The organism is Sphingomonas sp. 179-A 2A2 NHS, assembly GCF_045371305.1.
Lineage (GTDB): Bacteria > Pseudomonadota > Alphaproteobacteria > Sphingomonadales > Sphingomonadaceae > Sphingomonas.
Genome location: NZ_JBIQDE010000005.1, coordinates 166,289 through 279,364, shown reverse-complemented (window position 1 = coordinate 279,364; position 113,076 = coordinate 166,289). Strand labels below are relative to the sequence as shown.

Here is a 113,076-nt window from a genome sequence, read left to right as displayed (position 1 = left end):
GCGCGGCATAGCCCGGCGACCAGTACTGATTTGCCCACATCCGAGCCGGTCCCCTGCAGCATCACAGCAGCCATGCGACACCTCCGACCACCAACCACAGGCAGAAGCAGGCGCCGCGGTAGACAGTGAGCGCACGAGCGAGCGAGGCACAATCCGGCATAGCGCCCCCTCCCAGAACAGCACGATCTGCCGGCTCGCCATCATAACTGACCGCGCCGCCCAGCCTGCGGACAAGCACACCAGCCATGGCCGCCTCGGGCCAGCCTCCGTTCGGCGATGCATGCAGGCGAGCGTCACGCGCCATCACGGCCCATCCACCGCGGCCGGCAAGGCAGATCAACGCTCCCGATACGCGCGCTGGGATCCAGTTCATCGCATCATCCGCGCGCGCCGCCGCCCAGCCGAACCAGCGCAGCTGCGGCGTACGGTGGCCGACGAGCGAATCCGCGGTGTTGATCGCCTTCACCGCGAATAGCCCTGGCAGCCCTGCGACGAGGAACCAGAAGGCGGGTGCGACCACCCCATCGCAGAAGCTCTCGGCGAGGCTTTCGATCGCAGCCGTCGCTACGCCCGCCATGTCAACCGTCGCGGTGTCCCGACCAACGATCATTGAGACGGCGGCGCGCGCCGTGTGCAGATCGCCTGCCGCTAGCGGGGCATGCACCGCCGCGACATGGTCGTGCAGGCTGCGCTGCGCGAGTCCCGTGGTCCCGATCGCGATCACCAGCACTGCGCCCAAAGGCCCGTCCGCAGCGCCCTCAACGACCTTGCCCAACGCGACGGACGCGGTGAGCAACACAACAACCAGCGCGACTCCGCCGAGCCGCTGGCGGCGCTGGCTCCCGCGGTTCCATCGCGCCCCCAGCGCACAGATCAACGCGCCGGCGGCCATCACCGGGTGCATCCAGCGCCGCGGGTAGCCGAGTATGGCCTCCGCGACGAGGATCGAGAGAAGGGTGGCAGCGGGGTTCACCGCGCCACCGGCAGGATGAACCGCTGCCCGCGCGGTGTCGTGCCGATCTCGACGGCGACGCGGTAGGTTGCCTCGATCAGTGGCTCGGTCAGCATCGCCTGCGCGGTGCCGGCAGCGACGACCCTCCCTTGACGCAGCAGCACGACATCGTCGGCGATCTGCGCGGCGAGGTGCAGATCGTGCACCACCAGAATGACCCCACGCCCTTGCAAGGCGACGCCGCGCAGCCGCGCGAGCACGTCAAGCTGATGGGCGGGATCGAGGCTGGCGAGCGGTTCGTCGGCCAACAGCCAGTGGGGTTCTCCGGCGAGCACGCGTGCAAGCAGCGCGCGGCTGCGCTCGCCACCTGACAGATGCGCGACGCCGCGATTTGAGAGCGCAGCCATGTCGGCGGCAGCTAGCGCGCGCGCGACGGCAGCGCGGTCAGCGTCGGTTTCGCCCCATCGGCTGCGATGCGGGAAGCGGCCAAGCGCCACCAGCGTCGCGACATCGATATTCCAATGCACGTCGGCGGCCTGGGGCAGCAGGCCGATCGCGCGGGCACGAACGCGGCGGTCGAGCAGGCTCACTTCGTTGCCGTCGAGCCGCGCTGCGCCGCGATCGGGCACACGCAGGGCCGCAAGGCAGGCGAGCAGTGTGCTCTTACCGGCGCCATTGGCGCCAAGCAGCGCGGTCACCCGCCCAGGGCGAAAGGTGAAGCTGACATCGTCAAGGATGATCGTGTCGCCCAATGACAGGCTGATCGCATCGGCAGTGAGCACGCTCATGCAAGTTTCCGCCGCATCGAGATCAGGAGCCAGAGGAAGAATGGCCCGCCGAGCAGCGACATTGCGATTCCAAGCCTCAGCTCGCTGATGGTCGGGGCGATGCGCACCAACGTGTCCGCCAGCGTCAGCAGCAGCGCGCCGCCAAGCGCCGATGGCAGCAGAATTGCTGATGGGCGGTTGCCCGCGAGTGGACGCACGAGATGCGGCACCATCAGCCCCACAAAGCCGATCACCCCGGCCGTGGCGACCGACGCGCCGACCGTGAATGCGACACCGATGATGACCAGTGCCTGCAGCCGCCATGGCGCTATCCCCATCGAGCGGGCGGCCTGCTCGCCGAGCGTCAGTGCATCGAGCGAACGACCCAACGTCGCCAGCACTGCCGCACCAATGAGGATCAGTGGCAGCGCTACCGTCACGTCATCCCAGCTGCGATCGGTAAGCGCGCCCATCAGCCAGGTGACGATCTGTGACGATACGAATGGGGTAGGCGCGAGGCTGATCGCAAGCGCGGTCAACGACCCGGCGATGCTGGTGATGATCATTCCGGCGAGGGTAAACAGGATCAGACTGCCCGAACGTCCTGCAATGGCGGCAAGCAGCACCGTTGTCGCGGCGGCGCCGGCCAGCGCGAAGGCAGGCAGCAACCAGAGCTGAGCTGCGTAGCCGAAGTAGAGCGACAGCACCGCGCCCAGCGCAGCGCCCGAAGATACGCCGAACAGGCCGGGGTCGGCCAGCGGATTACGCAGATATCCTTGCATCACCGCGCCCGACAAGCCGAGTGCCGCGCCTACGAGGATTGCGAGCACTGTGCGCGGCAGGCGCAGCTCAATGATGATGATTGAACGCGGGTCAGCGGCCGTCCAGGCGTCGAGCGGCACCCACACCTTGCCAGCGGCAACCGACAGGGACGCGACGAGCAGCAGCGCGGCGAGCAGCCCTACCGTCGGCCTACTCATGGCGCCACCGCTCGACGGACGTCGCGCATCCGCGCCATCGCTGCGATGATCGTCGGGCCGCCGCAGTTCATCAGGCGGCCTGGGTATGGAGCGACCGTGATCTGCCGGGCGAGGCGCCGGACGGCGGGGTGCGCCGTGACGCGATCCGCGCCCGCATGCGCTGCGCCGATCGACAGGATCACGCGCGGCGGCTGTGCCACCAGATATTCGAGTGGCAGGACATCCCATTTCCTGAGCCCGTAGGTCGTGCTCATGTTGGCGAAGCCAGCGCGGGCGAGAAGGTCGTCGGTCAGCGTGTCAGCGCCAGGCACCAGCCCGCCCGCTTGCCATACGAGCGCAGCTATAGGCTTCACGGCGGCCGGGCGCGCTGCCTCCTCGATCTGCGCGGCCAGCCTGGCACCGCGACCCGGATGGCCTGCAATTCGGGCAATCTCGCGCACTTGCTCCAGGCTTTCCTCGACCGAATCTGGCACCGGATATTGCACCAGCGGGATCTGCATCCGCTTCAGCGCTGCAATGGTCGCAGGCGCAACGTGTGGCCCCGAGATCACCACATCCGGTGCCAGAGCGACGACTTCCTCTGCGGTGCCCGAGGTCGCGCGATAATGGCGCGCCTGGGCGAGCGGCATCGATGTCGCCCGCGGATCGTGCGAATAATGGCTGATCGCGACGATCTGCCACGGCTCGGCAACGTGCATCAGCACCGCGTCGACGCAGGGGTTGATCGACACGATGCGCGGGCCACGAGGCGCGCGCTCGGGAACCGTCGCAGTCGGCAGCGCAAGACCGACGAACGCCAGGATAGAGGCGACGGGGATCAATATTCGACGCCCTTCTGTGCCTTGAAACCCGCTTGATACGGGTGCTTCACCGCGGTGAAGTCGGTGATCAGGTCGGCGATCTCGAGCAGTTCGGGCTTAGCGTTCCGGCCGGTGATGCAAATGTGTTTGGTGAACGGGCGCTGCTTCAGAAACGCAATCACCTCATGGATCGGCAGCGTATCATCGCGCAGCACGATGTTGAGTTCGTCGAGGATCACGAAGTTCACATCCGGATCGAGGATCATCGCCTTCGATCGCTCCCAGGCGGCGCGCGCGGCAGCAATATCGCGCGCGCGATCCTGCGTGTCCCAGGTGAAGCCTTCGCCCATCACCTCGAAGGTGGCCAGTTCGGGATGGGCCTCGAAGAAGGTGCGTTCGCCGGTCTCCCACTTGCCCTTTACATATTGCAGGATCGCGACCTTCATTCCCCAGCCGATGCTGCGGATTGCCATGCCGAACGCAGACGAGGACTTGCCCTTGCCGTCACCCGTGTGAACGATCAGCAAGCCGCGTTCGAGCGTGCGGCGGGCCTGCATTTTCTCTCGAGCAGCAGCAACACGCACCATGCGGGCGTTGTGGCGCGCGTACTCTTCGGTGGTTTCGGTCATCGTTGGAACTCCTCCAGCGCGGTGGCGAGGCGCACGAGCGCAGCGGCATCGCCGGGCAGGCCGATGCGCAGATGATCGGGATAGTTAGTGAACGGGCGTGTGAGGATGGCGCGCTCCGCAAGAGCGACGAACAGCCTTGCAGCGTCGTCGCAGCGGATAAGGCGGAACAATGGAGCACACCCGATGAGCGGCAGACCGGCGTCGGCGAACAGCCGATCGAGCGACGCGCCGGCTTCGCGGATGCGGGCGAGTTGCGCGCATCGCCACGCGGTATCGCGGTAAGCCGCAGTGCCGATCGCGGTGGCGGGCAATGACACAGGCCAATCGCCCAGCAGCGCGCGCAGCGCCACAGTGACGTGCGAGCCGGCGATGACGAAGCCCAGGCGCAAGCCGGGCAGGCCGTAGAACTTGCCGAACGAGCGCAGCACGACCAGCCGATCCGATGCCATTGTGCAGGCGCCGCGATCAGGATCAGCATAGGCCTCGTCCACAACCACCCTGATGCGCTGAGCGAGCGTCGCCAGCGCCTTTGGGTCGCAGATACGTCCATCTGGGTTGGCGGGGCTCGCCAGGGCAAGCAGGTCACAGGTGGTGATTGCTGGGTCGTCGGGAGCTGTGACGGCCTGTGCACCGGGCCAAGCAGCCAAGTGACCGGCATAAGCCGGATGCTGAATGCCCGGGCTCCGCGCGGCGAGAATGCGCGCAAGCAGTCGCATGGCAAGATCGGTGCCCGGCACTGCCACGACATGGTCAGCGGACGGCGCCCCGAAGGCGCGCGCCGCTGCTGCCTCGAGCACGCGAGTCTCGCCCGGTTCGGGCAGGCGGTCAAAGATGAGCGGAAGCTTTCCGGTGGGCCAGGCCCAAGGGGCGATCCCGGTCGACAGGTCAATCCAATCACTACCGCCAAACAGGGCCCGCGCTTCGGCCACGCGCCCGCCATGGGCATGGAAGGTGGCCAGGGCACGTGAGTCGGCCATCGGTTCAGTAGCTCAAGTGCACGCCGCCGAGCGCGACGCGGCCAGACTGTCGAGAGGCGAGCTTTGCGAGGCCACTGGTGCTCTGGCTACCCCGCAGCACCGATCGGGCGCAGCACAATACGTCGATCCGTCGGACATTTCGACCAGCAGGTAGCCGACGTTGATGCCACTGCCCTTCGACGAGGCATCGTTCAGCTTGATCTCGTTGATCAGTGCGGTGACCTAGTCTCTCTGCGCACTGTGGATGTTGCCCTAGGTCTCGCCGGGGCCGTCGTTGCGCGTCAGGATGGCGGCCAGCCATTTGATGCAGCAGGGACGTGGTGCCCGGCTTGCATCTGGTGAGGGGCGCGTTGTTCCGCACAGAGACAGATGCGCCGAAGGTGGGCGCTGAGCTCGCCCGGCAGTTTGCGGTGCCGACCATGTCGGTGTCGCGATCGTCGGGCGGTGCGGTTCGTACGACCGCCGGGGTAACCGTCGCAATGCGCGCTAATCCGGTGAGACAAGCGTGACTTTCCAAGGCGTGTTCCCTCGTTCAACAACGGGGCACGCATCACGGTTCGCCGGATTCAAATGTTCCGCGCGTGCGACCCCAATGACGTCGTCACGCGAGGCAGAACCTCGATCGCCCGGAACACCCCGTCCGCACGAAGGACAACCGCGAGAGGCAGGTCTCCTGGCTTCCGGGTCATCGCCTTGCTCGGCCTTCCCGGATCAAGCTGATCCAGTGGCACGCGAGGAGCAAGGCTCGCCGGTCACAGTTGCGGGGGCAGCTCCAGATCCCGAGCATGATGCTCGCTCCTGGATTCCCTTTTCATTCCATTACTGGAAACCTATCGCGCAGGGATCCCTAATGGTCGGGGGGGCGGAGGGCAAGACACGCGTGAAAGCGCTGTCTTTGTGCGGCGAGCGCTCGGGCAGCTCGTGCCTGGCGCTAGCAAGGACCCAGTGAACTGAGGGCCCTTCCACAATTTCGCTGCCGCCAAGACGCGTGATCGCGAGATGGCTGACAGGATCGCGCGTCATCGGCACGAGCAGGGTTAACGCCAGAACACCATCGAATGCCCGATCGACCAAGGGCAAGCGATCGCGGTGCACACCGAAGAGACAATCATGGTCGATTGTTCGACCCTATGGCTGACTAACCTGAGGCTCGGCGCACATGACATGTGCGGGCGGACGCGCGAGCCAGCCACGGGCATTGAGGCGACGTCGCTGCCGACCGCGATCATTGGCGATGGAGTCAGATTTGGGACGTCCCGATTGTCCGCTGGAGCGCCAGTTTCGCGATGGAGCCGGCCGTTTGAGCCAAGTCGTGGCCGCCGGCACCGTGCTGTCGCTTCAGCGGCTCGAACCGCAGTCGTTTGCGGCGCGTTAAACGGGCTGAACCATCTACTGCCACGTTCATAGTTCTCGGCGAGTACGTGCAGGAATGAACAGAACTCGTGTCGAATGTGGCAAGATCGAGCAAATGCCCGACGACCTCATGTTGTTGACGAGAGCGTCACGCAGCACTGCACCGCGGGACTTCGAATGCGCGACTGTCAGGGTAGCAAAAGCTCACGGAGGTGGTGAGCTTCTGTTCGTCGCGCGCCTTCAAGCGGCCCGCATAATTGCGCAGGCGCTTGTGATTTAGGTAAGGGAGCTCGCCATGGCCTCGCAGTGTTGAGCCGATGCGCCGAAATTACGAATGTTTGTCGCCAGATCATCTCGCCATCGCGATGCGTGAAATTGATGCGTTATGCGACGAGTTGTCGAAGCATACGTGCGCTACCTACGATCAGCGAGTGATGCGCTGCTCGACGAGCGCACAGCACCGTAATGCGAGAAACCGCGGTTTTCTCAGGTGGCGGGTGGTGGAGCCGAGGGGAATCGAACCCCTGACCTCTGCAGTGCGATTGCAGCGCTCTCCCATCTGAGCTACGGCCCCGCCCGGTCCCGGCATAGCCGGGGAGCGCCGCCCTTAGCCGGGTCCGCGGCCCGATGCAACGCCCTGGCGATTTCGCCTTGCGCTCCGTGCTGCGCCAGAGCGCCGCAAGAGAACGGCAGCCGCCCGTTTCGGATCCGCAACGGCAGGAACAACCCTGCCGGCTTGTAGCTTTCTCCCGTATCGCGACCGCTGCAAAGAAGAGCGGCGCCCCCGCATGCAAGGAGTGTCCGACATGGGTTACGAGAGGTATCCGCGCGGCGATTATTACGGCCGCCGGGAACATCAGGACGAACAGCGGAACTATGGCGCGGATCGGGAGACGGATGTCAGTTCGCGCGATTATCTGACTGCCGGTGCGCAGGATCGCGACCACGATTATTGGGGCGGCGAGTTCGACTCCGATCGAGATGGTGGCGGCTTTGGCCGGCGGGACTATGGCTATCGCGGCATGGGCGGCGGGCGCGGCTATGGCGCCCGGGATTATGGCCCGCGCGAGTACGGCCATGAAGGCTATGCGCGGCGTGAGCGCCCGACAGGTGGCTTCGGCGGCGGATACCGCGGCGCGCGGCAGGGCCAATGGCAAGGCGGCGGCGACTATGGCCGCGGCGGCTATCAGGGCGAAGACCGCGGCTTCGGCCGGGATCGCTTCCAGGGCGGCGGCGGATACGGCCCACGCGGCGATCGGTTCGGCGGCCGTGGTGGCTACGGCTCGGGCGAACGCCAGCGCTATGGTGCCGACCGCCAGGTACCGCGCGACTATGATTATGATGACCGGGGCTTCTTTGCCCGGGCCGGCGACGAGGTTCGGTCATGGTTCGGTGACGAGGAAGCGGAGCGCCGGCGCGAGGCGGACATGCGCTACGACGAGCGCGCCTATGCCGATCGCGACTCGGATTACCACAGCTGGCGCCGCAATCAGATCGATGCGCTCGACCGCGACTATAACGAGTATCGCAGCGAGAACCGCAGCAAGTTCGAGCGCGAATTCTCGACGTGGCGCACGGGCCGCCAGGCACAGCGCGATGCACTGACCAAGGTCGAGGAGCATATGGACGTTGTCGGCTCCGACGGCGCGCACGTCGGCACTGTCGACAAGGTCCTCGGGGACCGGATCCTCTTGACCAAGAGCGATGCAGATGCCGGCGGACATCATCACTCGATCCCGTCGCGCTGGATCGAAACGGTCGATACCAAAGTGACGTTGTCCAAGACTGCCGACGAGGCGAAGAGCCACTGGCGCGACGAGGAACGCAACCAGGCTATGTTCGGGGACGAGCCGCGCAGCACTGGCAATGCCGGCACGTCGGGTCGCGATAGCCGCACCGGCACCTCTGACGATGGTGACGCGCAGGGGCGGATGCTGAACCGCAGCTTCCCCGGCACCTATTGAAGATCTGCCGCGGCCCGCCCGCGGCAGGTTTCACCACAAGCAACGGCAGCCCGGGCATTGCCCGGGCTCTTTGCGTCGGCCCGAGTGCTGAGGCATAGCCGGCGATCGAAAACCACCTGTCAGGAGAGAGATTATGCCACGCGCCTGGAGCCTGAAGTCCCGTCCGCAGGGCATGCCGAAGCACAGTGATTTCGAACTGGTTGATGTCGAGGCTCAGCCGCTCGCCGAGGGCGAAGTTCGCATCGCGAACCGCTGGCTGTCGGTGGATCCTTACATGCGGGGACGGATGAACGACGTGAAGAGCTACGTCCCGCCCTTCGCGCTGGGCGAACCGATGCAGGGCGGCGCGATCGGTGAAGTCGTCGAGAGCCGCGCCGCCAGCCGGCCCGTCGGCACCAAGGTGCAGCACATGCTGGGCTGGCGCGACGAGGCGGTGCTGCCGGCCGAGCAAGCACAGAAGCTGCCCGATATCGATGCGCCGGACGAAGCGTTCCTGGGCCAGTTCGGCATGCCGGGAATGACCGCTTATTTCGGGCTGCTCGACGTCGCCCAAGCAAAGGAAGGCGACGTCGTGTTCGTTTCCGCCGCCGCTGGCGCCGTTGGCTCAACGGTGGTGCAAGTCGCCAAGGCCAAGGGCATGACGGTGATCGGTTCTGCCGGCGGCGCGGAGAAGTGCGCCTGGGTGAAGTCGCTCGGTGCGGATGCGGTGATCGATTACAAGGCCGGTGATGTGGTCGCCGCCCTTGCCGAGGCGGCGCCCGAGGGCATCGATGTCTACTTCGACAATGTCGGCGGCGATCATCTGGATGCCGCATTGCTCGCGGCGCGGATGAACGCGCGTTTCGCGATGTGCGGGATGATCGATGTGTACAACGAGGGCCAGGCCCAGTCGCTGAAGTATTTGTTCAAGGTTATCGGCGCCCGGATCATGATCAAGGGCTTCATCGTCAGCGACTATCTGGCGGGCGCGGCCGACTTCTATCGCGACATGGGTGGCTGGCTCGCTGCGGGCAAGCTGAAGCGCGAGGAGACGGTTCACGACGGGCTGGAGAAGATGCCCGACGCCTTCTTGGGTCTGTTCACCGGCGGTAACACCGGGAAGATGCTCGTTCGTCTGTAACATGCGGCGACGTGCCGGGCGGCGAGCGCCCGGCATGCGCTCCGATCAGATCGGCCCGCTGAAGGTGTCGCACACGGCCGGGTCACCACTTTCGAGCCCACGGCGCAGCCACGCCTGACGCTGTGCCGAGGTACCGTGGGTGAAGCTTTCTGGCTGGACGCGGCCTTGCGCCTCGCGCTGCAGCTTGTCGTCGCCGATCGCGGCCGCGGCGGTCATGCCTTCCTCGATGTCGCCAGGCTCGAGCCGGTTGCGGTTCTGTGCGGCCCAGACGCCAGCGTAACAATCCGCCTGCAGCTCGAGACGTACGGACAGCGCATTACCTTCGGCTTCGCTGGCGCGGGCCTGGGCGCGGCGGACCTGATCGGACTGGCCGGTTAGCGTCTGGATGTGATGGCCGAATTCGTGCGCCACGACGTAATATTGTGCGAAGTCACCTGCCGCGCGGAAGCGGTTGGCAAGCTCGTCAAAAAAGCTGGTGTCGATGTAGATGCCTTGATCGGACGGGCAGTAGAACGGCCCCATTGCGGACATTGCCGCGCCGCACCCCGATTGCCCGCGGCCGCTAAAGAAGACGAGCTTTGGTGCCTGGAACTGCGCGCCGGAGCGGGCGAACAACTGCTCCCAGGTGTTTTCGGCCGACGAGAAGGCGTTGCAGGTTGCGCGCGTCTCCGCATCAACGGAGCAGGCCGCCTGGGCGCCCGTGCCGCCAGCCGTACGCTCCGTACGCGTTGGGGCGGTGCTGGTGCCACCTGTGAACAGGCCGCCGAGATTGCCGAGCCCGCCGAAAAGCGCGAAGATGATGAGCACCACGACAATGCCGCCGCAGCCGAAGCGGCTGCCGATCATCGGTAACAGCCCGAGCAGCAGTCCGCCGCCACCGCCGCCGCCGAAGCTCTGGCCGCGCTGATCCTCGACACGAATGTCGGGATCGAAATCGTCGAGCCGCATCGCGCTTACCCCTTTGTTACTGACCCGGCATGAATGCGCGAAGGCGAAGTGCGGTTGCAAGCCGGCCGGCTTGATCGGCCGTGTTGCCGAGCGCATGACGAACGCGATTTCTTTCCGGCCGCCCGGCGGCCTTCGGTCGCGCCGTCAGACGCGCGCGCATAACGGGAGACACTCGATGTTCCTCAAGGGCAAGACGGCGCTGGTGACCGGTTCCACCTCCGGTATCGGCCTTGCTTATGCCAAGGCGTTTGCGGCCGAAGGCGCGGCGGTGATGATCAATGGCTTTGGCGACGCGGAGGCGATCGAGAAGGAGCGGGCGGCGCTGGCCGAGGCGAGTGGCGCGGAAGCGTTGTATGATGCTGCCGACATGACCCAGCCGGAGGCGATCGCTGCGATGATCGCGCGCTGCCACGCCGAGCTTGGTGGGCCCGATATCGTCGTCAACAACGCCGGCATCCAGTTCGTCTCGCCAATTGCGGATTTCCCGAACGAGAAATGGGATGCGATTCTGGCGATCAACCTCACCAGCGCTTTTCACGTGATGAAGGCGGCGGTGCCGTACATGCGGCAGAGGAAATGGGGACGGATCATCTCGACCGCGTCGGCGCACAGCCTGGTCGCCAGCCCCAACAAGTCCGCCTATGTCGCGGCGAAGCACGGCCTTGTCGGACTGACCAAGACGGTGGCGCTGGAAACCGCGACCGACGGGATCACGGTGAATTGCATCTCACCCGGTTATGTATGGACGCCGCTGGTGGAAAATCAGATTCCCGATACGATGAAGGCACGCGGCATGACGCGCGAACAAGTGATCAACGACGTGTTGCTGTCGGCGCAACCAACGAAGCAATTCGTAACCCCCGAGCAGGTTGCGGCCTTCGCCTTGTTCCTGTGCCGTGACGAGGCGGCGGCGATCACGGGCGCGAACCTGTCGGCGGATGGGGGATGGACGGCGGCTTGATCAGAACCAACCTCTAATGAGATTGGGGCGAAGAGTGCGGAATTGGGGAGGCAGCGGTCGCGTGAATGTCCGCGGCGGCGCCTAGCGGTTCCGCCGCCCCGGCCGCTGAAAATCGTTTGGACTGGTGCCGCCGAAGCCTGTGTTTGTACCGACACTCGTTATTGTTAATCGGATGCCGGCGAGTTGAGAGACGCCGCCGCTGTCGTCAACTCACCGGGGCGGGCGCTTGGGCTGATTGCGGCGCCGGCAGGGGTGTGTTGACCGGGGATGCCGCCGCAGGGCCCATAACCCGCGGTATGCTACCGGCGGCAGGCAAGCGGGTGGCGGGGGATTGCACCTCTAACGACGCCAGATACTCCTTTCCATGCCGGTCGATCAGCGTGACCTCCGCTGCGTTTGCCTTCGCCACCGCCTTCAGGAAGGAACGCGGCCTTTTCATCAGATGGGGAAAATCTAGCGTGACCAACCCCGCGCGCCGCGCCGCCTCCTGCGTGAAATGCACGCAATTGCGCGTGTTCATGCGATAGGTTCCGTCGCCCTTCTTGTCGTCCCACTCATCCACAAGCCGCAGGATGGCGGCATATTGCGCGTCGGTGAGGACGAGGGAGAATTGCGCATCGCTCGCCTCCATATAGCTGCGCTTGGCGACGTCGATCCCCCCCGGTACCGGACCGAACAGGATTGCCGGGGTCACCGCTTTGGCCGTGAAGCCGTAATTGAGGTCGACCGGCTCGCCACCCGCCTCTGGCGTGCCCCGCAGCGTGAAGAAGGCGTGGGGGAAATGATTGCCGAACTCATGGCTCCAGAAGGTGATGACCACCTGGGCGTGGGCCGGCAGTGCTGCGAGCGAGAGCAGCAGGGCGAGGGCGGCGGCAGCGACGCGCTTCATGCCGCTGAGTGTGTCATTCCCCCGGTCGTTGCTCAAGCGGGAAGCGTGCCAGTCACCTCTCCATCGCCATAACTTGGCGCAGAGCGAGACGCGGAAATGCCCGCCGGTGACGAGCACCGACGGGCATCCTTCCTCCCCAGGAACTTGGTTGCCGGGTGCCGGCGCGGGGGAGCCGCGCCGTCGGTCGGTGCCTGAGCGGCACCGCCGGCCGGGCCTGCGCGTCTTGGCGGCAGCATCGCTGCCGCCATGCGCATCAGGCTGCGAACTGGTTCATCGTGTTGTGGACGCCGCCGGCCTTCAGCGCGGCCTCGCCGGCGAAATATTCCTTGTGATCGTCGCCGATGTCGCTGCCTGACATGTTCTGGTGCTTCACGCAGGCGATCCCTTCGCGGATTTCCTTCCGCTGCACGCCCTTGACGTAGCCGAGCATCCCCGCCTCGCCGAAATACTCCTTGGCGAGATTGTCGGTCGACAGCGCCGCGGTGTGATAGGTCGGCAGCGTGATGAGGTGGTGGAAGATGCCGGCCCGCGCCGCCGCATCCTTCTGGAAGGTGCGGATCCGCTCGTCGGCCTCTGCCGCCAGATCGCTGTCGTCATAATCGACGCTCATCAGCTTCGCCCGGTCATAGGCGGAGACATCCTTGCCGGCCTCGACCCAGGCGTCGAACACCTGCTGGCGGAAGTTCAGCGTCCAGTTGAAGCTGGGGCTGTTGTTATAGACCAGCTTCGCATTGGGAACGACTTCGCGGATGCGATCGACCATCGACGCGATCTGCTCGATGTGCGGCTTCTCCGTCTCGATCCACAACAGGTCGGCGCCATTCTGCAGCGACGTGATGCAATCCAGCACGCAGCGGTCGGCACCGGTCCCTTCGCGGAACTGGAACAGGTTCGACGGCAGGCGCTTCGGACGCATCAGCTTGCCGTCACGCTCGATCACGACATCGCCGCGCAGCGTCGACAGGTCGGTGACTTCCTCGCAATCGAGGAAGGCATTGTACTGGTCGCCGATGTCGCCCTTCTCCTTCGAGAAGGCGATCTGCTTGGTGAGGCCGGCGCCGAGCGAGTCGGTGCGGGTCACGATGATGCCGTCATCGACGCCAAGCTCGAGAAAGGCGTAGCGGCAGGCGCGGACCTTCGCGAGGAAGTCCTCGTGCGGCACGGTGACCTTGCCGTCCTGGTGGCCGCACTGCTTTTCGTCCGACACCTGGTTCTCGATCTGGAGCGCGCAGGCGCCCGCCTCGATCATCTTCTTGGCGAGGAGATACGTCGCCTCGGCATTGCCGAAGCCGGCGTCGATGTCGGCGATGATCGGCACGACATGCGTCTCGTAATTGTCGATCGCCTGCGTCAGCCGCTGCGCCTCAATCTCGTTGCCCGTCTCGCGTGCCTTGTCGAGATCGCGGAACATCATGCCCAGTTCGCGGGCATCGGCCTGCTTCAGGAAGGTGTAGAGTTCCTCGATCAGCGCGGGAACGCTGGTCTTTTCGTGCATCGACTGGTCGGGCAGTGGGCCGAACTCGCTGCGCAGCGCGGCGACCATCCAGCCGGAGAGGTACAGATACCGCCCCTTGGTGGTGCCGAAATGCTTCTTGATCGAAATGAGCTTCTGCTGGCCGATGAAGCCGTGCCAGCAACCCAGCGACTGGGTGTAATTCGCAGGATCGGCGTCATAGGCGGCCATGTCGCGGCGCATGATGCCGGCGGTGTAGCGCGCGATGTCGAGCCCGGTGCGGAACCGGTTCTGCAGCCGCATCCGCGCCACGGATTCAGCGTCGATCCCGTCCCACGTGCCATTGTAGCTGGCAACGAGCTGGCCGATCTGACTGGTCTGTTCCTGGTAGGTCATCATTGTTCCTGTCGCGGATGGTGGCACGCGGGACCGGTCCCGCACGATTGGATCAGGCGAGTGATCGGTCAGCCGAGGCGGCCGAGGCGGTGGTACAGGTTGGAGAATTTGGCCGAGCGGGGTTCGTCGGCGATCTTCTTGATATACTCGCCGATGGCTTCCTTCATGAGGCCGAAGTCCTCGGTCGAGAAAACGGCGCGGCTGCGCTGCGGGGTAGCGTCCATGGTCGTTCCTCCTGTGTGAATGCTTACAACTGCGATTATAAGAACAGCATGGAGCGGGTATTCACAACGCGGCACTCTGGTGATTCGGTGTCATCGGGTCGGACAAGCGGCGGTCATCATCTGTGTTGCTGTAAAGAATTGACACGCTAACGCCGCTCCGTCAGCGTGGCGGCATGGCAGAGCGAAAGTTGATGGCGGGGCATGTGGTGCGGCGGCTGCGGCGGCAGCAGGCGCTGAGCCAGGCGGCGATGGCCGAGATGCTGGCGATCAGTCCCAGCTACCTCAATCTGGTGGAGCGCAATCAGCGCCCGGTATCAGCGACCCTGCTGGTGAAACTGGCGGAGACGTTCGATTTCGATCCGCGCGCGTTGACCGCGGCCGAGCCGGGCGGTGGGCGGGACGCAATGCGGCGGCGGCTCGCCGACCCGATGTTCGCCGACCTGGAGATCGATCGCAACGAGCTGGAGGAATGGCTGGCCGCGGCGCCCGGCGGGGCGGAGGCATTCGCGCGTGCGTTCGATCGCATGGGGCAGGGGGCCGCCACCGCCGTCGCGAGTGATGATCCGGTAGCCTTGGTACGGCGGGAGATCGGCCGGTGGCGCAACCATTTCCCCGATCTGGACGCAGCGGCGGAGGCGCTGGCCGACGAACTCCGCCTCGGGGCTGGCGACCTCTACGGCGCAATGTCGGAGCGGCTGCGGGTGAAGCACAGCCTCGCTATCCGCATCCTCCCGGTCGATGTGATGCCCGACGTGCTGCGGCGGCTGGACCTTCACGCGCGCCAACTTCAGCTGTCCGAACTGCTCGATCCGTCGAGCCGCACCTTTGCCGCGGCGTTCCAGCTGGCGCTGATCGAGTCTCGGGCTGAGATCGACGCGCTGGTGGCGGGCGCCGGCTTTGGCCAGATCGCCGCCGATCGCCTGTTCCGCCGTCATCTCGCCAGCTATTTCGCCGCAGCGGTGATGATGCCCTATGCCCGCTTCCTGCGCGCCTGCGAGGCGACGGGTTACGACATCGAGCTGCTGCAGCGCCGCTTTGGTGCCGGGTTCGAGCATGTCGCACACCGGTTGACGACGCTTCAGCGGGTCGGCGCGCGGGGGCTGCCCTTCTTCATGATCCGCGTCGACCGGGCGGGGCAGTCATCGAAACGCTATGCCGGGGCGAGCGGCGCGGCGCTGGTCGAGGCGGAGGGGCGCTGCCCCTTGTGGCATTTGCACCATGCGTTCGATCGGCCGGGGCACCTCGCGGTTCAGTTGGTCGAACTGGAGGATGGCGAGCGCTGGCTTACGATGGCGCGCACGGTGACGCCGCAGGGGCAGCGATACGGACTGGTTTCGGCCGAATTTGCGGTCGGCATCGGTGTGGCGGCGGAACATGCCGGGACGCTGGCGGTCGCTCGCGGCTTCGACCTTGCCGGCGTGGCGATGCCGATCGGGCTGGGGTGCCGCCAGTGTTTCCGCCAGGAATGTCCGCAGCGTGCCGCCGCGCCGGCGGGCCGCGCGCTGACCATCAACGAGCGCGAGCGGCGGATCACCGCGCTGACCTTTGCCGGGGATTGATCGGCGGCGCCGCGGCTCAGGCGGCCTTTACCGCCTGCCCGATCTCCAGCGCCTCACCGCGAGTGATGATGACCTTGTCGCCCAGCTTCGCCGTCTCGAACAGTTTCTTGGCGAAGGGCTTGGGCACGCCGATGCAACCGTGCGTCATATAGCCGTCAGCCACCTCGCTGGCGTGCACCGCGATCCCATCATTGGTCAGGCGAAGCATGTACGGCATCGGCGCGTGATAGATGTTGGAAACGTGATCCTTGCTCTTCTGCGTGATCGGATAGACGCCGAGCGGGGTCGGCTTCGAATCGGCGCCGAACAGGATTGCCGCCGCGCCAATCTCATGCCCGTCGCGAAAGACGCTGAGCACCTGCGCGGCAAGATCGACGGTGATGATGAGCGTGCCGGTCGCCGGGGCAGCGCTTTCGTCCCAATGATGGTCGCCCATCTTCATCGGGCCCTGGATCGGCAGGATGGATTTGACGATGTAGGCCGCGGGCTGTGACTGCGGGCCCGCCTGCTCGGGGGTGGCCGGTTGAGCGGGCCGGAGCGGCGGTATCGACTGGCTCGCGAGAACGCGCGGCGGTGGCGGCGGACGGCTGGCGGCATAGCCGACCGACGCGACGGCAACCGCAAACGCGATCAGGACAAGGCGAGCCGGTGAGAGCATGATTCGGGATCTAGTAAGGTGACGTTGCGCTTGGCTGACGCAAGACGGTTAACGCAAGCGCAAGCGTGATCACGCTCCGGCGGTGTTGAGACACTCCAACTGGTCGGCGGTGAGTTCCAGCGTCATGGCGGGCAGCAGTTCCTCCAACTGCCGCGCGCTGGTGGCGCTGGCGATTGGCGCGGTGACACCGGGCTGCGCCATCAGCCAGGCGAGTGCGATCTGCGCGAGGGTGGCGCCGGTCTCACCGGCCACCTCGTCCATCGCGGCAAGCACTGCCTTGCCGCTCCCGGCGAGAAGATCGCCCATGCGGCTGCCGCGCACGCTCTTCGTCAGATCCTCGGGTGAGCGATACTTGCCCGTGAGGAAACCCGATGCGAGCCCGTAATAGGGGACGACGCCGACATTCTGCTCGACGCAATAATCCTGAAGCTCGCCTTCGAAGCGGTGGCGGCTGACGAGATTATACTCGGGCTGGAGCGCGTCATAGCGCGGCAGGCCGGCAGCACGGGCATGTTCGTTCGCGGACTTGAGTCGGGCGGCGTGGAAGTTCGAGGCGCCCAGTACACGGACCTTGCCGGCGTGGACCAGCTTTGCGAACGCCTCGAGGACCGCTTCCTGTGGTGTCGCCTCGTCGTCCTGATGCGCGAAGTAAAGGTCGATGCGATCAGTGCCGAGCCGCTTCAGCGATGCCTCGCAAGCGGCAGCAATCCGCGCTGGCGCCAATTTCTCGCCGCCCTCGCCGGGCAACATGCCGACTTTGGTTGCGATCAGTACCTCGTCGCGCTTGCCGGACGCCTTCAGCCATTCGCCGATCATGGTTTCGGATTCACCGCCGCGGTGGCCGGGGACCCATGCAGAATAGGCGTCGGCCGTGTCGATCATCGTGCCGCCACCCGCCACGAAGGCATCGAGCACGGCAAAGCTGGCGGTGCGATCCGCCGTCCAGCCGAAGACGTTGCCGCCGAGCACCAGCGGCGCAATCTGCAGATCAGAGGAGCCGAGCCGGCGCTTCATCATTGTCGGTTCCGTTATTCTGAACGTCGCGCAGACTGATGCTGTTCGCGTCGAGCATTGCCGCGGCTTCATTGAGTTGGCGTTCCTCATCCGCCGTAACCGCGCCGGCCGGCGCAGGTTCGGAGGAGCAGCCGGCAGTGATACCGGACGCCAGCAAGGTGATGGGGAGGAGCGCGGCGCGCGCCCCTCCAGAGCGTGGCCTCACCGATCCTGCAGTGCGTTGCCCGCGTCGATCAGCGCGTCGCCAGCATCATCCCGCGCGCGATCAGCGGTATTGTCGATCGCAGCGCCAGCGCGATCTGCGCCGCGTTCGATGTCTTGGCCGGCATTGTCGAGCGACCGTTCGGCGGAGCCAAGCGCCCGATCGGTCGCCGCGTCGACATCGTCGATCGCGTTGCGGGTCGTGGTGCTGACATCGGTGCCGATCGCATTGGCGGCTTCTGCACTTTCGTTTCGTGCGCTCGGGCTGCAGGCAACGAGAGCAGTGGCAGCGGCAAGGATGGTGGCGGTGGCAAGGGTTCTCATCGATACTCTCCCTGTTTCGTCCGAAAGCCGGCACGCCCGGCGTCCGCTCCACAACGTCAGCTAGCGGCTTTGGCTCCGTAACGATATCTTGCCGACCGCTGTTCGTCGGAGGCGATCGATCGTTTGACGAGATATAAAGATATCTTTATATCTTTCTGTTGTGACCAAGGCGCTCGAAACTTTCCGTGCTCTCGCCGATTCGTCGCGGCTGCGCATCCTACGTCTGCTGCGGACGATGGAGCTTTCGGTTGGTGAGCTGGCGCTGGTGCTGGGGCAAAGTCAGCCGCGGGTGAGCCGCCATGTGAAAATCCTGTGCGATGCCGGCCTTGCGGAGCGCCGCAAGGAGGGCAGCTGGGTGTTCGTGGCGCTGGGCGATGCTGCGCTGGTAGATCCCGTGCTGGCGGCGGTGGATGCGCTCGACAGCGACGTGCCCGACCGGGATGGCGCCACAGACGCGGCCCGGCTCGCGGCGGTGCGCGCGGATCGCGCAGCCTCCGCTTCGCAATGGTTCGAAACGCATGCCAGTGAGTGGGATGCGATCCGATCCCTCCATATCGCCGAATGCGATGTCGAGGCGGCGATGCGCAAGGTGTTGGGCGAGGCACCGCTTGGCCGGCTGGTCGATATCGGCACCGGCACCGGGCGGATGATCGAGCTGTTCGGCCCGCGCGCCCGCACGGCGCTGGGGATCGATCGTAGCTCGGAAATGCTACGGCTGGCACGCGCGAAGATCGGCGAGCAGGGGCTCAGCAACGCGGAGCTGCGTCAGGCCGATCTCTACTCGCTGCCGCTGGCGGACGGCGCGGCGGACGTCGCGATCGTCCATCACGTTCTTCATTATGCGCAGCAGCCGGGTGCCGCGATCGTCGAGGCGGCGCGTGTACTGGCGCCAGGCGGGCGACTGCTGATCGCCGATTTCGCGCCGCATGACCGGGAGGAGCTGCGCACGCGTGACGCCCATACCCGGCTCGGCTTCTCGGACGCGCAGATCGAAGGCTGGTTCGCCAATGCGGGGCTGGAGACGGCCCGGGTGGAGACGCTGGAAGGCGGCGAATTGACGGTGAAGATCTGGCTCGGGCGCAAGCCCGATGCCGCATTGCATGAGGTGAAGGCGGCATGACGCTATCGGTCAACCAGCTTGAGGAGGCGCGCCGCGCGCTGGACGCCCCGCTCTTTGCTGATGTTGCGGGGGATATCGACGTCAGCTTCGAATTCTTCCCCCCCAAGACGGAGAAGATGGAACAGACGCTGTGGGATTCGATTGGCACGCTAGCGCCGCTAGGGCCCCGCTTCGTTTCCGTGACCTACGGCGCAGGCGGTTCCACGCGCGAGCGCACGCATGCCACGGTGGCGCGGATCGCGCGTGAGACGGCGATTCCGGCCGCAGCACATCTCACTTGTGTCGAGGCGACGCGCGATGAGATCGATGCAGTGGCGAGTGAGTATTGGGCCGCCGGCGTGCGGCACATCGTGGCGCTGCGTGGCGATCCGCCGCGGGCCGGCGAGCGTTATGTGGCGCATCCCGGCGGCTACGAAAATGCAGCCGCGCTCGTCGAAGGGCTTCGGCGGTTGCATCCCTTCGAGATCTCGGTCGCGGCCTATCCGGAATGCCACCCGGACTCGATCGATCCCGCGGCTGATCTCGACAATCTGAAGCGCAAGATGGATGCCGGGGCGACGCGGGCGATCACCCAGTTCTTCCATCAGCCGGACGTGTTCTTCCGCTATCGGGATAAGGTGGCGGCGGCGGGGATCGACGCGGAGATCGTACCGGGGATCATGCCGGTGAGCAATTTCGCCGCCGTCGTGCGGATGTCCAAGATGTGCGGGACTGAGGTGCCGGCCTGGATGGAACGGCTCTTTGCCGGGCTCGACGATCTGCCCGAGGCACGGCAGTTGGTTTCGGCCACGCTCGCCGCCGAGCTGTGCCGCAAGCTGTATGCGGGCGGGGTGAAGCAGTTCCACTTCTACACGCTCAACCGCGCAGAGATGAGCTTCGCGATCTGCCACCTGCTGGGCGTGCGAACGAAGCCCGGCGCGGTGGCGGCAGCGGCATAGGTTTCTCCTCGCGCTTGCGAGGCCGCCAGGGGAGGGCCTGTCCCCCCTGCGCGGTGATCCTGGTGACAGGCCCTCCCCCGACCCCTCCCCAGCGGAGGGGGGAGAAAAGACATGAACGCACGTGAATCCTTCCATGCCGAAGCAGCGAAGCGCATCCTCATCACCGATGGTGCATTCGGCACCGAGATCCAGAACTGGAAGCTCTCTGAAGCGGATTATGCCGGCTCACTCGGCCTGTCGCATGATCAGAAGGGCAACAACGATATCCTCGCGCTGACCAAGCCGGAGGTGCCGGCGGCGATCCACCGCGCCTATTTCGAGGCGGGCGCGGATATTGCGGAGACGAACACCTTCTCGGCGAACCGCATCAGCCAGGCCGATTATGGCGCCGAGGGCTTGGTGCGCGAGATCAACGTCGAAAGCGCCCGGCTGGCCAGGAGCATCGCCGACGAGTTCCAGGCAAAGGACGGGCGCCCCCGCTTCGTCGCCGGCGCCGTCGGACCGACGAACAAGACGCTGTCGCTGTCTCCTGACGTGAACGACCCCGGCTATCGGGAAATCGACTTCGACTATCTGAAAGACGTGTACCGCGAGCAGATCGACGCGCTGGTCGAAGGTGGTGCCGATTTCATCCTGATCGAGACGGTATTCGACACGCTGAACGCCAAGGCCGGCGTGATGGCAGCGATCGAGGCTGGCGCGGCGCTTGGGCGTGACTTGCCGATCATGCTGTCGATGACGCTGACCGATTTGTCGGGCCGCAATCTCTCGGGCCACACGGTCGAGGCCTTCTGGCATGCAGTGCGGCACGCGAACCCGCTGACGATCGGGCTCAACTGCTCGTTCGGCGCGCAGCAGCTGCGCCCGCACGTGAAGACGCTGTCGGACATCTGCGACGCGCTGATCATGGTCTATCCGAATGCCGGTCTGCCGAACGAGCTTGGCGCCTATGACGAGGCGCCGGTGACAACCGCCGGGCTGGTGCATGAATGGGCCGCGGCAGGGCAGGTGAACGTGCTAGGCGGCTGCTGCGGCTCCACGCCGGCGCACATCGCCGCGATTGCAGAGGCGGTGAAGGGCGTTGCGCCGCGTCGCTTGCCGGCGCCGCCGGTTCGCACGCGGCTGGCGGGGCTGGAGCCGTTCACAATGGCGGCGGCGTAATCAATTCACACCGTTCGTCCCGAGCAAACTCGTGGACGAGCCGCGAGCGGATCGCACGGTGTCTCGCTTTAGCTCGTCCTGAGCGCCTGTTTCACAGGCAGTCGCAGGGCTCGACACGAACGGAAAACTTGTGACCACGAACTCCTCTTCCACCTTCGTCAATGTCGGCGAGCGCACGAACGTCACCGGATCCGCGGCGTTCAAGAGGATGATCATGGCGGGCGATTACGCCCGTGCAGTCGAGGTTGCGCGCCAGCAGGTGGAGAATGGTGCACAGGTGATCGACGTCAATATGGACGAGGGGCTGCTCGACGCGCACCACGCCATGACGACGTTCCTGAAGCTGATTGCGGCGGAGCCCGATATTGCCCGTGTGCCGGTGATGATCGACAGCTCCAAGTGGGATGTGATCGAAGCGGGGCTGAAGTGCGTATCCGGCAAGCCGATCGTCAATTCGATCAGCATGAAGGAAGGCGAGGAGGAATTCCTCGATCGCGCGCGCCGGTGCATGAACTATGGCGCCGCGGCAGTGGTGATGGCCTTCGACGAGGTGGGCCAGGCAGACACCAAGGATCGCAAGGTCGAGATCTGCGAGCGCGCCTACAAGCTGCTGACCGGCATCGGCTTCCCGCCAGAGGATATTATCTTCGATCCCAATGTGTTCGCCGTGGCGACGGGGATCGAGGAGCATAACAATTACGCCGTCGACTTCATCGAAGCGACGCGCGAGATCAAGGCGCGCTGCCCGCACGTCCATATCTCCGGCGGCCTTTCCAACCTGTCGTTCAGCTTCCGCGGTAACGAGCCGGTGCGCCGCGCGATGCACTCGGTATTCCTTTACCATGCGATCCCCGCCGGCATGGACATGGCGATCGTCAACGCCGGTCAGCTCGACGTGTATGACACGATCGATCCTGAGCTGCGTACTGCCTGCGAGGATGTGATCCTCAATCGCGATGCCGAGGCTGGCGATCGCCTCGTCGCGTTGGCGGAGCGCTTCTGCGGCACTGATGCGGTGGCGGAAAAGCAGGCCGCGGAATGGCGTTCGTGGGATGTCGTGAAGCGACTGGAACATGCGCTGGTGAAGGGCATCGACGCGCATGTCGTGGAGGATACCGAGGAAGCGCGCGTCGCGATCTTCGAGCGCGGCGGGCGGCCGATCGAGGTGATCGAAGGCCCGTTGATGGACGGGATGAACGTCGTCGGCGACCTCTTCGGCAGCGGCAAGATGTTCCTGCCGCAAGTGGTGAAGTCAGCGCGCGTCATGAAAAAGGCGGTCGCGCACCTGCTGCCGTACATAGAGGCGGAGAAATCGGCGGGCGCAAAGGCGAAGGGCCGCGTCATCATGGCGACGGTGAAGGGCGACGTTCACGATATCGGCAAGAACATCGTCGGCGTCGTTCTGCAGTGCAACGGCTTCGAGGTGATCGACCTTGGCGTGATGGTACCGTGGACCAGGATTCTGGAAGCCGCGAACGAGAACGACGCTGACATGATCGGCCTCAGCGGCCTGATCACCCCATCGCTGGACGAGATGGTGACGGTGGGTGAGGAGATGCAGCGCGCGGGCATGACGATGCCGCTGCTGATCGGCGGCGCGACCACGTCCAAGGTTCACACCGCGCTGCGCATCGCGCCAGCCTATCAGGGGCCAGTGGTTCACGTGCTCGACGCCAGCCGCGCGGTGGGCGTGGCGACGGCACTTGTATCCGAGACGCAGCGCGATCCCTTCGTCACCAAGGTGTCGGACGAATATGCCGCGGTACGCGCGGCGCGCGAGGGCAAGGGGCAGAACGACCTGCTGCCGCTGACCGAAGCGCGTGCGCGCGGCTTCGTTGCCGATATGGCGCTGAAGCCGGCCGCGCCGTTGAAGCCCGGCGTGCATGTTTTCGACGACTGGGATCTGGCGGACCTGCGCGAGTACTTCGACTGGACGCCCTTCTTTCGCGCGTGGGAACTGGCCGGCACCTTCCCGGCCATTCTCGATGACGCGGTGGTCGGCGAGAGCGCGCGCGCGCTTTATGCCGATGCACAGGCGATGCTGGACAAGATCGTCGCGGAAAAGTGGCTTACGGCGCGCGGCGTCGCCGGTCTGTGGCCGTGCCACCGGCATGACGACGATGTCTGGGTCTATACGGCGCATAGCCAGGATCATCGCAGCCCGGATGGCGCGAGCGTGCCCGAGGGCTTCCGTGTTCCCGATCTCGACCGGACCAACGAAAAGACCGTGCGGCTGCCGTTCCTGCGCCAGCAGATCGCGAAGCGCGAGGGCCGCGCGAACATGTGCCTGGCCGACTTTGTCGATCCCAAGGGGGATTGGATCGGCGGCTTTGCCGTCGGCATTCACGGAATCGAGCCGCATCTCGAACGCTTCAAGGCGGCGGTGGACGATTATTCCGACATCTTGCTGAAAGCACTGGCGGATCGCTTCGCCGAAGCCTTTGCCGAGGCCTTGCACCAGAAGGTGCGGACCGAATTGTGGGGTTACGCCCCGGACGAGCAGCTGACGAACGAGGCGCTGGTTCGCGAGCAATATCGCGGCATCCGACCGGCGCCTGGCTATCCGGCGTGCCCCGAGCATAGCCTGAAGACCATCCTGTTCGACATGCTGGATGCGGGGCGGACAACCGGTATCACGCTGACCGAAAGCTACGCGATGTTGCCGACCGCCGCGGTGAGCGGCTTCTACTTCGGGCACCCGCAGGCGGAGTATTTCGGCGTGGCGCGGATCGGCGAGGATCAGGTGGCGGACTATGCGGTGCGCCGCGGTGTGGACCTCGAAACGGCGAAGCGGCGGTTGCGACCAAACCTCGACTGATCCTGCGCCCCGATTAATCGATCGGTGGCGCGATGAGATCAATCCCGTGCCGCGCGCAGATGGTGTGGAGCGCGGCCTGTTGCTCGGGCGATGGCGTGATCTGATCGGGCAGGCCCGCGTGATCCGCCGGGCGTGACGCGTCGCGCAGCATGTCCTCGAAGCCGCCGCGCGTCATCGTCAGGCAGCGGCCGCCCTCCACCGAGAGGACGCGGAAGCCGTGCGGCACTCCGCGGGGAAGGGCGATGACGTCGCCCGCCATGCCGGCGATGGTCCGATCCCCCAGGCGGAAGCGGAACAATCCTTCGATGATGTGGAAGAATTCATCCTCGTCGCGATGGATGTGCAGCGGCGGGCCGAAGCCGAGCGGCAGGTGGTGCTCGACGATCGAGAGGCCGTCCGCGGTGTCGTGACGGCTGACATGGATGTGAATGCGGCCGTTCATGAACCACAGGCCGTGATCCTGGGCGTCGGGCACCTCCGCAGGGGCTGGCATGCGCGTCTCTCCTGATGGGCTATGGCGTGGCATCGCCGGACAGGAGTTCTGCGTCAGCGGGCGCGCGACCGTGCGGCGACCACGCGACGGGCATGCGACGAACGGGTCAGATCACGCCGGTGCCGCCGTTCGCGCCGAACACGCTGCCACTGGTGAAGCTGGTCTGCGGATCGGCGAGCGCGACCCATATCGGCCCGAACTCGGCCGGCTGCCCGGCGCGGCCGAGCGGCGTATCCTGGCCGAATTCGCCGAGCTTGCCGGGCAGCTGGCCACCCGCGACCTGCAGCGGCGTCCACACCGGGCCGGGGGCGACGCCGTTGACGCGGATACCTTTGGCCGCGAGCTGCTTCGCGAGCCCCTTGGTGAAGATCAGCAGCGCGCCTTTGGTCGTGGCGTAATCGAGCAGCTCCTCGCCCGGACTGACCGAGTTCACCGACAGCGTGTTGATGATCGTCGAGCCGGGTTTCAGCAGCGGGATTGCGGCCTTGGAGATGTGGAATGTCGCATAGACGTTGGTCTTCATCGTGCGGTCGAACTGCTCCGCGGTGATCTCCTCGATCGACTGCTTCGACTGCTGATAGGCGGCGTTGTTGACGACGATGTCCAAGCCGCCGAGCGCCTTCGCAGCGCGCTCGGGAAGTTCAGTGCAGAATTTCGCATTGGTGAGATCGCCGGGGATAAGCTCGACGCGGCGGCCTTCCCCGCGCAGCAGCTTGGCTACATCCTGCGCGTCCGGCTCCTCGGTCGGGAAATAGTTGATCGCGACGTCCGCGCCTTCGCGCGCAAAGGCGATTACGGCCGCGCGGCCGATGCCGGAATCGCCACCGGTGACGAGCGCCTTCAGCCCCTGCAGTCGGCCGGAGCCGCGGTAGCTGCGTTCGCCGCAATCTGGCACCGGCTTCATGTCGCGCTGCAATGCCGGCCATTTCTGCCGCTGCTCGGGGAAGGGCTGGTTGGTGTAGGCGGTCGCCGGACTGGGTGTCGGGCGCCGCGCGCCTTGCGCCAGCGCCGGTGCGGCGGCGAGGCCGGCGCCGGCGACAGCGCTGGCCTTCAGCAGATCACGGCGGCTGGCATCGTTCATTCGTTGGCTCCGGCAGCAAGGCGCCGCGGGACCGCGGCTTTTCCTGTACGCCAGATGAACGAGCGGACGGCGGTTAGTTTCCGCCAATGCGAATAAAGACTTAGCGGGGTTCGGCGGTGAGGCGCGAGATCAGCACGGCGCTGCGCAGTGCTTGGCGCGGCAGGCTGGTGAGATCGACCCATTCGCCCACCGCATGCGCGCCGCCGCCGGACGCGCCCATCCCACCCAGCGTCACCGCATCGGCCGCGACGAAACTCGAGTCGGCGGCGCCGCGCTTCGATGGATCCATCTCCTTCATTTCCGGCAGGCCGATGTCGCGGTTCACCGCATTGAGCCGATCGAGCAAGGCGCGGTTCGCGGCCGTCGGCGGCATCGACGGATAGCCTTCGAAGAAGCGGATCGAGCCTTCGGTGCCGGGCAGATGCTTGGCGACGATCGCCTCCATCGCAGCCTTGATGCGCGTATCCTGCTCGGGCGTCAGGCTGCGCAGATCGCCGCGCGCCACTGCGCGGGCGGGGATGACGTTGGTCTTCCCCTCTGCCGTGCCCTTCACGCCCGGCTCGTCAAGCGCAGCGGGGGTGCCGGCGACGAGGACGCTGGCGTTGAAGGTGAGGTTCGGTTCGGGCAGCGTGCGGCGGAATTCATCCAGAATGCGCGCCATTTCGAACGTCGCGCCATAGCCCATCCACTGGTTGAAGATGCCGCTGGAATGGCCGGTGCGCCCGGTGGTGACGATCTCCCAGTTGGTGGAGCTGCGCCGCGCCGTGGTGGCATAATCCTGGCCGCTGTCGGTGGCGACATTCTCATATTCGAACGCGATGTCCGCCCATTTCCCGGCAGCGATCAGATCGCGGCGGGCCACGTCGAGCGGCGCACCGGTCTTTTCCTCGTCGCCGGTGAGGACGACCTGGATATCGGCGTTCTTGAGCGTCCCGGCGGCGTGCATGGCGCGCAGCGTGGCGACGATCACGACGAGGCCGCCCTTGTCGTCGCCGACGCCCGGTCCTGTCACGCGGTCCCCGTCGCGCGTCCAGCCGGTGAACGGGCTGTCGGGTTCGAACACCGTATCGAGGTGGCCGATCAGCAGCACGCGCTTGCCGCGGCCATTCCCCTTGTGGGTCGCGATGATGTGACCGGCACGCCCGGTTTGCGCCATGTCGATCCAGTCGACCTTGAAGCCGAGCGGCTCAAGTTCCGCGCGCATCATCTCGCCCACTGCCTTCACGCCGGCAATGTTGAGGCTGCCCGAGTTCTGCCGAACGAGCTTTTCAAGCAAGGCCTCGTGCCGCGGCGCCTCCTGTTCGATCACCGCCTTCATGCGGTTTTCGGTGGGGGTGGTGGCAGCGGCCGCCGGGAGCGGAGCGGCGAGGGGCGCGAGCAAGAGCGCGGCGGCAGCGAAGCGAAGCATGTGAGAGCCGCTATCAGTCGTTGCGGGCGCAGAACAAGCGGAAACGAGCGCGATTGTGCTTGATAAGACCTGCCAGGCTCCATGTTGCAGCACCGCGAATGTTGAGAATGTTGAGGCTCCAGCGCGTTTTTTTCCAACGACGGCTTCTTCCGCTCCCACCTTGAGCAGCGTTATACCAATCGCCTACCGTTGTAGGACAGGCTCTGGCGATCTTCGCCGAGCTGTTTCAAATCATTGCGCGGATGCGCATCCATTGAACGTCCGGTCCGTATCGGCCATTTACGAGAGGCTACGCAGGTCGGCGTGGCACGAGTGAGCGGGCACCATAGTCCGCAACCCGCAGGAGACCCAAATGAACCTTATCCTTGCTGCCGGGCTGTTGCTCGGCACCCCGATCGCTACCGACGCGCACCGCGTCGAAATCGATCATAAAGGCCAGCGCGTCGACGTGACGTACCGCAGCGACGTGGCCGTCAAGCACAAGCAGATCGGCGCTGCCGGCCCGGGCGGCCGTGCGAGCACGCTGCAATGCGCCTGGAAGGCGAACGTGAGCGTCCAGCGTGAAGCCCGCAGCGCTGCCGGCCACGTGCTGTCGCGCACGATTTCCAGCGATACCCCGATCGAGGGCCGCCGCGCCGGCTGGTGTTCGGGCCAGCGCGAAGCGATCGCGCAGGAAGTCGCGGCGCGCAGCGATACCGTGCGCGACCATCTGCTTGCCGTTGCCGAGAAGGATCGCGAAGCACTCGCGCTCGAACTCGATCGCGCGCACAGCCCGGCCCGCAGCTGAGGTGCGGCTGATCGCATTGGGTGCCGCCGTTGCCCTTGGGGTGACGGCGGCGGCGGCGTCTGCGCAGGTGTCGCTTGGCGGCAGCGTGGAAGCATCGACCGATGAACGCCGCCGCGGGATCAGCTGGAGCGACGGCAAGATTTCCCCGGCCGCGAGCATTCGCGCAGGGCTTCCCTCGGGCGTCGATCTCGGCGTTCGCGTGACCGGCACACGCGGCGATCCGCGCCACGGCGGGGCGGATGCGGTGGTGGACGCGACCGGCGGCTTCGGTACTGACGTTGGCGGCGGGCTGCGGCTCGACGGCTTCGTCACCGGGCATCTGTTCACCAGGGCGCGCGGCAAGATGGATTATGTCGAGGTTGGCGCCGGCGCGAGCTACGCGCTTGGGCCGGCGGAAGTCGGCATCGATGCTCGCTACGCACCGGATCAGGGCGCCATCGGCGGCGACAATCTGTGGATTGGCGGGCGTGCGCGCGTGGGCGTGCCGGCAACGCCGTTCACGCTGATGGCAAGCGCCGGCCATTCCTCCGGTTCGGTGGACGATCCGATCCGTGCGGCACGGCTGCGGCCCGGCGGGAGCTATTGGGACTGGTCGCTGGGCGTGGACCATATCACCGGCCCGCTGACGCTTGGCCTGGTCTATACCGGCACCGACATTTCCGAGCGTGTGCCGTCGCCCTTCGCCAATGCGCGCGACACGGGTGATCGGCTGACCGCGCGGGTGGCGCTCAACTTCTGATCCTGTCGGGAGCGAGGTCTCCCGCGCCTGGCCCGGCTTGCCATCCGCCGTCACGACGCTTCGGACGGCACGCCGGGGGCGAGCCGTGTTGCACGTGCAACCTTCCGCCGCCGCCTGGTAATAAATGGCTAGCGGCGCATGGCCACTCGTGTTGCCGCTCGCGATGGAGGCGGGCGCGTGGCGGGAGGACGGGCGTGACGGATCGACAGGCAAATAGTGATGCGGCGCTGCTCACGGCGGCACTTGATAATGTCCATCGCTACTGGATGAACATGGGTGACGAGCTGCGCGAAGAGGATAGCCTTTCGCTGTTCCGCAGCGGGATCGCGCATCCCCTGCTGAACGGCGTGACGCGCGTCGACGATCCGAGCCGTGTCGAGCGGATCCGCGCGGCGGTGGAGCAGCTGCGCGACATACCATCGCTCTGGTGGATCGGGCCGGACTCACATCCCGGTGCGATCGATGCGCTGCTCGCCTGCGGTGGGACGGTCACCGACGAAATGCCGCTCTATGTGCGCTCGCTTCTCGATCTTCCCGAAGCGCCGCTGCCGGACGGCATCGTCATCGAGGAAGTGAGCGGTGACGCCGCCGTCGCAGAATGGGTCGATTGCTATGCGCCGTCGATGGGCGTGGCGCCCGAGCAGGTCGCGCGGATGACCGAGGTGGAGCAGCGGCGCGCTGATCCGCCCGGCAGCCTGCGGCGCTTTGCGGCGCGGCAGGATGGGCGGATGGTCGCGACCTCGGCCATGCTGGCGGCGGATGGGGTGGCCGGGATCTATGTCTGCTCGACACGTGAAGGGTTCCGGCGGCAGGGGCTGGGCGCGGCTGTGACGCTGGCAGCGATGCGGGCCGGCCTCGAACACGGCCTCGGCCACGCGGCGCTGCAGGCGTCAGCAATGGGCGAGCCGGTCTACCGGCGGCTCGGCTTCGAGAAGATGGCCGTGCATAAATGCGTGGCGTTCTGAGCGGGGCCAGCGCGGCGCCGCTCAGCGTCGCTGCGGCCGCGCCCTTTTGGCCGCATAAAGCGCCGCGTCGGCGCGGATGAAAAGTTCCTCCGGATCATAGGACCAGGGGTCAATCGGCGCGGCGATGCCGCTCGTCGCACCGATCGAGAAAACCTGCCCATGCCAGTGGATCGGCGCGCGCAGGGCTTCGAGGAAGCTTGCGACACGCTGCTCGACCAGGTGCGGGGGCTCCTGATTATCGACGACCAGCGCGAACTCGTCGCCGCCGATGCGGGCCGCGAGAAGCGCTTGGGGAAAGTGAGCCACCAGCCGTTCGGCAAAGGTGCGCAGGCAGGCATCGCCGGCGAGATGGCCGAGCCGGTCGTTGACATGCTTGAAGCCATCGAGATCGAACAGCACGAGCGCCCCAAGCCGGGCGGCGGCGAAGCGGGTACAGCGCCGGTTGAGGAAGCGGTGTTCGTAAATCGCGCGGTTGGCGAGGCCGGTGAGCGCGTCATTTTCGGCAAGGCGCCGCAGCGCTTCCAGCCGACGCTTTTCCTCGGTCACATCCTGCTTGATGCCGTGGAGGACGGGCGTGCTGCCGGGGCGCCAGACCAGCTCGCCGTTGATGCGCAGCCAGCGCACCTCGCCATCCGGACGCCGGATCTCCGCGTCGAGATTGAGCCGGGTGCCGCGGTTGATCGTCTGACGGCGCAACTCCTCCAGGCGATCACGCGATTCCTCGGTGTAGAGCGCGAGAATGTCGCGACGGTCGACGTCAGCGCCAGGTGCCAGCCCGAAGATGTGATGCACGCCGCTCGTCCAGTTGAGGCGCTCGTCCGCCAGGTCGCAGGACCAGGCCCCGATCCCCGCCATCGCCATGGCGCGATCAAGCAAGGGATCGACTGCGGCTGCGGCAGATCGCGGTGGAACGCGGTTGAACGGGGCGGTGGAAAGGGCAGCTTCCTGGATCAGCGAAGACATAACACGCGCGTAACGACAAATTCCTTAAGGGTCAGTTGCGCCGAGAATGGCTTAGGTGGGCAATGAGAAAGGGGCGCCCGATTGCTCGGACGCCCCTTCGTTCTCCCGTCTTCAGCGTCGCCGCCACGTGAACGCGGCGGCAGCGCGATCAGAGGCTGTAGTACATGTCGTACTCGACCGGGCTCGGCGTCATTTCCCAGCGCGCGACTTCGCCCCACTTCATTTCGACATAGGCCTCGATCTGGTCCTTGGTGAACACGTCGCCCTTCAGCAGGAAGTCGTGATCGGCGAGCAGGCTGTCGAGCGCCTCACGGAGCGAGGCGGCGACGGTCGGCACCTCGGCGAGCTCTGCCGGCGGCAGGTCATAGAGGTTCTTGTCCATCGCCTCGCCCGGATGGATCTTGTTCTGGATGCCATCGAGGCCGGCCATCAGCAGCGCGGCGTAGGCGAGGTACGGGTTCGCCATGGCATCCGGGAAGCGCACTTCGACGCGCTTCGACTTCGGGCCGGTGCCGTACGGGATGCGGCACGATGCCGAACGGTTGCGCGCCGAATAGGCAAGCAGCACCGGCGCCTCATAGCCGGGCACCAGCCGCTTGTAGCTGTTGGTGGTGGGGTTGGTGAAAGCGTTGATCGCCTTGGCATGCTTGATGATGCCGCCGATGAAATAGAGGCAGGTCTCGCTGAGCCCGGCATAGCCGTTGCCGGCGAACAGCGGGGTCTTGCCTTCCCAGATCGAGAAGTGGGTGTGCATGCCCGAGCCGTTATCTTCCTTGATCGGCTTGGGCATGAAGGTCGCCGACTTGCCATAGGCATGCGCGACCTGGTGCACGACATACTTGTAGATCTGCATGCGATCGGCGGTGGTGGTCAGCGTGCCGAAGGTGAGGCCGAGCTCGTGCTGCGCAGCGGCCACCTCGTGGTGGTGCTTGTCGCAGGGCAGGCCCATTTCGAGCATGGTGGAGACCATCTCGCCGCGGATGTCGACGGCGCTGTCGACCGGCGCGACGGGGAAATAGCCGCCCTTGGCGCGCGGACGGTGCGCGAGGTTGCCGCCTTCATATTCGCGGCCGGTGTTGGTCGGCAGCTCGATATCGTCGATCTTGAAATACGACTGGTTGTACGACGTGTCGAAGCGGACGTCGTCGAACATGAAGAATTCGGCTTCGGGGCCGACATAGACCGTGTCGCCGATGCCGGTTTCCTTGACATATGCCTCGGCGCGCTTCGCCGTGGTGCGCGGATCGCGGCTGTAGCCTTCGCCGGTCGACGGCTCGACGATGTCGCAGAACACGATCAGCATCGGGGTGGCCGAGAAGGGATCGGTATACACCGCGTCCAGATCCGGCTTCAGGATCATGTCGCTCTCGTTGATCGCCTTCCAGCCCTCGATCGACGAGCCGTCGAACATCAGGCCGTCGGTCCACTCATCCTCGCCCATCACGGACGACACCATGGTCAGGTGCTGCCACTTCCCTTTGGGATCGGTGAAACGAAGATCGACCCACTCGATCTCCTCGTCCTTGATCTTCTTGATGATGTCTGCGGCGGTCGCTGCCATGGTCGTTACTCTCTCTTGCGGTTGCGCCGCCGAACGGAAGCCGGCGGGCGCGATGACGGGACGAAGTTTTTTCCGGTCTGTGCCGGATGGTGCGGGTCAGATTGCGTCGTCGTTACGCTCGCCGGTGCGGATTCGCAGCGCTGTTTCGACGGGAATGACGAAGATCTTGCCGTCGCCGATCCGGCCGGTCTGTGCCGCCTGCGCGATCGCTTCCACGACGCGCTCGGCCAGACCGTCTTCCACGACGACCTCGAGCTTCACCTTGGGCAGGAAATCCACGACATATTCGGCGCCGCGATACAGCTCCGTATGGCCCTTCTGCCGGCCGAAGCCCTTGGCCTCGGTCACGGTGATTCCGGACACGCCCACTTCGTGCAGCGCTTCCTTCACCTCATCGAGCTTGAACGGCTTGATGATCGCTTCGATCTTCTTCACGCGGAAACGCCCACCCCTTGGTTAGAACCCTCGCCCCGTGACTGGTGCTTGCATCGAACGTGCCAGTCGCCGCCCCGAAGGGCAAGGCGGCGACTCGCCCCGGCGACCGACAACCGCTGCCTAAGGATTGGGCAGGGGGCGGGTACATGCCGGTTTGTGGGGCACGTGCTTGCTTCCGTTTCAGCGCACGCCGGTCGGCACGGGGGACTTCTGCGCGCCCGGCGCCGGCGCCACTGTCTTGGTACCGCCGCCGAGGTTCTTCTGCGCCCAATGCGCCTCGTCAATGACGTAGAGGCGGATCAGCTGCGCCTGTTCTGGCGTCAGCACCTTCGCGAAGCTAACCATGCCGCGGTCCTTCAGCATGCCGTCGATCAGGATCGCCTTCCACGTGTCGGGGTCGCCGAGCGTCGCGGAACGCTGCAGGTTCGGCAGCACGCCGCCGCCGCCAGCGCTGGCGCCATGGCAGACCTGGCAATAGCGGCCGAACAGCGCCTGGCCCTGTGCCACCTGCTGCGGAGTCGCCTTGTTCTCGGGCAGGGCCACCGGGGTCGAATCCTGCGGCTTGGTTTCCGGCAGCTTTGCCGTGCCGCCGAGCTTGAACACCAAAAGGCGCGGCACGTTCGGCACGTCGCGTGCCTTGCCGATGGCATAGCCGATCGACAGCGGCAGCGCGCCGCCGCGCCCGGCGAGCACCGCCACATATTGGTCGTTGCCGATCATGAAGGTTGACGCGCCGGCCATGATCCCGGTGCCGACCGGATAGGTGAAGAGCTGCTTTCCGCTATCCGCGGCATAGGCGCGGAACTCGCCGAGTGCCGTTCCCTGGAAGACGAGATTGCCAGCGGTCGTCATCGTGCCGCCATTCCACGGCGTCGGATAATCCACCGTCCAGCGCGCCTTGTTGGCGACCGGATCCCACGCGACGAGCCGCCCGGTGGCGCCGGCGATCGCCTGCTTCACCGCTGCCGGATCGCGCGGATACATGGCGTTGCCGAGATCCTGGCCGACGTTGAAGCCGAGCGGCTTCGCCTTATCCAGGTCCGACGAGGGGTTGAGATAGGCCGAGCCGACGATCTGTGCCGGGATATAGGCGAGGCCAGCCTGAGGGTTGAAGCTCATCGGCTGCCAATTGTGCGCGGCGATCGCGCTCGGCACCGCAAGGAACGGCTTGCCCGTCTTGTAATAGCGCGCCTCCGGGTTCTCGATCGGACGGCCGGTCTTCAGGTCATAGCCGCTTGCCCAGTTGACGCCGGGGATGAACTGGCCGGCGTTGATCAGCTTCCCGTTGGTGCGATCGATGACGTAGAAGAAGCCGTTCTTGGGCGCCTGCATCAGCACGCGGCGCTGCTGGCCGCCGATGTTGAGCGTGGCGAGGTTGATCGGCTGGGTGGCGGTGAAATCCCAAGTTTCGCCCGGCGTTTCCTGGTAATGCCAGACATATTCGCCGGTATCGGGCTTCAGCGCGACAATCGAGGAGAGGAAGAGATTGTCGCCCTTTCCCTCGCTGCGCAGGCCGTGGTTCCAGGGGGAGCCGTTGCCGACGCCAAGGTACAGCTGGTCGAGCTCCGCGTCATAGACGATCGAATCCCACACCGTACCGCCGCCGCCGGACTGCTTCCACTGGCCGTTTTCCGACCACGTCGGCGCGACCTTGGCCATGGCCGCATCGCTCGCCTCGCCATCCGCTGCGCCGGTGGGGTTGGGGACGGTGTAGAAGCGCCACTTCTTCGCGCCGGTCGCGGCGTCATAGGCAGTGACATAGCCGCGCACGCCGAATTCCGCGCCGCCGTTGCCGATGACGACCATCCCCTTCACCACACGCGGCGCGCCGGTGATCGTGTAAGGCTTTGAATTGTCCGTCGTCTGGACGGACCAGTCCTGCTTGCCGGTGGCGGCGTCGAGCGCGATCAGGCGGCCGTCGATCGTGCCGAGATACAGGCGCCCCTTCCATGCAGCGACGCCGCGGTTGACGACGTCGCAGCACGCCTGGACGCCCTTTTCGCGCGACACGCCGGGATCGAATTCCCACAATTTCTGCCCGGTGCCAGCATCATAGGCGAAGACCTTGGACCAGGGGCCGGTGACGAAGAGCTTGCCGTCGATGACGATCGGCGTCGCTTCCTGGCCGCGTGCATCGGGCATGTCGGCATACCAGGCGAGGCCGAGCTGGCCGACGTTCCCGGCGTTGATCTGGGTCAGCGGCGAGAAGCGCTGTTCCTGATAATTGAAGCCGGTCATTGCCCAGTCGCGGCCATCGCCGCCGGTGGTCAGAAGCGCGGCATCGACCTTGCCCGCGCCGGTGGCGGCGCTGCGATCCGCCGCCTCGTTTTCATTGGTAGCTGCCTTGCACGATACCAGCGCCAGCGCTGCGATCAGCGCATATCCAAGCCGCATCATCCTCTCCCCCGCTCCGTTCCGAGCGAGGCGGGAAACTGGCGCAGGTCGGGGCGAAAGGAAAGAGGATAAGTCGGTCGATTTAGCCTGTCATCCCGGACAGGTCGGGGCCGATTACCCGTGCATTCGCGGCCGTCCCGTGCACGCCGATGGTGCGGCAATGCGCCGCAATGGCGCGGGACGGTGCGCGAGGCACCGAAATGGGATCAGGAATAGGGCGGCTTGTGCAGCCCCGCCGGCGACACGGTGAAGATCTCGCACCCCGTTTCGGTAATCCCGATCGAATGTTCGAACTGCGCCGACAGCGAGCGATCGCGCGTCACCGCCGTCCAGCCATCGTCGAGCAGCTTCACGTCCGGGCGGCCGATGTTGATCATCGGTTCGATGGTGAAGATCATGCCCGGCTTCAGTTCGGGCCCGGTGCCCGGGCGGCCGACATGGACGACCTCCGGTGCGTCGTGGAACAGCCGGCCGAGGCCATGGCCGCAGAAATCGCGCACCACGCCGTAGCGATGCGCCTCGGCATGGCGCTGGATGGCATGGGCGACATCGCCGAGTGTGTTGCCGGGCAGCGCCTTTTCGATGCCGATCATCAGGCATTCGTAGGTGACGTCGACGAGGCGGCGGGCCTTCAGCGGCACGTCGCCGATCAGATACATGCGCGAGGAATCGCCATGCCAGCCATCGACGATCGGCGTCACGTCGACATTGACGATGTCACCCGACTTCAGCGTCTTTTCGCTGGGGATGCCGTGGCAGACGACATGGTTGATCGAGATGCAGCAGCTGTGCGTGTAGCCGCGATAGCCGAGCGTCGCGGGGACGCCGCCGCGGCTGGTGATGAAATCGTGCACCAGCCGGTCGATCTCCGCCGTGGTGACGCCGGGGACCATGTGCGGCACGATCATGTCGAGCGTTTCGGCGGCAAGGCGGCCCGCGACATGCATGCCGGCAAAGGCATCGGGGCCGTGGAGCTTGATGGCGCCGGTGCGCCCGAGCGGTGCGTCGCTGGTGACGGTGACGTAATCGGTCATGCCGCGCGATATAGCGTGACGGCGGCACTTTTGCGAGGCTATGCCTGTCCGCGCATGGATAGCGAACGCATCTGGACCGCCGCGCTCGTCGTGATCGGGGACGAGATTCTCTCCGGCCGCACGCAGGACAAGAACGTCGCGCAGATCGCGCAATGGCTGAACGTGCAGGGCATCAGGCTGGTCGAGGTGCGCGTCGTGCCCGACCGCGAGGAAGCGATCGTCGAGGCGGTGAACACGTTGCGCGCCCGCAACGATTATCTGTTCACCACTGGCGGCATCGGGCCGACGCATGACGACATCACGGTGGACGCGATCGCCGCGGCGCTTGGCGTGCAGGTGGTGTTCCACCCCGCCGCCGTGGCGGTGCTCGATCGTTATTATGCCTCGCGCGGCGGCGTGACCGATGCACGGCTGCGCATGGCGCGCGTGCCCGAGGGCGCGGACCTCATCGAGAATCGAATGTCGGGCGCGCCCGGCATCCACATCGACAATATCTTCATCATGGCCGGCGTGCCGAACATCACCGCCGGGATGCTGGACGCACTAACCGGCACGCTGGAGGGTGGCCGCCCGGTCGTCAGCCGCCAGATCGGCTGCTGGGTCGCGGAAAGCGAAGTGGCGGACCTGCTGCGCAACGCGGAAAAGACCCATGAGGGTGTCGCGATCGGCAGCTATCCCTTCTTCCGCGAAGGGCGCACCGGCGCCAACTTCGTCGTTCGATCGCCAGATCCGGCCGCGGTGGACGCTTGCATCGCAGATCTTACCCAGGGGCTGGAAGCCGCCGGACACACGGTGTTCCCAGAGGGCATCTGACGGCCGACGCTGGGCCAGTTTTTCCCGAGAATTTAACAAGATCTTTCCAAGTCGCGCGTAGCGAGCGGGAAGGAAGCTTGGTGTCGCGATGCAGTTCGATCTGTTCACTCTTTACGTCCTGGCGATCGGGACTCTCCTGCTCAGCGCGGCGATGACCGTGTGGGAAGGGGAGGCGCGGCCGCAGCGGCGGGCGACCTTGCGGCTGTTCGCCGGCGCCTATGTGATGCTGGCGGTGGGATGCGTGCTGGCGACGGTGCGCGCCCATGGCAGCGGACCGCTGCTGCCGGCGCTGAGCAACCTCAGCTTCATGGCCGGATACCTGCTGATCCTGAACGGTGTCGCTGCGCTGCGGGGGCGGCGCTATCGGACTGCGTCGGTCGCCACGCTCGCCGCCATCGCCGCGATCTGGGCGATCGGGGGCGCCGGTGGGCAGGGCACGGTGTGGAATTACGTGTCGGCCGGGCCGATCGCGCTGGTGTCCGCGGCGACGACCTGGGAAGTGCTGCGCAACCATATGCTTCGTGGCCTGCGCGGGCGGCGCGTGGTGATCGTGATCCTGACCGTGCACGCGATGTTCTACGTGGTGCGCGCGACCGCGCTGCCGCTGATGGTGGGCATGTGGGGCAATGACGTGCTGGCGCTGGCGAGCACGCTGACGATGTACGAGGGCGTGCTGTATTCGGTCGCCCTTCCGATGAGCCTGCTGGCGATGATCCGCGAGGAAGCGCACGACCAGCTGCTGCAGACGTCGCGCACCGATTATCTCACGGGGCTCGGCAACCGGCGCTGGTTCTTCGAGGAAGGGGAGCGGGTGATGGCGCGTGCCGGCATGGGCGAGCCGATGTCGCTGCTCGCCTTCGACCTCGACCATTTCAAGGCGATCAACGACCGCCATGGCCATGCGACGGGCGACGCGGTGCTGAAGCTGTTCGCGCGCGTGGTGCGCGGCGCGACAGGCGAGGACACGGTGCTGGCGCGGATCGGCGGCGAGGAATTCGCCGCGCTGCTGCCGGGCCACGCACGGATCCATGCCCGCCAGATCGGCCAGGTGGTGGCGGCGCGGTTCGCCGAATCGGCCGCGAGCGACGCCGCGACCGGCGGGGTGGCCGCCACCGTCAGCATCGGCGTGGCCGAACGCGGCACCGATGGCGAGACGCTCGCTGACCTGCTGTCCGCCGCCGACCGCGCGCTGTACGTGGCGAAGGCGCGCGGGCGGAACCGGATCGAGTTTGCGCCGCGGGTGGCGCTGGCCGAAGCCTGCTGAGCCCGCGGCGCTGAACCGGCGCCGGCGGGGCCTTATTCGCTGACGAGCCCGGTGATGCGCTCGATCGACTCGGCGAACTCCATCTTGAAATCCTGCACCACCTGGCCGGCGGGGCGCACCTGATCGACGAGGCCGACGCCCTGGCCGACGAAATAGGTGACCATCTCGCGCGCCGCCGGATCGCCCTTCTGCGCCGCGACATCGCAGGCGCGGATCGCGGGTTCGCTGATCAGCGACTGGTAGGGCATCGGGAGCGGGCCCGGCGATTCGGGGCCTTCCCACGCATCGGTCCAGGCCGAGCGCAACTGGCGCGACGGCTTGCCGGTGCGGCTCTTGGAGCGGACCGTGTCACGCGAGCTGGCCTCGACCATCTTTTCGCGGAACACGTCCGAACATTCGCTTTCCGGCGTCGCGAGCCAGACCGAACCGGTCCACACGCCATCGGCGCCCATCGCCATCGACGCGGCCATCTGCCCGCCGGTCATGATCCCGCCGGCGGCAAGGACGGGGACGCGCTTGCCATGTGCCTCTAGCGCGCGGATCACCTCGGGGACGAGGACCATGGTGGAAACCTCACCGCAATGGCCGCCCGCCTCGCCGCCCTGGACGACGAGGATGTCGACCCCCGCATCGACCTGGCGGATGGCATGTTCCTTCGCGCCGACCAAGGCCGCGACCGGCACGCCGCGTTCACGCCCCATGTCGATCATCGCCTTGGGCGGAACGCCCAGCGCGTTGGCAATGAGCTTGATCGGGTGACGGAAGGCGACCTCCAGCATTTCCAGCGCGAGGTTCGGATCGAACGGCGCGGGCGCATCGGAATTGGCGCGCTCCTCCGGCATGGTGAAATGATGCTTCTCGGCGAGCTGGCCGACGAAGGCGCGATGCTCGGCCGGCACCTTGTCCATGATCGACGCGCGGGTGAGGCCCTTGGCACCGCCGGTGGCGAGATTCTCCGGGATCAGCACGTCGAGGCCGTAGGGCTTGCCGTCGACATGCGCGTCGATCCAGGCGAGTTCGGTCTCCAGGCTTTCCAGCGTATGGCCGGTCGCGCCGAGCACGCCGAACCCGCCCGCGCGGCTAACCGCGGCGACGACGTCGCGGCAGTGGCTGAACGCCAGCAGCGGGAAATCCACGCCCAGCATGTCGCAGATCGGTGACTTCATGATCCTCTCCCCAAGTCCGTTTGGCGGCCTTTTTGCGGCTGCGCGTGCGAAAGGGAAGGGGGTAAGGCGAGCGGCTTAGTGGCGCCGGGCTTGTTGGCCCGCGCGGGAAGAGGAAGCGGGACCCGGAAGCATGCCCGGGTGACGAGACAGGAGGCGCGGTTATTCGGCGGCGACGGGTGCGACGCCGAGGCGCGGGATGTCGATCGCGGGGCAGCGGTCCATCACCACCTTCAGCCCGGCCGCTTCGGCGCGTTCGGCCGCGGGCTGGTTGATGACGCCAAGCTGCATCCACACCGACTTGGCGCCGGCGGCGATCGCCTCGTCCACCGCCTCGCCGGCGGCTTCGGAGCGGCGGAAGATATCGACCATGTCTATCGGCACGCCGATCTGCGACAGATCGCGGAAGACATATTCGCCGTGGATATGCTCGCCGGTGATTTGCGGGTTGACCGGGATCACCCGATAGCCGTGATCCTGCAGCCGCTTCATGACGCCATAGCTCGGCCGATCGGGGCGATCCGAGGCGCCGACGAGCGCGATGGTGCGCGTTTCCTCGAGCAGCGCCTTGATATCGGCGTCAGCGGTCAGCGGCATGGGGGCTCCCCTCGACAATCTGGTCCGCTCGTGCCGCCGGCAGAAAGGCGCGGGGCACGACCGGTACCTAGACTAACGCGCTGCAACGTCCGCGGTTTCCAGCCAATCGGCAACCTTCTGCGCGATCGGGCGGAAGATCGTGTCCGCCGGATCGGCCGCAGGGGGATCGCCGGCGTCGGATTTGGTGCGGATCGCGATGTCGAGCGGCACCCGGCCAAGGAAGGGGATGCCGAGATCGCGCGCCGCGGCTTCCGCCCCGCCGCTGCCGAACGGATCGGAAATCTCGCCGCAATGCGGGCAGACGTAGCCGGCCATGTTCTCGATGAGGCCGATGATCGGCACGCCCGCCTTATTGAAGAGGTCGATCGCGCGGGTGGCGTCGATCAGCGCGAGATCCTGCGGCGTCGAGACGATGACCGCGCCGGCCGGGCGGTGCTTCTGGATCATGGTGAGCTGAACGTCGCCGGTGCCGGGCGGCAGATCGATCACCAAAGTGTCGGCAGCGCCCCAGTCGGCGTCGACGAGCTGGCCGAGCGCGCCGGCCGTCATCGGGCCGCGCCACGCGATCGCCTTGCCCGGCTCGATCAGCTGGCCCATCGAGAGCATCGGCACGCCGTAACGCGTGGCGATCGGCAGCAGTACCTTGTCCTTAGCCTGCGGGCGTTCGCCTTCGGCGGCCATCAGCCGCGGCTGCGACGGGCCGTAGATGTCCGCATCGACCAGCCCGACGCGGCGGCCGGCGTGGCTGAGGCCGATCGCGAGGTTTGCCGACACCGTCGACTTGCCGACCCCGCCCTTGCCGCTGGCCACCGCGATCAGCCGGCGGTTGAGCCGTTCCGCCGTCACCACCACGCGCGCTTCCGGCCCGGCGGCCATGCGCACCGCTGCCTCCAGCGCATCACGCGCCGTCCCATCCAGCCCGGTCGCGTCCACCACCACGCCGATGCGGCCGCCTTCGACCCTGACGACGGCCCGGTCGCCGGCAACCGCAGCCACCGCATTTTTCACGTCATTCTCGTTCATGGATTGGCCCGATACGCCGCTTCTGTGCGGCTTGGCACTGTTTTTCGCGGGTAAGACACCTATAAAGGAGATCATGACGATCTTGCCGCAGTGGCTGCGCCGACCGCCGATTCTGATGAGTGAAACACCTAAAGGCCCGTGGGGCGGCGGTGGCACCGACGACAATAGCGGTGCGCCGCGCAATCCCTGGGCAGTGCCGCCGGGCGGCCGCAAGGGCTCCCCGAAACCGACCGCGCTCGACGAATTCCTGAAGCGCGCCCGTGGCGGCGGTGGTGGTGGCGGCGGGGGCGGCCCGCAGCTGCCGATCGGCGCCAATGCACGCCATTTGTGGCTGATCGGCGTCGCGCTGATCGTCGCGGTGTGGGTGATCTTCACCTCCGTCCACCAGATCGGGCCGCAGCAGCGCGGCGTGGTGACCTTTTTCGGGCGCTATTCGGGCATGCTCGATCCCGGCATCCGCGTGACGCTGCCGGCGCCGTTCGTATCGGTGCAGAAGGTGGACGTGGAGCAGGTGCGGGTGGACGAATTCCCGCGCAACGGCAGCGAGAACGTGCTGACCGGCGACCAGAACATCCTCGACCTCGCCTACACCGTCCGGTGGCGCGTGGATAACCCGCGCGACTTCGTGTTCAACATCAAGGACCCGGTGGAGACGGTGCGCGCGACCGCGGAAAGCGCGATGCGCGCGGTGCTGGCGACCACGACGCTGAACGAGGCGATCGGCGCCGGGCGAACCACGATCGAGGCACGCGTCACGCAGATGATGCAGCAGATCCTGGATGATTATAAGGCCGGCGTGCGCGTGCAGGGCGTGTCGATCCGCCAGGCGGCAGCCCCGGCGAGCCTGATCGACGACTTCAACGCCGTGACCGCGGCGCAGCAGAAGGCGGTCGGCGATCTCAACAATGCGCGCAGCTATTCGCAGCAGGTGATCGCCCGCGCGCAGGGCGAGGCCGCGGCGTTCGACAAGGTATATGAGCAGTACAAGCTGGCGCCCGAAGTGACGCGCCGCCGCATGTATTACGAGACGATGGAGGCCGTGCTGGCCAAGACCGACAAGACGATCGTGGAAACCCCGGGCGTGGCGCCGATCCTGCCGCTGGATCGTGCCCGCAAGCTGGCCGACCCGCAGGTGGAAGCCGCACCGGCGCCGGCGCAGGGGGCCGGCCGATGAGCGGGGTGATGCGTAACCCGGTGACGATCGGCTTCGCAGCGCTGGGTGCCGCGATCCTCGCCGCGGCGACCTTCGCGATCGTGCCGGAGACCAAGCAGGCGGTGATCCTGCGGCTGAACAAGCCCGTCGGCCAGCCGGTGAACAAGTACGAGCCCGGCCAGGTGATCGGCAATACCGGCGCCGGCCTGATCGCGCGCATCCCGTTCATCGACAAGATCGTGTGGGTGGACAAGCGCGTGCTGGACGCTGACCTCGACAACACGCTGGTGTTGTCCACCGACCAGCTGCGCCTCAACGTCGACGCGTTCGCACGCTTCCGCATCGTAGATCCGCTGCGCGCGGTGACATCGACCGGCAGCACGTCGAACACCGAGGAGCGGGTGGCCGAGCAGCTTCGCCCGCTGCTGGGCACGGCACTGCGCAACGAACTGGGCAAGGTGCCGTTCTCGGTGCTGCTGAGCCCGGAGCGCGGCAAGGTGATGGACGCGATCCAGGCATCGCTGCAGCGTGACGCCAAGCAATATGGCGCGACGATCGTCGACGTCAGGATCAAGCATGCCGACCTGCCCGAGGGCAGCCCGCTCGAAAGCGCGCTGCAGCGGATGCGCACCGCGCGCCAGCAGGAAGCCAATACGATTACCGCGCAAGGTCAGAAGCAGGCGCAGATCGTGCGCGCCGAAGCCGACGCGACCGCCGCGCGCATCTATGCCGAGGCGTTCAGCAAGGATCCCAAGTTCTACGATTTCTACCGCGCGATGCAGTCGTATCGGCACACCTTCGGGGCGGACGGAAATCCGAGCCAGGGGGGCTCGACAAGCATTATCATGGGCCGCGACAATGCCTATCTGAAAGAATTCAATAACCGTTGAACGGCGGCGAAGCGGAACCGGTGGCGATCTGGCCCTATTCAATCACCGTTCATCGTCTTTTTGGTAGTTGATTATGGTCCGGCCCCGGGCCGGATAAACGAGAGGAACATGAAGATCGTGCGTTATGCCTATGCGCTGACTGGCGCTCTACTCCTCGGTGGTACCGCCGCCTCACTGGCGCTGCAGAATCCTGCCACCGCGCAGACCGCGCAGAACGAGCCGGGCACCATCCAGTCCGCCGCCCCACGGGCGGGCGCGCCGATGAGCTTCGCCGACCTCGTGGCGAAGCTGCAGCCGGCAGTCGTGAACATTTCCACCGACCAGAAGGTGACGATCGCGCAGCCGGCGAACCCGTTCGCCGGCACGCCGTTCGCTGACCTGTTCGGCCAGTTCGGCGGCGGGCGCGGGCAGAACGGTGCGCCGATCACCCGCGAGGCACAGTCGCTGGGTTCGGGCTTCATCATTTCGCCCGACGGCTATGTCGTCACCAACAACCACGTCGTTGCGCCGGGCAACCGCCAGGCGACCGTGGAAGCGATCCGGGTGACGCTGCCCGATCGCAAGGAATATGTCGCGAAGCTCGTGGGCCGCGACGCGGCATCCGACCTCGCGCTGCTGAAGATCGACGCACCGGGCCCGCTGCCCTTCGTTCGCTTCGGCGATTCGACCGGCGCACGCGTCGGCGACTGGGTGGTCGCGATCGGCAATCCGTTCGGCCTCGGCGGCACGGTGACGGCGGGCATCGTCTCGGCCGTGCACCGCGTGACCGGTCAGGGCGCAAACGACCGCTTCATCCAGACCGACGCCTCGATCAACCAGGGCAATTCGGGCGGCCCGATGTTCAACCTGAAGGGCGAAGTGATCGGCATCAACAGCCAGATCTTCTCGCAGTCGGGCGGCAATATCGGCATCGGGTTCGCCATTCCGGCGGAAGACGCCAAGCCCGTGATCGACACGCTGATGAAGGGCCAGCCGGTCCAGCGCGGCTATATCGGCGTCAGCATCCAGCAGCTGAGCGACGATCTGGCAGCGGCGCTTGGCCTGCCGAAGAATTCGGGCGAGATCATCGCACGGGCAGAGCCGGGCGGCCCGGCGGCCAAAGCCGGCGTGCGCGCGGGCGACGTGGTGACCCGCGTCAACGGCACTGCCGTCAGCCCGGACACGACGCTGTCGTACCTCGTCGCCAATGTCCGCCCGGGCCAGCAGGCGCGGCTCGACATCATTCGTGACGGCAAGCCGGTGACGGTGACGGTGACCACTGCGGTTCGCCCGCCCGAGGAGCAGCTGGCGCAGGCCGGCGGCGCGGATGACAGCTTCGCCGAGGACGATTCGGGTGCGCAGGCCGCACCGGCGAGCAACGGCATCGGCGTGACGGTGCAGCCGCTGACCCCGGCGATCGCCCGCCAGGTGGGTGTCGATTCGACCGTGCAGGGCGTGGTGATCAGCTCGGTCGATGCGTCCAGCGACGCTGGCCAGAAGCTGCGCCGCGGCGACGTGATCGTCACGGTGAACTCGGTACCGGCGCGTACCGCAGCCGACGTCCAGCGCGGGGTCGCAGCCGCGAAGGCAGCGGGCCGGCCGCAGGTGCTGCTGTCGGTGGTGCGCGGGCGCAATCCGCCGGCGTTCATCGCGGTGAAGATCAAGTAAGCGCCCGATCATCGGGTGACCAAGCGGGGCCTCGCGTGATGAACGCGGGGCCCCGTTCGTTTTAGGCGGGCGCGCCGGGAGAGGGGCTCGACGCCGCGCGGCGAAGGGATAGGCTGAGGCACATGAGCGACAGCATCTTCATCGGCGCCAGCGAGGGCGGCGCACATCCCCAGGCGCTGAACCTGAAGCGCGCCAACCGGCACGGGCTGATCGCGGGGGCGACGGGCACCGGCAAGACGGTGACGGTGCAGGGCATCATCGAAGGCTTTTCGGCCGCCAGCGTGCCGTGCTTCGTCGCGGACGTGAAGGGCGATCTGGCCGGGCTTGCCATGCCGGGATCGCCGCAGGGCAAGAACCACCAGAGCTTTGCCGAGCGTGCGGCGGCGATCGGCGATACCGGCTGGGCCTATGCCGACTTTCCGGTGCAATTCTGGGACCTGTACGGCGAGCGCGGGCATCCGGTGCGCACCACCGCATCGGAGATGGGGCCGCTGATGCTGGCGCGGCTGCTTGGCCTGAACGAGGTGCAGGCGGGCGTGCTGGAGATCGCCTTTCATGTCGCCGACAAGGACGGGCTGCTGCTGCTCGACCTCGACGATCTGCAGGCGATGCTGGCGCATTGTGCGGAGCGGGCGAGCGAGCTCACCACCACCTACGGCAATGTCTCCAAGCAATCGATCGGGGCGATCCAGCGCGCGCTGCTGCAATTGCGCGGGCAGGGCGGCGAGCATTTCTTCGGCGAGCCGGCGCTGGAGCTGAGCGACTTCATCGCCACCGACGATCGCGGCCGCGGGATCGTCAACGTGCTGGCGGCGGACAAGTTGATGGCGGCGCCCAAGCTGTACGCGACCTTCCTTTTGTGGCTGCTCTCCGAATTGTTCGAGACGCTGCCGGAGATCGGCGACCCGGAGAAGCCGGTGCTGTGCTTCTTCTTCGACGAGGCGCATCTGCTGTTCGACGATGCGCCGCCGGCGCTGATCGACAAGATCGAGCAGGTGGTGCGGCTGATCCGGTCGAAAGGCGTCGGCGTCTATTTCATCACCCAGAATCCGATCGATATCCCCGACGCGGTGGCGGGGCAGCTGAACAACCGCATCCAGCACAAGCTGAACGCCTTCACCCCGCGCGACCAGGCGGCCGTGCGCAGCGCGGCGACGACGTTCCGCGCCAACCCGGGGGTCGACGTGGCCAGCGCGATCACCGAGCTGAAGATCGGCGAGGCGCTGGTGTCGCTGCTCCAGCCGGACGGCGCGCCGTCGCCGGTCGAACGCACGCTGATCAAGGCGCCGGCGAGCCGGGTGGGACCGCTGAGCGAGGCGGAGCGGCGGGTGATCATCGAAACCGATGCGATCGGCGACAAATACGACACCGCGGTGGACCGCGAATCCGCCGAGGAGCTGCTGGCGGCGAAGACCGCGGAAGCCGCCGCCGCGGCGGCTGAGGCGCGTGCCAGTGACGCGGCGGAGAAGGCAGCGGCGGTGCGGGCGAAGGAGGAGGCGCGCGCGGCGCGGGAAGCGGAGCGGGCGCGGATCGCGGCGGAGAAGGCCGCGACGAACTCACCGCTCAACAAGGCGCTGACCTCCGCCACGCGGGCGGCGGGATCGTCGATCGGGCGGCAGGTGGCGAACGAGATCGGCAAGCAGGTGTTCGGATCGACGCGCGGCAAGGCCTCCGGCGGGCTGGTCGGCTCGGTGCTGCGCGGGGTGCTGGGCGGGCTGTTCCGGGGGTAGGGACTGGCGACAGCCCCTCGCCCGGACCATCCCGCCAGCAGGAGGGGAGGAACGGGCGCGGCTATTCGGAACGTTCGACCTTCACCAGCAGCGTGCCTTCGGTGACCTGGCCGCCGGTGACGGCGTTCAGCTCCGCGATGAGGCCATCGAACGGCGCGACGAGGCTGTGCTCCATCTTCATCGCCTCCAGTGTGACGAGCTTCTGGCCCTTCACGACCGCGGCGCCGGCGGCGATTTCCACCGCGATGATGCGGCCGGGCATGGGCGAGAGGATCGCGCCGTCCGCCGCCGCGCCGCCGGCGGCGCCGGTCGCGCGGAAGGGGGCGAGCTCCCACGTCTGGCCGCCTTCGGTGATGAGCACGCTGTCGAGCGGCGCGGGCACCTCCACCTCGGGCGCGTCGGTGAAGTCGATCGCGATCGGCTCCCCGGCGAGGAGGAAGCGGCCTTCGCGGCGCGCGGGCGCGTTGAGGCGGAAGCCGGCGACCGGCACGTCGGGCGCAAGCGCGGCGGCGGCCTCGATCAGCGCTTCCTCGCTGGGCAGCGCGGGCGGCATCAGCGCCTCGCCCTCGCGGGCGATGAGGCCGGTATCGACATTGCCCGCGGCGAACTCGGGGTGGTCGAGCGCCTCGACCAGGAAGCCGGCATTGGTGCGCACCGGCCAGATCACCGCTTCGTCCAGTGCATCGGCCAGCAGCTCGCGCGCCTCGTCCCGCGTCTCGCCATGCGCGATCAGCTTGGCGATCATCGGATCGTAGAAGGGGCTGATCTCGGCGCCTTGCTCGACGCCGGTGTCGACGCGCACGGCATCGCCCAGATCGAGCGCGTCGAGCTGGCCGATCGAGGGGAGGAAGCCCTTCACCGGATCCTCGGCATAGAGGCGTGCCTCCATCGCCCAGCCGGTGATCGATAGCTCGTCCTGGCGGCGCGGCAGCGGTTCTCCACTGGCGACGCGCAGCTGCCATTCGACCAGATCCTGGCCGGTGATCGCTTCCGTCACGGGATGCTCGACCTGGAGGCGGGTGTTCATTTCCATGAACCAGATGCGGTCCGCGCGCAGGCCCTCGCTGGCGTCGGCGATGAACTCGATCGTGCCGGCGCCGACATAATCGACCGCCTGCGCCGCCTTTACTGCCGCGGCGCAGACCGCTTCGCGCGTGGCCGCGTCCATGCCGGGCGCCGGCGCTTCCTCGATCACCTTCTGGTGGCGGCGCTGCAGCGAGCAATCACGTTCGAACAGATGGACGACATTGCCGTGGCCGTCGCCGAACACCTGCACTTCGATGTGGCGCGGGGAGAGGATGTATTTTTCGATCAGCACGCGATCGTCGCCGAAGCTGGCCGCGGCCTCGCGCCGGCAGGAGGCGAGTGCGTCGGCGAACTCTTCCGATTGATCGACGCGGCGCATGCCCTTGCCGCCGCCGCCGGCGACCGCCTTGATCAGCACAGGATAGCCGATCGCATCCGCCTCGCGCTGCAGACGATCGGGGGACTGATCGTCGCCGAGGTAGCCGGGCGTGGTGGGGACGCCGGCTTCCTGCATCAGCTTCTTGGCGGCATCCTTCAGCCCCATGGCGCGAATGCTGGCGGGGCGCGGGCCGACCCAGACGAGGCCGGCGTCGATCACGCTTTGCGCGAAATCGGCATTTTCGCTGAGGAAGCCATAGCCGGGGTGGATCGCCCCCGCGCCGGTTTCGCGGGCAGCGGCGATGATCCGCTCACCGACGAGATAGGATTCGCGTGCGGGCGAGGGGCCGATGTGAACCGCCTCGTCCGCCTCGCGCACGTGCAGCGCCTCGGCATCGGCATCGGAATAGACCGCGATGGTGCGCACGCCGAGCGCGCGCGCGGTGCGGATGATGCGGCAGGCGATCTCGCCGCGATTGGCGATGAGGAGCGAGCCGATCATGCTGCGACCCCGCGAATGTTGAGGAAGTTGAGGCTCTGGCGCGTTTTTTTCCAACAGGCCTCAACATTCGGGGCGGGGGCAGTGATCATGGGACGAAGAATACCTGCGGGGGTGGGACGTAGGACAGCGATCATTGCGCGCAGCCGGTGGTGCGCTGTGTCCAGGTGATGTTGTTGATCCGCCAGCGGCCGCCGTCGCGCACCAGATCGACATGGTTGGTGCCGCAATGGCTGGGCTTGCCGTCGACGGTGAAGGTGTAGCTGCCCCAGACCATCGCGATATTCCCGTCGATCTCGATCGCGGGCATGCCGGTGAAGGTTTCGGCGAGCTTCGGGCCGGGCTTGCCGAGCTTGGCGGCGAAGGCGGGCCAGTCACTGGTGGTGACGGCGGTGGTGCCGTCGGCCTTTTCGACGACCGCGGTGGCGCGGCCGTCGGAGCGGACCTCGGCGAGGATCGCGGCGGGATCGTTGGCGGCGAGCGCGTCGAACAGGCGCTGCACGGGGGCGATGACCTGGCCTTCTTCGGACGCAGACGGCGGGAGCGCGGTGCCCTTGGGCAAGGGTGCGACCGGCGTGACTTGCAGGGCGAGGAGGAGGAGGGGGAGGATCATGAGCGGTGTTCCTGAAGCCGGAGCGCGGGCGTTGCCCCCGAGACGCCGTCATGCTGAACTTGTTTCAGCATCCATGGTGCCGTGCGTGGGGCGACCGGAAGGGGGAGATCAATCTGATCGAACGGTCGAATGCGGGTTGGGCCGAGCCGGTCTCGGCGTTTGAGCTGGATCCGCTGACACACCGTGCGCGGTGGGATGGATGCTGAAACGAGTTCAGCATGACGGACCAGGTTGACGTGGGCTGGCTGTTGCCCGCGCGCGCCGTCATGCTGAAGTTGGTTCAGCGACCATGGTGCCGCTGGCGACTGGATTGAGAGGGAGCGGTGAAGCAACCTTGTGTGTACCTGCTCGCGAGCCAGCGTCTGGGCACGCTGTACATCGGCGTGACGAGCAACCTTGTCGCGCGATTGGGGCAGCATCGCAGCGGTACTGTTGCGGGGTTTACCTCGCGGTACGGCGTGTTCCTGCTCGTGCGATACGAGTTCTTCGCGGACATGCCGAGCGCAATCGCGCGTGAGAAGCAACTCAAGCGCTGGCATCGGCAGTGGAAGATCAACCTGATCGAGAGCGACAACCCGGAGTGGGTGGATCTGGCGCCGGCACTTGGACTGGAGCCGTTGGTGACCCGTGTGCGGCGGGATGGATGCTGAAACGAGTTCAGCATGACGGACTGAGGGGCAGGTGAGGAAGCGTTCCCCAAGCGCGGCGTCATGCTGAACTTGTTTCAGCATCCATCTTTCCGCCAGCGGCTTGGCCGTTTGAGGAGCGATGGACCCTGAAACGAGTTCAGGGTGACGAAGAGGTGGGGTAATGGCCTGGCCTCTCCCACTTGCGTCATGCTGAACTTGTTTCAGCATCCATTGTGCCACAAGCGACGTCGTCGCCTGCGGAGAGATGGACCCTGAAACAAGTTCAGGGTCACGGGCGCGGGAGGCCAATGCGTCCCCCATCACATCCGGAACACGCCGAACGATGGGCGCTCGGGGATGGGGGCGTTGAGGCAGGCCTCGAGCGCTAGGCCGAGGACGTCGCGTGTCTGGGCGGGGTCGATCACGCCGTCGTCCCACAGGCGGGCGGTGGCGTAATAGGGGTTACCCTCGTCCTCGTATTTCTGGCGGATCGGGGCCTTGAAGGCGTCCGCTTCCTCCGGCGTCCAGCTGGCGGCGTCACGGTGGACGGTGGCGAGGACGCTCGCCGCCTGTTCGCCGCCCATCACGCTGATCCGGCTGTTGGGCCAGGTGAACAGGAAGCGCGGGGAATAGGCGCGGCCGCACATGCCGTAGTTGCCGGCGCCGAAGCTGCCGCCGATCAGCACGGTGATCTTGGGCACGCTGGCGGTGGCGACGGCGGTGACGAGCTTTGCGCCGTGCTTGGCGATCCCCTCCGCCTCGTATTTTCCGCCGACCATGAAGCCGGAGATGTTCTGGAGGAACAAGAGCGGGATACGCCGCTGGCAGGCGAGTTCGATGAAGTGCGCGCCCTTGACCGCGCTTTCGCTGAACAGGACGCCGTTATTGGCGAGGATCGCGACCGGCGAACCGTGGATATGCGCGAAGCCGCAGACGAGGCTGGAGCCGTAGAGCGCCTTGAACTCGTGGAACTCGCTGCCGTCGACGAGCCGGGCAATCACTTCGTGCACGTCATAGGGCGCGCGCACGTCCTGCGGCACGATGCCGTAGAGATCCTCCGCGGCGTATTTCGGCGCTTTCGATGGCCGCAGGTTCACGTCCGCCTCGCGTTCCGGCGGCAGCGTTGCGATGATGTCGCGCACGATGGTGAGGGCGTGCTCGTCATTCTCGGCGAGGTGATCGACGACGCCGGACTTGCGCGCGTGGAGATCGCCACCGCCGAGATCCTCGGCGCTGATGACTTCGCCCGTCGCGGCCTGGACGAGCGGCGGGCCGGCGAGGAAGATCGTGCCCTGTTCGCGCACGATCACCGTTTCGTCCGACATGGCGGGGACGTACGCGCCGCCGGCGGTGCAGCTGCCCATCACGCAGGCGATCTGGGGGATGCCCTTGGCCGACATGTTCGCCTGGTTGAAGAAGATGCGGCCGAAGTGATCGCGGTCCGGGAAAACCTCCGCCTGGTGCGGCAAGTTCGCGCCGCCGCTGTCCACGAGGTAGATGCAGGGCAGGCGGTTCGCCTCGGCAATCTCCTGCGCGCGCAGATGCTTCTTCACGGTGAGTGGGTAGTACGTGCCGCCCTTCACCGTCGCGTCGTTGCACACGATCATGCACTGGCGCCCGGAGACGCGGCCGATCGCGGTGATGAGGCCGGCGCCGGGAATATCCTCGCCATAGACGCCGTGCGCGGCGAGCTGGCCGATCTCGAGCAAGGGCGAGCCGGGATCGAGCAGGCGTTCGACGCGCTCGCGGGGGAGGAGCTTGCCGCGCGCGGTGTGGCGTTCGCGCGACTTTTCGTTGCCGCCAAGCGCGGCGCGGGCGACGTCGGCGCGGAGTTGCTCCGCCAGCGCGCGGTTGTGCGCGGCGTTGGCCTGGAAGGTCGCGTCCGTGGAGGAAACCTTGGTGTCGAGGACGGGGGCGGTCATTGCGCCGCGCCTCCGTCATGCTGAACTTGTTTCAGCAACCATCGTGCGACGCGCGGCGTGGCCGCCTGCGGAGAGATGGACCCTGAAACGAGTTCAGGGTGACGGCAGCTGTTTGAGATCACGATGCCGCTCCGATCAGTTCGCGGCCGATCAGCATGCGGCGGATTTCGTTGGTGCCGGCGCCGATGTCGAGGAGCTTGGCGTCGCGCAGGAAGCGTTCGACCGGCCAGTCCTTGGTATAGCCCGCGCCGCCCAGCGCCTGCACCGCTTCGCCGGCGACCTTGAAGGCGTTTTCGCTGGCGAGCAGGATCGCGCCGGCGGCGTCGAAGCGGGTCGTCTGGCCGCTGTCGCAGGCGCGGGCGACGGCATAAACGTACGCCCGGGCGGAATTCAGCGCGACATACATGTCGGCGACCTTCGCCTGCATCAGCTGGAAGGCGCCGATCGGCTGGCCGAACTGCTTGCGCTCGCGAATGTAGGGCAGGACGACGTCGAGGCAGGCCTGCATCACGCCGAGCTGGATGCCGGCAAGCACGGTGCGCTCGTAATCAAGGCCGCTCATCAGCACGCCGACCCCGCCGTTGACGGGCCCCATGACGTTCTCGTCCGGCACTTCGCAATTGTCGAAGACTAGTTCCGCCGTGGGGGAGCCGCGCATGCCCATCTTGTCGATCTTCTGGCCGATCGAGAAGCCGGGCATGTCCTTTTCGATGAGGAAGGTGGTGATGCCGCGGCTGCCCTCGCCCGTCTTGGCGTAGACCACCAAAGTGTCCGCATAAGCGGCGTTGGTGATCCAGAACTTGGTGCCGTTCAGGACATAGCCCGCGCCGGTCTTTTCCGCCTTCAGCTTCATCGAGACGACGTCGCTGCCGGCGCCCGCCTCCGACATGGCGAGGCTGCCGACATGTTCGCCGCTGATCAGCTTGGGGAGGTGTTTCGCCTTCTGCTCCGGGGAGGCCCAGCGGCGGATCTGGTTGACGCACAGGTTGGAATGCGCGCCGTAGCTGAGGCCGATCGACGCCGAGGCGCGGCTCACTTCCTCGCAGGCGATGACATGTTCGAGATAGCCGAGGCCGAGACCGCCATACTCTTCCTCGACGGTGATGCCGTGGAGGCCGAGTTCGCCCATCGCGGGCCATAGTTCGTCGCGGGGAAACCAGTCGTCCGCGTCGATCTTCGCGGCGAGCGGCATGATCTTTTCGTCGGCGAAGCGGCGGGTGGTGTCGCGGATCATTTCCGCGGTTTCACCAAGCGCGAAATCGAGAGTGGGCTGCATCGAAACTCCTCTTGCCCCCGACATAAGCGGGGGAAAGAGGTAACGAAAGCAACAATTCCCTCCGCCCGGAGAGCCGGGCGGGAGGGGAACGACGGATCAGGCCGCCAGGTTGCGCAGCACGTACTGCAGGATGCCGCCGTTGAGGAAATATTCCAGCTCGTTGACGGTATCGATCCGGCAGCGCGTCTCGAACGTCTCGGTGGTGCCGCCCTTGCGGGTGAGCTTCACCGTCACGGTCTGACGCGGGCGCAGCGTGGCGACGCCCTCGATCGTGAAGGTCTCGCTGCCGTCGAGCTTCAGCGTCTCACGCGTGACGCCATCGGCGAACTGCAGCGGGAGGACGCCCATGCCGACGAGGTTCGACCGGTGGATACGCTCGAAGCTTTCGGTGATCACTGCGCGCACGCCGAGGAGGTTTGTGCCCTTGGCCGCCCAGTCACGCGACGAGCCGGTGCCATATTCCTTGCCGGCGATGATGACGAGCGGCGTGCCGTCCGCCTTGTGGCGCATCGCGGCGTCGTAGATCGGCATGACTTCGCCGTTGTAGGACGACATGCCGCCTTCGATGCCGGGCACCATCTCGTTCTTGATGCGGATGTTGGCGAAGGTGCCGCGCATCATGACTTCGTGGTGGCCGCGGCGCGCGCCGTAGCTGTTGAAGTCCTGCTTCGAGACCTGATGCTCCTGCAGCCAGGTGCCGGCGGGGCTGTCCGCCTTGATCGAGCCGGCGGGCGAGATGTGATCGGTGGTGATCGAATCGCCCAGGATCGCCAGCGGCTTCGCCTCGATGATGTCGGTGATCGGCTTCGGCGTCATCTCCATGCCCTCGAAATAGGGCGGGTTGGCGACATAGGTGGAGCCGGCGCGCCAGCTGTACGTGTCCGACCCCTCGACCTCGATCGCGCGCCACTTCTCGTCACCGGCATAGACGTTGCCGTAACGCGAGCGGAACATCGCATCGTCGATGTTGGCGGCCATCACGTCGGCCACTTCCTGGTTGGTCGGCCACACGTCCTTCAGGAACACGTCCTGACCATCGCTGCCCTTGCCGAGCGGCGTGTTGGTGATGTCCTCCGTCACCGTGCCCTTCAGCGCATAAGCGACGACGAGCGGCGGCGAGGCGAGGAAGTTCGCGCGCACGTCCGGCGAGACGCGGCCTTCGAAGTTGCGGTTGCCCGAGAGGACCGAGGCAGCGACGAGATCGTTGCCGTTGATCGCAGCCGAGATCGGCGCGGCGAGCGGGCCGGAGTTGCCGATGCAGGTGGTGCAGCCATAGCCGACGAGGTTGAAGCCGATCGCGTCGAGATCCTCGGTGAGGCCGGCCTTGTTGAGATAGTCGGTGACGACCTGCGAGCCCGGTGCCAGCGAGGTCTTCACCCACGGCTTGCGGTTCAAGCCCTTCTCGCGGGCCTTGCGGGCGACGAGGCCGGCGGCGACCAGCACCGACGGGTTCGACGTGTTGGTGCAGCTGGTGATCGCGGCAATGACGACGTCACCGTCGCCGATGTCGTGATCCATGCCCTCGACCGGCACGCGGACGGGCTGTTCCTTGTGATAGACCTTGAACAGATCGCCGTTGAAGACTTCGTCGACGGCGTCGAGGCTGACCTTGTCCTGCGGACGCTTCGGGCCGGCGAGCGACGGCACGACGGTGGACATGTCGAGTTCGAGCGTGTCGGTGAAGACGGGATCCGGCGAGGACGCATCGCGCCACATGCCCTGCGCCTTGCTGTACGCCTCGACCAGCGCGATCACCTCGTCCGGGCGACCGGTGAGGCGCATGTAATCGAGCGTCTTGTCGTCGACCGGGAAGAAGCCGCAGGTGGCGCCATATTCCGGCGCCATGTTGGCGATCGTCGCACGATCGGCGAGCGTCATCTGATCGAGGCCCGGGCCATAGAATTCGACGAAGCGGCCGACCACGCCCTTGGCGCGCAGCATCTGCGTGACGGTGAGCACGAGATCGGTGGCGGTGATGCCCTCGCGCAGCGCGCCCGTCAGCTTGAAGCCGACGACTTCGGGGATCAGCATCGAGACCGGCTGGCCGAGCATCGCGGCTTCCGCCTCGATGCCGCCGACGCCCCAGCCGAGCACGCCGAGGCCGTTCACCATGGTGGTGTGGCTGTCCGTGCCGACGAGCGTGTCGGGATAGGCGATCGCGGCGCCTGCGGTGGCATGCTCGCCGGTCTCGGTCGTCGACCAGACGGCGTTGGCAACATATTCAAGGTTCACCTGGTGGCAGATGCCGGTGCCGGGAGGCACGACCTTGAAGTTGTCGAGCGCCTTCGAGCCCCACTTCAGGAACTCATAGCGTTCCGCGTTGCGCTGATATTCGAGATCGACGTTGTCCTCGAACGCCTTGGGCGTGCCGAATTCGTCGACCATCACCGAGTGATCGATGACGAGGTGGACAGGGACCTGCGGGTTGATCTTCGCCGCGTCGCCGCCGAGCTTCGTGATCGCATCGCGCATCGCGGCGAGATCGACGACGCAGGGAACGCCGGTGAAATCCTGCATCAGCACGCGCGCGGGGCGATACTGGATCTCGCGTTCCGACTTGCGCTCCTTCTGCCAGTCGATGATCGCCTGCACATCCTCGGGCGTGACGGTCTTGCCGTCCTCGAAGCGCAGCATGTTCTCGAGCAGCACCTTCATCGAGAAGGGCAGGCGCGAGATGTCGCCATACTTCTGCGCCGCCACCTCGAGCGCATAATAATCGTAAGACTTGCCGCCCGCCTGGAGCGTGCGGCGTGCCTTCAAGGTATCGTGGCCGATGGCGGTCATGTGGGTCCTTTCCCCAATAATGCAGCCAGTCTGGCGCGCGGCGGGGAGGCGGGGGCCCTGATCCAGATCTGGGCCCTCGCGCGGGCGCGCCCGGACGGGCGGAAGCGAGACGTCGAGCGGGGCGATAGCAGCGGCGAGGGGTGGGGGGAAGGGTGGGAAATCGCGGATTTACGCGCGCCGATCGTGCGCGATCATCGCGGCGTCGAATCGCGCGGTGCGGGCCGGTTCATCGGCGGCCGAAAGTGCCTGCGGGATGCCGCAGGACGGGCGGCGGGAACGATCCCGACCGCAATGCGCGTTCAGCCCCGCTCGACGAGCAGGGCGAAAAGCTGATCGATATTGTGCTGCGCGTCCTGCACGACCGGGTTGTTGGCGTTCCCGGGCAGGGACAGCGGCCGGCTCATGATGTCATGCAGGCTTCGCGTCTCGTCGGTCGTCAGCAAGCCGCGCTTGCGAAGCACGATGGCGAGGCTGAGGATGCCGTTGAAGGCAGCGACGTCGAGCGCCTGCTGCGCTTCCAGCACTTGCTGCGCCGACAGATCGTGTTCCCGATCGGGCATGGCGCCGGCTCCTCGCGTCGTTACTTGGACGCGAACTGGCCCGCCTGGGCGCCGAATTCCTGCTTGGCGAAGGTGCGAGCGGCGGCGGCGGTCTTGAATGTCTCCGCCTGCAGGTTCGCCGTCACGATCGGATAGCTCTGCGAATTGTAGCGGGTGTCCCGCACGGTCAGGCGGAAGTCACCATTGCCATCCTTGGCAATCAGGAAACGGGCAACGGGAATTCTGGACATATCGCCTCACATGCCGGGAAGGGGGGAGCAGCCCGGACCCGCGCGAGGGGGCCGAAGATCGGCCCAGCCGAGTGGATCCGGGCACTGTGCCTGAGAGGGCGGGCGGGGGGTGCCGGGCACCCCGCCACCCGCCGCTCGATCAGGCGCCCTGAAGGTTCACGGCAGAGGTCTTGCCGCGACGATCGGTTTCCAGCTCGTAGGTCACGCGCTGGTCCTTATCGAGCGTGCGCATGCCGGCGCGCTCGACGGCCGAGATGTGGACGAAAGCGTCGCCGCTGCCGTCTTCCGGCGCGATGAAGCCATAGCCCTTGTCGTTATTGAAGAATTTTACGGTTCCGGTGATCATGAGAATATCCTTGTCCCATGGGTGTCGGGCATGCGCCAACAGCGGCACATCCCGGCGTCTTGAGGCTAGAAAGGGACAAAGTGTGGAGCCGAGACGGCTCGTCATCATCCGTCGCAGGCGACGTTCAGCAACCCCTAGATAGGACTTCCGGGCGAAACTGAAAGGCCGCGGGGCAAATTAGCTGCCCCGCCTGCTTTTTGCGCTCGTCAGTCCTCGTCCTGGAACCCGGAGCTTGGCGGCGGTTCGTGGCGGCCGCCGGGCTGAGTCATCTCGGGCGGGTCGCTCGCGTCCATCGTCTCGTCGAGCGCATTGTCGAGCCGCGCGTCGATGTCCTCCGGATCCTCTTCGAGGCGGCGGGTGATCGATTCGTCCTGGCCTGCGTCCTGCCGGGGATCGCGCGCCTGATTGCCGGCGCTCGGGGTGTCACCGGGCTTGCCGCTCGACTGCTGGTTCATCCTTGCCTCTTCTCGCTTGCGTCACCCGGATCAACCAAGGGAACGCCGGAGGGTTGCGATCAAGGTTTCGTAATGGCGCGGACCATCCAGCGGGCGTCGGCGCCGTAGGTGGCGAGCTTGGCGGCAAGCCCGGCCGTCGGCGATTCCTCGTGGAAGCCGAGCGTGCGCCAATAGGCAGCGGCGCCCTCTACGGCGATCAGCTCCGCGCGGCCCAGCCCGTCGAGCGAAGCGGCGTCGAAGGCGCGCCTGACGAGGCGGCGCCCGAGATCAATACCACGGCCGGCCGCGGCAATCGCGAGATCGTGGATGTAGAGGACCTCGGCGGGCTCGCCGTCCGAGAGGACCGCGCCGACCGCGGGCGGCGACTGGCGGGGCCAGGCGTGGGCGAGGATATAACCGACGAGCTGGCCGTCGCGCTTCGCGGCGAAGCAATGGGACCGGGAGAGCGTGATCCGGCTGGCGAAGGCGGCCTCGTCCTCGACCAGGAAGGCAGGATAGGCCTGCGCCTGGATGGCGAGCGCGGGCGCGAGATCCTGCAGCGTCAGCGGCAGAAGCGTGATGGCGGGATCGTCACGCGGCATGGCGGCCTTGTCGCGCACCGGCCATGCGGCGGCAAGGCGGGGGCTTAGCCGGTAGCTGCTGCCGGGGCGGCGCGCTCGCGGCGCATCGGGCGCCAGCTCGTCTCCCTGGCGCGGCGGGCGAGATAGGTGTCGAGGCCGATCTGCGCGCCGAGCAGCATGTAGAGGAACGACTGGAAGGCGATGCCGACGAACGCCCCGCCGAGCAGATAGATGAGATGCGCGTGCTGCAGCGCGCCGGCGAGGCTGCCGGCCCAGGCGAATTCGCCCGCCTTGTAGCGGCGGCGGAGCACTTCCATCCGGATGACGCCGATGACGTTGATCAGCAGCCAGAGCGCCAGCCCCGGGAAGCCCTGTTCGCCGAGCATCTCGAAATAGCTGGAATGATAGGCGCGGCTCTTGTCGACGGTGAGGTTGCGCTTGACCGTGGTGGCGGCGCCTTCGCCTTCGACATGGACGGTATCGTAGCGGATCTGGTTCTGACGGTACGCCTCGAACCCGCCGCCGAACGGATGGGTCTTGGCGTAGTCCCAGGTCCATTTCCACACCGCGATCCGGGTGGAGGCGGATTCGTCGGCCTTGTACGTCTTGATCGTGCCCATCCGCTCGCTGAACGCGCTGGGGAGGAAGGGGACGGCGGCGACGCCGATCAATGCCAGCGCAGCGATATACAGCATGCGCCGCTTCACCTCGCGCAGCATCAGCACGGCGAGGAGGCCGATGCACAGGAGGCCGGTGCGCGCCGAGGTGCCGACCGGAATCAGCAGGCAGGCGAAGACGAGCGCGCCGACGAACAGCCACACCTTCCAGTCCGGCGGGAAGATCGTGCCGTAGCGGCCGAACCACAGGATGATCGGGATGAGCGAGATCGCCACCGCGGAGATGATCGAGCCTTCGTAGAGGCCGGAATTATTGGCGACCATGAGGTTCAGTTCGCCATAGCCGCCGCCCGAGGCGAGCGTCTTGATCCCGCCGACGATGATGATCGAACTGGCCGAGAGGACAATGAACAGCAGCAGCGCCTCGATCCGCAGCTTCGTGCGCAAGGTGAGCGGGAGGAAGACGGCAAAGGCGAGGTTCTTCCACACCCATTCCCATTTGCCGGCGGCGTCGATCGGGAAATCAGCGGTGCGGGTGGTGATGCCGCAATAGATCAGCAGCAGGAGGATCAGCCCCTGGCGCGGGGCGAAGCGCGAATCGCGCTTGTCGTCCATCACCAGCCAGCCGAGCACGGCAAGGCCGGCGGCGACCGCGGAAATGGGCACGCTGTTGAGCAGATAATAGGTCAGCCGCTGGGGCGAGACGATGTCGATGTAGACATAGGTGAGGACGAACAGGAACGGCCGGCGGAAGCCGAGCCCGAACAGCGCCAGCAGGAAACCGATGAAGGCGAAATCACGCACGCCAGCCGAACCTTTGCTTGGCCGGTGCTTCGGTCTCCGCGGGCCTGCGCGGTGTTTCGGCAGGCGACGTCTCCTCGTCGAGATCGTCGCGGCGCAGAAGCAGGAACGCGGCGAGCAGCATGAGCCCGTGGCTGAGCCCGAGGGCGAAATTATCGATCATCGCAGCGGCGCCGTTCGTCCCGAGGTTGGCGGCAGGGTAATGGCGGGCAGTTGACGCGCCGTAAACGAACCCGGCGCGGAAGATCAGGGGCGTTGCAGAAATGCCGCAGATCTTGCCAAATCGTGGAACGGATGGGACTTTCACGGAACCAAAGACGTTGGTGACCCGCGCCGCGCCCGTGCGTGCGCTGACACACTACGGGAGACGTCTTATGATCTCAAAACTTCTTGCCGGTCTTGCAGCCAGCGCGCTTGTCGCCGCGCCGGTCGCCGCGACCGCCGCACCTGCGGCGACCGCGCCGGCCGCGTCCAAGCTTTCCCTGACGCAGGCGCGCGCTGGTGCGCCGGTCGGCAAGGCGAGCAAGGCGGCAGCCGGGACGTGGGTGCCGGCGGTGCTGGCAGCGGCGATCGTGATCGGCGGCATCGTGCTCGTCGTGGACGATGACGACGATTCGGACAGCAACTGACCGGTAGCGGCGGAGGGGCATGTCTCCTCCGCCGCACCTTAGGCGGGTGGCCAGCGGGATCGCCGGCGCCTGATTTTGACTCGCCGTTAAGCGCGGCTGTGCCATCTGGGCAGCGATGCGCATCCTCCACGTTCTCGACCACGGCCTGCCGCTGCAGAGCGGTTACACGTTTCGCACGCGCGCCATCATCAAGGCGCAGCTGGCGCGCGGCTGGGACGTCGCGGCGGTGACGGGCGCGCGCTATCATCACGATGCGCCGGCGCACGAGGCGGTCGACGGGATCGATTTCCACCGCACACCCCGCGCGCTTCAGCTGCCCGCGCCGCTCGGCGAAGCAGCGGAGATCGCGGCCTTTTCGCGGCGCATCGCGGCCGTCGCCAAGGATTTCCGCCCGGACATCATCCACGCCCATTCGCCGGTGCTGGACGCGCTGGCCGCGTTGCCGGTGGTACGCCGGTTGAAGCTGCCGTTCCTCTACGAGATCCGCGCCTTCTGGGAGGATGCCGCGGTGGGCAACGGGACGGGACGCGAGGGATCGGCGCGGTACCGTGCGACTCGCGCGCTGGAGAGCTGGGCAGTGGCGCGGGCGGACGCGGTGGCGGTGATCTGCGAGGGGCTGAAGCAGGACCTGATCGCGCGCGGCGTGGCCGAGGACCGCATCATGGTATCCCCCAATGGCGTCGACATGGGCATGTTCGGCGATCCGCCGGCGCGCGACGATGCGCTGGCGGCAGAACTTGGGCTGGACGGCGAGGTGATCGGCTTCATCGGCAGCTTCTACGATTACGAAGGGCTGGACGATCTGATCGCCGCGATGCCGGCGCTGATCGCGCGGCGGCCCGGGGCGCAGCTGATCCTGGTCGGCGGCGGGCCGATGGAAGCAAGCCTGCGCGCGCAGGCCGCGGCGTCCCCGGCGGCGGCGCGCATCCGCTTCGTCGGGCGCGTGCCGCACCAGGAGGTGGAGCGCTATTACAGCCTGGTCGACGTGCTGGCCTATCCCAGGAAGCGGATGCGGCTGACCGATCTGGTGACGCCGCTGAAGCCGCTGGAGGCGATGGCGCAGGGGCGGCTGGTGGCGGCATCGGATGTCGGCGGCCATCGCGAGCTGATCCGCGATGGCGAAACGGGGACGTTGTTTGCGGCGGACGATCCGGCCGCGATCGCCACGGCGCTGGCCGGGCTGCTTGCGGACCGGGATGAATGGGACGCGCGGCGGGCGCGGGCGCGGGCGTTCGTCGAGCGCGAGCGTAACTGGTCGTCAAATATTTCGCGCTACGAACCGGTTTACCAGCGGCTGTTGGCTGCTCGGGAAAAAGGTGGTCGATGAGCGCGAAGCAACGAGATGCAGACGTGGTGCGGCGGATCGGTGCCGCGATCATGATCGCGGCCGGCGTGATCGTCGCCGCACTGGTCGCCGCCATGCCGCAGGTCGACCTCGACTTGGCGATGTGGCGCCTGTCGCTGCCGCAATTGCTGCACGCGGCGACGCCGCCGATCGGGGTGACCGGGCGAACGCTGCTGGCGCTAGTGGCGATGGCACCGTTCCTGGCGCTGGCAGCGGTGCTGTATTGGGGTGGGCGCCGGCCCGCGCCGGCTCGCGGCCGCCGGGTGACGGCGGAGCTACTGTCCGAAAGCGCGCCGGTGGTACGGCGGGCGGATGCGCATCCCGATGCCAATCCGCGCCGGCCGATCCGCGCCGCCGAAGACCTGGGCCCGCCGCTGCCGATGGTGACGGTGTCCGTCACGCGCGGCGTGCCGGAACTGGAGCAGCCGTTGCCGGCGGATCTCGACCAGCCGCTGGCCGCGTTCGACCCGATCTCGGTGCCCGACGTGCCGCGCGAACCGGTGCGGTCGGTGCCACAGCTCGCCCCGGCGCCACCGGTGCAGGAGATGGTGCCGGGACCCATTGCGCATGCGGAGCCGGCGCCGGTGGAAGAGATCGAAGAAACCCCTTTGGCTGAGTTCGAATCGCCGCCGATCATCCCGGTTGAGGTTGAGGTTGAGGTTGAGGTTGAGGTTGAGGTTGAGGTTGAGGTTGAGGCTGAGGCTGAGGCTGAGGCTGAGGCTGAGGCTGAGGCTGAGGCTGAGGCTGTGGCTGTGGCTGAGGCCGTCGCCGCGCCCGAACCGCTGCCGGAGCCGATGGCGGACGTTCCACCGGTGACGGCGCCGCGCGCGGAAACAGGTCAGGCGCAGCCCGAGCCGGCGGACGAGAGCCTGGCCAGCCTGCTCGAGCGTCTCGAGCGCGGGGCGCGGCGCAAGAAGGCGGCGCCCGCGACGCCTCAGATGCCGGCGGAGCCGGAGCCGCCGGCGGCCGCGGAGCAGCCGGCGAGCCTCGACGATACGCTCGTCATGCTGCGGCGGATGGCGCGCGGCTGACCGGATTCAAGCGCCGACCACCGTCAGCGCCTCGATCCGGACGTGAAGCATTCCGGCGCTTTCGCTGCGGCGGGTGACCGACAGTTCCGCCAGCAAATGCCCGGGTAGCGACACGTCGATGTCGCCGACCGTCTCCAGCCACGATCGGGCGGCCACTGGCGCCCGCATCTCGATCGCGTGACGCGCGCCGCTGAACGTGGCGCTGTGCCACGCGGTGGTCTCGTCAGCCGTGATCTCGATCGGCGTGCCGGCCAGCGCGGCCGAGGCGGTGAGCGCACGGCCGAGCAGGATGGTGGGGCAGGGGCCGCGCATCATTCCGCCCCACGCAACAAGGCCTCGACCCGCGCGCGGACGTGCGCGCCGGGCATGCGGCCCGCGCGCATGTCGAGCACGAGGCGCGGATCGTTGACCGCGCGGCGCCCGAAGGTGGTGGGAGCAACGCCCGTTCGGCGCAGGTAACGGTCAATCTCGACCAACAGGGACATGGCATCCTCCGATTCGCTGTTCCCATTTTGTTCCTGCAACTTCTCCAACTTGTCTAGGAAAAATCCTAGGCTATGATCGAGCGATGCGAACTGTCGGCGAGACCCTGGAACAACTGGCGGTGGCGCGCGGCGTGAGTCTGTCCGAACTGTCGCGGCTGATCGGTCGCAACCTTGCCTATCTGCAGCAATTCGTGCGGCGCGGGACGCCGCGGCAGCTGGCGGAGCGCGACCGGGCGACGCTCGCGCAGTTCCTGGGCGTTGACGAGGCGCTGCTCGGCGGGCCGGCGCGCGAGGCGGAGGTGGCGGTGCCGTATCTGTCGGTTGCCGCCTCGGCCGGGCGCGGCGCGGCACCGGGGGAGGAGCGCGTGGTGCGGGCGGAGCATTTCACCGCGCGGATGCTGCGTGACGCCGGCGTCAGCCCGGACAGTGCATCGATCATCGACGTGGTAGGCGATTCGATGGCCCCGGGCATGCTGGCGGGCGATCGCTTGCTGGTGGATTGCAGTGACGTGCGGCTGTCAGCGGGCGCGATTCACGTGGTGCGGCGGGGGGACGAGCTGCTGGTGAAGCGGCTGCGGCGCGAGGGCGCGCGGATCGTGCTGGCGAGCGACAATCCGGATTATGCGCCGATCACGTGCGCCGCCGGCGAGGTGACCGTGATCGGGCGGGTGAAGCTGTTGCTGCGCGCGCCCTAGGCGCTGGCGGCGTCTGGGGCATGTCCCCCGACGGCGCGCGGGACGAAGACGAGCATGCCGTCAGCTGCCGCGCGTGCGGTCTTTCTGCCAAAGGATGATCGCGACAACACTGCCGAAGGCAAGACCGGCGAGGAAGCCGATCGAGGGCTGGCCGAAGACAAGGCCGATGATCGTGCCGAGCAGCAAAGATGCGGCGATGATGAAGCCGCCGGCGTTGGCCGGCCGGGGTGCGGGATCGGTCATGATGGCGGCGCCCTTCGCACGTCGCGCGGCGCGACGCTACTGCCCGCGCGTTAACCGTCGCCGTTCACCGAGCCTAGGGAAGTGTACCGGTAGAGCGGCGAGCGAAGGCGGGAGAACACCGCCGCCCCCGAACACACCGAGAAGGTCGCCCTTGCCCAAGATCCTCTACCTCGCCGGGCGCGGCGCGGTCGCCGATGCCGCATCGCTGATCGAGATCCATGGCGATGCCGCCGCCGATGCCGCCGCAGCGCGCGCGGACGCCAGCCGCAGCCGTGGCAACTACATCCATTTCTGCCACTGGCGTCAGATCGAGCGGCTGATCGACTGGCTTGCGACCGACGCCCCCGTCGGCGCGGTGCATTGATCGCGCGGCGCCATTGCCGCGTGTCGCAGCTTTCCCTAGGGAATTGCCATGTTTGGGCGGGGCGCGCCGATCGGCGCGGCAGGTCTGGTCGCGTTCCTCGCCGCGTTACCCGCCGCGGCGCAACAGGCGAGTGCGCCTGTCGCAGAGCCGGCGCTGGACCCGAGCGCGCCACTGGCGGACATGCCCGACATCGGCGTCGCCTGGCCGGAGCTGACGCCCGAGCCCGCGAGCGCTGACCCGCGCAGCGCGGCGACGATTGGCGAGACTCGCTACAACTGGCGGATCGACGGCCTTGGCGCTGCCTCGACGCCGCTGCTGCGCCAGCGCTTCGCCGATTTGTCGGTGCTGGACCAGCATGACGGGGAGCCGGCCAATGCGGCGCAGCTCGACCGGCGCGCGCGTGAGGATTCCGAGCTGCTCCTGACGCTGCTGCGCGGCGAAGGCTATTATGATGCGCGCGTGCAGACCCGCGTCGAGCCCGGCGACGGGCGGCTGCAGGTGGTGCTGGAGGCGGAGCCGGGCGCGATCTACCGGCTGAAGGACGTGACGATCGAGGGCGTCGCCGCGGCGGGGGACAAGGCCGACGACCTGCGCCGGGCGTTCGGCGTGGCGCCCGACCAGCTGGTCAACGCCGACACGATCGCCGAGGCCGAGGCGCGGCTGCGCGCCGAGGTGGGGGCGCAGGGCTTCCCCTTCGCCAAGATCGGCGAGCCGGTGGTGACGATCGACCATGAGACGCAGACGGCGACGCTGGACCTGGCGCTCGATCCAGGCACGTCGCGGGTGTTCGGTGCGATCCGCACCAATGCCGACAACCATGTGTTCGACGCGAAGCACGTGCAGGAGATCGCGCGGTTCGATCCGGGCGACCTTTATTATGCGCCGAGGCTCGACGATCTGCGCCGCGCACTGATCCAGACCGGCCTCGTCTCGGTTGCGGAAGTGAAGCCGGTGCCGGGGACGACCCCGGGGACGGTCGACATCGACGTCCGGCTGGAACCGGCGCCGCCGCGCACCATCGCGGGCGAGATCGGCTATGGCACCGGTGAAGGCGCGCGCGTCGAGGCGAGCTGGACGCATCGCAACCTGTTCCCGCCCGAAGGCGCCCTGACGCTGCGCGCGGTGCTGGGCACGCAGGAGCAGCTTGGCGCGGTGACCTATCGCCGCAACAACTTCCGTGGGCGCGACCGGGTGCTGACGGGGCAGATCGCAGCCGCGCATACGCGGCGCGACGCTTATGAGGCGCGCACCTTCACGCTGTCCGGCAGCCTCGAGCGGCAGACCAACATCTTCTTCCAGAAGGCCTGGACCTGGTCGCTGGGCGCGGAGCTGCTGACATCCGACGAGCGCGACGTGATCGTATCGACCGGCGAGCCGCGGCGGCGCACCTTTTTCATCGCCGCCGCGCCGAGCAGCCTGATCTACGACGGGTCCGACGATCTGCTCAATCCGACGCGCGGCTTCCGGCTGGGCGGGCGGCTGAGCCCCGAACTGTCGCTTCAGGGATCGGCCTTCGGTTATGCCCGCACGCAGGTGGATGCGAGCGCGTACAAGTCGGTCGGCGGGGTGGTGCTGGCCGGGCGGGTGCGGCTGGGCACGATTGTCGGCGCGCCGCGCGACGCGATCGCGCCGTCGCGGCGCTTCTATGCCGGCGGCGGCGCATCGGTGCGCGGCTACGGCTACCAATCGATCGGGCCGCGCGATCCGAACAACGATCCGATCGGCGGGCGCAGCCTGGCCGAATTCGCGATCGAGGCGCGGGTGAAGGCGTTCGGCAATTTCGGCGTGGTGCCGTTCTTCGACGCGGGCAACATCTACACCCGGCCGCTGCCGGACTTTTCGGGGCTCCGCTACGGCGCGGGCGTCGGCGTGCGCTATTACAGCAGCTTCGGGCCGATCCGCGTCGACGTGGGCACGCCGCTGAACCCGCAGCCCGGCGACTCGCGGCTCGCGGTGTACGTCTCGCTCGGACAGGCGTTCTGATGCGCACCGTGTGGCGCTGGGTGCTCGGCGGCCTGCTGTTGGTGGTGGCGATCCTCGCCGCGAGCCTGTGGATCGTCGATACCGATGTCGGCCATCGCTGGGTGGCCGAGCGGATCAACAAGGCGCGGCCGGCGAACGGCCTGCGCTTCACCGTCGGGCGGATCGACGGATCGCTGTACGGCGCGGCGGTGCTGCGCGACGTGCGGGTGCACGATCCCGAGGGGCTGGTGTTCGTCGCGCCGCGCGCGGACCTCGACTGGCGGCCGTTCGCCTGGCTTTCCGGGCGGCTGGAGATCCGATCGCTCGTCGTGCCGGTGGCGACGCTGGCGAAATGGCCGCGCACGCGGCCGACCGGGCGGCAGGGGCCGATCCTGCCCGATTTCGACATTGTCATCGGGCGGCTTTCGGTCGAGCGGCTGGTGGTGGCGAAGCAGGTGACCGGGCGCACCCGCTACGGCCGGGTGAACGGGCGCGCGGATATCCGGGGCGGCAAGGCGCTGGTGGAGCTGAGCGCGCTCGTCGAGGGCAGCGACCGGCTGGAATTGAAGATCGATGCCGCGCCCGATCGCGACCGGTTCGACATCGACGTCCGGGCGCGGGGCGCGGCGCAGGGGCTGCTGGCGCGCACGGTGGGCATTCGCCAGCCGCTGTCACTGGACGTCGGCGGCGCGGGGCGTTGGACTGCGTGGCAGGGGCGGGCGGTGGCGCTGGCGGGCGGGGTGCGAGTGATCGACCTGGCGCTGGGCAACCGCGCGGGCGCCTATACGCTGACCGGCATGATCGCGCCCAGGACGCTGACCAAGGGCAAGCTGCAGCGGCTGACCAGCCCGAGCGTGGCGGTGAACGGCGGCGCGACGCTGGCAAACCGCCGGCTCGAGGGCAATCTGTCGCTGCGCTCGGCAGCGTTGGCGGTGGAGGCGGACGGCACGGCGGATCTGGGCGCCGGCGCGTGGCGCAACCTTCGGCTGCGCGCGCAGCTGCTGCGGCCCGCGGCGCTCTTCCCGAACATGAGCGGGCGCAACGTGGAGCTGCGTGCGGTGCTGGACGGGCCGTTTGCGACCGCCGCTTTCGACTATCGCATCACGGCGCCGCGCGTGGCGTTCGACAATACCGGGTTCGAGATGGCGCGGGCGGCAGGCAAGGGGCGGCTGTCGCCGCCGCCGGTGCTGCTGCCAGTGCGCCTGACCGCAGCGCGCGTGACCGGGGTGGGCGATGTCGCGGGCGGCATCCTGCGCAACCTGTCGGTGGATGGCGTGCTGCGCGTCACGTCGCGCATGGTGACCGGAGACGACCTTCGCCTGCGCTCCGACAAGCTGACGGGACGGATCGGGCTGGTGCTGGACCTGCGCACCGGGGAATATCAGGTCGGGCTGAACGGCGTGCTGGGGCGGTATCTGATCCCGGGGCTGGGCGTCGTCGACGTGACCTCGCGGCTGCGCGTCGTGCCCGGGCCAGGCGGGCGTGGCACGCGCGTGGTGGGCAGCGGGACGGCGCAGATGGTGCGGCTGGACAATGCCTTCTTCCGCAGCCTGGCCGGCGGGCTGCCGCGAATCGTGACCGGGCTGGAGCGGACGCCCGACGGCATCCTCCACTTCCGCAACCTGGTGCTGACCGGGCCGTCGATCCGGTTAACCGGCAACGGATACCGGCGGCGCGACGGCACCTTCCACTTCGAGGGCGGCGGGCGGCAGGCGAGCTATGGGCCGGTGACGCTGACGCTGGACGGGCCGATCGAGCGGCCGAAAATGGACCTTCGCTTCCAGCGCCCGAACGAGGCGATGGGGCTGCGCGACGTGCGGTTGCACCTCGATCCCACGGCGAGCGGCTTCGCCTTTGGTGCGGCTGGCACCTCCCGGCTCGGGCCGTTTGACGGTGCGGGCGAGATCCTGCTGCCACGCGGCGGACAGGCGCAGATCGCGGTGGCGCGGCTGGACGTGAGCGGAACGCGGGCGGCGGGCACGATCGACATCGTCGAGGGTGGCTTTGCCGGGCGGCTGGCGGTCTCCGGCGGCGGGATCGATGGCGAGGTGCTGCTGAACCCGGTCGGCGACATCCAGCGGATCGCCGCCCGGCTTGGCGTGCGCGATGCGACGCTGGCGGACGCCGTGACGGTCCGGCAGGGGCGGCTCGACATGGTGGCGCTGCTCGATCCGACGGGCACGTCGGTCGAGGGGAGCGTGAGCGGTCTCGGGCTGCGGCGCGGGGCGCTGAGCCTGGCACGGTTCAACGCGACCGTGCGGCTGCGCGGGGGCGAGGGGCAGGTGCGGGCGAATATCGCCGGATCTCGCGGGCGCGCATTCGCGATCCAGAGCGTGATCGACGTCGCGCCCGACAGCTATCGCATCGCGGCGGAGGGGACGGTCGATCGCCGCCCGCTGCGCCTGGAGACGCCGGCGGTGCTGACGCGCGACGGCGAGGCGTGGCGCCTGGCCGCGACGAAGCTTGCCTTTGCGGGCGGCGAGGCGATGATATCCGGCCGGTTCGCCCCCGATGGCAATACGATCGACGCAGCGCTGGCGCGGATGCCGCTTGCCGTGCTCGACATCGGGCAACCCGGGCTTGGCCTTGGCGGCACGGCATCGGGCAAGCTCAGCTACACGAGCAGCGCGGGCGGGGCGCCGACGGGCCGGATCGACATGACGGTGCGCGGGCTGACGCGGTCGGGGCTGCTCCTGTCCTCCGCCCCGATCGACATGGGGATCGCCGGCGTGCTGACGGCCGACAAGGCCGGGATCCGCGCGATCGTCGCTTCGGGGGGCAAAACGGTGGGACGTGCGCAGGCGCTGCTGCGGCTGGGCGAGGGGGATCTTGCGACGCGGGTGGCGCGCGCCGGGTTGTTTGCGCAAATGCGCTACGACGGGCCGGCCGATACGATCTGGCGATTAAGCCGGCAGGAGATGTTCGACCTGTCCGGCCCGGTGTCGATCGCTGCCGACGTAAGCGGAACGGTGGCGAGCCCGACGATCCGGGGCGCGGTGCGCGCGAACGGGGCGCGGATCGAGAGCGCAACGACGGGCACGATCCTGACCAACGTTCAGGCGGCGGGCCGCTTCGCCGGATCGCGGCTCGCGATCGAGCAGTTCAGCGCGGATGCCGGGCGCGGCGGGCGCGTGAGCGGCACCGGCCGGTTCAACTTCGGTGCTGAAGAGGGCGTAGGGCTGGACCTGACGCTGAACGCCGACAAGGCAGTGATGATCAACCGCGACGATATTGGTGCAACCGTGACGGGGCCGCTGCGGTTCCAGTCGAGCGGGCGCGGCGGGCTGATCTCGGGCGCGGTTCGGCTTGACCAGAGCCGGTACCGGCTGGGGCAGGCGACCGCGGCGAGCGCAGTGCCGCGGCTCAACGTGCGCGAGATCAACCGCATCGACACGGGCGAGGAGCTGGCGCGGCCGCCCACGCCGTGGCGGCTCGACATCCATGCGCGTGCCTCCGACCAGCTGCTGGTCAGCGGGCTGGGGCTGACGAGCGAATGGTCCGCCGACCTGGCGATCGGCGGCGCGCCGGACAATCCGGCGATCACCGGGCGCGCGGACCTGATCCGCGGCGATTACGAGTTCGCCGGCCGCGAGTTCGAGCTGGTGCGCGGCGTGATCCGCTTCGCCGGCGAAGTGCCGGCCAATCCGGCGCTCGACATCGAGGCGAATGCCGACACCACCGGCCTGAACGCCTCGATCCGGGTGACGGGCGTGGCGCTGAAGCCTGAGATCACCTTCACCAGCGTGCCTGCGTTGCCGGCGGACGAGCTGTTGTCCCGATTGCTGTTCGGCACGTCGATCACCAACCTGTCGGCGCCTGAGGCGCTGCAGCTGGCCGCGGCGGTGGCGGCACTGCGGGACGGGAACGGTGGGCTCAATCCGATCAACGCGGTGCGCCGTGCCGCGGGCCTCGATCGCCTGCGCATCCTGCCGGCCGATCCGCAGACCGGACAGGGAACGTCGATCGCGGCGGGCAAGTACGTGACCCGGCGGCTGTACGCGGAGATCGTGACCGACGGGCAGGGCTATTCCGCGACTCGCGTCGAGTTCCAGGTGACGCGCTGGCTGTCGCTGCTCTCGAGCATCTCCACGTTGGGGCGGCAAAGCGCGAACGTCCGGATTTCGCGGGATTATTGAGGACGCGGAAGGCTCGCCGGACGCGGCGGAGGATCAAGCCGGAACCCGGGTTATACTGCCTGCCACACTTCGAGGCTCAGGCCGGGAATAACGCGAAAATCATCGGCGTTCATCGTGATGAGCCTGAGCTGATGCACTATCGCCGTGGCAGCGATCAGCCGATCAAGCACCTGCCGACGGGAATAGCCAAGAGCCTCGACGATCGTCCGATATTGCGCCGCCACCTTGTCATCGACCGGCAGCGTAGGCAACGTCGCCAGAAGACGGTCGAGCGCGGCGCGACGATGCTCCCGAAGTGCAGGCACGGCGACGACGCCACCTTCCAGTTCAATCCGGGTGATGAGTGACAGGTGGGGGATGACACCGAGGGTTACCAGGCGCTGGCTGACGCCCGCCGTCCCATCGCGCAGGTGAATCGCCGCGTCGCTGTCGAGCAGGAACCCGTTCACGTCGCAGCACGGGCCGGGATTTCAACCGGATCGCGCTGGCCGCGTTCCCGACGCAGCGGGGCATCGGACCAGATATCCTGAAGCGTAGTGGCAAGTGCGGCGATGCGCTTCTTCTCCTCGGCGGGATCGTTCTTGAGCGTGACCTCGATCTTGTTGCCGACGCGCTCGAGCAACACGCCCATCCCGATCTCGGCGCCAAGCTCTTTGGGCAAGCGTATCGCGGCGCTATTGCCGCTCTTGAAGATCTTTCCTTCTATGACACCCATCGCGACCTCCGTATATCCGTGTATATACGATATCGTACCGGTCCACGCAACCGAACGCCCTGCGCGCCGTTTCCGCTTCATCTTCAACGCCATCGCCGGGGACCGATGACGCTGCCGCAATATCTCTCCCTCGCCACGTTGGCGGGGATGATGGCGCTCTTCATCTGGGGGCGCTTTCGCTACGACGTGGTGGCGATCCTGGCGTTGCTCGCGGCGCTGGCGCTTGGCATCGTCAAGCCAGAGGAGGCGTTCAAGGGCTTTTCCGACGATATCGTCATCATCGTCGGATCGGCGCTGGTGATCTCGGGCGCGGTGCAAAGATCGGGCGTGATCGAGCGGGCGTTGCGCGGCATCTCGCGGCGGGTGCGCAGCGTGCGTGGGCAACTGCTGGTGCTGACGGGATCGGTCGGCGTGGCGAGTGCGCTGGTCAAGAACATCGGCGCGCTGGCGATGCTGATGCCGGCGGCGTTCCAGATGGCGCGCAGGAGCAATGCGAGCCCCTCCGTGTTCCTGATGCCGATGGCGACCGCCTCGCTGCTGGGCGGGCTGATGACGCTGGTCGGCACGTCACCCAACATCATCGTCAGCCGGGTGCGCGAGCAGATGACCGGGCATCCGTTCGGCATGTTCGATTATACGCCGGTGGGCGCGTGCCTGCTGCTGATCGGGCTGCTGTATCTTGCCGTTGCCTATCGCCTGATCCCGGCCGACCGGCGCGCGGCGCCGACGATGGGCGAGGCGCTCGACATCACCGGCTATGTCACCGAAGTCGTCGTTTCCGAGGGATCGCCGGCGGTCGGCGAGACGGTGGGTGAGTTCCTGGAGCGGCACGAGCAGGAAATCACCATCACGCAGATCCTGCGCGCCGAGATGCGCAGCGCGCCGCACCGTGATGACGTGCTGCACGAGGACGACGTGCTGATCCTGGCCGGCGAGCCCGACGCGCTGGAGCGCGTGATCGCGCGCGACCGGCTGAAGCTGGAAGGCGCGGACCGGCTGGCGCCGGAAGGATCGGCCGGTGACGAGACGGGCGTGATCGAAGCGGTGATCAACATCGGTTCAATCCTCGTCGGGCAGACGGCGGGGCGAATCCGGCTGCAGACGCTGTACGGCATCAACCTGATCGCGATTTCTCGCGGGGGCGAGCGGCTGTCGCGGCGGCTGGCCAATACCGTGCTGCGTGCGGGCGACGTGGTGGTGCTTCAGGGGCCACTCGGCCTGTTGCCCGAGCGACTGCGCGATCTTGGCTGCCTGCCGCTCGCGGAGCGCGAGATGCGGCTCGGCACGTCGCGCAAGGGCTGGCTGGCGGTGGCGATCCTCGGTGTCGCGATGAGCGCGACGGCGCTGGGGCTGGTGCCGGTGGCGGTGGCGTTCTTCGCGGCGGCGGGCACAATCCTCGCAATCGGCGCGCTGCCGCTGCGCGATGCGTACGACCATATCGAATGGCCGATCCTGATCATGCTGGGCGCGCTGATCCCGGTATCGGATACGCTGCGCACGACCGGGGCCTCGGACGTGATCGCGACATGGCTGGCGCAGGTGGCACAGACGCTGCCCGGCTGGGGCGCGGTGGCGCTGATCCTGGCGGCAGCGATGGCGGTGACGCCGTTCCTGAACAATGCGGCGACGGTGCTGGTGATGGCACCGATCGCGGCGACCTTTGCCAGTGATCTTGGCTATCGCCCCGAAGCGTTCCTGATGGCGACCGCGGTGGGCGCGGGATGCGATTTCCTGACCCCGATCGGGCACCAGTGCAACACGCTGGTGATGGGGCCGGGCGGCTATCGCTTCGGGGATTATGCGCGGCTTGGCGCGCCTTTGTCGCTGATCGTGGTGGCGGTCGGGACGCCGCTGATCATCTTCTTCTGGCCGCTGGCGTAAGACCCGCTCACCGGCGTTGAAACGCGCGCGCGTGGGGCACCTGCTTCGACAGGCTCAACACGATCGTTTGTGATTGGGGCAAGTCACCCCGGTTCGAGCCCGGGGTGACGGAATATCTAAATAATGCGTCCTCCCGCGCGGAGGAGCGGGATCAGAGCGGCTTGCCGATCATGATCGCCGGCGTGATGTCGGTGAAGTTCGCCACGTCCGCCTGAAGCTCGCCCATGCGCGGGTTGGCCATGGCCTGGCCCATCGCTTCGGGCGACGCGAAGTGGAAGTGCGCGATGAGCGCATATGGCGGGGTGCCGCCGCCGGGGGCCACGCCCTCGATCAGTTCGACGCGATCGGGATTCCAGATCGCCTTGGCGAGCTCGGCATGGGTCGCCTTGTAATAGGCGCCGTCGAACTTGGCGCCTTCGTGGTTCGGATATAGCACGGTGACGATCATATCTTCTCTCCCATGAAAGACGGGCGCCCTTGCGTGGGGCGCCCGTTCATTAGTTCCGGCTCAGGCGGGTTCGCCGATGATGGTCTTCACTTCCATGAAATCGGTGAGGCCCCACTTGCCGCCTTCACGGCCGTTCCCCGACGACTTGTAGCCGCCGAACGGCGTCGCTCCGTTCGGCCCCCAGGCGTTGATCGTGACGAGGCCGGCACGCAGCTTGCCGGCGATCTTCGCGGCTTCCGCCGGATCGCCCGAGATCGTCGCCGACAGGCCGTATTCGGTGTCGTTCGCCATCTCGACCGCTTCGTCGGTGTCGCCATAGGTGGTGATCGTTGCGACCGGTCCGAACGTTTCCTCGCGATAGATGCGCATGTCCGGCGTCACGTCCGCGAGCACGGTCGGCTTTACGTAGTAACCGGCGTTGCGGCCGTCCGGACGGCCGACGCCGCCAGTGACGAGGCGGGCGCCTTCGTCGAGCGCGGACTGAATCAGCCCCTGGATCTTCTCGAACTGCGCCTTGTTGACGACCGGGCCGATGTGCGCGCCTTCCTTCTCGGGGCTGTCGACCTGCGTCGCTTCCATGATCGCCTTCACGACTTCCTCAGCCTCGCCGACCTGGCTCTTGTGGACGAGGAGGCGGGTGGGCGCGATGCAGCTCTGGCCGGTGTTGGCGATGACGCCGGCGAGCGTCGGCGGCAGCACTTCGCCGAGCTTCGCGCCCTCGAGCACCACATTCGGGGCCTTGCCGCCGAGTTCCTGGTGGACGCGCTTGACCGTCGCGGCGGCGGCCGTCGCGACGGCGATGCCGGCGCGGGTGGAGCCGGTGAAGCTGACCATGTCGACGTCCTTGTGCGCCGAAAGCGCCGCGCCGACCGTCGGGCCGTCACCATTGACGAGGTTGAAGACGCCTGCGGGAACGCCGGCTTCCTCGAGGATCTCGGCCAGGATCATCGCATTCGACGGCGCTTCTTCCGACGGCTTCAGGATCATCGTGTTGCCGGCGGCGAGCGCCGGCGCGACCTTGGCGCAGATCTGGTTGAGCGGCCAGTTCCACGGCGTGATCATGGCGACGACTCCGATCGGCTCATGAACCACGCGCGCGCCCTTGGCGGCGGTTTCGGAGAAGCTGAATTCCTTCAGCGCGGCGAGCGTGCCCATGAAGTGGCCGAGGCCGGCGGGGGCCTGCGCCATGCTGGCGAAGGAGATCGGCGCGCCCATTTCGCGGCTGGTGGCGGCGGCGAGATCGGGAATGCGCTTCTTGTAGAGTGCGATCACTTTTTCGAGGATCGCGGCGCGCTCGTCGACGCTGGTCTGCGACCAGGTCTTGAACGCCTTCTTCGCGGCAGCGACCGCCTTGTCGACGTCCGCCGCCGAGCCGAGCGTGATCTCGGTGCAGGGCTGCTCGGTCGCCGGATCGATCACCTGGTGCCGGGTGCCGCCGTCGCTGTCGACCCAGGCGCCATCGATATAGTGCTTCAGGTAGCTTTGCATGTGAGCCTCTCCGCCTAAGGATTTGACGTTTCGGTACGCTAATGAGACCGACTTAGGTCGGTTGCAACTGGAAACGCGATATGGCGCGCCCGTGCCGCGACGGGACAGCGGGGGTGCGCGTCAACCGATGCGCCGGGCGGGCATGGGCGTTAACCCCGGAAGCTGCTGCCGCTGCTCGCCGCCGCGCGACAGGGCGGCAGGGAAAGGACTTTCTTCATGCGCATTCCCGCTGTTCTCCTGATGGTTGCGCTCGCCGCGCCGGCCGCCGCACAGCAAGGCCGCGGACCTTTCACGGTGCAGGAGACCGGCCAGAGCTTCGCGACGCTGGACGATGCGCTGATGGAGAATCGCGGGCGCGACTTCACCGTGCTGATCGCACCGGGCGTGTATCGCGAGTGCGCAGTACAGCAGGCGGGCCGCATCACCTTCAAGGCGGTGGAGCCGGGGACCGCGATCTTCGAGGGCGCGTGCGAGGGGAAGGCGGCGCTGGTGCTGCGCGGCGGCGGGGCGGTGGTCGACGGCCTCGTCTTCCGCAAGATCCGGGTGCCGGATGGCAATGGCGCGGGGATCCGCATCGAGATTGGCGACCTCGTAGTGCGCAATTCGATGTTCCTCGACAGCCAGGAGGGGATCCTGGGCGGCACCGATGACGCATCGAACGTCACGATCGATCGATCGACCTTCTCGGGGCTGGGGCAGTGCCATGAGACCGAGGATTGCGCGCATTCGGTGTACCTCGGCAGCCGTGGCAGCGTGACGATCACCAATTCGCGCTTCGATCGCGGGCAGGGCGGCCATTACGTCAAGCTGCGCGTGCCCAAGGTGCGGATCACCGACAACAGCTTCGATGATACGGCGGGCGACCGGACGAACTACATGATCGACCTGCCCGAAGGGGCGACCGGCGAGATCGCGCGCAACACCTTCGTCCAGGGTACGCGCAAGGAAAATTGGGGCGGGATGATCGTGGTGGCGGCGGAGCAGCGCAAGTACCGCTCCGCGGGCCTTAGCGTGCACGACAATGTCGCGAGCCTGGCGCCGGGGCAGGCGAAGAGCCCGGCGTTCGTGGCGAATGTGAGCGGTGAGCGGGTGGCGCTAGGCGAGAACCGGCTAGGGCCAGGGGTGCGCGCGTACGAGGTGCGGCAGCCGTAGGCGGACGTACCGACGGCGAATGGGCGGGGAGTGTGGACGAGCCCCGCCCTGCCCCTCCCCCGGAGGGGAGGGGCTTAGTGTCGATTAGCTGCAGGTGTTGGCGGGGCCGCTGTCGAGATCGAGGCAGCGGCCGTCGAGGCCGTTGACCTTGAGGCCGATGGTGGCGGCGAGCGTTGGCACGATATCCACCGTTTCCACCGACTGCGGCTGTTCGAAGCCGTTCATGCCCTTGCGCCAGAACAGGATCGGCACGCGGCGGTCATAATCCCAAGGGCTGCCGTGTGTCGCGACATAGCCGGGGCCAGGCTTGGCGATGCCGGTGACGCGGGGCTTCAGCATGATGAGGAAATCGCCCGACCGCTCCGGATCGAACGAGGCATGGGCGCGCTGCAGCAGCGTCCAGGTTTCGGGCGGTGCAGCCGGGACCGACGAGGCGGCGATCTCGTCACGGGTATAGACCGCCTGCACCTGCGGATGGGCGCGGATCTGCTTCACCGCTGCGGCGATGACGGCGGCGCGCTTGTTGGCGGGAACGCTGTCCGAAACGTAGACGTCGCCTTCCGAGCCGAGCAGGACCGGGCCCGCGATGCCGAGCTGCTTGCCGATCGCGGCGCCAATATCGGACACAGACAGATCGGCCGCGACGCGGCTTTCCATGGGCATCGCGCGCTGCTGCTGGCGCTCCGTCGTGTCATGGCCGCCGTGGTCGGCGGTCAGCACCACTTCATAGTCGATGCCCCACGAATCGAGCGTGGCGAGGAAGCCGCCGATGGTGCGATCGAGTTCCGCCATCTGGAGGCACATCTCGCCGCCGCCCGGGCCATAGCCGTGGCCGACATAATCGGTAGCCGAGGCGCCGATCGCGATCAGATCGGGGGCGGTGCCCTGACCGAGCTTCATGTCCTGGATGAGGCCAGCGGCGATCGCGAAGACCGCGCCGTCGAGCGCGGGCGAGGCGCGAAAGGCGCGCGTGTCACCGGCGGCGCGGGCGAAGCGGCCGTTGCCCATCACCTGCCCGCCGATGTCGATCGGCTGCATCAGCGGCCGGCAGAAGCCGGGCACCGGCAGCGGCTCCTGCGGGGAAGCGATCAGCTTTGCCACCGCGTCACGCCCGCGCTGGACGGCGCCGGGGACCGGACGGCCGGCGTAGGAGACGAAATCCTTGCCGCCCCAGAACCAGAGCTCGTCCACCTTGTGGCCGCCCATCATGATCGCCGCGCGATCCTTGCCGGCGACCGCGACGACGCGGCTGGCGGGGTTTGCCGCCTTCATCATCTCGCCGAGCGTCGGCACCTTCAGGTGAAGATCGGACGGGGTGTAGACATTGTGGTTGCTGCCGGCGACGCGCTCGTCCTCGGCGCAATAGACCTGCTTGTCCTCCCGCGGCGCCTTCTGATCGATCCAGGTGTTGGCGATGATGCCGGTGTGGCCGGGGCGCATCCCGGTGAGGATCGTCGAGTGGCCGGGGCACGTCTCGGTCGCGGCGTGGCTCTGGTAGCCCGCCGGGAAGACGGCGCCCTGCAGCAAGCGCGCGAACCCGTCAGTGAAGTGATTGCGATATTGCGCGAAGAGATCGGCCGAGAACTGATCCACCGAGATCGCGACGATCAGCTTGGGCGGGGTGCTTGGCGCGGGGGCGGAAGTCGTGACAGTCGTGGAGCCAGCGTCGGGCGCGGCTTCCTGCGCGGCGACGGGCAGCGCGATCGAGGCGAGAAGGGCGGCAAGAAGAGCTTTCATCGGGGACCTTAGGTGCATTGCGGGGCCGAGCGCGGTATGTGCCTGACATGGCGGCTAGGCAAGCTTGGGTAGCAACCCTGTTTTTCATGGTCATGACGCTGCTGGCGCAGGCCGCCGCAGCGCAGGTGCCGGGCATGCAAACGCGGCATGTCGCGATCAGCCTGGTTCCCGAGACGCCGCAGCCGGCGCCGGGATCGATCGTGACGCTGGCGTTTGATTCGCGGCCCGAGAAGGGCTGGCACGGCTATTGGAAGAACGGCGGCGACGCCGGGATCGAGACGCAGCTGAAGTGGACGCTGCCCGATGGGATAAGCGCAGGCGAGCTGCGTTATCCGGTACCCGGACGGCTGATCGTCGGCGGGCTGATGAACTACGTCTATGAGGCGCCGTTCGCGCAGCTGGTGGATCTCAAAATTCCCGCGGGGCTGGCGCCGGGCACGCGGCTGCCGGTGAGCGTTAAGGCGGATTATCTCGTCTGCACCGAGGAGATCTGCGTACCCGAGACGCAGATGCTGTCGACCGAGCTGACGGTGGGCGATGGCGCCGTGGACCCGGCAACGCGCGCGAAGTTCGATCGCTGGCGGCAGAAGCTGCCGCGGCCGCTCGGCTCCGAAGGCGTGTGGCAGGCAGCGCAGGGCGAGTTCCGGCTGGGCGTGCCGTTCCCCGCGAGCGCGACCGCAGAGCAGATCTATTTCTATCCCCTCGCTGGCGGCGCGATCGATTATGCCGCGCCGCAGGCGGCAGTGCGCGACGGCGACCGGATCGTGGTGACGACGAAGGCGGCGCAGACGCCGGCGACGGGCGCGATCGAGGGCGTGCTGGCGACCGGGGACGGCGAGGGATTCTCCATTCGCGCGGTGCAGGGCACCGTGGCGGCGGCGGAGGGATCATCGGGGCTTGGCACGGCCGGGTGGCAGGCGGCGGCGCTGGCGTTCGGCGGCGCGCTGATGGGCGGGCTGCTGCTCAACATCATGCCCTGCGTCTTTCCGATCCTGAGCCTGAAGGCGCTGAGCCTCGCCAAATCGGGCGAGACGGAGAGCGCGGCGCGGCGCGAGGCGCTGGCCTATACCGCCGGCGTGGTGCTGGTGTGCCTGGCACTGGGCGGCGCGTTGCTGGCGCTGCGCGCGGGCGGCGCAACGGTTGGCTGGGCATTCCAGCTGCAGGACCCGCGGGTGATCGGGGTGCTGCTGCTGCTCGTCACCGCGATTGCGCTGAACCTCGCCGGCTTGTTCGAGCTGCCGACGCCGCGCTTCGCCAGTCGGTCGGGCGCGAGCGGCGCCTTCGCCACTGGCGCACTGGCCGCATTCGTAGCGACGCCGTGCACAGGCCCGTTCATGGGCGCGGCACTCGGCGCGGCCCTCGTGCTGCCGGCGGCGGCGGCGCTACTGGTGTTCGCCGGGCTGGGGCTGGGGATTGCGCTGCCGTTCCTAGCGATCGGCTTCGTACCGGCGCTGCGGCGGCGGTTGCCGCGCCCGGGCGCGTGGATGGGGCGGCTGCGGCGCATCCTGTCCGTGCCGATGTTCCTCACCGCGCTGGCGCTCGCCTGGGTGTTGGGGCGGCAGGCGGGCGTCGACGGGATGACGATTGGGCTGGCTGCCGTGCTGCTGGCGGGGTTCGGCCTGTGGTGGACCGGGCGGCGGCAGGCGAGCGGTGGCGAGCGGGCGTGGTGGCCGGCGGTGCCCGCGCTGGCGCTGGCGGCGGTGGCAGTGGTGCTGGTGAAGCCGCAGGCGGCGACCTCAGCGCCGGCGCTCGCGGGAGCGGAGCCGTTCAGCGAGGCGCGGCTTGCCGCCCTGCGTGCGGAAGGGCGGCCGGTGTTCGCCTATTTCACCGCCGACTGGTGCCTGACGTGCAAGGTCAACGAAAAGGCGGCGATCGAGACCGACGTTGCGACTCGGGCGTTCAAGGACGGCGGTGTCGCGGTGCTGGTGGGCGACTGGACGGACGGCGATCCGGTGCTTGGCCGGTTCATCGAGACGCACAACCGCGCCGGCGTGCCGCTGTATCTCTGGTATCCCAAGGGCGCACCCGAGCCGCAGGTCTTGCCGCAAGTGCTGACCGCAGGCATGCTCGCGCAATTGCCGGGGGGCACGACTTGAGGAGAGTGATGATGCGTATCCTGTCCTTCATCCCGATCGCCGCGATCTCGCTTGCCGGGCTGGCGATCGTGCCGGCCGCCGCGCAGCAAGTGACCGGCAAGCCAGCCGGCAACTTCCGCCTGACCGACGCCGACGGCAAGAGCGTGACGCTGGACCAGTTCAAGGGCCGGCCAGTGGTGCTGGAGTGGAACAACCCCGGCTGCCCGTTCGTGCAGAAGCATTACGACAGCGGGAACATGCAGGCGACGCAGGCCAAGGCGAAAGCCGCGGGCGCGGTGTGGCTGACGATCAATTCGGGCGCGCCGGGCAAGCAGGGTTACATGACCGGGCCGGAAGCGAAGAAGTTCGTGACCGCGCAGAAGGCGCAGCCGACTGCCTATCTGCTCGATCCGCAGGGGCGTGTGGGCAAGGGCTATGCCGCCAAGACGACGCCGCACATGTACCTGATCGATGCGTCGGGGAAGCTCGTCTACCAAGGCGGGATCGACGACAAGCCGACCGCGGACAAGGCCGACATCGCGGGCGCGCGCAACCATGTGCTGGCCGCGCTGGGCGAGGTGAAGGCGGGCAAGCCGGTGTCGGTGCCCGAGACGCGGCCGTACGGTTGTTCGGTCAAATACGCGGGTTGAGTAGGGCGGCGCGCGTGTGACGCTGGCCCCTCTGGTGGGCCGAGTTTCGGTCTCTTGATTGCCGCGCCCGCTGCGGCCGGGCGCGTTCGTGTCGAAGCTGGAACAATGCCCGGCAAACCGCGTAAAGAATCTAGTTAACCCAGAGCTTGTGCGCCGCAGCATTCTCGCGCAGCATGCATCCGAAACGATCCTCCAACGTTGGGCGGCGAATGGGGCATAAGGCGTTCGACGAAATCATGGGTAGTGGCGGCACGGTCCGCCCGGAGCTGGCGGATCTTGGCCGCTGGCTGGTCGAAACGCCGGCGGATGAGCTGCGCCGCCGCCAGGAAGCCGCCGAAACCACGTTCCGCCAGCTGGGCATCACCTTCGCCGTTTATGGCGACAGCGACGCAAGCGAGCGGATCATCCCGTTCGATATCGTGCCGCGCGTGTTCCTGGCCGACGAATGGACCCGCCTGTCCGAAGGGCTGATCCAGCGCGTGGAGGCGATCAATGCCTTTCTCGACGATATCTACGGCGCGCAGGAGATCCTGAAGGCGGGCGTGCTGCCCGAGGACCTGATCTTCCACAATCCGCAGTTCCGCCCCGAGATTGCGGGCATCCGCCCGCCGCACGGCGTGTGGGCGCATATCTGCGGGATCGACCTCGTACGCACCGGGCCGGACGAATTCTTTGTGCTGGAGGACAATGCGCGCACGCCGTCCGGCGTCAGCTACATGCTGGAGAACCGCGAGGCGATGGTGCGGCTCTGCCCCGAGCTGTTCGAGCAGTTCCGGGTGGCGGCCGTCGACAGCTATCCGGACCGGCTGCTGGAAACGATGCGATCGGTGGCGCCGCGCGGCTGCGGGCAGAACCCGACCTGCGTGGTGCTGACCCCGGGGCCGTATAATTCCGCCTATTACGAGCACAGCTTCCTTGCCGATTCGATGGGAATTGAGCTGGTCGAGGCGGCGGATCTCGTGGTCGATGACGACGCGGTGTACATGCGCACCATCGCGGGCCGCGTGAAGGTGGACGTGATCTATCGCCGGGTAGACGACGACTTCCTCGATCCGCTCGTCTTCCGGCCGGATTCGATGCTTGGCGTGCCGGGGCTGATTGCAGCGTACGCAGCGGGCAACGTGGCGATCATCAATGCACCGGGCAACGGCATTGCCGATGACAAGGCGATCTACAGCTACATGCCCGAGATCGTGCGCTTCTATTCGGGGCGCGAGGCGAAGCTGCCGAATGTCGAGACGTTCCGCTGCCGCGAGCCCGAGGCGCTTAAGTACACGCTCGACCACCTCGATGAGCTGGTGGTGAAGCTGGTCGACGGATCGGGCGGCTATGGCATGCTCGTCGGGCCGACTGCGTCGAAGGCCGAGATCGCCGACTTCCGCCGCGCGCTGGAGGCGGAGCCGCATCGCTATATCGCGCAGCCGACGCTGGCGCTGTCGACCGTGCCGACGCTGGCGGACAGTGGCCTCAGCCCGCGGCACGTCGACTTTCGGCCGTTCGTGTTGACCGGATCTAAGGGGGTGCAGGTGGTGCCCGGTGGTCTCACGCGGGTGGCGCTGCGTGAAGGATCGCTGGTGGTGAATTCATCGCAGGGCGGCGGCACGAAGGATTCCTTCGTGCTGCTGGATGGCGGCAAGCGGCAGATCCAGATGATGGGCGGCATGGTGCAGGAGCAATCCGCGTGAGGCGCCGCCCGAACCCCGACGCGCGAACCGCAGCGGGTGGCCGCGCATGCTGAGCCGGACCGCGTCCTCGCTATACTGGCTGGGACGATATGTGGAGCGCGCCGACTTCATCGCCCGGCTGGTGGAGGCCACCGTTCGGCTAGACGTGCTGTCGCCGCGGCCGGCCGGCGAGGCGGCGTGGCTGTCAGCGCTGACCGTGACGGAAACCGATGCTGCCTTTGCCGCGAGCGCCGGCAGCCTGACGCGCGAGGCGGTGGCGCGGTTCCTGACCAGCGACAGTTCACACCCGGGATCGATCGTGCGCTGCCTGGACATGGCGCGGATGAACGCCAAGGCAGTGCGCACCGCGCTGACGCGCGAGGCGTGGCAGGCGATCAACGGCGCGTGGCTGGTGTTCGACAAGAGGATGGGGCGGGCCGATCCCGACCGCACGTTGGCGCTGGTGGATGCGGTGAAGGCGGAGACGCGCGGCTTCGAGGGCGCAATCCACCGCATGCTGCGCAACCAGACGACGCTTTTTATCCGGCTGGGACAGGCGACCGAACGGCTGGACAACACGGCGCGGCTGCTGGACGTGAAATATCACATCCTGCTGCCCGAGGATCAGAGCGTCGGCGGGACGGTGGACCGCGACCAGTGGACGACGATCCTGCAGACCGTGTCCGCCGTGACCGCGTATCGCTGGCTCTACAATGACGGACTGGTGCCGGCGAACGTCATTGACCTGCTGCTGGCGCGGGCCGAGCTGCCGCGAAGCATCGCCGCCGCGAGTGAAGAGACAGTCGAGGTGCTGACGTTGCTGGCCAAGCGAACTGGCGCCCATGGCGAGGCGGACCGGATGGCGCGGGCGCGCCACGCCCGGATTGCGCGCACGCGGACGAGCGAAGTGATCGTATCCGGGCTGCATCAGCATCTGCAGGCGCTGATCGCCGAGAATGACCAGTTGCACACCGCCATCGGCCGGCAGTTCAAGTTCCTCTGATGCGGCTGTCGATCGAGCATCGCACCACCTACCGCTTCACTGCCCCGCAGGGCCGCGTTGTGCAGATGTTGCGCATGACGCCCGACAATACGCATGACCAGACCGTGGCGGACTGGCACATCGCGGTCGATTGCGACGCGCGCATGACGCATCATCGCGACGGCTTCGGCAATGCGACGACCATGCTGTATTGCGCGGGGCCGGTGGAGGAGATCGAGCTGACCGTCACCGGCGACGTGGTGACGAGTTCGTCCGGCGGGATCGTGCAGGGATCCAACGAGGTGCTGCCGCCATCATTGTTCCTGCGCGCGACCCCGGCGACCGCGGCCGATGCGGTGATTGCGACCTTTGCGCAGGAGGTGAGCGGAGCCGCCGACATAGCGGGGCTCCACCGGCTGAACCTGGCGATCCATGAGCGTTATGCCGCCGACCCTGGCCGGCCAGTGCAGGGCCTGACCGCGGCGGCGGCCTTCGCCCGCCCAGTGCTGACCGCGCGCGACATGACGCAGATCTTCATTGCCGGTGCGCGATCGCTGGGTGCGCCGGCACGCTACGTGACGGGTTATTGCGACCTTGCGGGTGACCATCGGCCGACGCCGCATGGCTGGGCCGAAGCCTACGTGCCGGACTGCGGCTGGATCGGGTTCGATCCGCTGCTTGGCCTCTCACCCGAGGAGCATCACGTGCGCGTCGCGATCGCGCTGGACGCGGCGGGCGCGGCGCCGGTGCAGGGCTCGCGTCTGGGCGACGGGCAGGAGCGGCTGGACGTCGACGTCACGGTGCAAAGCGAGGAGTGACTACGCGGGTCGCCGCGCCGTTTTGCTAGGCGAGTTCGCGGGCCCGCTCGCTAACCTCGGACGGGGAGATGTCATCGTCCCCGGCCAGTACCCAGCCGCGCGCGGTGAGCAGTTCGAGCGGGCGATAGCGCGTCTTGTACGCCATGCGGGCCGAGCCCTTCACCCAGTATCCGAGATAGACATAAGGCAGGCCGGCGGCGCGCGCGCGCAGGATGTGATCGAGGATGATGAGGCTGCCGAGCCCCTGGCGCGCATCCGCCTCGGGCGCGAAGAAGCTGTAGATCATCGACAGCCCGTCGCCCTGCTGATCGGTGAGGCAGGCGCCGATCAGTGTGCCGGGCACGCCATCCACTGACGGCTCACGATATTCGACGATCACCGAATTCACGGGGGATTGTTCGACCATGTCGGCGTAATCCTGATCGTCCATGCCGGCCATGCCGCCGCCGGGATGGCGATGCCCGAGATAACGGCGGAGCAGCTGATATTGCTCGTCCGTCGCCCAGGGGCGGCAGGCAGTGACTTCGAGATCAGCGTTGCGGCGGATGAGCTTGCGCTGCGTCGCACTGGGGCGGAAATCGCGGGTGACGACGCGAACCGAGATGCACGCATTGCACCCCGCGCACGACGGGCGATAGGCAACCGACTGACTGCGGCGAAAGCCGATCCGCCCGAGCGCATCGTTCAGTTCATTCGCGTGCGCGCCCGCCAGTTCGGTGAAGACTTTGCGCTCCTGCCGCCCGGGAAGATAGGGACAGGGCGCAGGGCTGGTGACGAAGAAGCGAGGAAATCGAAAGGGCGCGGTCACCGCGACGTATCTCCGGACGAATGCGCCGGTGCGCACCCTGAACAAAGGATATGAGTACCGGACCGGGGCTTGGGAAGCGGTGACGTCACCATAAAGGCTTAATCCGCCCCGCTAATTCTTTCCAGCAGGCATCAGTGCCCCGTTACGGGGCAGTCGTTGCGTTCCGCCTAGACTGGCCACGCCGCCGCCTAAGCTGCGGCGTGCCCGGCGTAGACTAGGCGAGTTCGATCAGCTTCACTTCGTAGCCGGCGGTGCCGAGCGCCGCGAGCAGGCGATCGAGGTGCGCGCGATCGCGCGTTTCGCACTCGACGTCGAGGCTGAGGCCCTTCGCCGGCAGGTTGGTGAAGATGCGCTGGTGCGCGAGCTCCAGGATGTTGACCCGTTCCTGATCGAAGATGCGCGCCACATTGTAGAGTGCGCCGGGTTGATCCTGCAGCCGGATGCGCAGGCGAGCGAGGCGGCCCGACCGGGCGAGATCGCGCAGGAGGACGTTGGCGAGCAGCCGCGTGTCGATATTGCCGCCGCACAGCACGATGCCGACCGTCTTGCCGGCGAAGCGATCCTTGTTGGCGAGCAGTGCGGCGAGCCCCGCGGCGCCGGCGCCCTCCACCACCGTCTTTTCGATCTGGAGCAGCAGGCTGACCGATTCCTCGAGACTGCGTTCCGAGACGAGCACGATGTCGTCGACCAACGCCTCGACCATCTTGGCGGTTATGCCGCCCGGCTCCTTCACCGCGATGCCCTCAGCAAGGGTATCGCCGGCACAGGGCAGCTCCGTGTGGCGCAACTTGTTGTACATCGAGGGGTACAGCTCGGCCTGGACGCCGATCACCTCGATCGGATGATCCGCCGCGCGCGCCACGGTCGACATGCCGGAAATGAGCCCGCCGCCGCCGATCGGCACGACCAGCGTGTCCAGTCCCGGCACGTCCTGCAGCATCTCGATCGCGACGGTGCCCTGGCCGGCGATGACGCGCGGATCGTCGAACGGATGGACGAAGGTGTAGCCGCGCTCCTTCTCCAGCTCGCGCGCATGGGCATAGGCCGCGTCATAGGTCGTGCCGTGGAGCACCACCGTGGCGCCATGGCCTTCCGTCTGCACCACCTTCACCGTCGGCGTGTTGGTGGGCATGACGATCGTCGCGGGAACGCCGAGGCGGTTGGCGTGATAGGCGAGGCCCTGCGCATGATTGCCGGCCGAGGCGGCGATGACGCCGCGCGCCTTTGCCTCATCGCTCAGCAAGAGCAGCGTGTTGAGCGCGCCGCGTTCCTTGTAGGCGGCAGTGAACTGAAGGTTTTCGAACTTCAGATACACCGTGGCGCCGGTGAGGTTGGACAGCGTCTTGCTGACCAGCGTGGGCGTGCGGACAATCGAATCGCGAATCCGTTCATGCGCAGCGCGCACGTCAGCAATGCTGACAGGGAGAAGCTCGGTCGAGGTCTGTGCCGCAGTCGCCATCTTCCAAATCCCAAGGCCGGTTCGCGCCATGTCGGTCGAACGGCTGTCTTTTCTTCGAAGAAGAAGGGCAGGGGTTTCGACCGGCTCGGCCCGAACGGGATCATTGATCCAGGTTCGCAGGCGCGCACTAGGACCATCTGGCGCGCGGTGCAAACAGCGCCTATCCGCCGACAACATGAAGATCGCTTTCATCGGCACCGGCGTGATGGGTGCCCCGATGGCCGGGCACCTTGCCCGCGCCGGCCATGACGTGACCGTCTATAACCGCACGCGCGCGAAGGCGGAGGCGACGGGGCTGGCCGTCGCCGATACGCCGGCCGCGGCGGCGGCAGGCGCCGACGCGGTGGTGACGTGCGTTGGCAATGACGATGATCTTGCCGCGGTAACTCTCGGGACCGACGGCGCCTTCGGCACGATGGCCGAAGCGGCCGTGTTCATCGACCACACCACGGTGTCCGCCCACATCGCCCGCCGCCTCGCCGCGGCGCGTGCGCTCGTCGTGGATGCGCCGGTGTCAGGCGGGCAGGCGGGTGCGCAAAATGGCGCGCTTTCGATCATGTGTGGTGGAAGCGAGCCAGCAATGGCAGCCGCGCGGCCGATAATGGAAGCCTATGCCGCGCGCATAGTTCATGTCGGCACGGCGGGCGCGGGGCAGCAGACCAAGATGGTCAACCAGATCTGTATCGCCGGCGTGCTGCAGGGCCTGTCGGAAGCGCTGCGCTTCGCCCAGGCGAGCGACCTCGATCTCGACAAGGTCTATGAGGCGATTTCCGGCGGCGCGGCGCAAAGCTGGCAGATGGTCAATCGCTGGCCGACGATGGCGAAGGACGAGTTCGACTTCGGCTTCGCGATCGACTGGATGCGCAAGGACTTGGGACTCGCGCTCGACGAGGCCAAGCGCAACGGCGCGGTGTTGCCGGCGGCGGCGCTGGTGGATCAATTCTACGCAGAGGTGCAGAAGATGGGCGGTGGCCGGCAGGATACCAGCGCGCTGGTGCGGAGGCTGCCGCGATGAAGCGCCTCCTCGCGCTGGCGCTTGCATGCGTGGCCACGCCGGCGCTGGCCGATGGCATCGTCGACAACGTCAACGGCATCACCATCGGCAACGATGGCCGCGTGATTCGCTTCAAGGCGCTGCTGATCGACAAGGACGGCAAGGTCACGCGGCTGGTGCCGCCGGGCGAGGAGCCGCCGAAGCTCAGCCGCAAGGAGCTGAAGAAGAACGCCGGCAAGCCGCTGTACGACTGGCGCACCGACATGGGCGGCAAGACGCTGATGCCGGGCTTCATCGATGCGCATGGCCATGTGATGGGGCTCGGCTTCGGCGTTCTGTCCCTCGACCTCTCCAAAGCGCGCTCGCTGAACGAGGCGAAGGCGATGGTGGCGGCGTACATCGCGGCCAATCCCGATCGCCAGTGGATCCTCGGGCGCGGCTGGAACCAGGAAGCCTGGGGCCTCGGCCGCTTCCCCACCGCGGCGGATCTCGACGAGGTGTCGAAGGGGCGCGCGGTCTGGCTGGAGCGTGCCGACGGCCACGCGGGCTGGGCGAACAGCGCGGCAATGCGCGAGGCCGGCGTGACGGCCGGCACCCCGTCGCCCGCTGGTGGGCGGATCGAGAAGGCCGGCGGCGCCCCCAGCGGCGTGTTCGTCGATGCGGCGATGCAATTGATCGAGAAGGCGCTGCCGCAGCCGCTGCCCAAGGAGCGCGACGCAGCGTTCCTGGAGGCGCAGCAGGTGCTGCTGTCGAACGGCATCACCGCAGTTGCCGACATGGGAACGACGATCGACGACTGGCTGAGCTATCGCCGCATGGGCGACATCGGCGCGCTTCGCGTGCGGATCATGAGCTATGCCGCCGGGATCGACACGGCGAGCCGGATCGGCGGCAAGGGGCCGACGCCCTGGCTGTACGGCGATCGCCTGCGCATGGGCGGCGTCAAGATCTACGACGATGGCGCGCTGGGATCGCGGGGTGCGGCGCTGAAGGCGCCTTATGCCGATGCGCCGGGCGAGAAGGGGCTGTTGTTCCTGAGTGACACGCAGCTGCAGAACCAGATGAGCCGTGCCGCGATGGACAATTTCCAGGTCGCGGTGCACGCGATCGGCGACCGCGCGAACGCCAATGTGCTCGACGCGATTCAGGTGCTGAGCGACACGTACACGGGCGATCGCCGCTGGCGCGTGGAACACGCCCAGGTGGTGGACCCGGCCGACCTCAAGAGCTTCGGCCGCTATGGCACGATCGCCTCGATGCAGCCGACCCATGCCACCAGCGACCGGACGATGGCGGAGGCACGGCTGGGGCCGCAGCGGCTGACCGGCGCCTATGCCTGGAAGACGATGCTGGCCAATGGGGCGAAGCTGGCGTTCGGATCGGACTTCCCGGTCGAGCGGCCGGATCCCTGGGCAGGCTGGGCGGCGGCGTTCACGCGTACCGACGAGAATGGCGAGCCGGTCGGCGGCTGGCGGCCCGAAGAGGCGGTGACGCGCGACCAGGCATGGTGGGCGTTTACCGGCGGCGCGGCCTATGCCGGCTTTGCCGAGAAGAAGTTCGGCTCTCTGGAGCCTGGGCAGAAGGCGGATTTCATCATCGTCGATCGCGATCCGCTGGCGGGTGATGCCGCCGCGCTGCGCCAGACGAAGGTGGAGCAGACCTGGATCGGGGGCGAGCGTGCGTGGTCCCGCACGGGTGGCGCGGCGCGCTGACCAGGAGATCACTGCCCCGCCGGCGTGGCGGGGCAGGATCGGCCCTAAGGCCTATTCGAGGTCGTTTTCGCTGACGATCACCGGGTTCGCATCCGAGTTGCGCGACAGCGCCGAAAGCGCCGCGTCGCCGATCTGGTCGATGAAGCGGTTGAACGTGTCGATCGCATCGCCGTCCGGCCGGTCGCCGCTCAGCGCCTCGAGCAGGTCGTACTGGACGACGAATTCGTAATCGTCGCCATCGACCTCGGCGGTGAATTCGACCTGTTCGGCGTCGATATTGTCGAGCAGGCTGCTGTCGTCGATCTCGATCTGGCTGGCCGCCATGCCGGGTGTCCTTTCAAGAATGAATCGGCGGTAGAAGACGCTGCCCTGCGCGATGTTCCGTCATTCAGGCAAGCGTTTGGCGAGATCCTGGATCGTTTCGCCGACAAAATGATCGAGTGGCATCGCGTCATCGAGTATTACCGGGCGTTCGAGCGAGAGCACGGCGTGCTGTTTCAGCTCGGGATCGAGCTGCTGCCAGGCACGTACCGCCGCCTCGAGGTTGGTTACCTCCGGCAGCTCGGCGTCGCCGCGGGTGACGTTTTCGAGCGACGCGCTCATCTTCCAGTCGATCGCGGGCGGCGTGGCGTCGCCCCAGGTTGCTTCGGCCATGTCTGGTCCCTCATCCGGCGGTGCCGGACAACCGCGCCGACCAGTGGCTTGGTTCCGCGCGGGCGAGCGCCTAGATCGCGGGCCTATGACTTCCCCCATCCGCGTTACCGCGCTTTACCATTTCGCGACCTTCGATGATCCTGCCGCCTTGCGCGAGCCGATCGAGGCGCTGTGCCGCGAAGAGGGCGTGCGCGGCACGCTGCTGCTGGCGAAGGAGGGCGTGAACGGCACCATCGCGGGCTCGCACGATGGCATCGAACGCGTGCTCGCGCATTTGCGCAGCCTGCCGGGGTGTGCGGACATGCCGGTGAAGAATGCCGCTGCCGAGACGATGCCGTTCCACCGCCTGAAGGTGCGGCTGAAGCAGGAGATCGTCTCGATGGGCGAGCCGGACGTCGAGCCGGCGAACAATGCCGGCACCTACGTGGCGCCGGAGGAATGGGACGATCTGATCGCGCGGCCGGACACGATCGTGATCGACACGCGCAACGATTACGAGGTGGCGATCGGCAGCTTTCCCGGTGCGATCGATCCGGGGACGCGGACCTTCCGCGAATTTCCAGCCTGGTTCCGCGCCAATCGCGAGGCGCTGCTGCGGGAAGGCGTGAACAAGGTGGCGATGTTTTGCACCGGTGGCATCCGCTGCGAGAAGGCGACGGCCTTCCTGAAGGCGGAAGGGGTGGATGACGTCTATCACCTCGAAGGCGGCATCCTGAACTATCTGGAAAAGGTGCCGGCGGCGCGCAGCAGCTGGGACGGCGAGTGCTTCGTGTTCGACGAGCGGGTGGCGGTGGGCCATGATCTGGCGCCGGGCAGCCACGTGCTGTGCCGTGCCTGCCGCATGCCGGTCAGCCCCGAGCAGCGCGCCTCGCCGCTATACGTGGAGGGTGTCAGCTGCCCACAGTGCCGCGACGCGCGCGACGAGCGGCAGCGTGAAAGCTATGCCGAGCGGCATCGGCAGGTGCTTCTCGCCGAACAGCGCGGCGAGAAGCATGTGGGTGAGCGCCAGGACCAGTGATCCGCCGGACGGCTCAGGCCGCCTTGCGCGCCCATTCCTTGTTGATTGCCAGCGCGCCAAGCGTGCAGGCCGCGCCGGACAGCAGGTACACGCCGACCGACCAGAGGCCGAAGCGGCTGGCAATGAACAACGCGACCAGCGGTGCGAAGCCGGCACCGATCAGCCAGGCGGAATTGGCGACGATCGCCGCGCCCGTGTAGCGGGTTTCCGGCGGGAAGGCGCTGTTCACCACGCCCGAGGACTGGCCGAAGGCGAGGCCGAGCAGGACGAAGCCGCCGAGCATGTAGATCGCCTCACCCACGCTGCCCGAATCGAGGAGGCGCGGGGCAAAGCCGCTGTAGACGGCGATCAGCACGGCCGAGACGCCGAGCACCGCGCGCCGGCCGACACGATCCGCAACCAGGCCCGAGGCGAGGATCGCGAGGATGCAGACGACGGCGCCGGCCGCCTCGATCGCGAGGAACCGGACCGGCTGCTCGCCAGCGAACAGCGTGACCCAGGACAGCGGGAAGACCGTGACGAGGTGGAACAGCGCGAAGCTGGCGAGCGGCGCGAGCGCGCCGAGCAGGATCGTGCGGCGTTCGCGGAACAGCGTCTGGAAGGCCGGCGAAGGCTGAAGCTCGCGGCTTTCGAACAGGCGCTGGAATTCCGGCGTCGCGACGAGCCGCAAGCGGGCGAACAGCGCGACGACGTTGATCGCCAGCACCACGAAGAACGGATAGCGCCAGCCCCAGCTGAGGAAATCCTGCGGCGAGAGGATCGTCAGGAAATAGGCGAACAGGCTGACCGCGACGAGGAGGCCGAGCGGCGCGCCGAGCTGCGGGATCATCGCATACCAGCCGCGCTTGTCCTCCGGCGCATTGAGCGAGAGCAATGAGGGCATACCGTCCCACGCGCCACCGAGCGCCATGCCCTGGCCGAACCGGAACAGTGCCAGCAGCACCGCGGAGAGCGCGCCGACCTGCTGGTAGCTGGGGAGCAGCGCGATCGCCATCGTCGATCCGCCGAGCAGGAAGATCGCGATGGTAAGCTTCGTGCCGCGGCCGTGCATGCGATCGATCCACATGAACAGCAACGTGCCGAACGGGCGGCCGATGAACGCCAGTGCGAAGACGGCGAACGAGTAGAGCGTGCCGGTCAGCGGATCGGCGTAGGGGAACACCAGCTGCGGGAACACCAGCACGGACGCGAGCGCGTACACGAAGAAATCGAAGAACTCGCTGGTGCGCCCGATGATGACGCCGATCGCGATTTCGCCGGGGGCGACCTTCTTCTCGCGCGCGTTCACCAGCCGGGCATCGCGCTCCAAGGCTGTCGAGTCGGGCGCAGTGGTGGCTGCATTCATTCGCTATGCTCCGGCCAGCGGCGTAGGAATAAGGGCTTGGCCCACAGGCCATGCCGAACTTAAACCTACCTTGACCAATCTACACCAGTGACGGGATTGGACAAATTGTCCAATGTAGCGTCCTGCGGACTCACCCTAGGAGGGTCGACATGCGCGAACATACGCCCATTGTGCGACGGCTGTCCCGTCCCCTCCTGATCCCGCTGCTGGCGCTGCTGGCAGGCTGTTCGGGGGCCGTGCTCGACCCTGCGGGCGACGTGGCGCTCCAGCAGCGCAACCTGATCTATATCTCGGTCGCGCTGATGCTGCTGATCATCGTGCCGGTGATGATCCTGACGGTGGTGTTCGCCTGGCGCTATCGCAAGGGCAACAAGGACGCGACCTACGATCCGCACTTCGATCATTCGACGACGCTGGAACTCGTCATCTGGTCCGCGCCGCTGCTGATCATCATCGCGCTAGGCGCGCTGACCTGGTCGAGCACCCACCTGCTCGACCCGTTCCGGCCGCTGAACCGTATCTCCGCCACCCAGCCGGTGCCGAAGAACGAAAAGCCGATGGTGGTCCAGGTCGTCTCGCTCGACTGGAAATGGCTGTTCATCTATCCCGAATACGGCATCGCCACGGTCAACGAGCTGGCGCTGCCGATCAATCGCGAAGTGCGGTTCGACATGACGTCGACCAACATGATGAACACCTTCTACGCGCCGACGCTGGCCGGCATGGTCTACACCATGCCCGCGATGCGCAGCACGCTGCATGCGGTGCTGAACAAGACCGGCGAATATGAAGGCATGTCGGCGAACTACAGCGGTGCCGGCTTCTCCTACATGCGCTTCCGCCTGCTCGGCTTCGACCGGCCCGGGTTCGATGAATGGGTCGCCAAGGCGAAGGCGAGCGGCACCGCGCTCGACACGGCGAACTACCTCAAGCTCGAAAAGCCCAGCGAGCAGGTGCCGCCGATGTTCTTCAGCAGCGTGCAGCCGGCGCTGTTCCAGCGGATCTACGAACGCTGCGTCGTGCCTGGCACGCCGTGCATGAGCGAGGTGATGGCGCGCGACCGTGCCGTCGGCGGCGGCCATCCCCATTCGATGAAGGTGGGCGAAGGCATGCCGGCGGGGCGCGGCTCGATGCCGGCGCACGGCAAGCCCGAGGGCGCGCTGATGAAGGACGCGGACGAGATCGAGACCGTGCCCAACGTCACCAAGCCGCCGAAGCAGCCGCCGGGGAAGAACGATCCTGGATCGATCCGCAACCGCGACATGTCCTTCCTGCCGACCGTGCCGGGCGCTGCCCGCGCGGCCCGCGGCTGAGCCGCCGGAGTTACCATGTTCAACGAGACCATCCTGAAGACGATCTTCGGTCGGCTCAGCCTTGAATCGTTCCCCGTGCACGAGCCGATCTTGCTCGTGACATTCGGCGTCGTCGTCTTGCTTGGCCTCGGCATTGTCGGGGCGATCACCAAGTACAAGTTGTGGGGCTATCTGTGGACCGAGTGGTTCACCAGCGTGGACCACAAGAAGATCGGGATTATGTACATAATCCTGGGCATCATCATGCTGCTGCGCGGCTTTGCCGATGCGGTGATGATGCGCCTGCAACAGGCCATGTCGTTCGGCGCGAACGAGGGCTATCTCAACGCGCACCATTATGATCAGATCTTCACCGCGCACGGGACGATCATGATCTTCTTCGTCGCGATCCCGCTGGTGGTGGGCATCATCAACTATGTGATGCCGCTGCAGATCGGCGCGCGCGACGTTGCCTTCCCGTTCCTCAACAATTTCAGCTTCTGGCTGACGGTCGCCGGCGCGATGCTGGTGATGGTGTCGCTGTTCGTCGGCGAGTTCAGCCGCGCGGGCTGGCTGAACTACGTGCCGGTGGCGAACATCGAGAACAGCCCCGACACCGGGCCTGATTACTATCTGTGGGCATTGCAGATAGCCGGCATCGGCACGACGCTGTCGGGCATCAACATGGTCGTGACCGTGATCAAGATGCGCGCGCCGGGCATGACGATGATGAAGCTGCCGGTGTTCGTGTGGACGGCGCTGTGCAGCAACGTGCTGGTCGTCGCGATCTTCCCGGTGCTGACCGCCGCCTTCGCGATGCTGATGCTGGACCGCTACGTCGGCACCAACTTCTTCACCAATGATCTCGGCGGCAACCCGATGATGTATTGGAACCTGGTGTGGATCTGGGGGCACCCAGAGGTGTACGTCCTCATCCTACCGGTGTTCGGCATCTATTCGGAAATCGCGGCGACGTTCACCGGCAAGCGGCTCTTCGGCTATTCGTCGATGGTCTATGCCACGGTTGTCATCACGATCCTGAGCTACCTGGTGTGGCTGCACCATTTCTTCACCATGGGCTCGGGCGCCAGCGTCAACAGCTTCTTCGGCATCGCGACGATGGTCATTTCCATCCCGACGGGCGCGAAGATCTTCAACTGGCTGTTCACGATGTATCGTGGCCAGATCCGCTTCGAGCTGCCGATGCAGTGGGTGGTCGCCTTCATGCTCACCTTCGTGGTGGGCGGCATGACGGGCGTGATGCTCGCGATCCCACCGGCCGACTTCGTCCTGCACAACTCGCTGTTCCTGGTCGCGCACTTCCACAACGTGATCATCGGCGGCGTCGTGTTCGGCCTGTTCGCCGGTATCGATTACTGGTGGCCGAAAGCGTTCGGGTTCAAGCTCGATCCGTTCTGGGGCAAGATCCACTTCTGGGGCTGGGTGATCGGCTACTGGGTCGCGTGGACGCCGATGTACGTCGCCGGCCTGATGGGCGTGACGCGGCGCCTGCGGCACCTGGACGACACGACGCTGCAGCCGCTGTTCCTGATCGCCGCCGTGGGCGTGGCGATCATCGCGATCGGCATCGCAGCGTTCGTCATCCAGATCGCCGTGAGCATCAAGAACCGCGACAAGCTGCGCGTGGGCGGTGATCCGTGGAACGGCCGTACGCTGGAATGGGCGACCAGCTCGCCCCCGCCGACGTACAACTTCGCCTTCACGCCGGTCGTGCATGACCTCGACGCCTGGTACGACATGAAGGAGCGCGGGTTTAAGCGGCCGACCGGCGGCTTCCGGCCGATCCACATGCCGCGCAACACCGGGGCCGGCGTGATACTGTCGGCGCTGGCCGCGGTGCTCGGCTTCGCGATGGTGTGGTACATCTGGTGGCTGGCCGCCGCGAGCTTCGTCGCGATGATCGGCTACGGCATCTACCACACGTTCAACTTCAACCGCGATTACTACATCCCGGCCGAGGAAGTGGCCGAGGACGAACGCAAGCACGCGCTGGCGGGAGCCTGACATGACGACTCATTCCCCCACCGTGGAGGAAGCGCAGCAGATGGACGCGGCGGACGCCGCCCCGCCCATCTTCTACCAGACCGAGGCTGATCATCACGATCACAGCTCCGGCGGGACGATGCTGGGCTTCTGGATTTACCTGATGAGCGACGCGCTCATCTTCGCCACGCTGTTCGCGACCTATGGCGTGCTGAGCACCAGCTACGCCGGTGGCCCGGCGCCGAGCCAGATCTTCGACCTGAAGCTCGTTGCGCTCAACACCGCGCTGCTGCTGATCTCCTCGATCACCTGCGGCATGGCGATGATCGCGATGGAGGAAGGCAAGACGCGCAGCACGCAGCTGTGGCTTGCGATCACCGGCCTGTTCGGCGCGGCCTTCGTCGCGGTGGAACTGTATGAATTCGCCGAGCTGATCCACGAGGGCGCGACGCCGATGCGCAGCGCGTTCCTGTCGGCGTTCTTCACGCTGGTCGCCACGCATGGCCTGCACGTGTTCAGCGGCCTCATCTGGATCGCCGTGATGCTGATCCAGGTCGGCCAGCGCGGGCTGATCCCGGAAAACCGTCGCCGGCTGATGTGCCTCAGCATGTTCTGGCACTTGCTCGACGTCGTGTGGATCGGCGTCTTCACCTTCGTCTATCTGCTCGGAGTCCTGCGATGAGCGCTTCGCCCGCCCATGCCGACGCCCATGCCCTTGCGGGCCAGGACGCGCACGGCCATGACCATGGCCATCACGACGCGCCGCCGCCGGACGGCGGCCATGGCCACGGCACGCGGCGCAGCTATCTGACCGGCTTCCTGTTGTCGGCAGTGCTGACGGCGATCCCGTTCTGGCTGGTGATGAGCGGAGCGATCGCCAGCACGCAGACGACCGCAGTGATCGTCATCGCGCTGGCCTTCGTTCAGATCATCGTCCACACCTTCTTCTTCCTCCACGTGAACCGGAAGGCCGAAGGCGGATGGACGCTGCTGGCGTTCCTTTTCACGGTGGTGATTGTCGCCATCGTGATCGCCGGATCGCTGTGGATCATGTACCATCTGAACAACAACATGATGCCGATGGGCAACGACATGGTGGGCATGTAGTGATCCGCGGCGCCTTTGCGGCGCTGTGCCTGGCGCTGGCGGCCGCCTTTGTCGCGCTGGGCGTGTGGCAGGTCGAGCGCCGCGCGTGGAAGCTCGACCTGATCGACAAGGTGGAGCAGCGGATCCACACCGCGCCGGCGGCGCTGCCGCCGCCGTCGGCATGGACGAGCGACAATGCCTATCGGCGAGTGCGTCTGACCGGGCGGTTCCTGCATGACAAGGAGACGCTGGTTCAGGCGGTCACGAACCTCGGGCCGGGCTGGTGGGTGGTGACGCCGCTTGTCCGCTCCGGGCCGGATGGCTCCGGGGAGACGATCCTCATCAACCGCGGCTTCGTGCCCAACGATCGCGCCGCTCCCGCTACTCGGCCGCAGGGGCAGATCAGTGGCGAGGTGACGATCACCGGCCTGATGCGCGACAGCGAGCCCGGCGGCGGTTTCCTGCGCAGCAATGACCCGGCGGCGGGCAAATGGTATTCGCGCGACGTCGCCGCGATTGCGACGGCGCGACGGCTGCGCAATACCGCCCCCTTCTTCATCGATGCGGACGCAACGCCCAATCCGGGCGGCTATCCGGTCGGGGGGCAGACCGTGATCGCGTTCCGCAACAATCACCTGATGTATGCGATCACGTGGTTCGGGCTCGCGGCGCTCAGCATCGCGGGTGCCTTCATCGTGCTGCGATCGCGGAAGCGGCGATGATGGACGCGCCGCTGCTCGCGCTCACCCGGGGATCGCCCTTTTCCGCCGGCCCGGCGGAGGAGACCACGGCGGCGGAAAACATGCGCCAGCTGGTGCAGTTGCGCTGGATCGCGGTGGCGGGACAGCTCGTCACCATATTGGTGGTCGATTTCGTGCTTGGCGTGGCGCTGCCGCTGGCGCCGATGCTCGGCGTGGTGGCGCTGCTGGCGGTGGCCAACGCGGCAAGCGCGCTGCTGCTGACGCGGCACCGGGTAACCAACATCGAGATGCTTCTTGCGCTGCTGTTCGACGTCGGCGCGTTGACGGCACAACTGTCGCTGAGCGGCGGGGCGACCAATCCGTTCATCTCGCTCTATCTGCTCCAGGTGGTGCTGGGCGCGATCCTGCTCGAGACATGGTCGGTGTGGGTGATCTTCGGCGTCACCGCGCTTTGCTATGCCGGCCTGTCGGCGAACAGCGAACAGCTGGTCTATCCCCCCAGCCTCGTTCCGCTGATCAACGACCTTCATACGCTGGGCGCATGGATCAGCTTTGCCCTTAGCGGTGTTCTGTTGACGATGTTCGTCACGCGGATCAGCCGCAACCTGCGCGCACGCGACGCCTATCTCGCCGACCTGCGCCAGCGCGCGGCGGAGGAGGACGGCATTGTGCGCATGGGCCTGTTCGCGAGCGGCGCGGCGCATGAGCTCGGCACGCCGCTCGCCTCGCTGTCGGTGATCCTCAACGACTGGCGGCGGATGCCCAAGCTCGCCAGTGACCCCGAGCTGGCCGGCGAGATCGACGAGATGCAGGCCGAGGTGCAGCGCTGCAAGGCGATCGTGACCGACATTCTCCATTCCGCCGGCGAGCCCCGCGGTGAGGCGATGCAGAGCGTCGCGGCGGCGGACTTCCTGAAGCAGGTGGTGGCCGATTGGCGCGCGAACAACGTCGGCGTGCCACTGGACGTGGTGCTCGACGGGCTGGACGATGCAGCAGTCGTCGCCGGCCCGGCGCTTCGTCAGGCGATCGGCAATCTCCTCGACAACGCTGCCGAAGCCTGCCCGTGGAACGTCGGCCTCATCGCCGAGCGGGACGCGGAGAACCTGACGATCGCGGTGGTCGACGAGGGATCAGGCTTCAGCGAAGGCCAGCTGGCGACCGTGGGCAAGCCCTATCATTCAAGCAAGGGCGCAGGGCATGGTGTGGGGCTGTTCCTGGCCAGCAATGTGGCGCGTCGGCTGGGCGGGCGGTTGGAAGCGGTGAACCGCCCGCGCGGCGGCGCGGAAGTGCGGCTGGTGTTGCCACTGGCGACGCCGCCCGAGGAGCGGCACTGATGGTCGAACCGCGCCGGCTGCTGATCATCGAGGACGACGTGACTTTTGCGCGCACGCTGCAGCGGTCGTTCGAGCGGCGTGAATACCGCGTCTGGGTGGCACACGGGCCGGATATGGTGGACGATCTGTTGGGCGAAGCGCGCCCAGGCTTCGCGGTGGTCGACCTGAAGCTCGGCAATGCATCCGGCCTTGCGTGCGTGAAGCGGCTACGCGCGTTCGATCCGGCGATGCTGATCGTGGTGCTGACCGGCTTTGCCAGCATCGCCACCGCGGTCGAGGCGATCAAGCTTGGCGCGTCGCATTATCTTGCCAAGCCATCCAACACCGACGACATCGAAGCGGCGTTCGAAAAGGCGACCGGTGACGTGGCGGTGCCGATCGATGGGCGCTCGACATCGATCAAGACGCTGGAGTGGGAACGCATCAACGAGACGCTCGCCGAAACCGGCTTCAACATCTCGGAAACCGCGCGGCGGCTTGGCATGCACCGGCGGACGCTGGCGCGGAAACTCGAGAAAAAGCCGATGCGTTAAGGCGTGCCGATGGCCGGCATCACTTCATCTCGACGTTAACCTTTGACTAACCTTTCGCTAGTGACAGGAGGCTGATGACGCTCGCGGATGAACACGAACGCCTGAGCGCGCTCCGCAATCTCGATCTGCTCGATACCGACCCGGAAGAGGAATTCGACGCGATCGTCGCGGGTGCGCGGCACTTGTTTGGATGTCGCATGGCATTCGTTTCGCTGATCGATGCCGAGCGTCAGTGGTTCAAGGCACGCTGCGGTTTCGAAGGCACCGAGACGCCGCGCAATCTTGCGATCTGCGATCACGCGATCGCGACAAACGACATGCTGGTGGTGCCGGACACTAGGCTTGACCCGCGGTTCGCGGACAACCCCTTCGTCACCGGAGATCCGTTCATTCGCTTCTATGCCGGCGTGCCGCTGCGCATTAGCACGCGACGTGGCGGCACGCCCCAGCCGGTTGGCACCTTGTGCGTGGTCGATGATCAGCCGCAGGAACCCGCTCCCGACAAACTGGAGATGCTGCGCGGCATGGCGCGCGTGATCGAGGCGCTGCTGGAGCTTCGCCGTGCGACCCAGGAGAGCATGCGGCTCGCCATGGAACGCCATGAAGTGCTCGTCGGAATGGGACGGACGCAGCGCCTGCTGCAGCATGCCGAGCGCATGGCGCGGATCGGATCGTGGCGCGTCGACCTGGAGAACCAGCAGACGCACTGGTCGACGCAGACCTATGCGATCCACGAAATCGCGCCGGGAGAGCCGGTGTCGCTGGATCTGGCGATACAGTTCTTCCCGCCCGGCGAGCGTGAACGCGTGGAGCAGGCGGTAAGCCTGTGCACCGAGCGCGGGCAGCCATGGGACATGGAACTCGATTTCCGCGCCGCGAGCGGTGACATGCGGCGTATCCGTACGCTCGGCGAGCCGGAGGTGCGCGATGGCCGGGTCGTCGCGCTGATGGGCGTGATCCAGGACATCACCGATCGCTACAAGCACGAGCGGCGGCTGCACGAAGTCGCGCATACCGACGAGCTGACCGGGCTCGCCAGCCGACGCGCGTTCAACCAGCGGCTGGATGCGGCGCTGACCGCAAGCGCAGCGGACGGGACGCCGCTGGCGGTGGCGATCCTCGATCTGGACCGGTTCAAGGAAGTGAACGACCGGCTGGGCCATGCGACAGGCGACGAGGTGCTGCGCCTGAAAGCGGCCAAGCTGCGCGCGGTCACATACCTCGGCGACTATTACGCGGCCCGTCTCGGCGGCGACGAATTCGTCCTGCTGCTGCGGGGGCGGCATGCTGGGGATCTGCTGGCATCCGGGATCGCCCAATTGCTCGACGAGCTTCGGCACGAGGTGCCGGCGGATGACGGCAGCATCAGCGTATCGACCACCATCGGCGTCTGCCGGATCGACGTCGCGCATATGGACCGATCGGCTGCAATGAAGGCGGCGGACGCGGCGCTCTACCGCGCCAAGCGCTTTCGGCGCGGCACGGGGGCGATCGTCGATGAGCCCGGGATCATCGAGGCGCGCGCGCCGGCGGGGCTTTTCCGGGCGCTGTAACGGCGGTGCCGGCCCGCTCCGTTGGGGGCGAGCCGGCCCCGGTTCTCACATGTTGTGGCCGCTGTGGCTTCCGCCGCCCTGCAGCTTCATCGCGGTGTCGAGGTGCTGCTGCACGATCGGGATCGCCGACTTCGCCGAAGTGCGCAGCGCCGGCGTGTCACCGCCGGTCGAGTAGCTGCGGTGAAGATCGAGAGCCGCCTGGTGCGCCGGGATCTGCTGCGCCAGATAGATGCGGTCGAAGTCGCTCGCGGAGGCATTGCGCAGCTCGGTGATCGAGGCGGCCGCGCCAGCGTCGAGGGCAGGCTTCCCCGGGTTCAGCTTCGCCGCCTGCGCGGCCTTCATCGTCGCCGCCGTGGTCTTCTGATGATGGTCGATCAGCGTCTGGGCGAAGCTGCGGACCGCCGGGTTCTTGGTCTTCTGCACCGCGATCTGGCTGGAGTTGATCTCATAGAGATCGCTCTTGCCGGCGGCCGTTACATAGGGAAGTGCCTTAACCTTGGCCTCTGCCGGCGGCGGCGGAGGGGGCGTCTGGGCGACGGCCGCTGTGGAAAGAGCAAGTGCGATACACGCGCCGAAAGTCTTGATCATGATGTCCCTTCCCATGTTGATCAGGCGGCAACCCGGGCATGTAGGGGAAGTTCCTTAGTTGGGCGATCAGGTTGCCTTAGATCAATATCATTGTTGTTGGCGCTTGTACGCGTGGCGGACCGTAGGACTGGTGAGAGACCAGGGGGTGCGTGGAAGCATCTTCTTCAACGCTGTTCTGCAGAGTTGCGACACCTTAAGGCTACAGGCAAAGCCGCGCCGAAACGAGCCGACGGGAACCTTCGACGGGGCATCGGACTTAGGCCCTCATCAGGAGGAGATCAGCATGGCATCGGATCAAGATACGCTGCGCAACCTGTTCATCGTTGGCCTCAGGAACGCGCATGCGGTGGAGAAGCAGGCACTTTCGATCATGACTCCGCAGGTCGGGCGGATCGAACATTATCCCGAGGTGGCTGATCGGCTGCGGGCGCACATCGAGGAAACGAACGGCCAGATCGAGCGGCTCGACGAGATCCTCGCGGAACTCGGCACCAGCAATTCCGCGATAAAGGATCTGGGCCTTAGCATGTCCGGCAGCATGGCCGCGATCGCGCATACCGTTGCCGGCGACGAGATCGTGAAGAACAGCTTCGCCAATTATGCTTTCGAGCATTTCGAAATCGCGGCGTACAAATCGCTGCTGGTGATGGCGGAGGACGGCGGCTTCTCGCAGGCACTCCCGCTGCTCAAGCAGTCGCTTGGCGAAGAGCAGGCGATGGCGCAGTGGATCGACGACAATCTGGCGATGGTAACGCGTCGCTATGCTGACCTCTACGCGACGCAGGGCGCGAGTGAAGCAAAGGTCTGAGCGTAACCCGCCATCGGCGGGCCGGCCTGTGACGCCGGCCCGCTGGCCCGAACGGCTGTGGATCATCCGGCACGGCGAGAGCGCGGGCAACGTCGCCCGCGATGCGGCGCATGCGAGCGGCGCGGAGCGGATCGACCTGACCGCGCGCGACGTGGACATTCCGCTTTCGGAGCGCGGCGAGGAACAGGCCTGGGCGCTCGGCGCGTGGTTTGCGCGTGCCGGGGAAGCGGAGCAGCCCGACGTGCTTCTCGCCTCGCCGTATCTGCGTGCGCAGGCCACCGCGCGCCTGTTTCGGGAGGCGGGGGGATGCGAACCGAACGAGCCGATCTGCATCGACGAGCGGCTGCGCGAGAAGGAGTTCGGCATCCTCGACGGGCTGACGACCAGCGGGGTCGCGGCCGTCTTTCCCGATCAGGCCGAGTTCCGCCGGCTGCTCGGCAAATTCTATCACCGCCCTCCCGGCGGCGAGAGCTGGTGCGACGTGATTTTCCGGCTGCGCGCGGTGCTCGACACGATCGCGCTTCATTATGCCGGGCGGCGCGTGATGATCGTGGCGCATCAGGTGGTGGTGCTGTGCCTGCGCTACGTGATCGAGAAGCTGGCTGAGGAGGAGATTCTCGCGATTGATCGCGAGGGCGACGTCGCGAATTGCTCGATCACCGAATACCGCTTTGATCCGGAAGAAGGCCGGGACGGGGGGCTGGTGCTGGTGCGCTACAATGACGTGGCTCACCTCGAGCGCCAGGAAGAGGCGGAAGTGACGGCCGAGCCCGAGCGGACCGAGGGAGTGCGCGGGTGAACGAGGATCCGGTTGCGCTCGACAGTGCGTGGATCGCCGCCAATCCAGCCCCTGTCCACGGCGACGGCACGACCAAGAACAGCCGCGGGCGGGTGCTGGCGATTGGTGGTTCGCGCCGCGTGCCCGGTGCGATCCGGCTGACCGGCGAGGCAGCGTTGCGCGCGGGCGCGGGCAAGCTGCAGATGGCGACGGTCGGCTCGGCGGCCCTCATGTTGGGGGTGCTGGTGCCCGAGGCAGCGGCGCTTGCCCTGCCAGAGGATAACGGTGGCGAAATCGAGGCGCTGGAAGGCGCGGACTTCGAGAAGGCAATCCAAGGGTGCGACGCATTGGTGATCGGACCGGGGATCGGTGATCCCGACGCGGCGGAACGGCTGTTGGGGCAGGCGCTGAATGCGACTTCCGACGAGACCATGCTGGTGATCGACGCCATGGCGATCGGCTGCGCCCGGTCGCTGAGCACGGCGCTTGCCAAATTCAGGGGACGCACGATCTTCACGCCGCACCATGGCGAGATGGCCGTGCTGACAGGACGCGACGAAGACGAGATTGCGGCTGATCCCGACGCTGTCGCCCGGGAGGTGGCCGCGCATTTCGGCGCCGTGGTGGTGCTGAAGAGCAGCAGGACCGTGATGGCGGCGCCTGATGGCACGCTGCTTCATTATCGCGGCGGCGGGATCGGGCTGGCGACCGGCGGTTCAGGGGACGTGCTGGCGGGCGCGATCGCCGGTCTTGCGTCGCGCGGCGCATCGCCGCTGGTCGCGGCCGGCTGGGGCGTGTGGCTGCACGGACACGGCGGGCGGCGGTTGGCGACCACCCGCGGGCCGGTCGGGTTCCTAGCGCGCGAGCTGGCGGCCGAGTTTCCGCGCCTGTTGCCGCAATGATGCTCAGTGGGGCGCGGTAATCGCCGCATACCAGGCGGCATAGGGCGTGTTACGGGCGAGGCGGCGATTCAGATCCGGTGCGCCATCCTGCCACCAGACCGGCCCACGCTCGCCGAGAGCGATCTTGGCCGCGTTCACCGCGGCGTGGGCAATTGCCAGTGCGGCCTCGTCGCCGCGCTTCTTCGCCGTCCCGACATCGCGACGTGCGGCCATCAGCTGCTGCACGAGATGCTTGCGTTCACCGTCCGGCAGATCGGGGTTGGTGCGCCGCCATAAACGACCGCGCACGACGATGTAGCGGCCGTCCGGCGTTACGGGCGGTGGTTCTTGCGCCACAGAAATGCGCCCAGAGCCGCTGCGCCGAGCAGCCCGGCACCTGCGGTTAGCGCAGCTGCGCGTCGCTGGTCGGGACGGCGGCGGCCGCCATCGACGCCGCTGACATCGTTGGCCGTGTCGAAGATCGCGCCGCTGCTGTCGTCCGCCCGCTCCGCCTTTCTCGACCATACATCCATGAAGCCGTTCATGATCGCGGCGTTGAGGTTCGGCACGGCAAAGTCGCCGAGCTTGAGCGCCAGCGCCGGCGCACCGATCGCAGTGGTATTGCGCGGGCGATGGGCGAGGCGGACGATCGCCTTGGCGACCGTTTCCGGTGCCAGCGCACCCGGCGGAAGCGATAACCGCGCGCCGGTGTAATTGCCGGCATGGTCGATGCCGGGCGTGTCGACGAAGGTGGGATAGACGTCACAGATGTGGATTCGCGGCTTCTTCGACAGCTCGCCGCGCAACGCCTCGCTGAAGCCGCGCAGCCCGAACTTGCTGGCGGAATAGGCCGCGGCATAGGGCGTTGCGACGAACCCGCCGACCGAGATCATGTTGACCCAGATGCCGTGATCCTGCGAAAGGAAGATCGGCAGCACCGCGTGCGCATCGTTCATGTGGCTGACGAGGTTCACGTCGATCACACGCGCATGATCGGCGATCGGCGCCTCATGATATTTGCCGACCACGCCGACGCCGACGCAGCTGAACCACAGATCGATCCCGCCGAGATGATCGCGCGCCTCGGCGGCGAAGGATGCGACCGCGCCAGCATCCGTCGTGTCGAGCACACGGATCTCGGCCGCGCCGCCTTCGCCGCGGCAGCTGCGCGCGATGCTCTCCAGCCCCGCCATCCCACGCGCCGCAAGCATCAGCGTTGCGCCTTCGCGCGCAAAGGCGAGCGCGGTGGCGGCGCCGATGCCGCTCGACGCGCCGGTGATGACGACGCGCAGCGGCTGGCCGGGCGTGGCGGCGCTCATCGGCCGACCGCTTCCTTCACCTTTTCGGCTGCCTTGGCGAGCAGGCCCTTTTCGGCCTCCTCCGCTTCTTCCTTGGTCTTGAAGGCTGCGCCCTCGGGCTCTGCGGGCGGCGCGTAGACCGAGAACAGCTTCAGTTCGCCCGAACCCTTGTTGATCACATTGTGCTCTGCGCCCTTGGGAATGACGACGAGATGGTTCGGGCCCGCCTTGGTGGAGTGGCCGTCGATCACGACCTGGGCATCGCCGGCGACGATGTACGTCGTCTGATCGGCGGAGTGCGTCTCCATGCCGATCTCCTCGTCCGCGGGGATGCTCATCAGCACGATCTGGATCTTGCGATCGCGATAGACCTCCTTCTGCCACAGGGTGTTCTTGGTCGCGAGGTCGATCATGTCCTTGTTGAAGATCGCCATGGGGTAGCTCCTCTTGTGTCGCAGAGCCCGACGAATGAGCGGCGCGGGCGTTCCGGCGGATCAGAAGGCGGGGCGAAACTTCTCGATCATTGTCCGTATGTCGACCTTCGCCTTCAGCCGCGCGCAGAGAAGGGCAGTGCCGCTGACCTTTCGCTGCACGAACAGGGTGTCGATCGGAGGCAGGTGCCAAGTGCCGCGATCCTGCGCCATGACTGCGGCTTCCTCGCGCAGCACGGCGACGAAGGCGCGGTCGCCGAAGTCGAACGGGCCGGGGCGCGACAGTTCGGCGAGGAACACAGCGATCATGCGATCTACAATGGCGTGGTGGCGTTCCGCGGCGGCGGCGCCGACGAAGCCCGCCGAGACCGCCGCCTGACGCACGCGATCCTTGTCGCCATCAAGGGCGGCCATCAGCAGGCGGTGATAGCCCTGCTGGGTTTCGGGCTGCACCTGCCGTGTCGCACCGAAATCGAGCAGAATCAGGCGTTCGCTGTCGCCCTGCCAGCGATAATTGGCGAAATTGGGATCGGTCTGCATGACGCCCCACTCGAACAACTCGCGCAGGACGAGCGAGACGAGCGCCGCCGCAGCGCGATCGCGCTGTTCCTGCGGGGCATCCTCCAGCGTCTCGATCCGTTCGCCGGGGATGAAATCCATCGCCAGCACGCGCGACGTGCTGAGTTCGGGCGCGGCGGCGGGCAGGACATAGGCGGGATCCTGATCGACCAAGCCGCGATAGCGATCGAGCATGCTTCGTTCGCGGACGTAATCGGCCTCTTCATGAAGCTGCCGTTTCGCCTCGGTAAGCAGCGGCGCGATATCGAGTTCGCGCGGAAGCAGGCCGGAGACGCGCAGCAGAGTCGCGACATTGTCGACGTCGGCATCGATGCTTTCCGCCACGCCGGGATATTGCACCTTGATCGCCAGCATGCGGCCGTCTGGCAGCTCGGCGCGGTGGACCTGGCCGATCGAGGCGGCGGCGATCGGGTGCGCCTGGAAATGGCGAAAGCGGCGGCGCCACTCGCGGCCCCATTCGCCGGTGAGCACGCGATCGAGCTGCTGCGGCGGCATGTGATGCGCATTGTCGCGCAGCCGCGAGAGGATCTGCGTCAGCTCCGCGGGCAGAAGATCGCCCGCGTCCATCGAGATCATCTGCCCGAGCTTCATCGCCGCGCCGCGCAGGTTGGAGAGCTGATCGGCGACGCGGGTGGCGTTGGCGGGGGTGAGCAGCATGTCGCTGACGCGCGGGCGCTCGCCCGACGCCAGGCGCCGTGCGCCCTCCGCCACCATGCCGCCGGCGACGCCGCCGGCGAGCCGCCCGAAACTGCCGAAGCGCGACAGGCGCCCGCTGGGGACGGCCCGGCCGCGCCGATCATCTGCCATGAGAAGCTTCCTTTCTGCCGCCCGCGAGCAATTGCGCGAGCGTGAGGGGGGCGAAATCCTGGGCGTCGACGCCGACGTCATATTGCCGCGGCATCGCCTTCAATCGCCCGTGACTGTGACCATGAAGGTTGAGCGCGCCGCGGCCCTGCGCGTTCCACGATCGGAATGGATAATGGCACAGAACGAGGCGGCGACCGTCCACCTCAAGCTCAGCATAATCGCCGACACTGGACCAGCCGGCCGAGGCGAGCGTCGCATCGGGATCGTTGTTGCCGCGCAGCAGGTGCTTGGTGCCGTTGAGCTGCGCAAGGAGTGCGGGAACATCCGCCGCGCGGCGCGCGACATCGCCGAGGTGCCACACCACGTCATCGGGCGCGACCACCGCGTTCCAGCGCTGGATCAGTGCTGCGTCCATCTGCGCGACCGAGGAGAACGGCCGGCGCTGGATGTTGATGGTGCGATGATCGCCGAAATGCGTGTCGGCCGTGAAGAAGAGGCGCGGGGCGGGTTGCTTGTCGGGCACGCGGCGGGAACGAGCGACGGGCGCGGGCGGTTCACGCGTCATGGCACGCTGATGCGTGGGCGGAGGGACAGGCCGGTCAATGACGCGCAAACGATATTATACCGGGCCGGTGAGCGACCATTTCGATGGCGTGCGCTTCTTCAATCCGAACCAGCCGCTGAACGACCGCGGCTTTCGCGATATTCTGCGCTGGCGACGTGACGGGAGCGGGGTGCCGTGGGCGCCGCACGTGCCGGTGACACAGGCGAAGCCCGAGTCGCGCGTCGACGGCCTGCGCGTGACGATGGTCGGCCATGCATCCTTGCTGATCCAGGCGGCGGGGCGGAACATCCTGACCGATCCCTTGTGGTCGGAGCGCGCGAGCCCGTTCCAGTTCATCGGGCCGAAGCGAGTGACGGCGCCCGGCATTGCGTTCGAGGATCTGCCGCCGATCGATGCGGTGCTGATCAGCCATTGCCATTACGATCATCTCGACGTGGCGACGCTGCGGCGGCTGCAGGCGGTGCATGCGCCGGTGATGGCGATGCCGCTGGGCAATGACACAATCGTGCGCGGGGCGGTGCCGGGCGCGCGCTGCATCGTCGGGGACTGGTGGGACGGGTTGCCGCTGTTCGATGGCTTCGCGACGACGCTGACGCCGGCATATCATTGGGCGAACCGGGGGCTGAACGACGTTCGGATGGCGTTGTGGGCCGGCCATTATCTGACGACGCCGGCGGGCAGCGTGTGGTTCGTCGGCGACACCGGCTATGGCGACGGGGCGATCTTTCCGCCGGTGCGCGAGCGGCTGGGCCGCCCTGACGTCGCACTGATCCCGATCGGATCGTACGAGCCGCGCTGGTTCATGGCGCCGCAGCATGTGAACCCGGAGGAAGCGGTGCGGATCTTCACCGCCGCCGGGGTGGGACGTGCGCTCGGCATCCATTGGGGCACGTTCAAGCTGACCGACGAAGCACGCGAGGCGCCGCGGGAGGCGCTGGGCGAGGCACTGGCAGCGGCAGGGATCGCGCGCGAGCGGTTCGTGGCGGCAGAGGTGGGCGGGGTTTACGACTTCCCGGCGCGCGAGGCCGGGTGAGATGCCTCGCCGCCTACCCCTCAACGTCGCGAGGGGACGAACGGGAGGGCGCAGCGCGTCCGGCCCCGGCATCGCCGGGGCGCCGGGTTGGTTACTCGGCGAAGCCGACGAAGCGGGCGGCCTCGCTGACCGGCTTGCGCCGGGAGACGACGGCATTGGCGGGGAAGCTTTCGTCGGGCCAGCCCATGGCGACGCAGGTCTGGATCACCTGATCGTCGGGGATACCGGCATGTTCGCGCACCACCGGTGACTGCATGATCCCCTGGCTGTTGATGACGCAGCCGAGGCCGCGTGACCAGGCAGCGTTGACGAGTGCGTTGACCACGGCGCCGCAATCGAACGGTGCGATGTCACTGCCCAAGAGCACGCGATCGTAGGTGACGACAATCGAGACCGGCGCATCAAACTGACGGAAACCGCGCAGCACCCAATCGTGGCGCTTTTCCTTGTCGTCGCGCGCGATGCCCATCGCGCCGAACAACTGCTTGGCGATCTCGATCTGCCGTTCCCGATGCGCACCGCCGTAATTCTCGCCCTTGCGGAATTCGCGCGAGTCCGGGACGCCGGCGAGATTGCGTTCGGTGTTGCCCTGGCGAATGCGATCGAGCGGCTCGCCCGTGACGACGGTGAAGTTCCACGGCTGCGTGTTAAGCGACGAGGGCGCGCGGGAGGCCAGCGCGATGATCTCCTCGATTAGCGCGCGGGGCACGGGATCGGGCTTGAAGCCGCGGATGCTGCGGCGGCCGTTCACGACATCGTCGTAGGTTTTCATTCGTACCTCTCTCATTGCGATCCGGTTTCTTCACCGTTCGTGGCGAGCGTAGTCGAGATACGGGGTGTAGGCGATGGCGCTTGGCGCGCGCCCTTCGACAGGCGCGAGGCGAAGGGGGGGCATGGCGGTCGCGCGGAAGGCGTTGGCGACAAACCATCCCCCCGCCCCCCACAAACGCGAGGAGAGATTTTAGGACCCCTCCCGCACGCCGGAGGGGAGGTTTGGCGTCAGGCCTTCAGCATGCGCTCCGTCACCATGCGTTCGAGGATGGTGAGCGGGAGGGGGCCGTCGAGAAGCACGGCATGGAACTGGCGCGGATCGAAGGCGGCGCCCTGCTTCGCCTTCACAGCATCGCGCAGACGGGCCCAGACGGTGTGGCCGATCTTGTAGCTCGTCGCCTGGCCCGGCCAGACGGTGTAGCGATCGATCTCGTTCTGGCTGCGGCCGCGCGCGATGCCGGTGGTGGCGATGAAATAATCGGTCGCCTTCTCCCGGCTCCAGCGCTTGTGGTGCATGCCTGAATCGACCACGAGGCGCGTCGCGCGGAACAGCAGCGACTGGAGGTAGCCGACCTGGCCGAGGGGATCGCCCTCGTACATGCCCATTTCGTCCGCCAGCTGCTCCGAATAGAGCGCCCAGCCTTCGGTGTAGCCGCTGAAACCGCCGTTGCGGCGCAGGAGCGGGATGCTTTCGGATTCGAGTGCCAGCATCACCTGGAGGTGGTGGCCGGGCACCGCCTCATGATGCGTCAGCGTCGCAAGGCCGAACTTCGGCCGATCGAAGCTGTCGCGCAGGTTGATGTAATAGATGCCGGGGCGCGAACCATCGAGCGTCGCATTCTGATAATAGCCGCCGGGCGCGCCAGCCTCGATCGACTTGGGCACGCGGCGCACCTCGACCGGTGCCTTGGGCAGCGTGCCGAACTGTTCGGGGAGCCGCTTCGACATGGCGATGACCTGGGCGTTGAGCTGCGCGATCAGCTGTTCCTTACCAGCGTCGGTGTTGGGATAGACCTGATCCGGGCGCTTGTTGAGCGCGACGAGCCGCTCGCCGACGCTGCCCTGCGTCATTCCCTGGCCCTTGAGGATCGTGTCGATCCGGCCGCTGATCTCGGCCACCTGCTGCAGGCCGAGGCGGTGAACCTCCTCGCCCGACATGGCGACGGTGGTCGCGGCCTCAATGCTGGCGGCATAATAAGCCTCGCCGTCGGGCAGGCGCCACACGCCCGCATCATGCGTCGCGCGGCCGCGCAGCTCGGTGACGAGCGCGCGCTGGCGATCGAGCGCGGGGAAGACCTGATCGTTCATGATCTTCGTCGCTTCCGCGACCCGCGCATCGGTGAGGTTCGCGGCCTTGAGCTTCGTGACGAGCGCGGTGACCGGGACGGTGGCGGCGGCCGGCTGATCCCGCAGCGAGCCCATCAGCTTCAGCGTGGTATCGAGGATGTAATCGGGCGCGAACACGCCGCGCGCCGCATCGGCACGCTGGCGCTCGGTATCCTGATCGATCGCGGTGGCGAAGGCCGCTACGCGCGCGACATAGGCGTCGGCATCGGCGGCATCCTTGATGCGATGCTGCGAATCGAGGAAGTCCGGCACTTCGCGATAGGCGCCGGTCAGCTGGGTGACGATGAAGGGCGCGAACCGGCCCATGCTGGCGCCATAGGTGAAGCGCTCCCCGCCCGCGATGCTGCGCTGGAGCTGGTAGAGGACGACCTCGTAATCGAGTTTTGCCGCCGGTGAGAGCGAGGCGGGGTTGATCGTGCGCAGCTCGGCCAGTTCGCGCCTGGCCTGCGCGAGCTCGGCCGCGGCGCCCTTGGCCGAGGCGTCGCTGAGCTTGCTCTTGAGCGGGGCACGGGCGCCCTCGTCGAGGCCGAGCGCGGTGGCGCCTTCGGGGCTGGCATCGATGCGATCGTAGAAGATGCGATCGAGCAGCGTGCGCAGCTTCGCGTCATTGGGGTTGGTGCCGGTGGCTGCGGTGGCAGCGGCGGCTGCATTGGCGGCCGCGGGGATGCTGGCGGCGAGCGCGGCGGCGCCGGTGCTGCCGAGGAAAGTGCGACGATCCATTCAAGATCTCCTGAAGGGGAAAGGGCGCTCGCCCACGGGCGGGCGAGCGCGAAGGCGGCAATCAGTTGGCGGCGCTGGTTTCCCAGAAATAGCGGCCGCGCTTGGCGGTGCCGGTCGCGACTTCGTTCAGCGTCCTGGCATCATAGAGCCGCCCGCCGAGCATCACCTGCGCGACCTTGTCGCTGTTGCGGATGTTGGTCGTCGGGTCAGCATCGAGCACGACGAGATCGGCGAGCTTGCCGACTTCGAGCGAGCCGATATCCTTCGCCATGCCGAGCGATTGCGCAGGGACGATCGTGCCGGCACGCAGCGCCTCCAGCGGGGTCATCCCGCCGCGCACGAACGACCACAACTCCCAATGCGCGCCGATGCCGGCCTGCTGGCCGTGCGCGCCGATCGAGACGAGCACGCCGCGCTTGGCGAGCTTGTGCGCCTCGCGGGCATTGTCGTCGTCGAAATAGTCGCCCTCCGGCGCCTTGATGCGGCGGGCGTTGTCGGCGCGCAGCCGCGCCGGCGGGGTGTGCGCCTGAAGCAGCGGATGGGCGAAGACGTCGGTCTCCTGGCGCCAGTAGGGGTCACCCGCGAGGCCGCCGAAGCTGACGATGAGCGTCGGCGTATAGTTGGTCTTCGACTGCGAGAAGAGCTGCAGCAGATCGTCGTAGAAGGTCTCGAGCGGGATGTTGTGCTCGAGCGTCGAATTGCCGTCGACGATATGCGTGACGTCGAGCCCGTAGAGCGAGCCGCCCTCGGCGACCACCTGCATGTTCTCGCGGCGGGCCGCCTCGGTCACCTGCTGGCGCTGATCGCGACGCGGCTGGTTGTAGTTCTTCACGCTGTGGCCGCCCTGCGCCTTCAGCCGGCGCACGTGCGAGAGCGCATCGTCGAGGCTGTCGATCTGCGCATACACGTCGGCCGCCTTGGCACCGTACACCACTTCGCCGGTGGAGAAGATGCGCGGCGCGAGGATCAGACCGGCGCGCTGATATTCCGACGCGGTGAAGATCTCGCTCGAACGGTTCGAGGGATCGTGGATCGTCGTGGTGCCGAGGGCGAGGTTCTGCATCATCGACCAGTTGCGCTGCGGCACCAGCTCGTCGCTCCCCGCCGGGCCGTGCGCGTGCGCATCGACGAGGCCGGGGATGATCGTCTTGCCGGCGGCGTCGACCGTCGTGGCCCCGGCGGGGATCGGCGTCGAGGCGCGCGGGCCGACCGCGACGATGCGATCACCGCGGATCACCACCACGCCATCGTCGATGATGCCGCCATCCTCGGCCGCCATGGTGACGAGCCGCGCGCCGGTGATCGCGACGGTGCCGCTGGGCTTCACCGCCGCCTGCTCCATCGCGAGGCTGACGCCGGTCGTCGGCGGGACGAAGCCGGGCGCCCCCTCCGCGCGCGGTTCGGCGGGGAAGAGCTGCGCGGTATCGACGGTGTAGAGCGTCGGCCCGAGGCTCCAGTGGAGGCGCGTGCCATCGTTCGACCAGTGGATGTAATCCGCGCCGCCCGCGCTGACGCGCGTGACCGGCAGCGCCTTCGCGTCCGGCGACAGGCCGACCGACTGGCCGCCCGGCATCAGCGGCACGACATAGGCCGCGTAATTCTGGCGGAAGGCGACGTACTCGCCGGTCGGCGAGACGATATAGTCGGTCGCAAGCTCGCCATTCGCATGGGCGCGCTTCGCCTGGCCCGACAGATCGGTGCTGACGAGCTGGCGCACCGACTTGCCGTCCTTACGCTCATCCTCGAGCATGAAGATGCGGTCGCCGCTGGCGGCGAATTGCGGCGAGGCGGCGCCGAGCGCGATGCGGCTGATCGCGCCGCCGGTAGCCGCGACCCGGTACACGCCGGCATCCTCTGACCATTTCGGGCTGGTGAGCCCGCCATGGCTGGTGCGCTCGAAGACGATCGTCTTGCCATCGGGCGAGAAGCGCGGGCGGGCGTAATGGCCGGGCTGGCTCGTCACGTCACGCGGCGTGCCGCCAGCGGCGCCGACCACGCGGATGCGGCCGAGGCCATCGTCGGTCCAGCAGACGAAGACCAGGGTCTTGCCGTCACGCGACCAGCTGGGGAACAGTTCGAAGCCGTCGTCGCCGCGAGTGAGGCGACGTGCGGCCCCGCCGGCGACCGGCTTCACCCACAATTTGCCGAGCGTTTCGAACACGACCTGGAGGCCGTCGGGCGAGACGCTGGCGAAGCGCGGCATGGCGGTGGTGAAGCGATCGGGCGCGACCGCGATCTGCGGGTGCGGCGCATCGATCACGCCGCGGGTGTCGTTGATCGTGAACGGGATCTCGCGCGCATTGCTGCCGTCGGCGTTGATGCGGCGGATCTTGCCCTTGGCCCAGAAGACCAGCCCCGAATTGTCGGGCAGCCACGCCATGTTCGGATAGACGCCGGTGACCGCCCAGGTCTCCTGCGAATCCTGATCGAGATCG

106 protein-coding genes, 1 tRNA gene and 1 riboswitch (2 of these 108 only partly in view) are annotated in these 113,076 nt (G+C 67.1%); of the genes, 47 read left to right on the top strand and 60 right to left on the bottom strand.

Going from position 1 to position 113,076, the window contains the following annotated elements; translation table 11 throughout:
• The 8 genes from ACH0AE_RS13255 to ACH0AE_RS13220 all read right to left on the bottom strand — a co-directional run.
• On the bottom strand, positions 1-74 hold the 5' end (the start) of the coding sequence (locus tag ACH0AE_RS13255; RefSeq protein WP_294442163.1) for a cobyric acid synthase. It extends 1,387 nt beyond the left edge of the window; only the first 74 of its 1,461 coding nucleotides appear in the window; the start codon lies at positions 72-74; the stop codon falls past the left edge of the window.
• Positions 62-973, bottom strand: a complete 912-nt coding sequence (gene cbiB, locus ACH0AE_RS13250) for an adenosylcobinamide-phosphate synthase CbiB (RefSeq protein ID WP_294442164.1) — start codon at positions 971-973, stop codon at positions 62-64. The genes ACH0AE_RS13255 and cbiB overlap by 13 nt, the downstream gene beginning before the upstream one ends.
• Positions 970-1,740 (bottom strand): ABC transporter ATP-binding protein, encoded by a 771-nt coding sequence (locus ACH0AE_RS13245; RefSeq protein WP_294442165.1) that lies wholly within the window; start codon positions 1,738-1,740, stop codon positions 970-972. Before ACH0AE_RS13245 ends, cbiB begins: the two co-directional genes overlap by 4 nt.
• On the bottom strand, positions 1,737-2,699 hold the full coding sequence (locus ACH0AE_RS13240) for an iron ABC transporter permease (protein ID WP_294442167.1): 963 nt from the start codon (positions 2,697-2,699) through the stop codon (positions 1,737-1,739). Before ACH0AE_RS13240 ends, ACH0AE_RS13245 begins: the two co-directional genes overlap by 4 nt.
• Positions 2,696-3,520 carry an ABC transporter substrate-binding protein gene (locus ACH0AE_RS13235; RefSeq protein WP_294442168.1) on the bottom strand — a complete coding sequence of 275 codons (825 nt, stop codon included), beginning with the start codon at positions 3,518-3,520 and terminating at the stop codon, positions 2,696-2,698. The genes ACH0AE_RS13240 and ACH0AE_RS13235 overlap by 4 nt, the downstream gene beginning before the upstream one ends.
• Entirely contained in the window at positions 3,517-4,128 is a 612-nt protein-coding gene (gene cobO, locus ACH0AE_RS13230; protein ID WP_294442169.1) for a cob(I)yrinic acid a,c-diamide adenosyltransferase, read from the bottom strand. The genes ACH0AE_RS13235 and cobO overlap by 4 nt, the downstream gene beginning before the upstream one ends.
• Positions 4,125-4,865 carry an aminotransferase class I/II-fold pyridoxal phosphate-dependent enzyme gene (locus ACH0AE_RS13225; RefSeq protein WP_294442170.1) on the bottom strand — a complete coding sequence of 247 codons (741 nt, stop codon included), beginning with the start codon at positions 4,863-4,865 and terminating at the stop codon, positions 4,125-4,127. The genes cobO and ACH0AE_RS13225 overlap by 4 nt, the downstream gene beginning before the upstream one ends.
• Before the next feature lie 885 nt (positions 4,866-5,750).
• A riboswitch (cobalamin riboswitch) is annotated at positions 5,751-5,954 on the bottom strand.
• A gap of 1,002 nt (positions 5,955-6,956) precedes the next feature.
• Positions 6,957-7,032 (bottom strand) — tRNA-Ala (locus ACH0AE_RS13220).
• A 232-nt stretch (positions 7,033-7,264) separates the two neighbouring features.
• Here ACH0AE_RS13220 and ACH0AE_RS13215 point away from each other — a divergent pair.
• Together ACH0AE_RS13215 and ACH0AE_RS13210 are read left to right on the top strand one after the other, a co-directional pair.
• Positions 7,265-8,422 carry a DUF2171 domain-containing protein gene (locus ACH0AE_RS13215; RefSeq protein ID WP_294442171.1) on the top strand — a complete coding sequence of 386 codons (1,158 nt, stop codon included), beginning with the start codon at positions 7,265-7,267 and terminating at the stop codon, positions 8,420-8,422.
• A gap of 133 nt (positions 8,423-8,555) precedes the next feature.
• On the top strand, positions 8,556-9,542 hold the full coding sequence (locus ACH0AE_RS13210; protein WP_294442172.1) for an NADP-dependent oxidoreductase: 987 nt from the start codon (positions 8,556-8,558) through the stop codon (positions 9,540-9,542).
• Positions 9,543-9,587: 45 nt separating this feature from the next.
• On the opposite strand, the gene ACH0AE_RS13205 is transcribed toward ACH0AE_RS13210, so the two are convergent.
• Positions 9,588-10,490, bottom strand: a complete 903-nt coding sequence (locus tag ACH0AE_RS13205) for a neutral zinc metallopeptidase (protein ID WP_294442173.1) — start codon at positions 10,488-10,490, stop codon at positions 9,588-9,590.
• 175 nt (positions 10,491-10,665) lie between these two features.
• Between ACH0AE_RS13205 and ACH0AE_RS13200 the strand changes: the two genes are divergently transcribed.
• On the top strand, positions 10,666-11,451 hold the full coding sequence (locus ACH0AE_RS13200) for a 3-hydroxybutyrate dehydrogenase (protein ID WP_294442174.1): 786 nt from the start codon (positions 10,666-10,668) through the stop codon (positions 11,449-11,451).
• Positions 11,452-11,656: 205 nt separating this feature from the next.
• On the opposite strand, the gene ACH0AE_RS13195 is transcribed toward ACH0AE_RS13200, so the two are convergent.
• The 3 genes from ACH0AE_RS13195 to ACH0AE_RS13185 all read right to left on the bottom strand — a co-directional run bounded on the left by ACH0AE_RS13195 (position 11,657) and on the right by ACH0AE_RS13185 (position 14,413).
• The gene (locus ACH0AE_RS13195; RefSeq protein ID WP_294442175.1) at positions 11,657-12,457 is read right to left on the bottom strand and encodes a hypothetical protein; all 801 of its coding nucleotides are present in this window, start codon (positions 12,455-12,457) and stop codon (positions 11,657-11,659) included.
• Positions 12,458-12,593: 136 nt separating this feature from the next.
• Complete coding sequence (locus tag ACH0AE_RS13190) at positions 12,594-14,189, bottom strand: isocitrate lyase (protein ID WP_046409305.1); 1,596 nt, start codon at positions 14,187-14,189, stop codon at positions 12,594-12,596.
• A 68-nt stretch (positions 14,190-14,257) separates the two neighbouring features.
• Positions 14,258-14,413, bottom strand: coding sequence for a hypothetical protein (locus ACH0AE_RS13185; protein ID WP_164518819.1), 156 nt, complete (start codon positions 14,411-14,413; stop codon positions 14,258-14,260).
• Between the two features lie 173 nt (positions 14,414-14,586).
• Here ACH0AE_RS13185 and ACH0AE_RS13180 point away from each other — a divergent pair, with 173 nt between their 5' ends.
• Positions 14,587-15,972, top strand: a complete 1,386-nt coding sequence (locus tag ACH0AE_RS13180) for a short-chain fatty acyl-CoA regulator family protein (RefSeq protein WP_294442176.1) — start codon at positions 14,587-14,589, stop codon at positions 15,970-15,972.
• 16 nt (positions 15,973-15,988) lie between these two features.
• Here the strand turns inward: ACH0AE_RS13180 and ACH0AE_RS13175 are convergent, their stop codons facing one another.
• From ACH0AE_RS13175 to ACH0AE_RS13165, 3 genes are all read right to left on the bottom strand, one after another.
• Complete coding sequence (locus ACH0AE_RS13175) at positions 15,989-16,630, bottom strand: L,D-transpeptidase family protein (protein ID WP_294442177.1); 642 nt, start codon at positions 16,628-16,630, stop codon at positions 15,989-15,991.
• A 69-nt stretch (positions 16,631-16,699) separates the two neighbouring features.
• Complete coding sequence (locus ACH0AE_RS13170) at positions 16,700-17,647, bottom strand: aldo/keto reductase (protein ID WP_294442178.1); 948 nt, start codon at positions 17,645-17,647, stop codon at positions 16,700-16,702.
• Between the two features lie 198 nt (positions 17,648-17,845).
• Entirely contained in the window at positions 17,846-18,169 is a 324-nt protein-coding gene (locus tag ACH0AE_RS13165; RefSeq protein WP_294442179.1) for a hypothetical protein, read from the bottom strand.
• Between the two features lie 160 nt (positions 18,170-18,329).
• Here ACH0AE_RS13165 and ACH0AE_RS13160 point away from each other — a divergent pair, with 160 nt between their 5' ends.
• From ACH0AE_RS13160 to metH, 4 genes are all read left to right on the top strand, one after another.
• On the top strand, positions 18,330-19,289 hold the full coding sequence (locus tag ACH0AE_RS13160; RefSeq protein ID WP_294442180.1) for a metalloregulator ArsR/SmtB family transcription factor: 960 nt from the start codon (positions 18,330-18,332) through the stop codon (positions 19,287-19,289).
• Positions 19,286-20,227 carry a methylenetetrahydrofolate reductase [NAD(P)H] gene (gene metF, locus ACH0AE_RS13155; RefSeq protein ID WP_294442181.1) on the top strand — a complete coding sequence of 314 codons (942 nt, stop codon included), beginning with the start codon at positions 19,286-19,288 and terminating at the stop codon, positions 20,225-20,227. The genes ACH0AE_RS13160 and metF overlap by 4 nt, the downstream gene beginning before the upstream one ends.
• Positions 20,228-20,338: 111 nt before the next feature.
• Complete coding sequence (locus tag ACH0AE_RS13150; protein WP_294442182.1) at positions 20,339-21,388, top strand: homocysteine S-methyltransferase family protein; 1,050 nt, start codon at positions 20,339-20,341, stop codon at positions 21,386-21,388.
• Between the two features lie 130 nt (positions 21,389-21,518).
• Positions 21,519-24,206 (top strand): methionine synthase, encoded by a 2,688-nt coding sequence (gene metH, locus ACH0AE_RS13145; RefSeq protein WP_294442183.1) that lies wholly within the window; start codon positions 21,519-21,521, stop codon positions 24,204-24,206.
• Between the two features lie 13 nt (positions 24,207-24,219).
• Here metH and ACH0AE_RS13140 read toward each other — a convergent pair whose 3' ends face one another.
• The 3 genes from ACH0AE_RS13140 to ACH0AE_RS13130 form a co-directional block, all read right to left on the bottom strand.
• Positions 24,220-24,699, bottom strand: a complete 480-nt coding sequence (locus ACH0AE_RS13140; protein WP_294442184.1) for a cupin domain-containing protein — start codon at positions 24,697-24,699, stop codon at positions 24,220-24,222.
• Positions 24,700-24,805: 106 nt separating this feature from the next.
• Positions 24,806-25,780, bottom strand: coding sequence for an SDR family oxidoreductase (locus ACH0AE_RS13135; RefSeq protein ID WP_294442185.1), 975 nt, complete (start codon positions 25,778-25,780; stop codon positions 24,806-24,808).
• Positions 25,781-25,880: 100 nt separating this feature from the next.
• Entirely contained in the window at positions 25,881-27,188 is a 1,308-nt protein-coding gene (locus tag ACH0AE_RS13130) for a M20/M25/M40 family metallo-hydrolase (RefSeq protein WP_294442186.1), read from the bottom strand.
• A gap of 352 nt (positions 27,189-27,540) precedes the next feature.
• Here ACH0AE_RS13130 and ACH0AE_RS13125 point away from each other — a divergent pair, with 352 nt between their 5' ends.
• The 3 genes from ACH0AE_RS13125 (at position 27,541) to ACH0AE_RS13115 (ending at position 29,679) form a co-directional block, all read left to right on the top strand.
• Entirely contained in the window at positions 27,541-27,975 is a 435-nt protein-coding gene (locus ACH0AE_RS13125) for a hypothetical protein (RefSeq protein ID WP_294442187.1), read from the top strand.
• Position 27,976: 1 nt separating this feature from the next.
• Positions 27,977-28,714: a TorF family putative porin gene (locus ACH0AE_RS13120; RefSeq protein WP_294442188.1), complete on the top strand. Its 738-nt coding sequence runs from the start codon at positions 27,977-27,979 to the stop codon at positions 28,712-28,714.
• A 194-nt stretch (positions 28,715-28,908) separates the two neighbouring features.
• Entirely contained in the window at positions 28,909-29,679 is a 771-nt protein-coding gene (locus ACH0AE_RS13115) for a GNAT family N-acetyltransferase (RefSeq protein WP_294442189.1), read from the top strand.
• 21 nt (positions 29,680-29,700) lie between these two features.
• On the opposite strand, the gene ACH0AE_RS13110 is transcribed toward ACH0AE_RS13115, so the two are convergent.
• The 5 genes from ACH0AE_RS13110 to map all read right to left on the bottom strand — a co-directional run bounded on the left by ACH0AE_RS13110 (position 29,701) and on the right by map (position 36,066).
• Complete coding sequence (locus ACH0AE_RS13110) at positions 29,701-30,642, bottom strand: sensor domain-containing diguanylate cyclase (protein WP_294442190.1); 942 nt, start codon at positions 30,640-30,642, stop codon at positions 29,701-29,703.
• A gap of 148 nt (positions 30,643-30,790) precedes the next feature.
• The gene (gene glnA / locus ACH0AE_RS13105; RefSeq protein ID WP_406875789.1) at positions 30,791-32,203 is read right to left on the bottom strand and encodes a type I glutamate--ammonia ligase; all 1,413 of its coding nucleotides are present in this window, start codon (positions 32,201-32,203) and stop codon (positions 30,791-30,793) included.
• A 96-nt stretch (positions 32,204-32,299) separates the two neighbouring features.
• Positions 32,300-32,638, bottom strand: coding sequence for a P-II family nitrogen regulator (locus ACH0AE_RS13100; RefSeq protein WP_242416993.1), 339 nt, complete (start codon positions 32,636-32,638; stop codon positions 32,300-32,302).
• A gap of 180 nt (positions 32,639-32,818) precedes the next feature.
• On the bottom strand, positions 32,819-35,032 hold the full coding sequence (locus ACH0AE_RS13095) for a PQQ-dependent dehydrogenase, methanol/ethanol family (RefSeq protein ID WP_365928741.1): 2,214 nt from the start codon (positions 35,030-35,032) through the stop codon (positions 32,819-32,821).
• Between the two features lie 206 nt (positions 35,033-35,238).
• Positions 35,239-36,066: a type I methionyl aminopeptidase gene (map, locus tag ACH0AE_RS13090; RefSeq protein ID WP_294444315.1), complete on the bottom strand. Its 828-nt coding sequence runs from the start codon at positions 36,064-36,066 to the stop codon at positions 35,239-35,241.
• A 54-nt stretch (positions 36,067-36,120) separates the two neighbouring features.
• Here map and ACH0AE_RS13085 point away from each other — a divergent pair, with 54 nt between their 5' ends.
• Both ACH0AE_RS13085 and ACH0AE_RS13080 read left to right on the top strand, forming a co-directional pair.
• Positions 36,121-36,879 (top strand): molybdopterin-binding protein, encoded by a 759-nt coding sequence (locus tag ACH0AE_RS13085; protein ID WP_294444314.1) that lies wholly within the window; start codon positions 36,121-36,123, stop codon positions 36,877-36,879.
• A gap of 88 nt (positions 36,880-36,967) precedes the next feature.
• Positions 36,968-38,143 carry a diguanylate cyclase gene (locus ACH0AE_RS13080; protein ID WP_294444313.1) on the top strand — a complete coding sequence of 392 codons (1,176 nt, stop codon included), beginning with the start codon at positions 36,968-36,970 and terminating at the stop codon, positions 38,141-38,143.
• A 32-nt stretch (positions 38,144-38,175) separates the two neighbouring features.
• Here the strand turns inward: ACH0AE_RS13080 and ACH0AE_RS13075 are convergent, their stop codons facing one another.
• The 3 genes from ACH0AE_RS13075 to ACH0AE_RS13065 form a co-directional block, all read right to left on the bottom strand.
• On the bottom strand, positions 38,176-39,309 hold the full coding sequence (locus ACH0AE_RS13075) for a nitronate monooxygenase family protein (protein WP_294444312.1): 1,134 nt from the start codon (positions 39,307-39,309) through the stop codon (positions 38,176-38,178).
• 159 nt (positions 39,310-39,468) lie between these two features.
• Complete coding sequence (locus ACH0AE_RS13070) at positions 39,469-39,903, bottom strand: CoA-binding protein (RefSeq protein WP_294444311.1); 435 nt, start codon at positions 39,901-39,903, stop codon at positions 39,469-39,471.
• Between the two features lie 72 nt (positions 39,904-39,975).
• Entirely contained in the window at positions 39,976-40,926 is a 951-nt protein-coding gene (locus tag ACH0AE_RS13065; protein ID WP_294444310.1) for an Mrp/NBP35 family ATP-binding protein, read from the bottom strand.
• Between the two features lie 73 nt (positions 40,927-40,999).
• On the opposite strand from ACH0AE_RS13065, the gene hflK reads away from it, so the two are divergent.
• The 4 genes from hflK (at position 41,000) to ACH0AE_RS13045 (ending at position 46,346) form a co-directional block, all read left to right on the top strand.
• Complete coding sequence (hflK, locus tag ACH0AE_RS13060; RefSeq protein ID WP_294444309.1) at positions 41,000-42,100, top strand: protease modulator HflK; 1,101 nt, start codon at positions 41,000-41,002, stop codon at positions 42,098-42,100.
• Positions 42,097-42,969: a protease modulator HflC gene (gene hflC, locus ACH0AE_RS13055; RefSeq protein WP_294444308.1), complete on the top strand. Its 873-nt coding sequence runs from the start codon at positions 42,097-42,099 to the stop codon at positions 42,967-42,969. The genes hflK and hflC overlap by 4 nt, the downstream gene beginning before the upstream one ends.
• A gap of 117 nt (positions 42,970-43,086) precedes the next feature.
• Entirely contained in the window at positions 43,087-44,616 is a 1,530-nt protein-coding gene (locus ACH0AE_RS13050) for a Do family serine endopeptidase (protein WP_294444318.1), read from the top strand.
• A 122-nt stretch (positions 44,617-44,738) separates the two neighbouring features.
• Positions 44,739-46,346 (top strand): helicase HerA-like domain-containing protein, encoded by a 1,608-nt coding sequence (locus ACH0AE_RS13045; protein WP_294444307.1) that lies wholly within the window; start codon positions 44,739-44,741, stop codon positions 46,344-46,346.
• 61 nt (positions 46,347-46,407) lie between these two features.
• On the opposite strand, the gene ACH0AE_RS13040 is transcribed toward ACH0AE_RS13045, so the two are convergent.
• Together ACH0AE_RS13040 and ACH0AE_RS13035 are read right to left on the bottom strand one after the other, a co-directional pair.
• Positions 46,408-48,252, bottom strand: a complete 1,845-nt coding sequence (locus ACH0AE_RS13040) for an acetyl/propionyl/methylcrotonyl-CoA carboxylase subunit alpha (protein WP_294444306.1) — start codon at positions 48,250-48,252, stop codon at positions 46,408-46,410.
• Between the two features lie 130 nt (positions 48,253-48,382).
• Positions 48,383-48,862, bottom strand: coding sequence for a nuclear transport factor 2 family protein (locus ACH0AE_RS13035; protein ID WP_294444305.1), 480 nt, complete (start codon positions 48,860-48,862; stop codon positions 48,383-48,385).
• A gap of 323 nt (positions 48,863-49,185) precedes the next feature.
• Here ACH0AE_RS13035 and ACH0AE_RS13030 point away from each other — a divergent pair, with 323 nt between their 5' ends.
• On the top strand, positions 49,186-49,512 hold the full coding sequence (locus ACH0AE_RS13030; protein WP_294444304.1) for a GIY-YIG nuclease family protein: 327 nt from the start codon (positions 49,186-49,188) through the stop codon (positions 49,510-49,512).
• Positions 49,513-49,811: 299 nt separating this feature from the next.
• Here the strand turns inward: ACH0AE_RS13030 and ACH0AE_RS13025 are convergent, their stop codons facing one another.
• From ACH0AE_RS13025 to ACH0AE_RS12980, 10 genes are all read right to left on the bottom strand, one after another.
• Complete coding sequence (locus ACH0AE_RS13025; RefSeq protein ID WP_294444303.1) at positions 49,812-51,413, bottom strand: carboxyl transferase domain-containing protein; 1,602 nt, start codon at positions 51,411-51,413, stop codon at positions 49,812-49,814.
• A gap of 118 nt (positions 51,414-51,531) precedes the next feature.
• A complete protein-coding gene (locus tag ACH0AE_RS13020; protein WP_406875788.1) occupies positions 51,532-52,689 on the bottom strand; it encodes an isovaleryl-CoA dehydrogenase in 1,158 nt (385 codons plus the stop codon).
• A gap of 96 nt (positions 52,690-52,785) precedes the next feature.
• Complete coding sequence (gene acnA / locus ACH0AE_RS13015) at positions 52,786-55,473, bottom strand: aconitate hydratase AcnA (RefSeq protein WP_406875787.1); 2,688 nt, start codon at positions 55,471-55,473, stop codon at positions 52,786-52,788.
• Between the two features lie 299 nt (positions 55,474-55,772).
• Positions 55,773-56,033, bottom strand: a complete 261-nt coding sequence (locus tag ACH0AE_RS13010; protein WP_294445009.1) for a hypothetical protein — start codon at positions 56,031-56,033, stop codon at positions 55,773-55,775.
• Between the two features lie 20 nt (positions 56,034-56,053).
• A complete protein-coding gene (locus ACH0AE_RS13005; RefSeq protein ID WP_294445007.1) occupies positions 56,054-56,263 on the bottom strand; it encodes a hypothetical protein in 210 nt (69 codons plus the stop codon).
• Between the two features lie 139 nt (positions 56,264-56,402).
• On the bottom strand, positions 56,403-56,609 hold the full coding sequence (locus ACH0AE_RS13000; protein ID WP_294445012.1) for a cold-shock protein: 207 nt from the start codon (positions 56,607-56,609) through the stop codon (positions 56,403-56,405).
• 206 nt (positions 56,610-56,815) lie between these two features.
• A complete protein-coding gene (locus tag ACH0AE_RS12995) occupies positions 56,816-57,064 on the bottom strand; it encodes a hypothetical protein (RefSeq protein ID WP_294445006.1) in 249 nt (82 codons plus the stop codon).
• Positions 57,065-57,123: 59 nt separating this feature from the next.
• Positions 57,124-57,663 (bottom strand): GNAT family N-acetyltransferase, encoded by a 540-nt coding sequence (locus ACH0AE_RS12990; RefSeq protein WP_294445005.1) that lies wholly within the window; start codon positions 57,661-57,663, stop codon positions 57,124-57,126.
• A 26-nt stretch (positions 57,664-57,689) separates the two neighbouring features.
• Positions 57,690-59,045: a putative O-glycosylation ligase, exosortase A system-associated gene (locus tag ACH0AE_RS12985; protein WP_294445004.1), complete on the bottom strand. Its 1,356-nt coding sequence runs from the start codon at positions 59,043-59,045 to the stop codon at positions 57,690-57,692.
• Entirely contained in the window at positions 59,038-59,205 is a 168-nt protein-coding gene (locus tag ACH0AE_RS12980; RefSeq protein WP_294445002.1) for a hypothetical protein, read from the bottom strand. Before ACH0AE_RS12980 ends, ACH0AE_RS12985 begins: the two co-directional genes overlap by 8 nt.
• A gap of 211 nt (positions 59,206-59,416) precedes the next feature.
• Here ACH0AE_RS12980 and ACH0AE_RS12975 point away from each other — a divergent pair, with 211 nt between their 5' ends.
• The 3 genes from ACH0AE_RS12975 to ACH0AE_RS12965 all read left to right on the top strand — a co-directional run bounded on the left by ACH0AE_RS12975 (position 59,417) and on the right by ACH0AE_RS12965 (position 62,047).
• Complete coding sequence (locus ACH0AE_RS12975) at positions 59,417-59,671, top strand: hypothetical protein (RefSeq protein ID WP_294445001.1); 255 nt, start codon at positions 59,417-59,419, stop codon at positions 59,669-59,671.
• A 115-nt stretch (positions 59,672-59,786) separates the two neighbouring features.
• Positions 59,787-60,998, top strand: a complete 1,212-nt coding sequence (locus ACH0AE_RS12970; protein WP_294445000.1) for a TIGR04063 family PEP-CTERM/XrtA system glycosyltransferase — start codon at positions 59,787-59,789, stop codon at positions 60,996-60,998.
• Positions 60,995-62,047 carry a hypothetical protein gene (locus ACH0AE_RS12965; protein WP_406875786.1) on the top strand — a complete coding sequence of 351 codons (1,053 nt, stop codon included), beginning with the start codon at positions 60,995-60,997 and terminating at the stop codon, positions 62,045-62,047. Before ACH0AE_RS12970 ends, ACH0AE_RS12965 begins: the two co-directional genes overlap by 4 nt.
• Before the next feature lie 6 nt (positions 62,048-62,053).
• On the opposite strand, the gene ACH0AE_RS12960 is transcribed toward ACH0AE_RS12965, so the two are convergent.
• Positions 62,054-62,359: a hypothetical protein gene (locus tag ACH0AE_RS12960; RefSeq protein WP_294442989.1), complete on the bottom strand. Its 306-nt coding sequence runs from the start codon at positions 62,357-62,359 to the stop codon at positions 62,054-62,056.
• Positions 62,359-62,532 carry a hypothetical protein gene (locus tag ACH0AE_RS12955; protein WP_406875785.1) on the bottom strand — a complete coding sequence of 58 codons (174 nt, stop codon included), beginning with the start codon at positions 62,530-62,532 and terminating at the stop codon, positions 62,359-62,361. The genes ACH0AE_RS12960 and ACH0AE_RS12955 overlap by 1 nt, the downstream gene beginning before the upstream one ends.
• 83 nt (positions 62,533-62,615) lie before the next feature.
• Between ACH0AE_RS12955 and ACH0AE_RS12950 the strand changes: the two genes are divergently transcribed.
• Complete coding sequence (locus ACH0AE_RS12950; protein WP_294442990.1) at positions 62,616-63,227, top strand: S24 family peptidase; 612 nt, start codon at positions 62,616-62,618, stop codon at positions 63,225-63,227.
• Between the two features lie 60 nt (positions 63,228-63,287).
• On the opposite strand, the gene ACH0AE_RS12945 is transcribed toward ACH0AE_RS12950, so the two are convergent.
• Positions 63,288-63,470, bottom strand: a complete 183-nt coding sequence (locus ACH0AE_RS12945; protein ID WP_294442991.1) for a hypothetical protein — start codon at positions 63,468-63,470, stop codon at positions 63,288-63,290.
• Positions 63,471-63,621: 151 nt separating this feature from the next.
• Between ACH0AE_RS12945 and ACH0AE_RS12940 the strand changes: the two genes are divergently transcribed.
• Genes ACH0AE_RS12940 through ACH0AE_RS12930 form a run of 3 tightly spaced genes read left to right on the top strand, consistent with a single transcriptional unit; the run spans position 63,622 to position 69,932 of the window.
• Complete coding sequence (locus tag ACH0AE_RS12940; RefSeq protein WP_294442992.1) at positions 63,622-63,834, top strand: hypothetical protein; 213 nt, start codon at positions 63,622-63,624, stop codon at positions 63,832-63,834.
• Between the two features lie 48 nt (positions 63,835-63,882).
• Positions 63,883-65,817 carry an autotransporter assembly complex family protein gene (locus tag ACH0AE_RS12935; protein WP_294442993.1) on the top strand — a complete coding sequence of 645 codons (1,935 nt, stop codon included), beginning with the start codon at positions 63,883-63,885 and terminating at the stop codon, positions 65,815-65,817.
• Positions 65,817-69,932 carry a translocation/assembly module TamB domain-containing protein gene (locus ACH0AE_RS12930; protein ID WP_294442994.1) on the top strand — a complete coding sequence of 1,372 codons (4,116 nt, stop codon included), beginning with the start codon at positions 65,817-65,819 and terminating at the stop codon, positions 69,930-69,932. Before ACH0AE_RS12935 ends, ACH0AE_RS12930 begins: the two co-directional genes overlap by 1 nt.
• A gap of 50 nt (positions 69,933-69,982) precedes the next feature.
• On the opposite strand, the gene ACH0AE_RS12925 is transcribed toward ACH0AE_RS12930, so the two are convergent.
• Both ACH0AE_RS12925 and ACH0AE_RS12920 read right to left on the bottom strand, forming a co-directional pair.
• A complete protein-coding gene (locus ACH0AE_RS12925; protein ID WP_294442995.1) occupies positions 69,983-70,381 on the bottom strand; it encodes a PIN domain-containing protein in 399 nt (132 codons plus the stop codon).
• Positions 70,378-70,647 carry an AbrB/MazE/SpoVT family DNA-binding domain-containing protein gene (locus ACH0AE_RS12920; protein WP_294442996.1) on the bottom strand — a complete coding sequence of 90 codons (270 nt, stop codon included), beginning with the start codon at positions 70,645-70,647 and terminating at the stop codon, positions 70,378-70,380. Before ACH0AE_RS12920 ends, ACH0AE_RS12925 begins: the two co-directional genes overlap by 4 nt.
• Before the next feature lie 105 nt (positions 70,648-70,752).
• Here ACH0AE_RS12920 and ACH0AE_RS12915 point away from each other — a divergent pair, with 105 nt between their 5' ends.
• On the top strand, positions 70,753-72,528 hold the full coding sequence (locus ACH0AE_RS12915) for an SLC13 family permease (protein ID WP_294442997.1): 1,776 nt from the start codon (positions 70,753-70,755) through the stop codon (positions 72,526-72,528).
• A 151-nt stretch (positions 72,529-72,679) separates the two neighbouring features.
• Here ACH0AE_RS12915 and ACH0AE_RS12910 read toward each other — a convergent pair whose 3' ends face one another.
• Together ACH0AE_RS12910 and ACH0AE_RS12905 are read right to left on the bottom strand one after the other, a co-directional pair.
• On the bottom strand, positions 72,680-72,976 hold the full coding sequence (locus ACH0AE_RS12910) for an EthD family reductase (RefSeq protein WP_294442998.1): 297 nt from the start codon (positions 72,974-72,976) through the stop codon (positions 72,680-72,682).
• Positions 72,977-73,036: 60 nt separating this feature from the next.
• Complete coding sequence (locus ACH0AE_RS12905; RefSeq protein ID WP_294442999.1) at positions 73,037-74,464, bottom strand: aldehyde dehydrogenase family protein; 1,428 nt, start codon at positions 74,462-74,464, stop codon at positions 73,037-73,039.
• A gap of 216 nt (positions 74,465-74,680) precedes the next feature.
• On the opposite strand from ACH0AE_RS12905, the gene ACH0AE_RS12900 reads away from it, so the two are divergent.
• The gene (locus ACH0AE_RS12900; RefSeq protein WP_294443000.1) at positions 74,681-75,616 is read left to right on the top strand and encodes a right-handed parallel beta-helix repeat-containing protein; all 936 of its coding nucleotides are present in this window, start codon (positions 74,681-74,683) and stop codon (positions 75,614-75,616) included.
• 84 nt (positions 75,617-75,700) lie between these two features.
• On the opposite strand, the gene ACH0AE_RS12895 is transcribed toward ACH0AE_RS12900, so the two are convergent.
• A complete protein-coding gene (locus tag ACH0AE_RS12895; RefSeq protein ID WP_406875784.1) occupies positions 75,701-77,353 on the bottom strand; it encodes an alkaline phosphatase family protein in 1,653 nt (550 codons plus the stop codon).
• Between the two features lie 86 nt (positions 77,354-77,439).
• On the opposite strand from ACH0AE_RS12895, the gene ACH0AE_RS12890 reads away from it, so the two are divergent.
• The 5 genes from ACH0AE_RS12890 (at position 77,440) to ACH0AE_RS12870 (ending at position 83,542) form a co-directional block, all read left to right on the top strand.
• Positions 77,440-79,449, top strand: coding sequence for a protein-disulfide reductase DsbD (locus ACH0AE_RS12890; protein ID WP_294443003.1), 2,010 nt, complete (start codon positions 77,440-77,442; stop codon positions 79,447-79,449).
• 11 nt (positions 79,450-79,460) lie between these two features.
• The gene (locus tag ACH0AE_RS12885; protein WP_294443004.1) at positions 79,461-80,078 is read left to right on the top strand and encodes a redoxin domain-containing protein; all 618 of its coding nucleotides are present in this window, start codon (positions 79,461-79,463) and stop codon (positions 80,076-80,078) included.
• 209 nt (positions 80,079-80,287) lie between these two features.
• Positions 80,288-81,763, top strand: coding sequence for a circularly permuted type 2 ATP-grasp protein (locus tag ACH0AE_RS12880; protein ID WP_294443005.1), 1,476 nt, complete (start codon positions 80,288-80,290; stop codon positions 81,761-81,763).
• Between the two features lie 46 nt (positions 81,764-81,809).
• Positions 81,810-82,745 (top strand): alpha-E domain-containing protein, encoded by a 936-nt coding sequence (locus tag ACH0AE_RS12875; RefSeq protein ID WP_294443006.1) that lies wholly within the window; start codon positions 81,810-81,812, stop codon positions 82,743-82,745.
• A complete protein-coding gene (locus ACH0AE_RS12870) occupies positions 82,745-83,542 on the top strand; it encodes a transglutaminase family protein (RefSeq protein WP_294443007.1) in 798 nt (265 codons plus the stop codon). The genes ACH0AE_RS12875 and ACH0AE_RS12870 overlap by 1 nt, the downstream gene beginning before the upstream one ends.
• 25 nt (positions 83,543-83,567) lie before the next feature.
• Here the strand turns inward: ACH0AE_RS12870 and ACH0AE_RS12865 are convergent, their stop codons facing one another.
• On the bottom strand, positions 83,568-84,350 hold the full coding sequence (locus ACH0AE_RS12865; RefSeq protein ID WP_294443008.1) for an arginyltransferase: 783 nt from the start codon (positions 84,348-84,350) through the stop codon (positions 83,568-83,570).
• Positions 84,351-84,564: 214 nt separating this feature from the next.
• Positions 84,565-85,809 carry a threonine ammonia-lyase gene (locus ACH0AE_RS12860; RefSeq protein ID WP_294443009.1) on the bottom strand — a complete coding sequence of 415 codons (1,245 nt, stop codon included), beginning with the start codon at positions 85,807-85,809 and terminating at the stop codon, positions 84,565-84,567.
• A 175-nt stretch (positions 85,810-85,984) separates the two neighbouring features.
• Here ACH0AE_RS12860 and ACH0AE_RS12855 point away from each other — a divergent pair, with 175 nt between their 5' ends.
• Positions 85,985-86,824 carry an NAD(P)-dependent oxidoreductase gene (locus ACH0AE_RS12855; RefSeq protein WP_294443010.1) on the top strand — a complete coding sequence of 280 codons (840 nt, stop codon included), beginning with the start codon at positions 85,985-85,987 and terminating at the stop codon, positions 86,822-86,824.
• Positions 86,821-88,515: an amidohydrolase gene (locus ACH0AE_RS12850; protein ID WP_294443011.1), complete on the top strand. Its 1,695-nt coding sequence runs from the start codon at positions 86,821-86,823 to the stop codon at positions 88,513-88,515. Before ACH0AE_RS12855 ends, ACH0AE_RS12850 begins: the two co-directional genes overlap by 4 nt.
• Before the next feature lie 51 nt (positions 88,516-88,566).
• Here the strand turns inward: ACH0AE_RS12850 and ACH0AE_RS12845 are convergent, their stop codons facing one another.
• Positions 88,567-88,839: a DUF1488 family protein gene (locus ACH0AE_RS12845; RefSeq protein ID WP_294443012.1), complete on the bottom strand. Its 273-nt coding sequence runs from the start codon at positions 88,837-88,839 to the stop codon at positions 88,567-88,569.
• Positions 88,840-88,899: 60 nt separating this feature from the next.
• Positions 88,900-89,169 (bottom strand): hypothetical protein, encoded by a 270-nt coding sequence (locus tag ACH0AE_RS12840; RefSeq protein WP_406875783.1) that lies wholly within the window; start codon positions 89,167-89,169, stop codon positions 88,900-88,902.
• Positions 89,170-89,254: 85 nt separating this feature from the next.
• Between ACH0AE_RS12840 and ACH0AE_RS12835 the strand changes: the two genes are divergently transcribed.
• Positions 89,255-90,187, top strand: coding sequence for a rhodanese-related sulfurtransferase (locus tag ACH0AE_RS12835; protein WP_294443017.1), 933 nt, complete (start codon positions 89,255-89,257; stop codon positions 90,185-90,187).
• A gap of 13 nt (positions 90,188-90,200) precedes the next feature.
• Here the strand turns inward: ACH0AE_RS12835 and ACH0AE_RS12830 are convergent, their stop codons facing one another.
• A complete protein-coding gene (locus tag ACH0AE_RS12830; RefSeq protein ID WP_294443018.1) occupies positions 90,201-91,532 on the bottom strand; it encodes an MFS transporter in 1,332 nt (443 codons plus the stop codon).
• Positions 91,533-91,681: 149 nt separating this feature from the next.
• Between ACH0AE_RS12830 and cyoA the strand changes: the two genes are divergently transcribed.
• From cyoA to ACH0AE_RS12790, 8 genes are all read left to right on the top strand, one after another.
• Positions 91,682-92,845, top strand: coding sequence for a ubiquinol oxidase subunit II (gene cyoA, locus ACH0AE_RS12825; RefSeq protein ID WP_294443019.1), 1,164 nt, complete (start codon positions 91,682-91,684; stop codon positions 92,843-92,845).
• Positions 92,846-92,860: 15 nt separating this feature from the next.
• Positions 92,861-94,849 carry a cytochrome o ubiquinol oxidase subunit I gene (gene cyoB / locus ACH0AE_RS12820; protein WP_294443020.1) on the top strand — a complete coding sequence of 663 codons (1,989 nt, stop codon included), beginning with the start codon at positions 92,861-92,863 and terminating at the stop codon, positions 94,847-94,849.
• A gap of 40 nt (positions 94,850-94,889) precedes the next feature.
• Positions 94,890-95,510 carry a cytochrome o ubiquinol oxidase subunit III gene (gene cyoC / locus ACH0AE_RS12815; RefSeq protein ID WP_294443046.1) on the top strand — a complete coding sequence of 207 codons (621 nt, stop codon included), beginning with the start codon at positions 94,890-94,892 and terminating at the stop codon, positions 95,508-95,510.
• A complete protein-coding gene (gene cyoD, locus ACH0AE_RS12810) occupies positions 95,507-95,935 on the top strand; it encodes a cytochrome o ubiquinol oxidase subunit IV (protein ID WP_294443021.1) in 429 nt (142 codons plus the stop codon). The genes cyoC and cyoD overlap by 4 nt, the downstream gene beginning before the upstream one ends.
• A complete protein-coding gene (locus ACH0AE_RS12805) occupies positions 95,935-96,636 on the top strand; it encodes an SURF1 family protein (RefSeq protein ID WP_294443022.1) in 702 nt (233 codons plus the stop codon). The genes cyoD and ACH0AE_RS12805 overlap by 1 nt, the downstream gene beginning before the upstream one ends.
• Complete coding sequence (locus ACH0AE_RS12800) at positions 96,636-97,949, top strand: ATP-binding protein (protein ID WP_406875782.1); 1,314 nt, start codon at positions 96,636-96,638, stop codon at positions 97,947-97,949. Before ACH0AE_RS12805 ends, ACH0AE_RS12800 begins: the two co-directional genes overlap by 1 nt.
• Entirely contained in the window at positions 97,949-98,482 is a 534-nt protein-coding gene (locus ACH0AE_RS12795; protein WP_294443024.1) for a response regulator transcription factor, read from the top strand. Before ACH0AE_RS12800 ends, ACH0AE_RS12795 begins: the two co-directional genes overlap by 1 nt.
• A gap of 74 nt (positions 98,483-98,556) precedes the next feature.
• The gene (locus ACH0AE_RS12790; RefSeq protein WP_294443026.1) at positions 98,557-100,035 is read left to right on the top strand and encodes a diguanylate cyclase domain-containing protein; all 1,479 of its coding nucleotides are present in this window, start codon (positions 98,557-98,559) and stop codon (positions 100,033-100,035) included.
• 45 nt (positions 100,036-100,080) lie between these two features.
• Here ACH0AE_RS12790 and ACH0AE_RS12785 read toward each other — a convergent pair whose 3' ends face one another.
• Complete coding sequence (locus ACH0AE_RS12785) at positions 100,081-100,623, bottom strand: DUF4142 domain-containing protein (RefSeq protein WP_294443027.1); 543 nt, start codon at positions 100,621-100,623, stop codon at positions 100,081-100,083.
• Positions 100,624-100,906: 283 nt separating this feature from the next.
• On the opposite strand from ACH0AE_RS12785, the gene ACH0AE_RS12780 reads away from it, so the two are divergent.
• The 3 genes from ACH0AE_RS12780 to ACH0AE_RS12770 are packed head-to-tail and all read left to right on the top strand — an operon-like array spanning position 100,907 to position 103,111.
• Positions 100,907-101,431, top strand: a complete 525-nt coding sequence (locus tag ACH0AE_RS12780) for a ferritin-like domain-containing protein (RefSeq protein ID WP_294443028.1) — start codon at positions 100,907-100,909, stop codon at positions 101,429-101,431.
• Positions 101,415-102,230: a histidine phosphatase family protein gene (locus ACH0AE_RS12775; protein ID WP_294443029.1), complete on the top strand. Its 816-nt coding sequence runs from the start codon at positions 101,415-101,417 to the stop codon at positions 102,228-102,230. Before ACH0AE_RS12780 ends, ACH0AE_RS12775 begins: the two co-directional genes overlap by 17 nt.
• A complete protein-coding gene (locus tag ACH0AE_RS12770; RefSeq protein WP_294443030.1) occupies positions 102,227-103,111 on the top strand; it encodes an NAD(P)H-hydrate dehydratase in 885 nt (294 codons plus the stop codon). Before ACH0AE_RS12775 ends, ACH0AE_RS12770 begins: the two co-directional genes overlap by 4 nt.
• A gap of 3 nt (positions 103,112-103,114) precedes the next feature.
• Here the strand turns inward: ACH0AE_RS12770 and ACH0AE_RS12765 are convergent, their stop codons facing one another.
• Genes ACH0AE_RS12765 through ACH0AE_RS12745 form a run of 5 tightly spaced genes read right to left on the bottom strand, consistent with a single transcriptional unit; the run spans position 103,115 to position 106,770 of the window.
• Positions 103,115-103,447, bottom strand: a complete 333-nt coding sequence (locus tag ACH0AE_RS12765) for a hypothetical protein (protein WP_294443032.1) — start codon at positions 103,445-103,447, stop codon at positions 103,115-103,117.
• Positions 103,423-104,409: an SDR family oxidoreductase gene (locus tag ACH0AE_RS12760; RefSeq protein ID WP_294443033.1), complete on the bottom strand. Its 987-nt coding sequence runs from the start codon at positions 104,407-104,409 to the stop codon at positions 103,423-103,425. Before ACH0AE_RS12760 ends, ACH0AE_RS12765 begins: the two co-directional genes overlap by 25 nt.
• Complete coding sequence (locus tag ACH0AE_RS12755; RefSeq protein WP_294443034.1) at positions 104,406-104,822, bottom strand: cupin domain-containing protein; 417 nt, start codon at positions 104,820-104,822, stop codon at positions 104,406-104,408. The genes ACH0AE_RS12760 and ACH0AE_RS12755 overlap by 4 nt, the downstream gene beginning before the upstream one ends.
• Before the next feature lie 60 nt (positions 104,823-104,882).
• Positions 104,883-106,205 (bottom strand): AarF/ABC1/UbiB kinase family protein, encoded by a 1,323-nt coding sequence (locus tag ACH0AE_RS12750; protein WP_294443035.1) that lies wholly within the window; start codon positions 106,203-106,205, stop codon positions 104,883-104,885.
• On the bottom strand, positions 106,195-106,770 hold the full coding sequence (locus tag ACH0AE_RS12745; protein WP_294443036.1) for a metallophosphoesterase family protein: 576 nt from the start codon (positions 106,768-106,770) through the stop codon (positions 106,195-106,197). Before ACH0AE_RS12745 ends, ACH0AE_RS12750 begins: the two co-directional genes overlap by 11 nt.
• A 37-nt stretch (positions 106,771-106,807) precedes the next feature.
• Between ACH0AE_RS12745 and ACH0AE_RS12740 the strand changes: the two genes are divergently transcribed.
• The gene (locus tag ACH0AE_RS12740) at positions 106,808-107,803 is read left to right on the top strand and encodes an MBL fold metallo-hydrolase (protein WP_294443037.1); all 996 of its coding nucleotides are present in this window, start codon (positions 106,808-106,810) and stop codon (positions 107,801-107,803) included.
• Positions 107,804-107,894: 91 nt separating this feature from the next.
• On the opposite strand, the gene ACH0AE_RS12735 is transcribed toward ACH0AE_RS12740, so the two are convergent.
• The 3 genes from ACH0AE_RS12735 to ACH0AE_RS12725 form a co-directional block, all read right to left on the bottom strand.
• A complete protein-coding gene (locus tag ACH0AE_RS12735) occupies positions 107,895-108,575 on the bottom strand; it encodes a nitroreductase family protein (protein WP_294443038.1) in 681 nt (226 codons plus the stop codon).
• Between the two features lie 227 nt (positions 108,576-108,802).
• Positions 108,803-110,641: a DUF885 family protein gene (locus tag ACH0AE_RS12730; RefSeq protein WP_294443039.1), complete on the bottom strand. Its 1,839-nt coding sequence runs from the start codon at positions 110,639-110,641 to the stop codon at positions 108,803-108,805.
• Between the two features lie 61 nt (positions 110,642-110,702).
• A protein-coding gene (locus ACH0AE_RS12725; RefSeq protein ID WP_294443040.1) for an amidohydrolase family protein crosses the window boundary here: on the bottom strand, positions 110,703-113,076 show its 3' portion. The gene runs 995 nt beyond the window's last position; 2,374 of the gene's 3,369 nt are visible here — the last part of the coding sequence; the start codon falls outside the window, past its right edge — the gene reads right to left on this strand; the stop codon is at positions 110,703-110,705.

Coding starts and splice junctions, on each gene's coding strand:
- ACH0AE_RS13245 (WP_294442165.1), bottom strand. CDS start 1,740: ATGAGCGTGCTCACTGCCGATGCGATCAGCCTGTCATTGGGCGACACG.
- ACH0AE_RS13240 (WP_294442167.1), bottom strand. CDS start 2,699: ATGAGTAGGCCGACGGTAGGGCTGCTCGCCGCGCTGCTGCTCGTCGCG.
- cobO (WP_294442169.1), bottom strand. CDS start 4,128: ATGACCGAAACCACCGAAGAGTACGCGCGCCACAACGCCCGCATGGTG.
- ACH0AE_RS13215 (WP_294442171.1), top strand. CDS start 7,265: ATGGGTTACGAGAGGTATCCGCGCGGCGATTATTACGGCCGCCGGGAA.
- ACH0AE_RS13210 (WP_294442172.1), top strand. CDS start 8,556: ATGCCACGCGCCTGGAGCCTGAAGTCCCGTCCGCAGGGCATGCCGAAG.
- ACH0AE_RS13205 (WP_294442173.1), bottom strand. CDS start 10,490: ATGCGGCTCGACGATTTCGATCCCGACATTCGTGTCGAGGATCAGCGC.
- ACH0AE_RS13200 (WP_294442174.1), top strand. CDS start 10,666: ATGTTCCTCAAGGGCAAGACGGCGCTGGTGACCGGTTCCACCTCCGGT.
- ACH0AE_RS13190 (WP_046409305.1), bottom strand. CDS start 14,189: ATGACCTACCAGGAACAGACCAGTCAGATCGGCCAGCTCGTTGCCAGC.
- ACH0AE_RS13185 (WP_164518819.1), bottom strand. CDS start 14,413: ATGGACGCTACCCCGCAGCGCAGCCGCGCCGTTTTCTCGACCGAGGAC.
- ACH0AE_RS13180 (WP_294442176.1), top strand. CDS start 14,587: ATGGCAGAGCGAAAGTTGATGGCGGGGCATGTGGTGCGGCGGCTGCGG.
- ACH0AE_RS13175 (WP_294442177.1), bottom strand. CDS start 16,630: ATGCTCTCACCGGCTCGCCTTGTCCTGATCGCGTTTGCGGTTGCCGTC.
- ACH0AE_RS13170 (WP_294442178.1), bottom strand. CDS start 17,647: ATGATGAAGCGCCGGCTCGGCTCCTCTGATCTGCAGATTGCGCCGCTG.
- ACH0AE_RS13165 (WP_294442179.1), bottom strand. CDS start 18,169: ATGAGAACCCTTGCCACCGCCACCATCCTTGCCGCTGCCACTGCTCTC.
- metF (WP_294442181.1), top strand. CDS start 19,286: ATGACGCTATCGGTCAACCAGCTTGAGGAGGCGCGCCGCGCGCTGGAC.
- ACH0AE_RS13150 (WP_294442182.1), top strand. CDS start 20,339: ATGAACGCACGTGAATCCTTCCATGCCGAAGCAGCGAAGCGCATCCTC.
- ACH0AE_RS13140 (WP_294442184.1), bottom strand. CDS start 24,699: ATGCCAGCCCCTGCGGAGGTGCCCGACGCCCAGGATCACGGCCTGTGG.
- ACH0AE_RS13135 (WP_294442185.1), bottom strand. CDS start 25,780: ATGAACGATGCCAGCCGCCGTGATCTGCTGAAGGCCAGCGCTGTCGCC.
- ACH0AE_RS13130 (WP_294442186.1), bottom strand. CDS start 27,188: ATGCTTCGCTTCGCTGCCGCCGCGCTCTTGCTCGCGCCCCTCGCCGCT.
- ACH0AE_RS13125 (WP_294442187.1), top strand. CDS start 27,541: ATGAACCTTATCCTTGCTGCCGGGCTGTTGCTCGGCACCCCGATCGCT.
- ACH0AE_RS13110 (WP_294442190.1), bottom strand. CDS start 30,642: ATGTCTTCGCTGATCCAGGAAGCTGCCCTTTCCACCGCCCCGTTCAAC.
- glnA (WP_406875789.1), bottom strand. CDS start 32,203: ATGGCAGCGACCGCCGCAGACATCATCAAGAAGATCAAGGACGAGGAG.
- ACH0AE_RS13095 (WP_365928741.1), bottom strand. CDS start 35,032: ATGCGGCTTGGATATGCGCTGATCGCAGCGCTGGCGCTGGTATCGTGC.
- map (WP_294444315.1), bottom strand. CDS start 36,066: ATGACCGATTACGTCACCGTCACCAGCGACGCACCGCTCGGGCGCACC.
- ACH0AE_RS13085 (WP_294444314.1), top strand. CDS start 36,121: ATGGATAGCGAACGCATCTGGACCGCCGCGCTCGTCGTGATCGGGGAC.
- ACH0AE_RS13080 (WP_294444313.1), top strand. CDS start 36,968: ATGCAGTTCGATCTGTTCACTCTTTACGTCCTGGCGATCGGGACTCTC.
- ACH0AE_RS13075 (WP_294444312.1), bottom strand. CDS start 39,309: ATGAAGTCACCGATCTGCGACATGCTGGGCGTGGATTTCCCGCTGCTG.
- ACH0AE_RS13070 (WP_294444311.1), bottom strand. CDS start 39,903: ATGCCGCTGACCGCTGACGCCGATATCAAGGCGCTGCTCGAGGAAACG.
- ACH0AE_RS13065 (WP_294444310.1), bottom strand. CDS start 40,926: ATGAACGAGAATGACGTGAAAAATGCGGTGGCTGCGGTTGCCGGCGAC.
- hflK (WP_294444309.1), top strand. CDS start 41,000: ATGACGATCTTGCCGCAGTGGCTGCGCCGACCGCCGATTCTGATGAGT.
- hflC (WP_294444308.1), top strand. CDS start 42,097: ATGAGCGGGGTGATGCGTAACCCGGTGACGATCGGCTTCGCAGCGCTG.
- ACH0AE_RS13045 (WP_294444307.1), top strand. CDS start 44,739: ATGAGCGACAGCATCTTCATCGGCGCCAGCGAGGGCGGCGCACATCCC.
- ACH0AE_RS13040 (WP_294444306.1), bottom strand. CDS start 48,252: ATGATCGGCTCGCTCCTCATCGCCAATCGCGGCGAGATCGCCTGCCGC.
- ACH0AE_RS13035 (WP_294444305.1), bottom strand. CDS start 48,862: ATGATCCTCCCCCTCCTCCTCCTCGCCCTGCAAGTCACGCCGGTCGCA.
- ACH0AE_RS13025 (WP_294444303.1), bottom strand. CDS start 51,413: ATGACCGCCCCCGTCCTCGACACCAAGGTTTCCTCCACGGACGCGACC.
- ACH0AE_RS13020 (WP_406875788.1), bottom strand. CDS start 52,689: ATGCAGCCCACTCTCGATTTCGCGCTTGGTGAAACCGCGGAAATGATC.
- acnA (WP_406875787.1), bottom strand. CDS start 55,473: ATGACCGCCATCGGCCACGATACCTTGAAGGCACGCCGCACGCTCCAG.
- ACH0AE_RS13010 (WP_294445009.1), bottom strand. CDS start 56,033: ATGCCCGATCGGGAACACGATCTGTCGGCGCAGCAAGTGCTGGAAGCG.
- ACH0AE_RS13005 (WP_294445007.1), bottom strand. CDS start 56,263: ATGTCCAGAATTCCCGTTGCCCGTTTCCTGATTGCCAAGGATGGCAAT.
- ACH0AE_RS13000 (WP_294445012.1), bottom strand. CDS start 56,609: ATGATCACCGGAACCGTAAAATTCTTCAATAACGACAAGGGCTATGGC.
- ACH0AE_RS12995 (WP_294445006.1), bottom strand. CDS start 57,064: ATGAACCAGCAGTCGAGCGGCAAGCCCGGTGACACCCCGAGCGCCGGC.
- ACH0AE_RS12980 (WP_294445002.1), bottom strand. CDS start 59,205: ATGATCGATAATTTCGCCCTCGGGCTCAGCCACGGGCTCATGCTGCTC.
- ACH0AE_RS12975 (WP_294445001.1), top strand. CDS start 59,417: ATGATCTCAAAACTTCTTGCCGGTCTTGCAGCCAGCGCGCTTGTCGCC.
- ACH0AE_RS12970 (WP_294445000.1), top strand. CDS start 59,787: ATGCGCATCCTCCACGTTCTCGACCACGGCCTGCCGCTGCAGAGCGGT.
- ACH0AE_RS12965 (WP_406875786.1), top strand. CDS start 60,995: ATGAGCGCGAAGCAACGAGATGCAGACGTGGTGCGGCGGATCGGTGCC.
- ACH0AE_RS12960 (WP_294442989.1), bottom strand. CDS start 62,359: ATGCGCGGCCCCTGCCCCACCATCCTGCTCGGCCGTGCGCTCACCGCC.
- ACH0AE_RS12955 (WP_406875785.1), bottom strand. CDS start 62,532: ATGTCCCTGTTGGTCGAGATTGACCGTTACCTGCGCCGAACGGGCGTT.
- ACH0AE_RS12950 (WP_294442990.1), top strand. CDS start 62,616: ATGCGAACTGTCGGCGAGACCCTGGAACAACTGGCGGTGGCGCGCGGC.
- ACH0AE_RS12945 (WP_294442991.1), bottom strand. CDS start 63,470: ATGACCGATCCCGCACCCCGGCCGGCCAACGCCGGCGGCTTCATCATC.
- ACH0AE_RS12935 (WP_294442993.1), top strand. CDS start 63,883: ATGTTTGGGCGGGGCGCGCCGATCGGCGCGGCAGGTCTGGTCGCGTTC.
- ACH0AE_RS12930 (WP_294442994.1), top strand. CDS start 65,817: ATGCGCACCGTGTGGCGCTGGGTGCTCGGCGGCCTGCTGTTGGTGGTG.
- ACH0AE_RS12920 (WP_294442996.1), bottom strand. CDS start 70,647: ATGGGTGTCATAGAAGGAAAGATCTTCAAGAGCGGCAATAGCGCCGCG.
- ACH0AE_RS12915 (WP_294442997.1), top strand. CDS start 70,753: ATGACGCTGCCGCAATATCTCTCCCTCGCCACGTTGGCGGGGATGATG.
- ACH0AE_RS12910 (WP_294442998.1), bottom strand. CDS start 72,976: ATGATCGTCACCGTGCTATATCCGAACCACGAAGGCGCCAAGTTCGAC.
- ACH0AE_RS12905 (WP_294442999.1), bottom strand. CDS start 74,464: ATGCAAAGCTACCTGAAGCACTATATCGATGGCGCCTGGGTCGACAGC.
- ACH0AE_RS12900 (WP_294443000.1), top strand. CDS start 74,681: ATGCGCATTCCCGCTGTTCTCCTGATGGTTGCGCTCGCCGCGCCGGCC.
- ACH0AE_RS12895 (WP_406875784.1), bottom strand. CDS start 77,353: ATGAAAGCTCTTCTTGCCGCCCTTCTCGCCTCGATCGCGCTGCCCGTC.
- ACH0AE_RS12890 (WP_294443003.1), top strand. CDS start 77,440: ATGGTCATGACGCTGCTGGCGCAGGCCGCCGCAGCGCAGGTGCCGGGC.
- ACH0AE_RS12885 (WP_294443004.1), top strand. CDS start 79,461: ATGCGTATCCTGTCCTTCATCCCGATCGCCGCGATCTCGCTTGCCGGG.
- ACH0AE_RS12880 (WP_294443005.1), top strand. CDS start 80,288: ATGGGGCATAAGGCGTTCGACGAAATCATGGGTAGTGGCGGCACGGTC.
- ACH0AE_RS12875 (WP_294443006.1), top strand. CDS start 81,810: ATGCTGAGCCGGACCGCGTCCTCGCTATACTGGCTGGGACGATATGTG.
- ACH0AE_RS12870 (WP_294443007.1), top strand. CDS start 82,745: ATGCGGCTGTCGATCGAGCATCGCACCACCTACCGCTTCACTGCCCCG.
- ACH0AE_RS12860 (WP_294443009.1), bottom strand. CDS start 85,809: ATGGCGACTGCGGCACAGACCTCGACCGAGCTTCTCCCTGTCAGCATT.
- ACH0AE_RS12855 (WP_294443010.1), top strand. CDS start 85,985: ATGAAGATCGCTTTCATCGGCACCGGCGTGATGGGTGCCCCGATGGCC.
- ACH0AE_RS12850 (WP_294443011.1), top strand. CDS start 86,821: ATGAAGCGCCTCCTCGCGCTGGCGCTTGCATGCGTGGCCACGCCGGCG.
- ACH0AE_RS12845 (WP_294443012.1), bottom strand. CDS start 88,839: ATGGCGGCCAGCCAGATCGAGATCGACGACAGCAGCCTGCTCGACAAT.
- ACH0AE_RS12840 (WP_406875783.1), bottom strand. CDS start 89,169: ATGGCCGAAGCAACCTGGGGCGACGCCACGCCGCCCGCGATCGACTGG.
- ACH0AE_RS12835 (WP_294443017.1), top strand. CDS start 89,255: ATGACTTCCCCCATCCGCGTTACCGCGCTTTACCATTTCGCGACCTTC.
- ACH0AE_RS12830 (WP_294443018.1), bottom strand. CDS start 91,532: ATGAATGCAGCCACCACTGCGCCCGACTCGACAGCCTTGGAGCGCGAT.
- cyoA (WP_294443019.1), top strand. CDS start 91,682: ATGCGCGAACATACGCCCATTGTGCGACGGCTGTCCCGTCCCCTCCTG.
- cyoB (WP_294443020.1), top strand. CDS start 92,861: ATGTTCAACGAGACCATCCTGAAGACGATCTTCGGTCGGCTCAGCCTT.
- cyoC (WP_294443046.1), top strand. CDS start 94,890: ATGGACGCGGCGGACGCCGCCCCGCCCATCTTCTACCAGACCGAGGCT.
- cyoD (WP_294443021.1), top strand. CDS start 95,507: ATGAGCGCTTCGCCCGCCCATGCCGACGCCCATGCCCTTGCGGGCCAG.
- ACH0AE_RS12800 (WP_406875782.1), top strand. CDS start 96,636: ATGGACGCGCCGCTGCTCGCGCTCACCCGGGGATCGCCCTTTTCCGCC.
- ACH0AE_RS12795 (WP_294443024.1), top strand. CDS start 97,949: ATGGTCGAACCGCGCCGGCTGCTGATCATCGAGGACGACGTGACTTTT.
- ACH0AE_RS12790 (WP_294443026.1), top strand. CDS start 98,557: ATGACGCTCGCGGATGAACACGAACGCCTGAGCGCGCTCCGCAATCTC.
- ACH0AE_RS12785 (WP_294443027.1), bottom strand. CDS start 100,623: ATGATCAAGACTTTCGGCGCGTGTATCGCACTTGCTCTTTCCACAGCG.
- ACH0AE_RS12780 (WP_294443028.1), top strand. CDS start 100,907: ATGGCATCGGATCAAGATACGCTGCGCAACCTGTTCATCGTTGGCCTC.
- ACH0AE_RS12760 (WP_294443033.1), bottom strand. CDS start 104,409: ATGAGCGCCGCCACGCCCGGCCAGCCGCTGCGCGTCGTCATCACCGGC.
- ACH0AE_RS12755 (WP_294443034.1), bottom strand. CDS start 104,822: ATGGCGATCTTCAACAAGGACATGATCGACCTCGCGACCAAGAACACC.
- ACH0AE_RS12750 (WP_294443035.1), bottom strand. CDS start 106,205: ATGGCAGATGATCGGCGCGGCCGGGCCGTCCCCAGCGGGCGCCTGTCG.
- ACH0AE_RS12745 (WP_294443036.1), bottom strand. CDS start 106,770: ATGACGCGTGAACCGCCCGCGCCCGTCGCTCGTTCCCGCCGCGTGCCC.
- ACH0AE_RS12740 (WP_294443037.1), top strand. CDS start 106,808: ATGACGCGCAAACGATATTATACCGGGCCGGTGAGCGACCATTTCGAT.
- ACH0AE_RS12735 (WP_294443038.1), bottom strand. CDS start 108,575: ATGAAAACCTACGACGATGTCGTGAACGGCCGCCGCAGCATCCGCGGC.
- ACH0AE_RS12730 (WP_294443039.1), bottom strand. CDS start 110,641: ATGGATCGTCGCACTTTCCTCGGCAGCACCGGCGCCGCCGCGCTCGCC.